The sequence below is a fragment of the Kitasatospora fiedleri genome (assembly GCF_948472415.1).
In the GTDB taxonomy this organism is placed as follows: Bacteria; Actinomycetota; Actinomycetes; order Streptomycetales; family Streptomycetaceae; genus Kitasatospora; species Kitasatospora fiedleri.
Map to the genome: position 1 here is coordinate 733,646 of NZ_OX419519.1, position 115,343 is coordinate 848,988.

91 protein-coding genes and 22 pseudogenes (2 of these 113 running past the window's edge) are annotated in these 115,343 nt (G+C 74.2%); 50 read left to right on the plus strand and 63 right to left on the minus strand.

Translation table 11 applies throughout. The features are described 5' to 3' along the window. The 9 genes and pseudogenes from QMQ26_RS03725 to QMQ26_RS03765 form a co-directional block, all read left to right on the plus strand. Positions 1-142, plus strand: the end of a protein-coding gene (locus tag QMQ26_RS03725; protein WP_282204741.1) for an HAD family hydrolase. Its footprint begins 545 nt before the window's first position; the window shows 142 of its 687 coding nt (coding positions 546-687); its start codon lies off the left edge, out of view; its stop codon occupies positions 140-142. A 5-nt stretch (positions 143-147) separates the two neighbouring features. After that, entirely contained in the window at positions 148-303 is a 156-nt protein-coding gene (locus QMQ26_RS03730; protein ID WP_159072968.1) for a hypothetical protein, read from the plus strand. A gap of 123 nt (positions 304-426) precedes the next feature. Then, the gene (gene ddaH, locus QMQ26_RS03735; protein ID WP_282204742.1) at positions 427-1,275 is read left to right on the plus strand and encodes a dimethylargininase; all 849 of its coding nucleotides are present in this window, start codon (positions 427-429) and stop codon (positions 1,273-1,275) included. After that, complete coding sequence (locus QMQ26_RS03740) at positions 1,272-2,426, plus strand: iron-containing redox enzyme family protein (RefSeq protein WP_404814051.1); 1,155 nt, start codon at positions 1,272-1,274, stop codon at positions 2,424-2,426. The genes ddaH and QMQ26_RS03740 overlap by 4 nt, the downstream gene beginning before the upstream one ends. Further along, entirely contained in the window at positions 2,423-2,701 is a 279-nt protein-coding gene (locus tag QMQ26_RS03745) for a hypothetical protein (protein ID WP_282204744.1), read from the plus strand. Before QMQ26_RS03740 ends, QMQ26_RS03745 begins: the two co-directional genes overlap by 4 nt. Further along, on the plus strand, positions 2,698-3,849 hold the full coding sequence (locus QMQ26_RS03750) for a carboxylate-amine ligase (RefSeq protein WP_282204745.1): 1,152 nt from the start codon (positions 2,698-2,700) through the stop codon (positions 3,847-3,849). Before QMQ26_RS03745 ends, QMQ26_RS03750 begins: the two co-directional genes overlap by 4 nt. An 89-nt stretch (positions 3,850-3,938) precedes the next feature. Further along, entirely contained in the window at positions 3,939-4,589 is a 651-nt protein-coding gene (locus tag QMQ26_RS03755; RefSeq protein WP_282204746.1) for a HemK2/MTQ2 family protein methyltransferase, read from the plus strand. A gap of 81 nt (positions 4,590-4,670) precedes the next feature. After that, positions 4,671-4,721 (plus strand): annotated as a pseudogene (locus QMQ26_RS37955) (CDGSH iron-sulfur domain-containing protein); the annotation flags it as partial. 166 nt (positions 4,722-4,887) lie between these two features. Next, positions 4,888-5,118, plus strand: a complete 231-nt coding sequence (locus QMQ26_RS03765; RefSeq protein WP_146616399.1) for a DUF6213 family protein — start codon at positions 4,888-4,890, stop codon at positions 5,116-5,118. A gap of 86 nt (positions 5,119-5,204) precedes the next feature. On the opposite strand, the pseudogene QMQ26_RS03770 reads toward QMQ26_RS03765, so the two are convergent. Next, positions 5,205-7,456: pseudogene (locus tag QMQ26_RS03770) on the minus strand (SpoIIE family protein phosphatase). Between the two features lie 101 nt (positions 7,457-7,557). After that, positions 7,558-7,641, minus strand: a pseudogene (locus QMQ26_RS37960) (ANTAR domain-containing protein); the annotation flags it as partial. 309 nt (positions 7,642-7,950) lie between these two features. Here QMQ26_RS37960 and QMQ26_RS03775 point away from each other — a divergent pair. After that, positions 7,951-8,499, plus strand: coding sequence for a type 1 glutamine amidotransferase domain-containing protein (locus tag QMQ26_RS03775; protein WP_282204748.1), 549 nt, complete (start codon positions 7,951-7,953; stop codon positions 8,497-8,499). 148 nt (positions 8,500-8,647) lie between these two features. Here the strand turns inward: QMQ26_RS03775 and QMQ26_RS03780 are convergent, their stop codons facing one another. Then, positions 8,648-8,926: a DUF6296 family protein gene (locus QMQ26_RS03780; protein ID WP_282204749.1), complete on the minus strand. Its 279-nt coding sequence runs from the start codon at positions 8,924-8,926 to the stop codon at positions 8,648-8,650. Positions 8,927-9,091: 165 nt separating this feature from the next. Between QMQ26_RS03780 and QMQ26_RS37220 the strand changes: the two genes are divergently transcribed. Then, the gene (locus QMQ26_RS37220) at positions 9,092-9,553 is read left to right on the plus strand and encodes an MBL fold metallo-hydrolase (protein WP_318552182.1); all 462 of its coding nucleotides are present in this window, start codon (positions 9,092-9,094) and stop codon (positions 9,551-9,553) included. A 10-nt stretch (positions 9,554-9,563) separates the two neighbouring features. On the opposite strand, the gene QMQ26_RS03790 is transcribed toward QMQ26_RS37220, so the two are convergent. After that, positions 9,564-10,229: a hypothetical protein gene (locus tag QMQ26_RS03790; RefSeq protein ID WP_282204750.1), complete on the minus strand. Its 666-nt coding sequence runs from the start codon at positions 10,227-10,229 to the stop codon at positions 9,564-9,566. 190 nt (positions 10,230-10,419) lie between these two features. On the opposite strand from QMQ26_RS03790, the gene QMQ26_RS03795 reads away from it, so the two are divergent. From QMQ26_RS03795 to QMQ26_RS03820, 6 genes and pseudogenes are all read left to right on the plus strand, one after another. Continuing rightward, complete coding sequence (locus QMQ26_RS03795) at positions 10,420-11,070, plus strand: ArsR/SmtB family transcription factor (RefSeq protein ID WP_282204751.1); 651 nt, start codon at positions 10,420-10,422, stop codon at positions 11,068-11,070. A 4-nt stretch (positions 11,071-11,074) separates the two neighbouring features. Continuing rightward, on the plus strand, positions 11,075-11,839 hold the full coding sequence (locus tag QMQ26_RS03800; RefSeq protein WP_282204752.1) for an SRPBCC family protein: 765 nt from the start codon (positions 11,075-11,077) through the stop codon (positions 11,837-11,839). A gap of 89 nt (positions 11,840-11,928) precedes the next feature. Continuing rightward, positions 11,929-12,501, plus strand: a complete 573-nt coding sequence (locus QMQ26_RS03805; RefSeq protein WP_100834879.1) for a dihydrofolate reductase family protein — start codon at positions 11,929-11,931, stop codon at positions 12,499-12,501. A gap of 184 nt (positions 12,502-12,685) precedes the next feature. Further along, positions 12,686-14,199: pseudogene (locus QMQ26_RS03810) on the plus strand (FAD-dependent monooxygenase). Positions 14,200-14,394: 195 nt separating this feature from the next. Continuing rightward, positions 14,395-14,907 carry an HAD family hydrolase gene (locus QMQ26_RS03815; RefSeq protein WP_282204753.1) on the plus strand — a complete coding sequence of 171 codons (513 nt, stop codon included), beginning with the start codon at positions 14,395-14,397 and terminating at the stop codon, positions 14,905-14,907. Between the two features lie 127 nt (positions 14,908-15,034). Next, a complete protein-coding gene (locus QMQ26_RS03820) occupies positions 15,035-15,697 on the plus strand; it encodes a YoaK family protein (protein WP_404814054.1) in 663 nt (220 codons plus the stop codon). A gap of 55 nt (positions 15,698-15,752) precedes the next feature. Here the strand turns inward: QMQ26_RS03820 and QMQ26_RS03825 are convergent, their stop codons facing one another. After that, the gene (locus QMQ26_RS03825; protein WP_282204754.1) at positions 15,753-16,601 is read right to left on the minus strand and encodes a class I SAM-dependent methyltransferase; all 849 of its coding nucleotides are present in this window, start codon (positions 16,599-16,601) and stop codon (positions 15,753-15,755) included. Positions 16,602-16,973: 372 nt separating this feature from the next. Here QMQ26_RS03825 and QMQ26_RS03830 point away from each other — a divergent pair, with 372 nt between their 5' ends. Next, positions 16,974-17,252, plus strand: coding sequence for a hypothetical protein (locus QMQ26_RS03830; protein WP_100834882.1), 279 nt, complete (start codon positions 16,974-16,976; stop codon positions 17,250-17,252). Between the two features lie 54 nt (positions 17,253-17,306). Here the strand turns inward: QMQ26_RS03830 and QMQ26_RS03835 are convergent, their stop codons facing one another. Continuing rightward, entirely contained in the window at positions 17,307-17,918 is a 612-nt protein-coding gene (locus tag QMQ26_RS03835; protein WP_282204755.1) for an HAD-IA family hydrolase, read from the minus strand. 302 nt (positions 17,919-18,220) lie between these two features. Between QMQ26_RS03835 and QMQ26_RS03840 the strand changes: the two genes are divergently transcribed. Beyond that, entirely contained in the window at positions 18,221-18,862 is a 642-nt protein-coding gene (locus QMQ26_RS03840) for a carbonic anhydrase (protein ID WP_100834884.1), read from the plus strand. A gap of 214 nt (positions 18,863-19,076) precedes the next feature. After that, on the plus strand, positions 19,077-20,240 hold the full coding sequence (locus tag QMQ26_RS03845) for an NADH:flavin oxidoreductase (protein ID WP_100834885.1): 1,164 nt from the start codon (positions 19,077-19,079) through the stop codon (positions 20,238-20,240). A gap of 140 nt (positions 20,241-20,380) precedes the next feature. Here the strand turns inward: QMQ26_RS03845 and QMQ26_RS03850 are convergent, their stop codons facing one another. Continuing rightward, positions 20,381-21,688 carry an MFS transporter gene (locus tag QMQ26_RS03850; RefSeq protein ID WP_282204756.1) on the minus strand — a complete coding sequence of 436 codons (1,308 nt, stop codon included), beginning with the start codon at positions 21,686-21,688 and terminating at the stop codon, positions 20,381-20,383. 599 nt (positions 21,689-22,287) lie between these two features. On the opposite strand from QMQ26_RS03850, the gene QMQ26_RS03855 reads away from it, so the two are divergent. Then, positions 22,288-23,070 carry a hypothetical protein gene (locus QMQ26_RS03855; protein WP_282204757.1) on the plus strand — a complete coding sequence of 261 codons (783 nt, stop codon included), beginning with the start codon at positions 22,288-22,290 and terminating at the stop codon, positions 23,068-23,070. A 253-nt stretch (positions 23,071-23,323) separates the two neighbouring features. Here the strand turns inward: QMQ26_RS03855 and QMQ26_RS03860 are convergent, their stop codons facing one another. Next, positions 23,324-23,650 carry a hypothetical protein gene (locus tag QMQ26_RS03860; RefSeq protein ID WP_282204758.1) on the minus strand — a complete coding sequence of 109 codons (327 nt, stop codon included), beginning with the start codon at positions 23,648-23,650 and terminating at the stop codon, positions 23,324-23,326. 414 nt (positions 23,651-24,064) lie between these two features. Between QMQ26_RS03860 and QMQ26_RS03865 the strand changes: the two genes are divergently transcribed. Beyond that, the gene (locus QMQ26_RS03865; protein WP_282204759.1) at positions 24,065-25,579 is read left to right on the plus strand and encodes an ISL3 family transposase; all 1,515 of its coding nucleotides are present in this window, start codon (positions 24,065-24,067) and stop codon (positions 25,577-25,579) included. An 83-nt stretch (positions 25,580-25,662) separates the two neighbouring features. Here the strand turns inward: QMQ26_RS03865 and QMQ26_RS03870 are convergent, their stop codons facing one another. Further along, on the minus strand, positions 25,663-26,349 hold the full coding sequence (locus tag QMQ26_RS03870; protein ID WP_282204760.1) for a hypothetical protein: 687 nt from the start codon (positions 26,347-26,349) through the stop codon (positions 25,663-25,665). Positions 26,350-26,639: 290 nt separating this feature from the next. Between QMQ26_RS03870 and QMQ26_RS03875 the strand changes: the two genes are divergently transcribed. The 3 genes from QMQ26_RS03875 (at position 26,640) to QMQ26_RS03885 (ending at position 32,801) form a co-directional block, all read left to right on the plus strand. After that, on the plus strand, positions 26,640-30,659 hold the full coding sequence (locus QMQ26_RS03875) for an AAA domain-containing protein (protein WP_282204761.1): 4,020 nt from the start codon (positions 26,640-26,642) through the stop codon (positions 30,657-30,659). After that, positions 30,659-31,501, plus strand: a complete 843-nt coding sequence (locus tag QMQ26_RS03880; protein WP_282204762.1) for a hypothetical protein — start codon at positions 30,659-30,661, stop codon at positions 31,499-31,501. Before QMQ26_RS03875 ends, QMQ26_RS03880 begins: the two co-directional genes overlap by 1 nt. Before the next feature lie 208 nt (positions 31,502-31,709). Further along, entirely contained in the window at positions 31,710-32,801 is a 1,092-nt protein-coding gene (locus tag QMQ26_RS03885; protein ID WP_282204763.1) for a hypothetical protein, read from the plus strand. Positions 32,802-32,821: 20 nt separating this feature from the next. Here the strand turns inward: QMQ26_RS03885 and QMQ26_RS03890 are convergent, their stop codons facing one another. Continuing rightward, entirely contained in the window at positions 32,822-33,433 is a 612-nt protein-coding gene (locus QMQ26_RS03890) for a hypothetical protein (protein ID WP_282204764.1), read from the minus strand. Positions 33,434-33,714: 281 nt separating this feature from the next. Next, entirely contained in the window at positions 33,715-35,058 is a 1,344-nt protein-coding gene (locus QMQ26_RS03895) for a GH1 family beta-glucosidase (RefSeq protein ID WP_282204765.1), read from the minus strand. A gap of 305 nt (positions 35,059-35,363) precedes the next feature. Here QMQ26_RS03895 and QMQ26_RS03900 point away from each other — a divergent pair. Then, positions 35,364-36,371 (plus strand): annotated as a pseudogene (locus QMQ26_RS03900) (LacI family DNA-binding transcriptional regulator); the annotation flags it as partial. 78 nt (positions 36,372-36,449) lie between these two features. Here the strand turns inward: QMQ26_RS03900 and QMQ26_RS03905 are convergent. Next, positions 36,450-37,658: a YhgE/Pip domain-containing protein gene (locus QMQ26_RS03905; protein WP_282206409.1), complete on the minus strand. Its 1,209-nt coding sequence runs from the start codon at positions 37,656-37,658 to the stop codon at positions 36,450-36,452. A gap of 310 nt (positions 37,659-37,968) precedes the next feature. Further along, complete coding sequence (locus QMQ26_RS03910) at positions 37,969-39,378, minus strand: threonine/serine exporter family protein (RefSeq protein ID WP_282204766.1); 1,410 nt, start codon at positions 39,376-39,378, stop codon at positions 37,969-37,971. A 219-nt stretch (positions 39,379-39,597) separates the two neighbouring features. Between QMQ26_RS03910 and QMQ26_RS03915 the strand changes: the two are divergent. Beyond that, a pseudogene (locus QMQ26_RS03915) lies at positions 39,598-41,975 on the plus strand (FdhF/YdeP family oxidoreductase). A 124-nt stretch (positions 41,976-42,099) separates the two neighbouring features. Here QMQ26_RS03915 and QMQ26_RS03920 read toward each other — a convergent pair. Continuing rightward, the gene (locus QMQ26_RS03920) at positions 42,100-42,345 is read right to left on the minus strand and encodes a hypothetical protein (protein WP_282206724.1); all 246 of its coding nucleotides are present in this window, start codon (positions 42,343-42,345) and stop codon (positions 42,100-42,102) included. A 245-nt stretch (positions 42,346-42,590) separates the two neighbouring features. Between QMQ26_RS03920 and QMQ26_RS03925 the strand changes: the two genes are divergently transcribed. Together QMQ26_RS03925 and QMQ26_RS03930 are read left to right on the plus strand one after the other, a co-directional pair. After that, positions 42,591-43,028: a DoxX family protein gene (locus QMQ26_RS03925; RefSeq protein ID WP_282204767.1), complete on the plus strand. Its 438-nt coding sequence runs from the start codon at positions 42,591-42,593 to the stop codon at positions 43,026-43,028. Positions 43,029-43,664: 636 nt separating this feature from the next. After that, entirely contained in the window at positions 43,665-43,889 is a 225-nt protein-coding gene (locus QMQ26_RS03930; RefSeq protein ID WP_282204768.1) for a hypothetical protein, read from the plus strand. 411 nt (positions 43,890-44,300) lie between these two features. Here QMQ26_RS03930 and QMQ26_RS03935 read toward each other — a convergent pair. Continuing rightward, positions 44,301-45,462: pseudogene (locus tag QMQ26_RS03935) on the minus strand (magnesium and cobalt transport protein CorA). Between the two features lie 478 nt (positions 45,463-45,940). Here QMQ26_RS03935 and QMQ26_RS03940 point away from each other — a divergent pair. From QMQ26_RS03940 to QMQ26_RS03955, 4 genes and pseudogenes are all read left to right on the plus strand, one after another. Then, a pseudogene (locus tag QMQ26_RS03940) lies at positions 45,941-46,259 on the plus strand (FAD-linked oxidase C-terminal domain-containing protein); the annotation flags it as partial. A 51-nt stretch (positions 46,260-46,310) separates the two neighbouring features. Further along, positions 46,311-46,601: a HEAT repeat domain-containing protein gene (locus tag QMQ26_RS03945; protein ID WP_282206725.1), complete on the plus strand. Its 291-nt coding sequence runs from the start codon at positions 46,311-46,313 to the stop codon at positions 46,599-46,601. Beyond that, the gene (locus QMQ26_RS03950) at positions 46,586-47,188 is read left to right on the plus strand and encodes a HEAT repeat domain-containing protein (protein WP_282204769.1); all 603 of its coding nucleotides are present in this window, start codon (positions 46,586-46,588) and stop codon (positions 47,186-47,188) included. The genes QMQ26_RS03945 and QMQ26_RS03950 overlap by 16 nt, the downstream gene beginning before the upstream one ends. A gap of 433 nt (positions 47,189-47,621) precedes the next feature. Continuing rightward, entirely contained in the window at positions 47,622-48,161 is a 540-nt protein-coding gene (locus QMQ26_RS03955; protein ID WP_282204770.1) for a glycoside hydrolase family 16 protein, read from the plus strand. A 63-nt stretch (positions 48,162-48,224) separates the two neighbouring features. On the opposite strand, the gene QMQ26_RS03960 is transcribed toward QMQ26_RS03955, so the two are convergent. From QMQ26_RS03960 to QMQ26_RS03995, 10 genes and pseudogenes are all read right to left on the minus strand, one after another. Beyond that, complete coding sequence (locus tag QMQ26_RS03960; protein WP_282204771.1) at positions 48,225-48,365, minus strand: hypothetical protein; 141 nt, start codon at positions 48,363-48,365, stop codon at positions 48,225-48,227. A gap of 632 nt (positions 48,366-48,997) precedes the next feature. Next, the gene (locus QMQ26_RS03965) at positions 48,998-49,909 is read right to left on the minus strand and encodes an ATP-grasp domain-containing protein (protein WP_282204772.1); all 912 of its coding nucleotides are present in this window, start codon (positions 49,907-49,909) and stop codon (positions 48,998-49,000) included. A 264-nt stretch (positions 49,910-50,173) separates the two neighbouring features. Continuing rightward, positions 50,174-50,443: pseudogene (locus QMQ26_RS37965) on the minus strand (hypothetical protein); the annotation flags it as partial. Positions 50,444-50,936: 493 nt separating this feature from the next. Next, positions 50,937-51,950: pseudogene (locus tag QMQ26_RS37970) on the minus strand (glycosyltransferase); the annotation flags it as partial. Beyond that, positions 51,947-52,639 (minus strand): HAD family hydrolase, encoded by a 693-nt coding sequence (locus QMQ26_RS03975; RefSeq protein ID WP_282204774.1) that lies wholly within the window; start codon positions 52,637-52,639, stop codon positions 51,947-51,949. The pseudogene QMQ26_RS37970 and the gene QMQ26_RS03975, both read right to left, overlap by 4 nt. 50 nt (positions 52,640-52,689) lie before the next feature. Continuing rightward, the gene (locus QMQ26_RS03980) at positions 52,690-53,343 is read right to left on the minus strand and encodes a PIG-L deacetylase family protein (RefSeq protein ID WP_282204775.1); all 654 of its coding nucleotides are present in this window, start codon (positions 53,341-53,343) and stop codon (positions 52,690-52,692) included. Beyond that, entirely contained in the window at positions 53,343-54,512 is a 1,170-nt protein-coding gene (gene wecB / locus QMQ26_RS03985; RefSeq protein ID WP_282204776.1) for a non-hydrolyzing UDP-N-acetylglucosamine 2-epimerase, read from the minus strand. The genes QMQ26_RS03980 and wecB overlap by 1 nt, the downstream gene beginning before the upstream one ends. Beyond that, positions 54,512-55,492, minus strand: coding sequence for a metallophosphoesterase (locus QMQ26_RS37225; RefSeq protein WP_318552184.1), 981 nt, complete (start codon positions 55,490-55,492; stop codon positions 54,512-54,514). Before QMQ26_RS37225 ends, wecB begins: the two co-directional genes overlap by 1 nt. Positions 55,493-55,512: 20 nt before the next feature. Further along, entirely contained in the window at positions 55,513-56,037 is a 525-nt protein-coding gene (locus QMQ26_RS37230) for a fibronectin type III domain-containing protein (RefSeq protein ID WP_318552185.1), read from the minus strand. A gap of 653 nt (positions 56,038-56,690) precedes the next feature. Beyond that, positions 56,691-57,464 carry an adenosylcobinamide amidohydrolase gene (locus tag QMQ26_RS03995; RefSeq protein ID WP_282206410.1) on the minus strand — a complete coding sequence of 258 codons (774 nt, stop codon included), beginning with the start codon at positions 57,462-57,464 and terminating at the stop codon, positions 56,691-56,693. A 134-nt stretch (positions 57,465-57,598) separates the two neighbouring features. On the opposite strand from QMQ26_RS03995, the gene QMQ26_RS04000 reads away from it, so the two are divergent. The 3 genes from QMQ26_RS04000 (at position 57,599) to QMQ26_RS04010 (ending at position 59,342) form a co-directional block, all read left to right on the plus strand. Further along, entirely contained in the window at positions 57,599-58,267 is a 669-nt protein-coding gene (locus tag QMQ26_RS04000) for a TetR/AcrR family transcriptional regulator (protein WP_282204777.1), read from the plus strand. 89 nt (positions 58,268-58,356) lie between these two features. Then, the gene (locus QMQ26_RS04005) at positions 58,357-58,557 is read left to right on the plus strand and encodes a DUF1918 domain-containing protein (protein ID WP_100834913.1); all 201 of its coding nucleotides are present in this window, start codon (positions 58,357-58,359) and stop codon (positions 58,555-58,557) included. A gap of 41 nt (positions 58,558-58,598) precedes the next feature. Then, positions 58,599-59,342: a DedA family protein gene (locus tag QMQ26_RS04010; protein WP_282204778.1), complete on the plus strand. Its 744-nt coding sequence runs from the start codon at positions 58,599-58,601 to the stop codon at positions 59,340-59,342. Between the two features lie 45 nt (positions 59,343-59,387). On the opposite strand, the gene QMQ26_RS04015 is transcribed toward QMQ26_RS04010, so the two are convergent. Then, positions 59,388-60,137 (minus strand): PIG-L deacetylase family protein, encoded by a 750-nt coding sequence (locus QMQ26_RS04015; RefSeq protein ID WP_100834915.1) that lies wholly within the window; start codon positions 60,135-60,137, stop codon positions 59,388-59,390. Positions 60,138-60,592: 455 nt separating this feature from the next. Here QMQ26_RS04015 and QMQ26_RS04020 point away from each other — a divergent pair, with 455 nt between their 5' ends. After that, on the plus strand, positions 60,593-61,234 hold the full coding sequence (locus QMQ26_RS04020) for a DUF6629 family protein (RefSeq protein WP_282204779.1): 642 nt from the start codon (positions 60,593-60,595) through the stop codon (positions 61,232-61,234). On the opposite strand, the gene QMQ26_RS04025 is transcribed toward QMQ26_RS04020, so the two are convergent. After that, positions 61,156-62,055: a winged helix-turn-helix transcriptional regulator gene (locus QMQ26_RS04025; RefSeq protein ID WP_100834917.1), complete on the minus strand. Its 900-nt coding sequence runs from the start codon at positions 62,053-62,055 to the stop codon at positions 61,156-61,158. The two genes, QMQ26_RS04020 and QMQ26_RS04025, sit on opposite strands and share 79 nt — an antisense overlap. A gap of 86 nt (positions 62,056-62,141) precedes the next feature. Here QMQ26_RS04025 and QMQ26_RS04030 point away from each other — a divergent pair, with 86 nt between their 5' ends. Next, positions 62,142-63,431, plus strand: coding sequence for an MFS transporter (locus QMQ26_RS04030; protein WP_282204780.1), 1,290 nt, complete (start codon positions 62,142-62,144; stop codon positions 63,429-63,431). Here QMQ26_RS04030 and QMQ26_RS04035 read toward each other — a convergent pair. Further along, on the minus strand, positions 63,428-64,333 hold the full coding sequence (locus tag QMQ26_RS04035; protein WP_282204781.1) for a polysaccharide deacetylase family protein: 906 nt from the start codon (positions 64,331-64,333) through the stop codon (positions 63,428-63,430). The genes QMQ26_RS04030 and QMQ26_RS04035 overlap by 4 nt on opposite strands. A 95-nt stretch (positions 64,334-64,428) precedes the next feature. Here QMQ26_RS04035 and QMQ26_RS04040 point away from each other — a divergent pair, with 95 nt between their 5' ends. Next, entirely contained in the window at positions 64,429-65,532 is a 1,104-nt protein-coding gene (locus tag QMQ26_RS04040; protein ID WP_100834919.1) for a calcium:proton antiporter, read from the plus strand. Positions 65,533-65,856: 324 nt separating this feature from the next. Further along, on the plus strand, positions 65,857-68,151 hold the full coding sequence (locus QMQ26_RS04045; protein WP_282204782.1) for an APC family permease: 2,295 nt from the start codon (positions 65,857-65,859) through the stop codon (positions 68,149-68,151). Here the strand turns inward: QMQ26_RS04045 and QMQ26_RS04050 are convergent. The 13 genes and pseudogenes from QMQ26_RS04050 to QMQ26_RS04115 all read right to left on the minus strand — a co-directional run bounded on the left by QMQ26_RS04050 (position 68,075) and on the right by QMQ26_RS04115 (position 78,510). After that, positions 68,075-68,476, minus strand: coding sequence for a DMT family transporter (locus tag QMQ26_RS04050; RefSeq protein WP_282204783.1), 402 nt, complete (start codon positions 68,474-68,476; stop codon positions 68,075-68,077). The two genes, QMQ26_RS04045 and QMQ26_RS04050, sit on opposite strands and share 77 nt — an antisense overlap. Before the next feature lie 56 nt (positions 68,477-68,532). Beyond that, entirely contained in the window at positions 68,533-68,853 is a 321-nt protein-coding gene (locus QMQ26_RS04055; protein WP_100834922.1) for a DMT family transporter, read from the minus strand. Between the two features lie 306 nt (positions 68,854-69,159). Continuing rightward, complete coding sequence (locus QMQ26_RS04060; protein WP_282204784.1) at positions 69,160-69,819, minus strand: DsbA family oxidoreductase; 660 nt, start codon at positions 69,817-69,819, stop codon at positions 69,160-69,162. A 214-nt stretch (positions 69,820-70,033) separates the two neighbouring features. Continuing rightward, positions 70,034-70,303 (minus strand): annotated as a pseudogene (locus tag QMQ26_RS04065) (nucleoside deaminase); the annotation flags it as partial. Positions 70,304-70,566: 263 nt separating this feature from the next. After that, entirely contained in the window at positions 70,567-71,769 is a 1,203-nt protein-coding gene (locus tag QMQ26_RS04070) for an IS701 family transposase (RefSeq protein WP_159072981.1), read from the minus strand. Positions 71,770-72,073: 304 nt separating this feature from the next. Continuing rightward, positions 72,074-72,883, minus strand: a complete 810-nt coding sequence (locus tag QMQ26_RS04075; protein ID WP_282204785.1) for a maleate cis-trans isomerase family protein — start codon at positions 72,881-72,883, stop codon at positions 72,074-72,076. 11 nt (positions 72,884-72,894) lie between these two features. Beyond that, positions 72,895-73,569: a transglutaminase-like domain-containing protein gene (locus QMQ26_RS04080; protein ID WP_282204786.1), complete on the minus strand. Its 675-nt coding sequence runs from the start codon at positions 73,567-73,569 to the stop codon at positions 72,895-72,897. Positions 73,570-73,586: 17 nt separating this feature from the next. After that, entirely contained in the window at positions 73,587-74,705 is a 1,119-nt protein-coding gene (locus QMQ26_RS04085) for an acyl-CoA dehydrogenase family protein (RefSeq protein WP_282204787.1), read from the minus strand. 188 nt (positions 74,706-74,893) lie between these two features. Next, a complete protein-coding gene (locus QMQ26_RS04090) occupies positions 74,894-75,268 on the minus strand; it encodes an ectoine synthase (RefSeq protein ID WP_282206411.1) in 375 nt (124 codons plus the stop codon). 98 nt (positions 75,269-75,366) lie between these two features. Continuing rightward, complete coding sequence (locus QMQ26_RS04095; RefSeq protein ID WP_282206412.1) at positions 75,367-75,633, minus strand: acyl carrier protein; 267 nt, start codon at positions 75,631-75,633, stop codon at positions 75,367-75,369. Between the two features lie 106 nt (positions 75,634-75,739). Next, positions 75,740-77,097: pseudogene (locus QMQ26_RS37975) on the minus strand (AMP-binding protein); the annotation flags it as partial. Positions 77,098-77,327: 230 nt separating this feature from the next. Then, positions 77,328-77,777, minus strand: coding sequence for a MarR family winged helix-turn-helix transcriptional regulator (locus tag QMQ26_RS04110; protein WP_100834932.1), 450 nt, complete (start codon positions 77,775-77,777; stop codon positions 77,328-77,330). A 358-nt stretch (positions 77,778-78,135) separates the two neighbouring features. Beyond that, a complete protein-coding gene (locus QMQ26_RS04115; protein WP_282204788.1) occupies positions 78,136-78,510 on the minus strand; it encodes a ribosome maturation factor RimM in 375 nt (124 codons plus the stop codon). Positions 78,511-78,713: 203 nt separating this feature from the next. Between QMQ26_RS04115 and QMQ26_RS04120 the strand changes: the two genes are divergently transcribed. Further along, complete coding sequence (locus QMQ26_RS04120) at positions 78,714-78,974, plus strand: GlsB/YeaQ/YmgE family stress response membrane protein (RefSeq protein WP_100834933.1); 261 nt, start codon at positions 78,714-78,716, stop codon at positions 78,972-78,974. 99 nt (positions 78,975-79,073) lie between these two features. Here the strand turns inward: QMQ26_RS04120 and glmS are convergent, their stop codons facing one another. Further along, on the minus strand, positions 79,074-80,915 hold the full coding sequence (glmS, locus tag QMQ26_RS04125) for a glutamine--fructose-6-phosphate transaminase (isomerizing) (protein ID WP_282204789.1): 1,842 nt from the start codon (positions 80,913-80,915) through the stop codon (positions 79,074-79,076). Between the two features lie 46 nt (positions 80,916-80,961). Continuing rightward, a complete protein-coding gene (locus tag QMQ26_RS04130; protein ID WP_100834935.1) occupies positions 80,962-81,267 on the minus strand; it encodes a hypothetical protein in 306 nt (101 codons plus the stop codon). Between the two features lie 300 nt (positions 81,268-81,567). Here QMQ26_RS04130 and QMQ26_RS04135 point away from each other — a divergent pair, with 300 nt between their 5' ends. After that, positions 81,568-82,677 (plus strand): hypothetical protein, encoded by a 1,110-nt coding sequence (locus tag QMQ26_RS04135; RefSeq protein ID WP_282204790.1) that lies wholly within the window; start codon positions 81,568-81,570, stop codon positions 82,675-82,677. A 65-nt stretch (positions 82,678-82,742) separates the two neighbouring features. Here the strand turns inward: QMQ26_RS04135 and QMQ26_RS04140 are convergent, their stop codons facing one another. From QMQ26_RS04140 to QMQ26_RS04160, 5 genes are all read right to left on the minus strand, one after another. Then, positions 82,743-83,072: a DHCW motif cupin fold protein gene (locus tag QMQ26_RS04140; protein WP_282204791.1), complete on the minus strand. Its 330-nt coding sequence runs from the start codon at positions 83,070-83,072 to the stop codon at positions 82,743-82,745. An 82-nt stretch (positions 83,073-83,154) separates the two neighbouring features. Next, positions 83,155-83,934, minus strand: coding sequence for a methyltransferase domain-containing protein (locus QMQ26_RS04145; protein ID WP_159072982.1), 780 nt, complete (start codon positions 83,932-83,934; stop codon positions 83,155-83,157). Next, positions 83,931-85,307 (minus strand): MFS transporter, encoded by a 1,377-nt coding sequence (locus QMQ26_RS04150; RefSeq protein ID WP_282204792.1) that lies wholly within the window; start codon positions 85,305-85,307, stop codon positions 83,931-83,933. Before QMQ26_RS04150 ends, QMQ26_RS04145 begins: the two co-directional genes overlap by 4 nt. Next, positions 85,301-86,359 carry a hypothetical protein gene (locus tag QMQ26_RS04155; protein ID WP_282204793.1) on the minus strand — a complete coding sequence of 353 codons (1,059 nt, stop codon included), beginning with the start codon at positions 86,357-86,359 and terminating at the stop codon, positions 85,301-85,303. The genes QMQ26_RS04150 and QMQ26_RS04155 overlap by 7 nt, the downstream gene beginning before the upstream one ends. Beyond that, positions 86,356-87,285, minus strand: a complete 930-nt coding sequence (locus QMQ26_RS04160; protein ID WP_100834940.1) for a DUF692 domain-containing protein — start codon at positions 87,283-87,285, stop codon at positions 86,356-86,358. Before QMQ26_RS04160 ends, QMQ26_RS04155 begins: the two co-directional genes overlap by 4 nt. Positions 87,286-88,168: 883 nt before the next feature. On the opposite strand from QMQ26_RS04160, the gene QMQ26_RS04165 reads away from it, so the two are divergent. Continuing rightward, positions 88,169-88,864 carry a class I SAM-dependent methyltransferase gene (locus QMQ26_RS04165; protein WP_404814150.1) on the plus strand — a complete coding sequence of 232 codons (696 nt, stop codon included), beginning with the start codon at positions 88,169-88,171 and terminating at the stop codon, positions 88,862-88,864. A 159-nt stretch (positions 88,865-89,023) separates the two neighbouring features. Continuing rightward, entirely contained in the window at positions 89,024-89,776 is a 753-nt protein-coding gene (locus QMQ26_RS04170; RefSeq protein WP_100838295.1) for an MgtC/SapB family protein, read from the plus strand. A 68-nt stretch (positions 89,777-89,844) separates the two neighbouring features. On the opposite strand, the gene QMQ26_RS04175 is transcribed toward QMQ26_RS04170, so the two are convergent. Next, positions 89,845-90,039, minus strand: a complete 195-nt coding sequence (locus QMQ26_RS04175) for a hypothetical protein (protein ID WP_100834942.1) — start codon at positions 90,037-90,039, stop codon at positions 89,845-89,847. A 338-nt stretch (positions 90,040-90,377) separates the two neighbouring features. On the opposite strand from QMQ26_RS04175, the gene QMQ26_RS04180 reads away from it, so the two are divergent. The 6 genes and pseudogenes from QMQ26_RS04180 (at position 90,378) to QMQ26_RS04205 (ending at position 98,222) form a co-directional block, all read left to right on the plus strand. Next, positions 90,378-91,817, plus strand: a complete 1,440-nt coding sequence (locus QMQ26_RS04180) for a pyridoxal phosphate-dependent decarboxylase family protein (protein ID WP_282204794.1) — start codon at positions 90,378-90,380, stop codon at positions 91,815-91,817. Positions 91,818-91,922: 105 nt separating this feature from the next. Continuing rightward, positions 91,923-93,287, plus strand: coding sequence for a GNAT family N-acetyltransferase (locus tag QMQ26_RS04185; RefSeq protein WP_282204795.1), 1,365 nt, complete (start codon positions 91,923-91,925; stop codon positions 93,285-93,287). Between the two features lie 225 nt (positions 93,288-93,512). After that, positions 93,513-94,768, plus strand: a pseudogene (locus tag QMQ26_RS04190) (MurT ligase domain-containing protein). 278 nt (positions 94,769-95,046) lie between these two features. Then, positions 95,047-95,772, plus strand: coding sequence for a type 1 glutamine amidotransferase (locus QMQ26_RS04195; protein ID WP_100838298.1), 726 nt, complete (start codon positions 95,047-95,049; stop codon positions 95,770-95,772). A gap of 342 nt (positions 95,773-96,114) precedes the next feature. Beyond that, positions 96,115-97,140 carry a 6-phosphofructokinase gene (locus tag QMQ26_RS04200; protein WP_111552480.1) on the plus strand — a complete coding sequence of 342 codons (1,026 nt, stop codon included), beginning with the start codon at positions 96,115-96,117 and terminating at the stop codon, positions 97,138-97,140. Between the two features lie 86 nt (positions 97,141-97,226). After that, a complete protein-coding gene (locus QMQ26_RS04205) occupies positions 97,227-98,222 on the plus strand; it encodes a 2-hydroxyacid dehydrogenase (RefSeq protein ID WP_100834945.1) in 996 nt (331 codons plus the stop codon). 96 nt (positions 98,223-98,318) lie between these two features. Here the strand turns inward: QMQ26_RS04205 and QMQ26_RS04210 are convergent, their stop codons facing one another. From QMQ26_RS04210 to QMQ26_RS38640, 14 genes and pseudogenes are all read right to left on the minus strand, one after another. Further along, positions 98,319-98,705: a nucleotide disphospho-sugar-binding domain-containing protein gene (locus QMQ26_RS04210; RefSeq protein ID WP_282204796.1), complete on the minus strand. Its 387-nt coding sequence runs from the start codon at positions 98,703-98,705 to the stop codon at positions 98,319-98,321. Continuing rightward, positions 98,594-99,481 (minus strand): glycosyltransferase, encoded by an 888-nt coding sequence (locus tag QMQ26_RS04215; RefSeq protein WP_282204797.1) that lies wholly within the window; start codon positions 99,479-99,481, stop codon positions 98,594-98,596. Before QMQ26_RS04215 ends, QMQ26_RS04210 begins: the two co-directional genes overlap by 112 nt. After that, positions 99,481-101,733 (minus strand): cytochrome P450, encoded by a 2,253-nt coding sequence (locus QMQ26_RS37235; protein ID WP_318552186.1) that lies wholly within the window; start codon positions 101,731-101,733, stop codon positions 99,481-99,483. Before QMQ26_RS37235 ends, QMQ26_RS04215 begins: the two co-directional genes overlap by 1 nt. Next, a complete protein-coding gene (locus QMQ26_RS37980) occupies positions 101,730-102,506 on the minus strand; it encodes a thioesterase domain-containing protein (RefSeq protein ID WP_404814151.1) in 777 nt (258 codons plus the stop codon). The genes QMQ26_RS37235 and QMQ26_RS37980 overlap by 4 nt, the downstream gene beginning before the upstream one ends. Before the next feature lie 102 nt (positions 102,507-102,608). Continuing rightward, positions 102,609-102,983: pseudogene (locus QMQ26_RS37985) on the minus strand (beta-ketoacyl reductase); the annotation flags it as partial. A 120-nt stretch (positions 102,984-103,103) separates the two neighbouring features. Then, a pseudogene (locus QMQ26_RS37990) lies at positions 103,104-103,709 on the minus strand (SDR family NAD(P)-dependent oxidoreductase); the annotation flags it as partial. 45 nt (positions 103,710-103,754) lie between these two features. Further along, positions 103,755-103,994 (minus strand): annotated as a pseudogene (locus QMQ26_RS37995) (type I polyketide synthase); the annotation flags it as partial. Positions 103,995-104,102: 108 nt separating this feature from the next. Beyond that, positions 104,103-104,636 (minus strand): annotated as a pseudogene (locus QMQ26_RS38000) (polyketide synthase dehydratase domain-containing protein); the annotation flags it as partial. Beyond that, positions 104,628-105,134 (minus strand): annotated as a pseudogene (locus tag QMQ26_RS38005) (hypothetical protein); the annotation flags it as partial. The pseudogenes QMQ26_RS38000 and QMQ26_RS38005, both read right to left, overlap by 9 nt. Continuing rightward, positions 105,126-105,824: pseudogene (locus tag QMQ26_RS38630) on the minus strand (acyltransferase domain-containing protein); the annotation flags it as partial. The pseudogenes QMQ26_RS38005 and QMQ26_RS38630, both read right to left, overlap by 9 nt. Before the next feature lie 153 nt (positions 105,825-105,977). Beyond that, positions 105,978-114,294: pseudogene (locus tag QMQ26_RS38635) on the minus strand (SDR family NAD(P)-dependent oxidoreductase); the annotation flags it as partial. Between the two features lie 129 nt (positions 114,295-114,423). Further along, positions 114,424-114,828: pseudogene (locus QMQ26_RS04240) on the minus strand (zinc-binding dehydrogenase); the annotation flags it as partial. 83 nt (positions 114,829-114,911) lie between these two features. Further along, positions 114,912-115,205 (minus strand): alcohol dehydrogenase catalytic domain-containing protein, encoded by a 294-nt coding sequence (locus QMQ26_RS04245; protein WP_282204799.1) that lies wholly within the window; start codon positions 115,203-115,205, stop codon positions 114,912-114,914. Between the two features lie 108 nt (positions 115,206-115,313). After that, a pseudogene (locus QMQ26_RS38640) lies at positions 115,314-115,343 on the minus strand (type I polyketide synthase) (its annotated part continues 3,807 nt past the right edge of the window); the annotation flags it as partial.

A 115,343-nucleotide genomic window follows, 5' to 3' on the forward strand; every position in this document is an offset into this window, starting at 1 on the left:
GTGCCTCGGGGTGGAGACCGGCGGTCTCGCCGCCGCGGAACTGCGCGACGCGGGCGCCCTGGAGGTGCACGCCTCGGTGGGCGCACTGCTGGCCGGCCTGGACGACAGCGCGCTGGCCCGCCCCCGGACCGGTGAACGGTGACCGCGGTGCGCACGACGCCCGGACGGGCCCCGCGGCTCGGCCCGCTGCTGACCCGGTTCCGCTACCGCACCAGGGCGGCGGCCTGGGCCTCGCTGTCCGCCGTGTGCACGCGGCTGGGCGCGGGCGCGGGGGCCGCCACCGGCGGGCGCCGGGACGGCTGACGAACGGCGGCGGGCCCGCCGGCCGCCCTGGCCCCCCTGGCCCGCCTCCCCCTGGCCTGCCGCCCGCCCCCGCCGCGCCCGGTGCGCCGTTTCGCTCCGGACGGCGGTGGACAGACGCGCCGCATGAACGCCTCCCCCGCCCCCACCGCTCCCGGGCCCGCCGGTCCGGCCGTCCGGCGGCGGCGCTACCTGCTGTGCCCGCCCGAGCACTTCGCGGTGGAGTACGCGATCAACCCGTGGATGGACCCGGCCCGTCCGGTGGACCGGGCGGCGGCGCTGCGGCAGTGGCGGGGGCTGGCGTCGGTGCTGCGCTCCCTCGGCCACCGGGTCGACCTGCTGGCGCCGGAGCCGGGCCTGCCCGACATGGTGTTCACCGCGAACGGGGCGACGGTGGTGGACGGCCGGGTGCTGGTCGCGCGGTTCCGGCACCGGGAGCGCGCGGGCGAATCGGCGGCGCACCGGCGCTGGTTCGCCGCCGCGCGGTTCCCGCAGGTCCGGACGGCCGTCGAGGTGAACGAGGGCGAGGGCGACCTGCTGGCCGCCGGGCCGCGCATCCTCGCCGCCAGCGGCTTCCGCACCACCACGGCCGCCCACCGGGAGGCCGAGCGAGTGTTCGGCCTCCCGGTGGTCTCGCTGCGGCTGACCGATCCGCACTACTACCACCTGGACACCGCGCTGGCCGTCCTGGACGACTCCCGGGTGATGTACTACCCGGACGCGTTCGCCCCGGAGACCCGCCGCCTGCTGCGCCGCCTCTACCCGGACGCGATCCTGGCCGACGCGTCGGACGCCGCCGCGTTCGGCCTGAACGCCATCAGCGACGGCCGCCACGTGGTGCTGCCGGACGGGGCCCGGGGCCTGGCCGAGCAGCTGCGGGCGGCGGGGTTCGTCCCGGTGCCGGTCGACCTGCCGGAGCTGCGGAAGGCCGGCGGCGGGCCCAAGTGCTGTGTCCTGGAACTGCGTCCGGAATGAGGTGCACTCCCGTGCCGACCGATGCCCGTACGACCGCCACCGCCACCGACCCCGCCACCGATCCCGTCCTCCCCGGCGCCCGCGGCCCGCTCTCGGCCGCCGTCCTCGCCGCGCTGCGCCGCCCCGCGCCCACCGACCTGACGCCGCTGCCGGTGCCGACCGACCTTCCGACGGGCCCCGGGGACGCGGAGGGCCCCTGGGACACGGACTCCTGGGGCGAGGACGTCCAACTCGCCCTGTACGTCTGCTACGAGCTGCACTACCGCGGCTTCGCGGACGTCGATCCGGCCTGGGAGTGGTCGCCGCCGCTGCTCGCGCTGCGCGGGCGGCTGGAGCGGGCGTTCCTGGAGGCGCTGCGCCGGGAGGTGGGCGAGCCGCCGCCGCTGGCGGACGTGCTGGCCGGGCTGCTGGTCGAACCCCCGGACGGTGACGGGCCCTCGTACCACCTGCTGTCGGCGGGCACCCGGCAGCAGGCCCGCGAGTACCTGGCACACCGCTCGCTGTACCACCTGAAGGAGGCCGACCCGCAGATGTGGGCGGTGCCCCGGCTGCCGAACCCGGCGAAGGCGGCCCTGGTCGCGGTGCAGTACGACGAGTATGGGGCGGGGCGACCGGAGCGGGCGCACGCCGAGCTGTTCGCCGGGATGATGGCGGACTTCGGCCTCGACCCGACCTACGGCGCGTACCTGGACGCGGTGCCCGCGCCCGCGCTGGCCGTCGTCAACACGATGTCGCTGTTCGGCCTGCACCGGTCCCTCCGGGCCGCGCTGGTCGGGCAGTTCGCGGCCGTGGAGATCACCTCCCCGCCGGGCGCGGCCCGGCTCGCCGAGGCATTCGAGCGCCTCGGCGCCACCCCGCGCGGGACGCTCTTCTACCGGGAGCACGTCCTCGCCGACGCCGTCCACGAGCAGTTGGTCCGGCACACCGTGATCGAGCCGCTGCTCACCCTGCCCGACTGCCCCGCACAGGAGATCGCCTTCGGCGCGCTGGCCTACGCCCGGGCCGAGGACCGGCTCGCCGACCACCTGACGGCCGCCTGGCGCTCCGGCCCCGAGCCCGGCACCGGCACCGGCTCCTCGCTGCGCGTCCCCCTGCCCGAACCCGCGCCCGAGCCCCGCCCGGACCCGCAGGCGGCGGGAACCCGTCGATGACCGCGCCCACCGAAGCGCCGAGCCGGACGCCGGAGGGCTTCGAGGCGTTCCCGCACCCGCTCGACCGGTCCGGGTACGTGGTCACCGCCGGGACCGACGGCGCCCGGGCTGGCGGCCCGGCCGGTCCCGGCTCCCCCTGCTCGCCCCACCCGCCGCGCTTCGCCGTACACCCGCTGGCGCCGGACGACGCGGGAACGGCCCCGGCCGCCACCGCACCCGCCACCGCCCCGACCCTCCGCGGCGTGGCCGATCCCGTCCCGGGGCACCCGGCGTGAGCGCCGCACCGGCCGACCCCCGGCCGCCGCTGCTGCGCTTCGGCGTCGAGGAGGAGTTCCTGCTGGTCGGCCCGGGCAGCCGGGTGACCGTGCCCGCCGCCGAGGCGGTGGTCGCGGACGCCGCCCGCGCCCTAGGGTCGCGCGCCCAGCACGAGTTCCTGGCCACCCAGGTGGAGGGCTGCACCCGCCCGGTCCGCACCGCCGCCGAGCTGCGCGCCGAACTGGCCGACACCCGGGGCGTGTTGCTGTCCGCCGCCGACCGGGCCGGCTGCCGACTCGCCGCCACCGGCACCGCCGTGCTGCCCAGCCGCCACCCGCTGCCCGTCACCCCGCTGCCCCGCTACCTGCGGCTGGCCGACCGGATCGACGGCGTCGCCGACCAGATCGGCGCCGAACTGTGCGGCTGCCACGTCCACCTGGGCGACCTGACGCTCCGTCAGGCGCTTTTCCTGAACGCCAGGTTGCGCGGCTGGCTGCCGATGTTCCAGGCGTTCTGCGCCAACTCCCCGTTCTGCGAGGGGATCGACCGGGGCACCGCCGCCCTCCGGCCCGAACGGCACGCCAGTTGGCCGACCGTCGGCCCGGCGCCCGTCCTGGACGAACCCGGTTACCGCACCGCCCTGGACCGGCTGATCGCGGACGGAGTGATCCTCGACCGCCGGATGCTGTACTGGTACGCGCGGCCGTCCGAGCACCTGCCCACCCTGGAGGTGCGGATCGCCGACAGCAACGCCGACCTGGACACCGTCCTGCTGCTCGCCGTCCTGCTGCGCGCCCTCGCCCACACCCTGCTGGACCCGCGGACCAGGGTCCGGCCGCTGCCCGACGGCCCGCTGCGGTCGGCCCACCGCCGCGCCGCGGCCGACGCCCTCGACGCCCGGCTGCCCGACCCGCGCACCGGCGCGCTCCGGCCCGCCCGCCAACTCCTGGCCGCGCTGGTCGAGTTCACCACTCCCGCGCTGCTGCGCACGGACGACCTCGGGCTCGCCCGGCAGCTGACCGCCCGGCTGCTGGCCACCGGCTGCGGCGCCGACCGGCAGCGCGCCGCCCTCGCCCGGCACGGCCGTCTCACCGCCGTCATCGACGACCTCGCCCGGCGCACCGCCGCCACCGCCGCGACCAGCAGCACCGCCGCCGTCCCGCACTGAACCGCAGCCCCGCACCGAACCGCCCCGCCCCGTCCCCGAGGTGTCGCCCCCGAGGTGTCGCCCCCGGCCGGTCGGGCATACGCGGACGCATGCTGCTGCTACGACCGCCCGGCGTGTACCCCGCCCAGGGGGACACCGTCCTGCTGCTGGACGTGCTCGGCCGGGAACCGCTGCGGCCCGGCGCCCGGTGCCTGGACATCGGCACCGGCTCCGGCGCGCTCGCCCTGGCCGCCGCCCGGCGCGGCTGCCGGGTGACCGCCGTGGACCTGTCGCGGCTCTCGCTCGCCACCGCCTGGCTCAACGCCCACCTGCACGGCCTCCCGCTGCGCGTGCGGCACCGCGACCTCACCGCGCCCGCCCCGGGCGACCGGTACGACCTGGTGCTGAGCAACCCCCCGTACGTGCCCGCACCCCGTCCGGGACCGCCGCCGCCCGGACCCGCCCGGGCGTGGGACGCCGGGCCGGACGGGCGCCTGCTGCTGGACCGGCTGTGCCGCCGGGTGCCCGCGCTGCTCGCCCCGGGCGGGGTGCTGCTGCTCGTGCAGTCCTCGCTGGCCCGGCCCGAAGCCACGGTGCGGCAGTTGCGCGCCGCCGGGCTGCGGACCACGGTCGCCGCCCGGCGGCGGCAGGAGTTCGGCCCGGTGATGACGGCCCGCGCGCCGTGGTTCGAACAGATCGGGCTGATCGAACCCGGCGTCCGCACCGAGGAGTTGGTGGTGATCCGCGGTGTCCGCGACTGAACCGTCCCCGCCGCCGGACCGCCCCCGCCCCCGCCCCGGGTCCGGCTGACCGAACGCGGCCCGCTGCTGATCGACGGCCCGGTGGAACTGCTCCTGCCGGACGGCACCGTCCTGCCCTGCGACCGCCCGGTCGTCGCGGTCTGCACCTGCCGCCGCAGCCGCCGCTACCCGCTGTGCGACACCAGTCACCGCCGCCGCGGCCGCGGCGCGGCTCCGTTTCCCCCCGACGGCCCGGGCAGACGCCCGGATGAACACCGCACGTGGACGTACGACGCAAGCGCAGGAGGAGGTGGACGCCGTGGAGCGACTCAGCGTTCCGGTGATTTGCGGACTGTCCGGCGGCCTGGCGATTCCGGCCCTCCAGGTGGTCGAACTACTGCGGGCGCTGCCCGAGGAGTGGGAGGAGTGGGCCGCCCACGAGGACAGCCGGCTCGACCCGGCGACCACCGGCGCCCTCGCCGACCTGGTCCGCCAGCTCGCCGACCAGATCGACCTCGCCTGCATCGAGATCGCCAGCGACGAGGAGTGACCCCGGAACGTGTACGCCGCAGGTGTACCTGCGGCGTACACCCCTGCGTACACCCCTGCCCGGTGCCCCGGACCGTACCCGGGGGTTCACCCCCGGTGCGCGCCCGGGCGGCGGCGGACGGCGAGCAGGCAGATGTCGTCGAAGGGGTTGGGTGCGCCGAAGCGGCGCAGCAGGTGGTCGAGCAGTTCGGCCGGGTCCGGGTCGGCGCGGTAGTCGGCGCAGGCGTGCAGCAGTCGGCCGACACCACTGTCCAGGTCGGCCCCGCCCCCGGCACCGCTCTCGGCGCCGTCCCGGCGGCCGGCTCCGCGCCGTTCGATCAGGCCGTCGGTGTAGAGCAGCAGGGTGTCGCCGGGGGCGAGGTGGAGTTCGGCGGTGGGGCGGTGGGCGCCGGGGGTGACGCCGAGGACCAGGCCGGGGGGCGGGTCGAGGCTGCGGGCGGTGCCGTCGCGGAGCAGGACGGGGGGCAGGTGGCCGGCCCGGGCCCAGGCGAGGTGGCCGGTGCGGGGTCGAGGCGGGCGACGGTGACGGCGGCGATGTGGTCGGCGCGCTGGTGGCAGAGCATCCGGTCGAGCCGGTCGAGGATCTGCCCGGGCGGGGCGCCGTCGTAGGCGATCCCCCGCAGCGCGTACCGGAGTTGGGACATCGCGACGGCGGCGGTCAGGCCGTGCCCGGAGACGTCGCCGATGGCGAGCAGGACGGTGCCGTCGGGCAGGTCGAGCAGGTCGTACCAGTCGCCGCCGACCTTGCGTTCGCGTGCGGCGGGCAGGTAGCGGCCGGCACTGTCGAGCCCGCGGACCGGCCGGCCGGCCGGGGCCCGCATCAGGGCCTGCTGGAGGGCGTGGACGGCGCGCTGCTCGTCGCCGGTGCGGCGGCGCTGGTCGGCGAGGCGGTCGCGGGTGTCGCTGAGGGCCTGTTCGGCCCGCCGCCACGGGGTGACGTCCTGGACGACGCCGCTGAGGGCGAGCAGGCGGCCGTCGTCGGCGACGGCGGCCTCGCCGAGGGCGCGCAGGTTGCGGTAGCCGTCGGCGGCGCGGACGGCGAAGTCGACGGTGACGGGGGTGCGGCCGTCCAGCAGGGCCAGGGCGGCGGCGCGGACGGGCTCGCGGTCGGCGGGGGCGATCGCGTCGAGGGCAGTGCGCGGGTCGAGGAGGTCGGTTCCGGCGGGGGTGCCGAAGAGCTGCGGGACGCCGTCCGAGCAGGAGATCCGGCGCTCGCCGGGGCGCCACTCCCAGGTGCCGACCCGGGCCAGCCGGCCGGCCTGGGCGAGTTGGGCGATCCGCCGGTCGCGTTCGTCGTGGGCCCGCCAGGTGAGCAGCAGGCCGTCCTGGAACGGGGTGGCGCACACCGTCATCGCGCTGGCCCGGGGGCTGCCCGCGACCGTCTCGACGTACCGTTCCGCCTCGCCCCGGTAGGGGATGCCGTCGGCGGCGGCGGTGCGCAGGCGGTCGAACGTCCCGGAGGCGACCGTGCCGGGGTACAGCTCGGTCAGCCGGCGGCCGCGCAGTTCGGCGGCGGACCGTCCGGCCAGGTCGACGGTGGGCGCGTTGGCGTACTCGACCCGCAGGTCGGCGACCTTCCCGTCCTGGCCGCGGACGGCGCGCAGCACCAGCACCGGGTCCAGCAGGCCGTCCAGGACGGCCCGGAACCACGGGGCGTCCACCGGGTCGAGCACCTCGGACGGCGCCTCGGGCAGCAGCGCCACGGGCAGGCGCAGCAGCGTGTCGGCGGCCAGGTCGGCGAGCGCGGCCAGGTGGGCCTCGGCGGCCGGGGTGGGGCGGTAGCGCTCCGGCCAGCCGATCTTGAGCGCGCCGAGCAGCCGCCCCCCGGCGTGCAGCGGGAGGGCGCAGACGGTGGTGCCGGGGACCAGGTCGTCGCCGTCCTGCTCGGGGTAGCGGGCCGCGAACTCGCGCCGGTCGGTCACCCACACCGGCCGGGCGGTGCGGACGGCCTCGGTGAGCGGCACCCGGGTGCGCGGCGGAATCCGCTGCCACTGGCTGAGCTGCCGCGACGACACGCCGTGCGCGCCGACCAGCCGCAGCGCGCCGTCCGGTTCGCCCACGGCGAGGACGAGCGCCCGGGCGCCGAGCGGGTCGAGGGCGGCCCGGTACAGGCGTTCGGCCAGCTCGTCGGGATCGGTGGCGGTGGTGAGCGCGGCGGCGGCCAGGTGGAAGCGGGTGGCCAGCCCGTCCTCGGTCTCCGGCTCGTCCTCGTCCCTGTCGTTGCCGTCGTTGCCGTCCTTGCCGTCCTTGCTGTCCTTGCCGCCGCTTCTGCCCTTGCTCCCGGCCTCGGGCCGTACCGGCGCGGCGGGCGGTGGTTCGGCGGCACCCGGGGCGTCCACGGCGGGGGTCTCGCGCGGGGTCGGGGCGGGGCGGCGGTGGCGACCAGGTCGGCGGCGAGCTGCGCCAGCTTGCGGTTCTCGTCCTGGGAGCGGCGTACCAGGGCGTCGAACGCCTGGTCGGGCGTGCAGCCGAGCCGTTCCACCAGCACGCCCTTGGCCTGCTCGATCACCGCCCGGGTGCGCATCGCGGTGCGCAGCCCCTCCAGTTCGGTGCGCAGCCGGTCGACCGTGGCCTCCAGCCCGGACTTCTCGCCGTCCACCGTGTCTCACCACCTCCGCCGTCCGCCCCGCCACCCGTTCCGCCGCCTCCACCCTAGGCCGCCGGACCGCACCTTTTGCTCCATTCACACCGGTTTGGCCGATGCCGTTCGTGGTGAAACGTGCCGGGAGGGGGACTCCTCCCGCGTACCCACCGAGAAACGGAGAGCCGACATGAGCGACACCAACGGCACCGGCGACACCGGCAGCACCGGCGAGCTGCAGGAGCTGGAGGGGTGACCGTGGCGTTCCTGGTCGCGCCCGAGGGCACCGAACAGGTCGAGCTGACCTCGCCCTGGCAGACCGTCCTGGACCACGGCGGCACCCCGCGCCTGGTCTCCACGGAACTGGGCGAGATCCGGGCCTTCCACCACCTGGACCAGGCCGACTCGTTCATGGTGGACGCGGCCGTCGCGGACGTCTCGGCCGGCGACTTCGACGCCCTGGTGCTGCCCGGCGGCGTCGCCAACCCCGACTTCCTGCGCACCGACGAGAAGGCCGTGGAGTTCGTCTCCGGGTTCTTCGAGCACGGCAAGCCGGTCGCGGTGATCTGCCACGGGCCGTGGACGCTGGTCGAGGCCGACGTCGTCCGCGACCGCACCATGACCTCCTGGCCCAGCCTGCGCACCGACCTGGGCAACGCGGGCGCGCACTGGGTCGACCGCGAGGTCGTGGTCTGCACGAACGGCCCCAACACGCTGGTCTCCAGCCGCAAGCCTGACGACCTGCCGGCCTTCGACCGCGCCCTGGTCACCGCCTTCTCCGCCTCGTCGACCGCCGCCTGACCTGCCGCAGCCTGACCCGCCGGGCCCGGCCCGCAGGCGTCCGGGCAGCAGCCGTCCGGGCCGACCGGCACTTCATCGGTCGGCCCGGACGGCTGTCCTCCCCGCGCGTCTGTCTGCTTGCCCGCCCGTCGACTCGCGGCCCGTCCGATCAGCTCTCGGCCAACGGGTAGGCGTGCCCGAAGGGGTGGCACAGGCCGGACGGGTAGGGCTCCAGGAAGCAGGCGACCGTGCCGCGCACCGTCACCCGCAGACCGTCCGCGCTCAGGTAGACGGCGAGGCCCTCGTCAGTGGTCTCCGCCGAGCGGTACACCAGCACCACCACCTGCGGGGCGTGCGCTCCCGGTCGCCCGGGGACGGTGATCCGGTAACCGTGCGGCCCTGCCATGACTCCACCTCGGCCCTGCTCGTCCAGGACGTCGTCCACCACGCGCCCATCCCCGCCCCGCGCATACCCCCGGGGCGTTCACCCAATCGCCGCACCCGGCCCGCCTGATCGACCCGCCGCGACCGCCGCGGCCCGGCACAGGCCCACACCCCGTTCCCGCTTCGCCTGACCGAGAACGCATACCTGTGCGGACACGCCGAGGGCAGCGTGCTCTGCCTCGCCGACGCACTCCGCTGGTCCCACTGGTCCCGTGACCGCGCGGACCTCGCCGTCGCCGCGTCGGCGACCTGGTGCTCCATCACCGAGCCGGCCGCCTCCCCGGCCCGCACCGCTCCTCGGCTGCTGCTGCGCTGCGAGTGGCTGCTGCCCGGCCACGGCGACCGCAGGCACCTGCCCGCCGACGAGTCCACCCGCCGTCCGCACACCCTCGCCGACCGCACCGCCCGGCTCGCGCCCTGCCCCGCTCGCGCCCCGTCCGGTCGACTTCACCGCCCTGCGCCGGTGACCCACCGCCCAGCCGCCCAGCCGCCCAGCCGCCGAGCGGTGGCCGGTCCGGCCGGCCCACCTCCGGCACCGGCCTTCCGACCGACCACCCGCCCGACCACCCACCCGCCCGACCGTTCGCCTGCTCGCCCGCTCGCCGAGTCCCTTCACCCGCAGGCGAGTTGACGCTCCTGCACTAGCCCTCCCGGCGTACCCGGATCGCGGCCTCCTCCGCCGTCAGCCCGGGCCGCGACGCGGGCTCGTCCTCCTCCTCGCTGCCCGGCTCCCCCACGTCCGGCCGCTCGGCCGCCAGCCGCTGGTCCAGGGACTCACCGCGGGCCTGCTCCTCGCCCGTCACGCCGAAGGACTCCGCCGCGACCGGCCGGTCGCCGGGGACGGACGGGCGCTGCGGGTCGGCGGCGGCCCGGGCGGTGGGCGAGCCGTCCTCCAGGTCCGGCAGGCCCTCGTCCTCGGGGAACGCCGCCGGGTCGGGCGGGTCGGCCCGTTCGGGGTCGAGCGCGGCGGGGGCGTCCTCCACCGCGTCCGGACGCACCGGGCGGGACGGGACCTTCGGCGGGCCGGGCGGGTCGAGCTCCCGGGTGACGCCACCGCCGCCGCCATCGGCACCGCCGCCCGCGATCCGCTCGTCCGGCTGGACGCCCGGCACCGGCCCCTCGGCGATCTCGGGCTGCTGCTCGTCGCTGCCCGCCACGTTCGCCGTGCCGCCCTTGCCGATCGGGGCGGGCTCGCGCTCGGTGCCGTCGTCTGCGGGCTCCCGCTCCTCCTCGGGCTCCTGCCAGCCGGTGTCCGCGGGGCCGATCGCCCCGCCCATGTCGTGCAGCGGGCGTTCCTGCCGTCCCATCGTGGTGACCTCCCATCGGGTCCGGTCCGCCTCGGAGCGACGGACCGGCACGTGTGCCAGCGCGCCTGCCCGGCCGCCGCCGACCGGAAACGGGCCCGGTCATCCGCCGTCGAAGCCCTTCCCCGGCGGTGCCCGCACCGAAAAATTTCCCCTCCTTGACAGAAAAATTTGTCGGCACGATCCTGGAGGGGTGCTGGACGTCGCTGTGATCGAAGATGCCGCCGCCGCCGAAGCCTCGCTGGACCCGATGCGGGCCCGGCTGCTGGCGGCCCTGGCCGAGCCGGGCTCGGCCGCCATGCTGGCCGCCCGGCTGGGGTTGCCCCGGCAGAAGGTCAACTACCACCTGAAGGAGTTGGAGCGGCACGGCCTGGTGGAGCTGGCCGAGGAACGCCGCCGGGGGAGCATGACGGAGCGGGTGTACCGGGCCACAGCGGCCTCGTACGTGATCTCGCCGACCGCACTGGCGGCGGTCAGCCCGGACCCGTCGCGTTCACCCGACCAGCTCTCCGCGCGCTGGCTGCTGGCGCTCGGCGCCCGGATGGTGCAGGAGGTCGGCTCACTGCTGACGGGCGCGGCCCGGGCCCGGCAGCGGGTGGCCTCGTTCGGGATCGACGCCCGGGTCCGGTTCGCCTCGGCGGCCGACCGGGCGGCGTTCGCGGAGGAGCTCTCGCAGGCGGTGACCGCCCTGGTGGGCCGCTACCACGACGAATCGGCCCCGCAGGGCCGCGTCCACCGGGTGGTGGTCGGCCTGCACCAGATCCCGGACGCCGCGCCCCCCGGCTCCCCGCCCCCAACCCCGTCCCCGTCCCCGTCCCCGTCCCCGTCCCCGCAGGAGAGTTGACCCCGTGCCGCACCCCTTCGAGCTGGAATTCGAGCTGGCGCTGCCGGCCGACCCGGAGCAGGTCTGGGCGGCGATCGCCACCGGCCCGGGCATCGACGCGTGGTTCATGGGCCGCAACGAGGTGGACCCCCGGGTCGGCGGGACGGCCGCGATGGAGACCGGCGGCCACCGGGAGACCTCGACCGTCACCGCGTACGAGCCGGGCAGGCGCTTCGCCACCCGTACCGAGCCGGGCCCGGACGGCCGGTTCATGGCCTTCGAGTACCTGGTCGAGGGCCGCGACGGCGGCAGCACCGTCCTGCGGGTGGTGCACAGCGGCCTGCTCGGCGACGACTGGGCGGACGAGTACGACGCACTGCGCAGCGGCTGGCCGTTCCACCTGCACACCCTGCGCGAGTACCTGGCGCACTTCGCGGGCCGCACCGCCGTCCCGGTGTTCGCCGTCCGCCCGACGGCCGACCGCCCCGCCGGGGAGGTCCGGGCCGCGCTGACCGCCGCCCTCGGTCTCCCGCCCGACCCGCCGGTCGGCGCCCGGGTGCACGCCGAACCGGCCGGACTGCCGCCGCTGGGCGGCGAGTTGGTGTGGTCGGACGGCGAGCGCCTAGAGGTCCGCACCGCCGACGGGCTGTACGCCTTCCTGCACCCGGCGGGCGTCCTGCTGCTCTTCCACCACCTGTTCGCGGAGCCGGCCCCCGACGCCCGCGCCGCCGAGAGCGCCTGGCAGCACTGGCTGTCCGCCCTGCCCGTCCCACCCGCCCACCACCCCTGACCCCGCCCGCACGCACCCACCGCCACACACGCACTGCCACCGCACGCACCCACCACCGCCCACACCACCGACAGAACGAGGTACCCCCGATGCGCACGCTGATCAGCACCGCTTTCGTCTCCCTGGACGGCGTGATGGAGGCCCCCGGCGGCGAGCCGGGCTACCGCAACTCCGGCTGGACGTTCAAGGACATCGACTTCGTGCCGGAGGCGTTCGAGGTCAAGGGCCGGGAGCAGGAGCAGGCCGGGGCGGTGCTGCTGGGCCGGGTCAGCTACCAGGCGTTCAGCCCGGTGTGGCCGGGCATGCCGGAGTTCGCCCGCTACAAGGTCCTGCCGAAGTACGTGCTGTCGACCACCCTCGGCCCGGACGACCTGGTCGACGACTGGGGTCCGACCACGATCCTGCGCTCGGTGGAGGAGGTGGCCGCCCTGAAGGAGACCGACGGCGGCCCGATCATCGTGCACGGCAGCGCCCGCCTGAACCACGCGCTGTCCGACGCGGGCCTGGTCGACCGCTACCACCTGCTGGTGTTCCCGCTGCTGCTGGGCGCGGGCAAGCGGCTGTTCAGCGACACCGACAAGGACGTGCAGAAGCTGGAACTGGTCGAGTTCGCGGCCTTCTCCAACGGCGTGCAGAAGAACGTCTTCGACGTGGTCCGCTGAGCCGCCCCGCGCTCCCGCCGCGCCGCGCCGCGTTTCCGCCGCCCCCGCCACTTCCAAGGTAGCGCGCACGGGGGCCTTGCCGCAAGGGCCCCGCGGGGGCGCAGAATGTCCGGTCGGAGACGGGAAGCAGCGAGAAGTCCGGTAGGTGGTGTTTTCGCACCGTCCGGGCGGTCGAGGAGAGTTGATGATCGACGTGCTGGTGGTCGGCGGCGGGCCGACCGGGTTGATGCTGGCGTGCGAGTTGCGGCTGCACGGGGTGGGCGTGGTGCTGCTCGAACGGCTGGCGGCGCCGACCGGAGAGTCCCGGGGGCAGGGGTTGCACGCGCGCAGCGTGGAGGTGATGGATCAGCGGGGGCTGCTGGAGCGGTTCCGGGCGGTGAGCGAGGAGTTCCGGGTCGGTGGCCTGTTCGCGGGGGAGGCGCGACCGTGGCCGGAGGGATGGACACGGCGCACCCGTACGGGCTGGCGACGCCGCAGCCGGTGACGGAGCGGCTGCTGTGGGAGCGGGCCGGGGAGTTGGGCACGGACCTGCGGCGCGGCTGCGAGGTGGTCGGGCTGGTCCAGGACGGCGAGGGGGTGGAGGTCGAGCTGGCGGACGGGGCGCGGCTGCGCTCGCGCTGGCTGGTGGGGTGCGACGGCGGGCGCAGCACGGTGCGCCGGTTGGCGGGAGTGGCGTTCCCGGGCGAGCCGGCCACGGTGCAGACGCTGCTGGGGCAGTTGGAGGCGACGGAGGAGCCGGAGCGGATCGCCGAGGTGGTGGCGGAGGTCCGGCGCACCCAGTTGCGGTTCGGGCTGCACCACGAGGGCGGCGGGGTGTACCGGGTGATCGTTCCGGCGGAGGGGGTGTCGGAGGACCGCGCGGCGCCGACGCTGGAGGAGTTCCGGGCCCGGCTGCGCGCGGTGGCGGGGACGGACTTCGGGGTGCACTCGCCGCGCTGGCTGTCCCGGTTCGGGGACGCGACCCGGCAGGCGGAGCGGTACCGGTCGGGCCGGGTGCTGCTGGCGGGCGACGCCGCGCACGTCCACCCGCCGACGGGCGGTCAGGGCCTGAACCTGGGCGTGCAGGACGCGTTCAACCTGGGCTGGAAGCTGGCCGCCGAGGTGGCCGGCTGGGCCCCGCCGGGGCTGCTGGACACGTACCACGCGGAGCGGCACCCGGTCGGCGCGGCGGTGATCGCGCACACCCGGGCGCAGATGACGCTGCTGGGCACGGCGCCGGGCGCGGTGGCGCTGCGCGGGGTGTTCGCCCGGCTGATGGACTTCCCGGACGTCAACCGGTACGTCACCGGCGTCGTCTCGGGGGTCGACCTCCGGTACGACCTCGGCCCGGGCCCGGCCCTGCTGGGCCGCCGCCTGCGGGACGTGCGCCTGGTGGACGACCCGGGGGCGGGGCGGCTGTACGAGCGGATGCACGCCGGGCGGGGCCTGCTGCTGGACCGGACGGGGCGGCTGTCCGCGGACGCGGGCCTGGACGGGGACGGCTGGAAGGGCCGGGTGGACGTGCTGGTGGACGGCTGCCCGGAGCTGCCGACCCCCGCGGTGCTGCTGCGCCCGGACGGGCACGTGGCGTGGATCGGCGAGGAGACGGCGGAGGCAGCGGCGCCCGGGGCGGGGCCGGGGCCGGGGTCGGCGGGTCCGGACGGGCTGGTGGCGGCGCTGGAGCGCTGGTTCGGCCCGGCGGAGTGGGCCGCGACCTGAGGCCCTGCCACTCCCGCACGTTCGCGGCTTCCGCCAACTTCCCCGTCCAGCAGGGAACTTACCGGCGGGATTCACCCCATGGAGTGCATTGATCACCGAACGTGGCCGAACCCGGTAAGCGGACCGGCCCGCCCCACTCCCCTCCTTCGAACCGGCCGACAGCCGGCCGCGACCGCACCGAAGGAGACCGGTCCCATGACCGTCGTACCGCTCGACCCCGCCTCGCCCGCCTCGCACGCCGTGGGCATCGACTTCGACCAGACGCTGGTCGCGCACGACGACGGCTGGCAGGACGGCCGGATCTACGGCAGGCCGATCCCGGGGGCGATCGAGTCGCTGCGCGCCTTGAAGCGGGTCCGTTCGGTGTTCATCATGACCGCCCGCCCGCGCCGCTTCCACCCCGCCGTGGCGGGGTGGCTGCGCGAGCACTCCGGGCTGGAGGCGCTGGTGGACGAGGACCCGGAGCGCGCCTACTGGCAGGGCGACTGCCTGCTGGTGACCAACAAGAAGCTGGGCGCCGCCGTCTACATCGACGACCGGGCGATCCGCTTCACCGGCGACTGGGCCGTCACTCTCACCCAGGCCCGCCACGCGATCGGCCTCCCCTCGGCCCCGTCCCCAGTCCCGTCCCCGGCCCCGGCTTCGGCCGCCCGCCCACCGCGCAGCACACCGGCCGACCTGGCCCGGCACTTCCCCGACCGCTGCTGACCCGCCTCCGGCACCCCACCGGCCCTCGACCGGCGGGCCGCTGACACGCCGTCACCGGACCTGCCGCCGCCCCGGCGGGTCCGGCACACTGCTGACCGGGGGTCGGGAAACGTCCGGGAGGAGTGCCGTGTCCACAGCGAAGGCCGTCGGGGCGAGTACCGAGGACGGCGACCCGCTGGCGCTCGCGCTGTTCGGGCTCACCGTGGTCAGCGGGCTGATCGACGCCGTCAGCTACCTCGGCCTCGGGCACGTCTTCGCCGCCAACATGACCGGCAACGTGGTCGTCATCGGCTTCGCCCTGGCCGGGGCGCCCGGCTTCTCCGTCCTCGGGTCGATCACCTCGCTCGCCGCGTTCCTGCTCGGCGCGGCCCTCGCCGGGCGCCTGACCGCCGGGCGGCTGCGGTTCGCGCTGGTCGCGGAGACGCTGCTGCACCTGGCGGCGGCGGGCGTGGTGTTCGCCGTCGGCACCGGCGGGGACGTCCAGTACGGGGTGATCGCACTGCTGGCCGTGGCCATGGGCATCCGCAACGCGACGGTCCGCAGCCTCGGCGTCCCCGACCTGACCACCACCGTCCTCACCATGACGCTCACCAGCCTCGCCGCCGAGCCGCACTCGCCCCGCCGGCGCCGCCGCGTCCTGGCCGCCCTGACCATGCTCGCCGGTGTCGTCCCGGGCTCCGTGCTCGTCCTGCACGGGCAGGCCGGCTGGGCCCTGATCGCGGCGGCGGCCCTCACCGCGGCCACCTGGGCGCTCTACCGCGAACCGGCGGACGGCTCCCGCAGCACCTGAGCGGAGGCCGACGGCCCCAACCGCCGGTCCCAGCCGCCGGTCCCAGCCGCCGGTCTCAGCCGCCGGGCCTGCGCCACAGGACGGCCTCGCTGCCGGGCTGCCGCACCGAGAACCGGCCGGACGGCGAGAACTCCCGCAGCAGCGCGCGCAGTTCGCCCTCGAAGGCGGGCAGGCCGGTGCCGAACAGGTGCGGCGCGGAGGAGGACAGCGACAGCACGCCCGCCACCACCTGGTCCGCGTCCCGCTCCAGCACCTGCCCGCCGGGGACGACCAGCCGCTCGGGGCCCAGCAGCCCGGCCCGGGCGTACACCCGGGACTCGCCGCCGGGCGTGCCGTGCGGCAGGACGCCGCGCCCGGCCCGGCGGACCGGGCCGAGGTGGCGGCGCACCAGGGCGTCGATCGCGGGCTGCGGGACGGGCGGGTGCGGCAGCGGGGCGGGGTCGACGGGGAGCGGCTCGGACTTCCAGTCGGCGAGGTGCACCAGGGTGCCGCCGGGGCGGAGCATGTCGCGGGCGGTCGCGGCGACCGGCTCCCGGTCCATCCAGTGGAAGGACTGGGCGAACGCGATGAGGTCGAACATACCCAGCCCGTACGGGAGTTGCTCGGCGCGGGCGTGCACCCAGCGGGTCCGTCGGGCGAGTCCGGCGCGGGCGGCGGCCCGGGCCGCCTCGGCGACCATGGCGGCGTCCGCGTCCAGGCCGACCGTCTCGGCGAACCGGTCGGCGAGTTCCAGCGCGAGCGTGCCGGGTCCGCAGCCGACGTCCAGCAGCCGCCCGGCGCCGTCCAGCCGCAGCGCCCCGGCGAGCGCGTCGGCCAGCCCGGGCGCGTACGGGAGCCGGCCGCGGGCGTAGTGCGGGGCCGCCCCCGCGAACAGCGTGTCGTCCCACTCCCAGCCCTCGACCACGCGTCCCGCCGCCTTCCGGTTCCGTTCCCTCGACCTCCGATCATGGCGCGGAACCGCCCGGTGCGCCCCGCCTTTTCGCCAACCGTCCTACAGTTCACCCTTTCTGGCGGTCGGTCGGCATTCGTGCGCCCGGGCGGTCGAATCCGGCCGGCGGAGGGCGACGCGGAGTGATCCGAGCTGATCGGGGTGTCCGAGCTGATCGGGGGTGGGCGAACGGGCGCGATCCGGTCACGCTTCCGGCCAAGTGGTCCAGACCATTGACCGGGGTGGCCGCACCCCAGCAGGATCTTGCACGCCGGGACGGCCCTCGCTCCCCCGGCCCGGCCGCCCCCTGCCCCGGCGGCCCCACCGCTGACGTCCCCAGGAGTTCCGATGGCCCCGCGCCGCGCCGCCCGAGCACTCACCGTCACCGCCCTCGCCGGTGCCCTGGCCCTCACGCTGGCCGGCCCCGCCGCGGCGTCCCCCGTCGCCAACCTGAGCGGCCTGGGCTGCCCCGCCACCTACTCCAACAACTACGGCGACGGCCAGTTCCAGCAGTTCCGCACCTCCACCTACGTCGCGGGCAACGGCTTCCGGCACGGCGTCTACGACATCTACTTCATCAACTGGTCCGGCAGGCGCTACCAGGGCAGCGCCGACTACATGTGCTGACGCCACGGCATGTGCCGACCTCACGGCACGTGCCGACCCCCCGGCCCGGCGGCGTCAGGGTTCCAGCAGCTCCGCCAACCGGTCCCCGGCCGCCCGCAGCGACGGCACGCACAGCGCGGCTCCGGGCAGCGCGTCGGGCGGGTGGGAGAGCGTCAGGCCGATCACGGCGCACCCGGCCGCCGCGCCCGCCGCGACCCCGGCGGGGGCGTCCTCCAGCACCAGGCAGCGCCCGGGCTCGACGCCCAGCCGGTGCGCGGCCAGCAGGTACGCCTCGGGGTGCGGCTCGGCCGCCCGGACGTCCTCCCCGTACACCTGCACCCCCGGCAGCGGCAGCCCGGCCGGCGCGAACCTGCGCCGCACCGCGTCCCGGCTGCCCGAGGTGACCAGCGCCCAACTGCCGGGGCGCAGCGCCGCCGGCAGTTCGGCCGCGCCGTCGGCGGCCGGAAAGGCGTCGTCCTCGGGCCGCATCAGCCGGTCCAGGACCCGCCGTTCGGCGGCCGGGTCGAGGGCGGGGGCGACCTCGCGGCCGGTGTCCTCGGGGCGGCGGCCGAAGGTGTGGCGCCAGACGTGCTCGGTGTCCAGCGCGCGCATCCGGGCCCAGGCGTCCCAGACCCGCCGGTGGGCGGGCAGCGAGTCGAGCAGCACCCCGTCCACGTCGAACAGCACCGCCGCGTACCGGCCCGTCGTCCCCCTCTTCCGCCCCTCCCCCCGCCCGGTCGGCCCGGTCGGCCCCGTTCGACACCCGTCGGCCCCGGTCAACACCGGTCGGCGTCGCTCCCGCCGACCGTCCGGGGAAGGATATGCGCACCGGCGGCCCGGGACGGCTGCGATTATCGCCGCCGGGACGCCGTTATCCGAACGATTTCGGCCGGGATCGCCCCTTTGATCATGGTTTGGTCCCGGCGCGGAGGAGTCCAGGACGTGGCCCGGGCATGGCCCGGAGCGGGTGGGGGACGTAGTCTGCGGGCATGACTGACGCCGCACACCTCACCCCCCAGGTCGCCTTCGAGACGCTGCTGGCGGGCAACCGCAGGTTCGTCGCCGGTTCCCCGAACCACCCCAACCAGGACGCCGCCCGCCGCGCCCAGACCGCGCCGTCCCAGACCCCGTTCGCCGTGCTGTTCGGCTGCTCCGACTCGCGGCTCGCCGCCGAGATCATCTTCGACCAGGGCCTCGGTGACCTGTTCGTGGTCCGCACCGCCGGCCACGTGCTGGGCCCCGAGGTCCTCGGCAGCATCGAGTACGGCGCGAGCGTGCTCGGCACGCCGCTGGTGGTCGTCCTCGGCCACGACTCCTGCGGCGCCGTCGGCGCCACCCGGGAGGCCGTCGCCGCGGGCTCCAGCGGCGAGGGCTTCGTCCGGGACGTCATCGAGCGGGTCACGCCCAGCGTGCTGGCCGCCAACGCCGCCGGCTACACCGACAACTCCGACTTCATCGACGAGCACATACGGCACACCGTGTCCCTGCTGGTGGACCGTTCGCAGACGCTGGCGGCCGCGGTCGCCGCGGGCACCACCGCCGTCGTCGGCCTCTCCTACCGCCTGGTGGACGGCACCGCCCACCTGGTCACCACCCGCGGTCTGGACCTCCCGGCCCCCGCCGCCGCCTGACCCCGGCCCGCCTTCCGGCGCTCCCCGCAGCCCCGTCCCGCACCCCGGGCCGGGGCTGCGGCGTTCGGCGGCCACCCCCGACCCGGCCCCTCCCCGGTGACGCGGATCACAGCGGAGCGGGCGGAGGAGGCGAAATGCGGCGGCGCGCAGGGCGGTTGACGCGTGGGACCAGCTGTCCACGGGCGTCCGCCGCCACCGACCGTGAGGAACCTCGATGACCGTCACCGAGCCCACCCCGGGCACCGACTCCGCCGACTCCGCAGGCTCCACCGCCTCCCGGGCGGCCGAGGTGCTGTCCCGGCCCGTCGCGATCAACGGGCTGACCGTGCCCAACCGCATCGCGATGGCGCCGATGACGCGCCAGTTCTCGCCCGGCGGCGTGCCCGGCGAGGACGTGCGCGGGTACTACGCCCGCCGGGCCGCCGCCGGCGTCGGGCTGATCGTCACCGAGGGGACGTACGTCGGCCACGAGTCGGCCGGCCAGAGCGACCGCATCCCGCGCTTCCACGGCGAGGAGCAGCTGGCCGGGTGGGCCCGCGTCGCCGAGGACGTCCACGCGGCGGGCGGCACCATCGTCCCGCAGCTGTGGCACATCGGCATGGTGCGCAAGCAGGGCCAGCAGCCGTTCCCGGACGCCCCCGCGATCGGGCCGTCCGGCATCCGGCTGGACGGCACCGAGGGGACCGGGCAGGCGATGACCCGGTCCGACCTGGACGCCGTGATCGGCGCGTTCGCCGAGGCCGCGGCCGCCGCCGAGCGGATCGGCTTCGACGGCGTCGAGCTGCACGGCGCGCACGGCTACCTGCTCGACCAGTTCCTGTGGGCGGGCACCAACCGCCGCACCGACGGGTACGGCGGCGACCCGGTCGCCCGGACGAAGTTCACCGCCGAGCTGGTCGCCGCGGTGCGCGCGGCCGTCTCGCCCCGGTTCCCGGTCATCTTCCGCTACTCGCAGTGGAAGTCCGACAACTACGACGCCCGGCTCGCCGAGACCCCGCAGGAGCTGGAGGCGATCCTCGCCCCGCTCGCCGAGGCCGGCGTCGACGCCTTCCACGCCTCCACCCGCCGCTACTGGGTCCCCGAGTTCGACGGCTCCGACCTCAACCTGGCCGGCTGGAGCAAGAAGCTCACCGGCCTGCCCGCCATCACCGTCGGCTCGGTCGGCCTCGACGGCGACTTCCTCGGCGCCTTCGCGGGCGAGGGCGCCCCGGTCCAGGGCATCGACGACCTGCTCGACCGGCTGGAGCGCGACGAGTTCGACCTGGTCGCCGTCGGCCGCGCCCTCCTCCAGGACCCGCAGTGGGCCGCCAAGGTCCTCTCCGGCCGCACCGCCGACCTGCGCCCCTACGACGCGGCGGCGGCCCGCACCCTGCACTGACGCCGCTCCCCGTCCGTCTGTTCGCCCGGACGGCCGCTCGGCCGCTCGGCCGCTCGGCCGCTCGGCCGCTCGGCCGGAAGACCCCGCCGAGCGGCGCCGCGGACCGTCGGCGCGCCGTCCGCAGGCCCGCCCGTCCCGCGTCAGTCCTCCTCCCACGCGGCCGGCAGGGTGCGGTACCCGCGCAGCGGCGAGCGGGCCAGCAGGACGGCGGGCACCGCCATCAGCGCGACGCCCGCCCACAGGGCGGTGGGCGGCGACCAGGAGGCAGCCAGCAGGCCGCCCAGCAGCGCGCCCAGCGGGGTGGTGCCCTGGGTGACGACACCGGCCGCCGCCGCGACCCGGCCCAGGTAGCGGGTCGGCGTCACCCTGGCCCGCAGGCCCGCGGCGGCGATCGTCCGCCCCACGACGACGAAGCCGATCAGCACCTGGGCGGTCGCCACCAGCGGCACCGCCGCCCCGGGGAGGAGCCCGGCGAGTGGCGCGCCGAGGGCCGCGACGGGGGCCAGCGCGGAGAACACGAAGACCATCCGGATCTCGCCGAACCGCCGCCGCAGCCGGGGCCCGACCAGCGAGGACAGCACGCCCGCCACCGCCCCCGCCGTCGACAGCGCGCCGTACAGCCACGGCGCCAGGCCGAGGTCGCGCAGCAGGAACACCGGCAGGACCGCCAGGATCGCGCCCGCGCCCAGGTTGTTGAGCGCCGCCTGCGAGATCAGCAGCCGCAGCACCGGCCGCCGGGCCGTCACCCGGACGCCCTCGGCGATCTCGTGGCGCAGTCGGCGCGGACCGCCGAAGACTGCGATGTCCGCGTCCGGCCGGACGCCGCGCACCAGCAGGCAGGACAGCAGGTGCAGGACGGCGGCCAGCCCGTACAGCAGCGGGGCCGGGACGGTCGGGGTGAGGACGCCGGCCGCGGTCGGGGAGACCGTCCGGATCGCGTTCTCGGAGGTCTGCAACCGGGCGTTGGCGTCGGCGACCCGGCGCTTGGAGACCAGCAGCGGCAGCACGCTGGTGTGCGCGACGTCGAAGAACACCCCCGCCACGCTGACCGCCAGGGCCACCGCGAACAGCTGAGGAACCGTCAGAACGCCCAGCGCGTACGCCACCGGGACGCTGGCGAACGCCGACGCGTAGGCGGCGTCGGCGGCGAGCAGCACGGTCCGTTTGCGCCACCGGTCGACCCAGGCGCCGGCCGGCAGGCCCACCAGCAGGTAGCCGAGCCGGGCGAACACCGCGACCAGGGCGGCCTCCAGCGCCGTCGCGTGCAGCACCACCACGGCGGTGACGGGCAGCGAGAACCCGGCGACCTCCGCCGCGGAGTCGCGCATCCCGTTGGCCGCCCACAGCCGCCGGAACCGCGGGTCGCGCAGCACCTCCGCCTCGCCGCCACCGCCACCGCCGTCCCGGACCGACCCGGCCCGGCTCCGCTCCCCCGTCCCGGTCACCACCGCCGGGCCCTCCCCTCCGCAGCGCCGCCGCCGTCGTCGCCGTCGTCGTCGCCGACGGGAGCGGACCGGCCCGCCACCGGACCGCCCCGCACCGCCGGGCGGTCTCCGACCGTACCCGGGGAGTCTTGTTGCGGGCCGCCGTCCCGTCAACCGCATAGGGACGGGGCGTCAGCCGGTGCACGCGGTGGCGCTGCGGTAGAGGTCGTCCGAGGTGCCGAGGGCCCACCGGGCGTTCGTCGCACCGGAGTCGGCGCCGCTGCACGCCACGGTCCCGGCCCCGTCGGGACGGTGCCCGACGGCTCCGCCGACCCCCGAATCCGAGTGCGCGTACTCATGCCGCCCCCGCCGCCGTACGACAGGCTCGGTCCTCGGACCACGCGCGCACAGCAGCACGGAGAGGATGCGGGCCGGTGAGCTCAACCGGGGGGAAGGCCACGCCCAGCCGAGGGGCGGGCCGGTGGCGGGCGGTCAGCGGATCGCGCACGGCGAGGTCGGCGGCGGTCGGAGCAGGTCTCGGGCTCTGCTGGCTCGGCCTGGCCGCGCTCCCGTGGGCCGGCCTCCTCCCGTGCGACCGGCAACAGGAGTGGGGCTGCCTGGGGGTGGGACTGCTGTTCCTCGCGGCCAGCGCCGTCACCGGGTTCCTGCTGAGCCGGCTCGCACTGCGGCTGGTGGGCATCCGCCCGGCCTGGCGGGTCGTCGCGGTGGCCGTCCTGCTCTTCTGGCTGGCCGGCAACCTGTACTACCGAGTCGGCTCCCGGCTCCCCCTGGACATACTGCTGCCGCTCGCCTCCACCGCACTGTTCGCGCTCGCGGCCGTCCTGACCGCCCCCAGACCGCCCCGCTGGCGACCGCGCATCGCCCTGCTCCTCGTCCTCGCCCTCTGCTGGCCGCTGTCCGCCCTCCTCGGCGAGCACCAGGCGGACGAACGCCTCCGCGACGAGATCACCGGCGCCGGCGTCCCGCTGTACGCCCCGGACCTCACCGACTACCGCCTGCACCACCCCCTGGCCAACCAGCCCGCCCACTGGTTCGGCTTCACCCTGCTCCCCGCCCGCCCGACCACCGACAACCCCGACGACACCGCCGACACCGCCGACGCCGACAACCGAGCCGTCCGGGTGACCGTCCAACCGGTACGGGACACCTTCCGTCCCCCGCTCTGCGACGCCCTGGACCTCGGCAGCACGGTACGCGCCGAGAACTGCGAGCAGGTCACCCCGGACACCTGGCGCCAGGTCGGCCCCTACACGCTCCACTACTTCGTCCGCCGCGGCGACTACCTGATCGTGATGTCCGCCGACAGCAGGAACACCACCACAGCCGACCTGCAGACCCTGACGTCGACCCTCACCGAACGCACCCCGGACTACTTCCTCCCCTGAACGGCCCACCCCGACCCCGCTCCGAACACGGGACCGCCACCTGGCGCTCGATCACCGGATCCGGCATCCGATCGCGGACGGTCCGAAAGACCTCGTCCAGCGGACCTCCGGTGGCGTGGCCGCCGGTCCAGGAGAGGATGTTCGCGGTCTCGATCACCCCAGCGGCAGCAACAACCGGGGTTCGTCGCCCGCGAAACCGTCCCGCTTCAGGGACGAGTTCCACGACCGGACCTAACCGCATTCGACCCGCTTGTCATTCAGCCGTGTGCGCCTCCTCCAGGACAGCCCACAGCCGCCTGATCTCGTTGACCGGACGCGGCACGTCCTGACGCGCGTTGGCGATGAACTCGATGTCCGCGTCGGCCCGGGTATCCTCCCCGACGACCTTGTGGTCGCCTGCGCGTGAGTCAGGTAGATCCCCGTCACCCTCCTCGGCGTCAGCGCGGAGCTGGATGAAACTGGTGCCGCCGATCCCGTGCCAGCTCTCCACCCAGCCGCCCCACGGCCCCGGAGTGGCGCCAGCAACGTACCGCTCGATCGCGGACAGCTCCTCCTCAGGCAATGCCTTATCGAGCTCCATGATCGAAAGCGTTCCCCGGCGCCAAAAAACGGTGCCTCAGTCCCCAGCCCAGTGGGCGGCGATCAGGTCGCGGTACCGGGCGAAGGAAGCTTGGGGGGAACCGCCGCGTGGTGAAGTCGACGTGGATGAGGCCGAAGCATTGGCCGTAGCCCTCGGGCCATCGAACATCCTGTCATCCCAGTCCCCTCTCTGGAACGCTCGTCGACGCAGGTTGGGTCAGCGCGTGCGCCGTAGAGTCTGCCTTTCTCCCCTCCCCGCGCTTGCCCACGAAGCGTTAGTACCAAGGGACAGTAGGAGTTGGCTCTGGCGCGAGTTCCGTGAAAGCCGCCCGCGAGGGCAGAGGAAAGTTGATCATGGCGGGTGTCTGTCGATGATCTTCTGTCTGTCCTGTTGCCCCAGTTCGCGCTGCTGAGCATGGACTTGATCCGATCGACCGGCAGGTCGGTACGGGTGAGTGTCCGGGGCCGGGCGCCGGGGGCGGAGTGCCCGGGCTGCGGGAACTGGTCCGGACGCGTCCACAGTGGGTACGAGCGTCGGATCAGCGATACGGCGGTCTGCGGGCAGGAGCTGGTGCTGCACCTGCGGGTCCGCCGGTTCTTCTGCGACAACGCGGAGTGCGGGAAGCGAGCCTTCGCCGAGCAGATCCCGGGTCTGACGTTCCGGTACGGCCGGTGCACAGTGCCGTTGCGGAAGGTCCGCGAGGCAGTCGCTCTGGCGCTGGGCGGCCGGGCTGGGGTCCGGCTGGCCGAGCACTTGGCGGTCGGCGTCGGCCGGGACGCCCTGATCCGCCTGATCCGCGCACTGCCGGACCCGGCCATCGGGCCGGTCCGCGTGCTCGGTGTCGACGACTTCGCCCTGCGCAAGGGCCACCACTACGGCACCGTCCTGATCGACATCGAGGGCCGCCGCCCCGTCGAGGTCCTGCCGGAGCGGTCCGCCGACGCCCTGGCCGCCTGGCTCACCGAGCACCCCGGCGTCGAGGTGATCTGCCGTGACCGCACCCGTTACTACGCTGAGGGCGCGGACCGCGGCGCCGGCACGGCGACGCAGGTCGCAGACAGGTGTCACCTCTGGGCGAACCTCGGCGACGCGGCCGAGCGGCTGGTCGCCCGCCTGCGCTCGCAGTGGGTCCCGCCCACACCCGAGAAGGAGAAGGTGGTGCCGTCCGAGGCGCCTGAAGGGCGACGGGTCCGCCGGACCCGCGAGCGCCACGCCGCCGTCCACGCCTTGATGGACAAGGGCATGGGGCACAGCCAGGTCGTGGCCGAGCTCGGCCTCGACCTGAAGACGGCGCGGAAGTTCATGCGCGCCGCCACAGCCGAGGAGCTGATCGGCGACCGCCGGACCGGCTGGCAGAGCAGCCTGGACGGTCACGCCGCCTACCTGATCGCCCGCTTCAACGAGGGCTGCCACAGCGCGCTTCGGCTCCACCGAGAACTCACCGAACGCGGCCTGACCGTCAGCGAGCGCACCGTGCGCCGCTTCGTGCACCGGCTGCGTGAGAACGCCAAGCCGGCCACCCGGCCGCCGGTCCCCAAGGTCCGCGAGGTGACCAAGCTGATCCTCACCCACCCCGACAACCGCCCCGAGTCTGGTCGCGTCCTGCTGAAGGAACTCCTGCACCGCTGCCGGGAGTTGGACGAAGCTTGCGAACTCATCGCGCGGTTCGCCTCGATCCTCGTCCACCGCCGGGGCCAGGAGGACCTCGAACAGTGGACCGCGGACGCCCAGGCCAGCCGACTGCCGGAACTACGCGGGTTCGCCACCGGACTGCGCAAGGACTGGGACGCGGTCATGGCGGGCCTCACACTCCGCTGGAACTCCGGCCCGGTCGAGGGACACGTCAACCGCATCAAGATGCTCAAGCGCCAGATGTTCGGCCGAGCCAACCTCGACCTCCTCCGCAAGCGCGTACTCCTCGCGTCATGAACATCAACAAGCACGGTACGTCCGCGAGGATCGGTAAGTCCTTCAACCAGGAGCTGTCGGGCTCGACCGGGAAGTGGTGCTGGTCAGAAGGGAGGCTGCCAGTCGCTCCACCGCGGTGGACTGCCGAGTGGGGGCCAGTGGTCCGGATGGCCCGGGTAGGGCCACTGCCGGCCGACCCACTCACATTGCGGTATCGGCCCTTCCCAGTCGTCAGTGCACCGCTCTTCCCAGCCTCGGCCGACCATCACCGGGCGGGTCACCACGCGGCCCGCCACCTCCTGCACTCGCAGGACCAGGCCGATCCCGGCGGCCCCGGGGTTGCCCCGCGGACCGTAGGACACACCGAGCACCCCGCAATCGGAAGCGTGCAGAAGGAACCGCTCCAGTTCAACCGGGACGCGGGCGGTCAACTCCCTTCCCCAGAGCGCCACCTGAGGCCCGTGGGCGGCGTCGACCGCGACGCAGAACAGCTTGCCGGCGATGAAGTAGCCGTACACGGCAGGCTCCCCGACTCCGGTCCCGAACTCGACGCCCAGAGGCGCCGGCCCCCACGGGTCGGCCTGGAACCTGCGCAGCTCGGTCATGCCCGGCAACACCGCGGCGACCTCGGCGATGCGCATGCCGAACCACAGCGGCCCGACGCCGTCCAGGGGCATCAGTTCCCACTCCACCCGTTCGGGCTTCTGCGCAGCACCCTGTGGTTCTGCCGCCACCATCCGTCCCCGCCCCACCTGGACACCGAACTGCCCCGGCTCCCGGGGCTTCACCACGCTGGAATTACACCAGACTCAAGATCCTTCACGGAACTCGCGCCAGAGCCAGTCTGCCGTGCCCTCTGACACGTTAGTTTCCCGACGGCGCGCGCGGGGCGCACGCCCGAGCCTGAGCAACACTCCTATGCGCTCCCTGTAATCTCCGATAAAGCTCCGAATTCCTCCTCTTCCTCTCAACAGAGCTCGTAATCTGGTGCGTTCGCCTGCCGACCAGGGGGCTTACGAAGAGGCTCGGACAGAGGGGTAGCAAAGTGAACGGCACCGCCACTCGCGCGCGGGAGGAGGCCGTGGCCTCCCAGGCTCAGCGATGGGCCGACGAACTCATTGATCTCGGACCGCGCAACACACTGCTGCACTTCAAGGACACAAAGACTGGCAGCCTCGACCTCACCGCCATCTCCGCCGAACAGCAGCACGCGCTACTGGCCGGCCGAAAGGTACGGCTCGCGAGCCTCGTTCCCGATCCGTCCGATCACAAATCTGCCTGCCTTCGCGCGCGCCACCTACGACGCCGGATCCTGGAACTGGACGAAGAACAAGGCGTCGAGGCCGGTCGCCTGGCCTGTGGACTGCTGAACGTGGACCCGCCGAAGACACGTGGTACGACCATTGTTCTCCCCCTGCGTGCTCCCCTCGTGCTGCTGCCTCTGACGATCCAGCCGCGCACGGCCACCGAGAACGACTTCGTCTTCCAGGTCGACGGCGAGCCGGAGATCAATCCGGTCCTGCTCTACGCGCTGAACCGCCAGTACGGCCTGGACGCCGACCTCGACCAACTGGCCGACCAGACGTCGGCCACGCTTGAGGAGCAGACGGAGCCGGGGACCCGGGTGCGTGCTGTGTATGACCTCCTCGCCAAGGCCCTCCATCGGAGCGGGCTGTCCGTATCGTTCGAGGAACGCCTTGTGGTCGGGGCCTTCAGCTTCGACCGGTTGCCCATGGTCAACGACTTGAAGAACTCTGGCTCGCTGCTCGCCGAGCACCCCGTCATCGCTGCCATCGCTGGTGACAGCACGGCGGCCCACTCGCTACTGGAGGACACGGAGGACCCTCCTGCGGAGGGCGAGATCCCGCCGCGGGAGGAGTTCCTCATCCACGATGCCGATGCCTCTCAGCAACAGGCGATCCGCGCCGTGCTGGCCGGCCGACATGTGGTCATTGAGGGACCTCCCGGAACGGGTAAGAGCCAGACCATCGCCAACCTCATCGCTGCGCTGGCTGCTGAGGGACGGCGCATCCTCTTCGTCGCGGAGAAGCGTGCCGCGATCGAGGCCGTTACCGATCGACTCGCCCAGGTCGACCTCGACGGACTTGTTCTCGATCTCCATGGGAACAAGCTGAACCGTCGCCAGCTGGCCCAACAGCTTCTTGAGACCCTCGACCGATCCGGTCAGAAGCCGCCGCCACGCCCTGAGCAGTTGCACGCCTCGCTCGAACACTTCCGTGGTCAGACCGGCCGACATGTCGCCGAGTTCCACCAGCCGCGGTCCCCGTGGGGAGTAAGCGCTTACCAGGCCATGGCTGCGCTGTCGGGAATTCCGCCTGAGTGCCAGACCCGCTGGCGCCTGCGCGGCGGTGTCCTGAAGCAACTGGACCTGCCCGCACGGCAACAGGTGGAGCGGGACCTGCACAAATTCGTCAGCCGAAAGGGGCTGCAGATTCGGCGCGGTCAGTCTCCCTGGGCACGGGCCCGCGTACGGGACATCGCGGAACTCCGTCCGGTCCTCGAACGACTCGACCAGTTGGCGGGTACAGCCTTCCTGGACACCTGCCGGGAGATCGAAAAACTTATCACCGCAGCAGGGTTGTGTCAGGCATCGGACGTCCAAGGCTGGCAGCAGTTGCTGGACCTCTTGCAGGCCGTGTCCAGCACCTTCCAGGAGTTCACCCCGGAGGTCTTCGGACCGCAGCTCGACCGGCTCGTCGCCGCTACTGCTGACCGGGCATGGCGCAAGCAGCATGGGCAACCCATCGGTTGGTGGCAGCGTCGCTCCTTGGTCCGTGAGGCCATGGCCATCCGTCGGGACGGACTGCGCGACCGCCAGGTCCTCCACACCCGGCTGGTCCAGGCCCAGGAGCAGCGGACCCGTTGGCAGAGCGTATCGGTGGACGGCACACCGCCTTCCGTAGTCCCTGAGCTCGGCGCCACACTGAAGAACTTCATCGAGCTTCGCGACCGGCTTGCCGCAGTGGCCCTCTGCGCGGGTGTCGACGACTGGGCGAAAAAGCCTGCCAATGAGGTAGCCGAGATCGTACGAGAACTCGATGAAGACCGCGGGACGCTGTACCAGATGCCCGAACTCAACCAACTGACCGACCGCCTGGAGACCGCCGGTCTTGGCCCACTGCTTGACGAGCTGACTCAGAGCCTCCCAACGCCAGAGGTAGTGGTCGATCGGTTCCAGTACGCCTGGTGGTCATCCGTTCTCGACGAGATCAAGATGCATTCCCAGCACGTTCGTACCTTTACCGAACGGGAACACGATCACGCCGTCACGCAGTTCCGTCGAACCGACAGCGACCACATGACCGCCAATGCCGGCCGCGTGCGATACTCCGTGGCGGCCCGGCTGCGCAAGGCCCGTGATACCCACCGTGACCAGAACGCCGTAGTCCGCGACCAGGCCGCCCGCAAGACGCGCCACTTGCCCTTGCGCAAACTGGTCGCCAGGGCCCCCGACGTACTGTTGGCGGCCAAGCCCTGTTGGGCCATGTCGCCGCTCGTGGTGAGTCGGGTGCTACCGGCCACTCGGCTGTTCGACGTGGTGGTCTTCGACGAGGCCAGCCAGATCCTGCCGCACGACGCCATGACGTCGATCATGCGGGGTCGCCAGGTCGTCGTCGCGGGCGACCGGAACCAGCTGCCGCCCACCTCGTTCTTCAGCCGCGTGCTGAGCGGCACGGACAACCAGGAGGACGCTGACGACGAGGACAGGACCGATCCCAGTGTCTTCGAGTCGCTCCTGGATCTGCTCAGCAGTCGGCTGCCCCGAGTCCACACCCTCCGCTGGCACTATCGGAGCAGTGACGAGAGGCTGATCGCCTTCTCCAACCGCGAGATCTACCGCGACCAGCTCATCACGTTCCCTGGGACCGCCGTCGCAAGTCCGATCCTTCTGGATGTCGTCGACGGACACGCGCTCCCCGGCCAGGACGGCTCCGCGCCTCAGGAGGTCGAGCGAGTGGTGAAGTTGGCCCTCGACCATGCCTCCCTTACCCCCAACCTCAGCCTCGGCATCATCACCATGGGCCAACGGCACGCCGACCGCATCGATCTCGCCCTGCGCAAAGCCCTTGAGGCGCAGCCGGACCTGCAAGGCTACTTCAGCCCCGAGGCAGGCCTCGGCCGCCGATTCTTCATCAAGAACCTCGAACGCGTGCAGGGTGACGAACGTGACGCCATCATCCTCAGCATCGGGTACGCCAAGGCCGCCAACGGCCGGCTTGCCCAACGCTTCGGTCCGCTCAACAACGAAGGCGGAGAGCGTCGGCTCAACGTCGCCATCACGCGTGCACGCAACCGCATGACAGTCGTCAGCTCGTTCTCCCACCATGACTTCGGCCCGCGTGGCGAAACGAAGAACCGCGGCCCCGAACTGCTGCGCCTGTTTCTCGAGTACTGCGCTGTCCAGGGTGACCTCACCCGGTCGGGTGGACGCCAGGAGACGTACGAGCTGAACCCTTTCGAACAACAGGTGTTGGATGCCCTGCTGTCCTCAGGCGTTCCCGCCGTCCCACAGTGGGGCGTCTCCGGCTACCGCATCGACTTCGCGCTGGCCCATCCCGAACGGCCCGGCCAGATGCTGCTTGCCGTGGAGACGGACGGCGACCGCTACCACCGCACAGCGAACGCACGAGACCGTGACCGGCTCCGCCAGGCGCACCTGGAACAGCTCGGATGGCAGTTCCACCGGATCTGGGCCGCGGACTGGTTCGCCAATCCCCAGACCGAGACGGACCGACTTGTCAGTATCTGGCAGGACGCCGTCCGCGCGGCCGACGAGGCACCGAGCCGCACAGCGCCTCAGGCCTCGGTGCCCACTCCGCGTCAGGCAGAAGAGCCGTCGACGCAGCGAGGACACAGACCGGCGCTGACGCCCGGTGGCAGCATCGGCACTTATTCCGACACGGATCTCCGGGCGCTCGCCGGCTGGATTCTCAGCGACGGCTACCAGCTCGACCGTGACACCAGGGTCGGTCAAGCCATGACCGAACTTGGTTTCCAAAAGCGAGAACGGGTCATCGTCGAACGCCTCAACCAAGCCTTCGATCACTCTCAGCAGTTCGCAGACAAGGAGCCCATTTGATGGTCCAGCTCGATCCCATGACCATCCAACGCATCGCGCGGCTCGTCGTGGACATGGACGGCCCCTTCGAACGTCCCGGATACCAGCTCGCCGAGCTGCTGAAGCGAGCGGCATGGCCGGTGTCGGTCGAGTACGACGGCACGGCGCGGGTGTCCTGGCTAACCGAGACGATCATGGAGTCGGCCAGTGACGAAGCCGCCGTCAGCCGCTTCCTGGGCCGTATCTGCGACCCTCTGGAGTACGACGACGGCATGGCGTCCGCCGACCTACTCCGGCAGGGTCTCAACCAGATCCTCGCGGCAGAGCAACTGTCGATCACTTACGTTGGTGGCCGCCCGATGGTGGGTGGGCTCGGCCAGGACGGCCGGTCAACCACCTTCAGTCCGCCCGAAGACTTGGAGGCACGTATCCGACGACTGGTCAGCAGCAACGAGATCACAGGTCAGCTCATGCAGCGGGTGAACGAAACTCGTATCTGCGCGGACAACGGAGCGTACGTCTTCGCTCTCATCGGCATCGGAAGCTTCACTGAAGGTCTGCTGCTTGATGTGCTGACCAAACGCGACCCGAGCCTGGCCCAAGGGTTCCCAAATCCCAATGGAGGAAGGCCGGTGCCGGCGGCCAAGACCAGCCTGGCACTGCTACTGGACACCGCCCGGTCTCGAGGCTGGATTCAGGTCGACGCTCACGACTTCATGAGAATCGTCCGCGAGTACCGCAACTTCGTCCACCTTCGCCAGCAGCGAGAACGCGGAGTCGATCCCGACCACGACACCGTCATGATGTGCTGGGGCCCGGTCCTCGCCGTCCTCAACGATCTTGAGTCGAGCCACATGGACTGACTACCACCTGGCGTATCGCGCCCGATGGACAGAACACGGAGTGTTCGTCCGCTCCGTACAGTAGAGCCACGAGTACGTCGTCGAGTGTTTCCGCCGAGTTGAAGGCGAGGCCATGTCCGACTCCTCCGTCCCGTTCCCCCAACCTCGTAGGTCTTCCCGACGTCCGAGGTCTCGCATTGTCAACCAAGACCGTTTCATTAGGCCGGAGTTGCTCACCGACCGGCTGCTGATCCAGGTGGACGCTTCCCGGGTGGGGTTCGTACGGGACCAACTGGACCCGACCCGCAGCGGGCTCGTGATCAGTGGACCGAAGGCCCTCAAGAAGGCATCGGAGCTGCGGGACACCAACTACGCAGGCGTGCTCATCGCTGACCCGGCGTTCTACGAGGACGCCGTTGCAACAGCGAGCGAGCCATTCTTCTCGCGCCCCGACGAACTGCCCGCAGTAGATCCGCTCGGTCAAGCAGTCCAAGAGCAACTCGGCGTCGGCGCGACGGCGGCGCTCACGCCGACTGGATACCTCCGTGCCGGGGACACGGCCACCGTACGAGCTGTCGTACGCGATGTGGCGGCGCGGGAGGATCCCCGGATCGTACTCACCCTCCCAATGGACGTCGGCTGGCTGCACGATGACCTGGTCGGCCGCTTCATCGAAGAAGTGAGCGCGGCACCGGGTATGAAAGCCATCATGCTTGGTGGCCAGTTGGACCCGCTGGCAAGTTTCCCCAGCGCGCTGGCCGGGCTGGCGCGGGTACTGGCCGAGGTGCCGGGAGCCGCGCTGTTGCGGGCCGATCTCGCGGCGTTCGGAGCACTGGCACGGGGCGCGGTGTTCGCCGCCTACGGGCTGTCGGGGCGCTTCCGGCACGTCGTCCCGCCCGGTGAGCCTGCGAAGAACTCGGGCTTCGCCGACTCCCCGGCCGTGCTGTTCCCAGAATTGATGGCCCTGTTCCTCGGCAAGACCCTCGCACGCCGTTTCGCCGCCTCGCACGCACCCGTGTGCGAGTGCGCCGCCTGCGGACGCCGGACGTTGGACAGCTTCCCGAGCAACCGCGACATCCGGTCGGCAGCACAGCACAACACAGCCGTACTGATGTCCTGGCAGCAGACGTTGCAGACCCTAGAGGCTGGGCCCGACCGCCAGCGGTGGTGGCAGGAGCGCTGTCGGGCCGCAGTGGACCGGTACCCGCTTGTCAACGCCGCTATCCAGCAGCCGAACGGCTTCAAGGTCCAGCCACAGCTGCTGAGATGGTCCCTCCTTGATGCAGCGCCTTCCGCACCGGCTGGTGCGGAAACCGACTGACGCGCTGGCAGGCAGGCGGCTCAGACCAGTCGCCCGTACAGCTCCTCGACGAAGTGCCAGGCCGCGGCGGTGTGCCGCTGCGGCCGGTACGTCTCGGGTTCCAGGGCGATCTTGATCCCCTCTGGCTCATTGACGAGCACGCCGATGCCGTAGAAAGCGGCCTCCGCCAAGATCTCGTCCAACCGTGCGCGCGGAACCTCGTCGAGTAGGACAGCCCGACGGCAGAACGGCGCGAACCGACCTGCTCGCTCCAGACCCGCCCCACCACCGGCGGCCCGTACAACCGCGAGGTCGACAGCGAGTGGCCGGACCGCCCGGCGCGTCACCAGATCCGTGTCCCACTCGACACTTCCTCGCGGGAGGTCACGAATGCTGGCCCGGTCGAGGAGGGAACCCAGCGGAACCGGAATGCCAACCGGAAGGTGGAGCAGACACTCCAGCGCGGGGATGCTGTCCATCCGCTCGGCACCAACCGCCTGCCGCCTGCGGTACTCGGTCTCATCTACCCGGTACAGCAGGAACGCACGGGTACCCAGGATTGAAAACATGGCGCCTTCACTCTCCGAAGGCGCCTGCGGCAACGCTGCTTCACGCACCGAACGCCACGCCGCGGGATTCGCCACACCTGCCATGGGTACCACCCTGCCCTACCGACTGACGTGACGGCCAGGAACTCCTCCGCCTAAGCCTCATACGAGCTCTCCGGTGGACATCATTGACGATGGCAAGCAACTGACAGTCGGGGCTTGGGCGACGTGAGGTCCTCCGCTAACCGTTGGCAATGGGCTGTGGACCTGTCGAACGACCTGGCTTGTGCGCGATGTCCGAGGTAGAGCTGCCGCAGACCGCGCCGTACAGATGGCCTCCCCGCCGTTACCGAGAGGCCGCATATCCCACGCCAACCGAAGCCCAACTACACCTGATTCCGGCCCCGGTGGGTGGCGATCAGGTCGCGGTACCAGGCGAACGACGCCTTCGGGGTACGCCGTTGCGTGGCGAAGTCGACGTGGACCAGGCCGAAGCGCTGGCTGTAGCCCTCGGCCCATTCGAAGTTGTCGAGGAGGGACCAGGTGCAGTAGCCGCGGACGTCGATGCCGTCGGCGGTGGCGCGGGCGAGGGCGTCGAGGTGGGTGGCGAGGTAGGTGGTGCGGGGGGTGTCGTCGAGGGTGGCGTCGGTGGAGCAGCCGTTCTCGGTGATGGTGATCGGGGGGAGGGCGGTGCCGTAGCGGTCGCGGAGGGTCAGGAGGAGTTCGTGCAGGCCCTCGGGGACGACGGGCCAGCCGAAGTGGGTGCGGGGGACGCCTTCGACGGGGGCTTCGGCGAAGGGGAGGCCGGGGTCGGTGGGGGCGGCGATCCGGGTGGGGTTGTAGTAGTTGACGCCGAGTCCGTCGAGGCCGGGGGCGGAGATGAGGGTGAGGTCGCCGTCGCGGACGGCGCCGCCGAGGTCGGGTTCGGGGCCGAGGCCGTACGCGGTGAGGTCGGGGTAGCGGCCGAGGAGGAGGGGGTCGGTGAACAGGCGGTTGTGCAGGGCGTCGTAGGCGTCGGCGGCGGCGACGTCGGCGGGATCGGAGGAGGCGGGGCGGACGGGGGTGAGGTTGTTGGCGATCAGGACGTCGAGGCCGCGGGTGCGCAGTTCGGCGGCGGCCAGGCCGTGGGCGAGGAGTTGGTGGTGGGCGGCGGGGAGGGCGTCGAGGACCAGGGCGTGGCCGGGGGCGTGGATGCCGAGGGCGTGGCCGTAGACCAGGTGCACGAAGGGCTCGTTGAGGGTGATCCAGGCGGGGACGCGGTCGCCGAGCCGGTCGGCGGCCAGCGCAGTGTAGTCGGCGAAGCGTTGGGCGGTGTCGCGGTGCAGCCAGCCGCCAGTGTCTTCGAGGGCCTGCGGGAGGTCCCAGTGGAAGAGGGTGGGCAGCGGGGTGATGCCGGCGTCCAGGAGGCCGTCGACGAGGCGGTCGTAGAAGTCGAGTCCGGCGGGGTTGGCGGGGCCGCGGCCGGTGGGCTGGACGCGCGGCCAGGCGAGCGAGAACCGGTAGGTGTCGAGGCCGAGTTCGCGCATCAGGGCGATGTCCTCGGGCCAGCGGTGGTAGTGGTCGCAGGCGGTGCGTCCGGTGTCGCCGTCCCGGATCGCGCCGGGCCGTTCGCAGAAGGTGTCCCAGACCGACGGGCCCCGGCCGTCCTCGTCGACCGCGCCCTCGATCTGGTAGGCGGCGGTGGAGACGCCCCAGCGGAAGCCGGCGGGCAGGTCGTAGCGGTCGGTCATGGGGGTCCTTCCAGACGGCACGAACCAGGAAACGCGAGGAGTGCTCATATTAGGGAGCCCCGCCCGCTCGGAGCCAGGGTCGGGATCGGAGCCGGAGCCGGAATCGGAGCCAGGGGTCGGGGTCGGGGTCGGACGTGGCCGGGCCGCCCGGCGGAACGGTGCCCGGCCGCGGCGGTACTGTCGTCGCGGACGCCCGGCCGGCCGACGCCGCCGCCGGGGTCCGCCCGAACTGACCAGACAGGTCCGCGCGGGGGCCGCGTCCAGCACGGCGGGGCCCGCGCCGGACGAAGCCGGAACGGTGGTCCATGGCCTCGCCCCGTCGTACGACGCTGAACGATGTCGCCCGGGAGGTCGGCGTGAGCGCCAAGACCGTCTCCCGGGTGCTGAACGGCGACGGGCCGACCTCCCGCGAGACCCGGGAGAAGGTGATGGCGGCGGTCGAGCGGCTCGGCTTCCAGCCCAACCTGATGGCCCGCAACATCCGCGTCGGCGGCCCGGACAGCACCGTCGGCCTGATCATCCCCGACATGGGCAACCCGTTCTACGGCTCCGTCGCCGGCGGGATCGAGAGCGCGGTGCGCGAACGCGGGCTGACCCTGCTGATGGGCTCCTGCGCCGACGACCCCACGCGGGAACGGGCGCTGACCGCGACCTTCCTGGCCCGCCGGGTCAGCGCGCTGCTGGTGGTCCCCGCCGCGGGCGCCGACCACGCCCACCTGCGCACCGCCCGGGACGGAGGCCTGCCGGTGGTGTTCCTCGACCGCCCCGGCACCGGCCTCACCGCCGACAGCGTGGTCAGCTCCAACCGGGACGGCGCACGCGAGGGCACCGCCCACCTGATCGCCGCCGGACACCGCCGGATCGCCTTCGTCGGCGACCGCCCGGCCACCCTCTACACCCGCCGCGAACGCCTGGCCGGCTACCGCGAGGCGCTCGACGCCGCCGGGCTGCCGCACGACCGCGCGCTCGTCCTCGACGGCCGCACCGAGGCCGAGGCCGCCGACGCCGTCCAGCGCGCCCTGCGCGCCCCGCAGCCGCCGACCGCGATCCTGGCGGCCCACAACTTCGCCGCCATGGGCACCGTCCTCGGCACCGCCCGGGCCGGCCGGCGCGACATCGCGCTCGTCTCCTTCGACGACCTCCCGTTCGCCGAGGTCCTGGAACCCGCCGTCACCACCGTCGCCCAGGACCCGGTCGCCATCGGCACCACCGCGGCCGAGATCGCCCTGGCCCGCCTCGACGGCGACCGCACCCGGGCCCGCACGGTCACCGTCCCCACCCGCCTCATCCCCCGCGGCTCCGGCGAACTCCCCCGCGCGCCGGGTAGTTCCGCACCGTCGCCGCAGCAGCGACCGGGGCCGGCCTCCCTCCCCGGACGCGCGCGGGCCCGCTCAGGACGGCGCCGGGACCATCCGGTGCAGGCCCTTGCGGTCGTAGTAGCGGGTCATGGCGAAGCCGAAGACCAGGGCCACCGCGAAGCCGAGCAGGATCATCAGCCAGGCCCTGGTCAGGCCGGCGTCCGCGCGGGCGTCGAAGTAGAGGATCGCGCGGACGCCGCCGGCGACCTGGCGCATCGGTTCGAAGGCGCCGAGGAAGCGGTAGAAGGACGGGGTGGCCTGGAGCGGGATGGTGGCGCCGGAGGAGGGCAGGGCCAGGGCGATGAAGACGAACATCGCGACCAGCTGGCCGATCGAGCCGAACGCCGCGTTGATCGCCTGCACGCCCAGGCCGACCGTGAGGCAGGCGCAGAACGAGAACACCCAGAGCAGGGCGAGGTGCGGGGCGTCCATGCCGAGGATGCCGATCGTGGCCAGCATGATCATCGAGGCGGTGACGGCCGACAGCCCGGCCGTCATCGCCATCTTCACCACCAGGGTCTGGGTCCGGTTGATCGGCACCGTCGGACGGCGCGAGTGCCAGGGGCCGATCTCGCTGTCCGCGTAGCCGAGCGCCGCGTCCACGCCGTTGTGCACCAGGTTGGCGCTGAGGAAGCCGGCCAGCACCAGCAGCAGCGTGTAGTAGAAGGCGCTCAGGCCGAGCCCGGTGTGCCGGGCGATCGGGTGCCCCTGCCGGACCTGCACGTCCACCGGGTCGGCCAGCAGCAGTTTCGAGGTGGCGGGCGCGTCCGGCGCGGCGGCCGTCAGCTGCTCGCCCAGCCGGGTCGAGGAGCGGTGCGCCGCGAGCTGGGTGATCTGCCCGGCCAGCGAGGACGCCAGCGAGCCGGTGCCCGGGTTGGTGAGCGTCAGCAGCACCGGCCGGGCCGTCGCCTGACCGGTGGTCAGCGCGGCCACGCTGCGGGTGAAGTCCTCCGGCACCACCAGCGCCCCGTACACCCGGCCCGAGGAGAGCCGGTCCTGGGCCTCGGCCATGGACAGCCGCTGCCACTGCACCTGCCCCGGCGGCGTCCCGGCCGCGACCGCGTCCGCCAGCTCCGCGCCCAGCGGCGCCGAGCGGCCGGGCGGCGGCGGCCCGGCGTCCGAGTCGACCAGCGCGATCGGCATCCGGTGCAGGTCGTCCTGCGGCGACAGGATGCCGCCCATGTACAGCAGCGACAGCACCAGCGCCACCAGCGCGCTCAGCACCCCCGGCACCAGCCACAGCCTCCACCGGCGCAGCACCCGCGACGCCGGTGCCTGCGGGACGTGCTCGGTCGGGGGATTCCGGTCGCCATGCCACTCCCCGCACTCGTCGCCCCGCGGCCCCCGGCCGGGAGCCCTGCCGACGATAGGGCCCGCGGGCGCCGCGACCGGCCGCGACACCCGCCGGGCTCACCCCGATGGGGCAGTCGTCCGGGCCCGGCCGGGGCGGCGGCGGACGGCGCGGTTCAGGGCACGGACGGCGGAACGGACGGCGCGGCGAGGGCGGCGGAACAAGCGGCGCGAAGGCGGACGGCGGGACGGACGGCGCGGTTCAGGGCACGGACGGCGCGGCGGCGGCGGCCGGGCGGGTCCGGGAGCGGGCCGCGAGCAGGCGCAGTCCGAGGGTGGTGCCGAGGACCGCGCCGAAGCCCAGGGAGGCGGTGGTCAGCAGGGCACTGGCGAAGCCGGCGCCCGCGCCGCCGGTGCGGGCCGCCACCGCGGCGAGCGACTGGAAGACCGCGGGGCCGGGCAGCAGGGCGCCGGTGATGCCGCACAGGATCATCACGGTGGGGGTGAGGTGCAGGCGCGGCGCGGCGAGGGCGGCGAGCAGGGCCAGCAGCGCCGCGGAGCAGAACGCGGCCGGGGCGGCCGGCACCGGGAGCGCGGTGTGCAGGACGAGGTTGGCGGCCCCGGCGACCAGCCCGGCGGCGGTGGCCGGCAGCAGCAGGCGCGGCCCGCCCCCGTTGAAGGCGGCGTTCCCGGCCGCGCCGACGGCGGAGGCCAGCAGCACCACCGGCGGGGTCAGTGCGACGAAGTGCACGTAGTGGGCGCTGTCGGCCCAGTCCCGGACGGCGAGGCCGGCCAGGGCGGTGCCGCCGAGCAGCCCGGCGAACAGGGTGGCCACCGTGATCAGGCGGCTCGCGGCCATCAGCGCGTAGCCGTTGACGGCGTCCTCGGCCAGCGAGACCACCGACAGGATCGGCAGCAGCAGCACCAGCACCGCCGCGGCGGCGGCCACCGCCTCCCGGCCGGTGAGGACGTCGAGTTGCAGGAGCAGCGTGCAGGCGCCGACGGTGGCGGCGCCCTGGGCGGCCGACAGGTAGAACGGCTGGAGCCCGGCCCGGCCCAGCAGCCACCCCAGCCGGCCGGAGAGCAGTTGCAGGACGAAGGCCGTCACCACCGCGCCCGCGGTGCCGCCGGCCTGGAGGCTGATCGAGGCCGCCAGGGTGGCCCCGCCGAGGGCGCCGGCGATCCACGGCCGCCGGGAGAGCCGGTCGGAGTCGGCCAGCAGGCGTTCGGCCCGGGCCAGCGGCAGGCGTCCGGAACGGATTCGCAGCACCAGCCGGTAGAGCCGGTTGAGGCCGTCCAGGGAACGGCTCTCGTCGGTGCGGGTCACCCGGGTCATCGACGTCGGCCGACCCTCCGCCGGGCGGTGGTAGAGGGTGATCGTCCGGGCGGTGATGTCCACCTGGAGGTCGTCGTGCGGGCCGTAGGCGGCGGCCACCGAGGCCAGCGCGGCGTCGACGGCGCTGGTCTCGGCCCCGGCCTCGAACAGCCGCTGCCCCAGCGCCAGGGCGAAGCCCATCGCCCGTTCGGCCTGGTCCGTTCGGGCCTGGTCCGTTCGGGCCTCCTCCGTCCGGGCCTCCTCCGGCTCCGTCGGTGCGCCCGCCTCCCCCGTCCCGGTCGGTGCCGTCCCGGTCGGTGCCGTCCCGGTTCGCTGCTCCGCCGGCCCGTCGCTCACCCCGTCGCCTCCGCCCGCCCGTGCACCGGCCCGCTGCCGCCGAGGGAGAGCGTACGGTCGCGGCCCGCCCGGACCCGGTAACGACCTGCCCCGGGACGCCCCGGCGGGCGCGATGTCCGCGGAGCTGGCTTCCTGGGAGGCGGGGCTCCGGACCGAGGGGCCCGCCGACCGGGTGCCACCGCCGTGGTGCCCGCCGCTCCGCCCCGGAAGGCGACCACCGTGCACTCCTCCGAAGACCCCCGGCCCGCACCCGCCGCCCCTGCCGCCCCCACGGCCCCCGACGGCGTCGAACCGGGCGTCGGGGACGCGCCCCGGCAGCCGCCCGCCGTCAAGCCGTACCGCCACCCGGCGGCCGGCTGGGGCGCGGCGAAGAGCGTGACGAAGTTCCTGGTCCGCGAGGGCGAGTACCTGGACGGGCCGCGCGCGATCATGAGGATGAACCACGAGGACGGCGGCTTCGACTGTCCCGGCTGCGCCTGGCCGGACGACCTCAAGGGGCTGAAGCTCGACCTCTGCGAGAACGGGATCAAGCACGTCAGCTGGGAGATGACCCGCAAGCGCGTGGACCGCGCGTTCTTCGCGGCGCACACCGTCACCGAGCTGTCGGAGTGGAGCGACTTCGCGCTGGAGGACCAGGGCCGGCTGACCGAGCCGATGGTGTACGACCCGGAGACCGACCGGTACCGGCCGATCGCTTGGCGGGACGCGTTCGAGCTGGTCGGCCGGACCCTGCGGGAGCTGGACGACCCGAACCGGGCCGCGTTCTACACCTCCGGGCGGCTGGGCAACGAGGCGACGTTCCTGTACCAGCTGATGGCCCGTGAGCTGGGCACCAACAACCTGCCGGACTGCTCCAACATGTGCCACGAGGCCAGCGGACGCGCCCTGCAAGCCGCGCTGGGCACCGGAAAGGGGACGGTGGACCTCAAGGACTGGGAGGCCGCCGACGCCCTGTTCATCCTCGGTGTGAACGCCGCCTCCAACGCGCCCCGGATGCTCACCGCGCTCGCCGCGGCGTACGAGCGGGGCGCGCGGATCGTGCACGTCAACCCGCTGGTCGAGGCGGCGGCCCGGCGCACGATCATCCCGCACGACTTCGTCGACATGGCGCTCAACAAGTCGACGCGGACCGGCACGCTGAACGTCCAGCCGCGGATCGGCGGCGACATGGCGCTGCTGCGCGGCATGGCCAAGGCCCTGCTGGAGCAGTCGGCGCACGACCCGAAGGCCCTGGACCGGCGCTTCGTGGAGCGGCACACCAGCGGCTTCGCGGAGTACCGCGCGGCGTGCGAGGCCACCTCCTGGGAGGAGATCGAGCGGCAGAGCGGCGTCTCCCGCGCGCAGATCCTGGCGGCCGCCCGGATCTACCGGGACGCGGACCGCAGCATCGTCAGCTGGTGCCTGGGCGTCACCCAGCACGAGCACGGGGTGGACACCGTCCGCGAGATCGTCAACCTGCTGCTGCTGCGCGGCAACCTGGGCCGCGAGGGCGCCGGCCCCTCCCCCGTGCGCGGGCACAGCAACGTCCAGGGCAACCGCACCTGCGGCATCGACCACCGGCCGGGCCGGGAGTTCCTGGACCGCCTGCGCGAGGTCTGCCGGATCGACCCGCCCACCGAGCACGGCAAGGACACCGTCGCGACGATCGAGGCCATGAACCGCGGCGAGATCGAGGTGTTCGTCGGCATGGGCGGCAACTTCGCGCTGGCCGCGCCCGACACCGCCTACACCCACGCGGGCCTGCGCACCTGCGCGCTGACCGTGCACGTGTCGACCAAGCTGAACCGCAGCCACCTCGTGCACGGGCGGCAGGCGCTGATCCTGCCCTGCCTGGGCCGCACCGAGAAGGACCGCCAGCGCGGCGGCGAGCAGTCCGGCTCCGTCGAGGACTCGATGAGCATGGTGCACCTGTCCCGCGGCATGAAGCGCCCCGCCTCCCCGCTGCTGCTCTCCGAGCCCGCCATCGTCGCCGGGATCGCCCGCGCGGCACTGCCGGACAGCGCCACGCCCTGGGAGTGGTACGTCGAGGACTACGACCGCATCCGCGACACCATGGCCGAAGTCCTGGACGGATTCGAGGACTTCAACCGGCGGGTGCGGCTGCCGCTGGGCTTCCGGATCAAGCAGCCCGCCCGCGAGCTGGTGTTCCTCACCCCTCCGGGAAGGCCGAGTTCTCCGCCGCCCCGCTGCCCGACGTCGTCCCCGCGCCCGGCACCCTCGCGCTCGGCACCATGCGCTCGCACGACCAGTGGAACACCACGGTCTACTCCGACGACGACCGCTACCGGGGCGTCAAGAACCTGCGCACCCTGGTCTTCATGAACCCCGACGACATGCGCGAGCGGGGCCTCACCGAGTTCGACCCGGTCGACGTCACCGCCACCGCCCGCGACGGCTCCACCCGCTCGCTGCACGGCTACCTCGCCGTCCCGTACGACATCCCGCGCGGCTGCGCGGCCGGGTACATGCCCGAGATGAACGTGCTGTGCGCGATCGGCGACCACAGCACGCAGAGCGACCAGCCGATCATGAAGCACCTCAAGGTGACGGTCACGGCCGCCGCGTCCCGCCGGAAGGAGCCCGCCGCGGCCGGGTGACCGGCTCCGGGGCGGGGCCGGGTTCCGGACGGGGGCCGAGTTCCGGGCGGGGCCTTGCGAGGGGGACTTGCGAGGGGGGCGGTCCACATCGGGTCGGGGGCGGGGGGCGGGGGCCCGCCGGGTGTCAGGCGCCGTGGAGGCGGCCGAGCAGCAGGTAGGCGCGTTCCTCCGCGGCGGTCGGCACCGCCGGGTCCACCCCGGCCTCCCGAAGTTCGCCCGCCGCCGCGTCGTCTGCCTCCCGCAGTTCGACCACCGTCGCCGCCCGCACCGCGAACAGCAGCGCGCCGTCCGGCCCGCTCAGTGCCAGGGCGTCCTTCGGCGACAGGACCCTCGCCACCGCGACCAGCGACGAAGGACGTGATCCGCGCATGCCCTGCTGCATATCAGGTGCTCAGAGCGGGTGCGGCGCCCACCGGGGGCCTGCCGGGAGCCCGGTGGCGGCTTCGGCGGTGGGGCGTGGGCGGGCATTCATAGGATTCTCAGAGCATTCCAAGCTTGGCCCCGGAACTGACGCCACGCCAGAATTGATCGCAGCTCATCAAGTCGGGCGGTTCGCCGTCCCGGTGCACGCTCCCAGCACCCGTTCCAGGTCTCGTCCCCACACGAGGAGTTCTCATGACCGAAGACCTTTCGCGGCTCGCCGAACGTGCCCGACCCATCCTCCTGGGCCTGTGCCGGATCGTGGTGTCCCTGCTGTTCGCCTGCCACGGCGCGGCCACCCTGTTCGGCGTCTTCGGCGGCGCCCACGGCAAGGCGCCGCAGGTCGGCGAGTGGCCCGGCTGGTGGGCGGCACTGATCCAACTGGCGGGCGGTGTACTGGTGTTGCTCGGAATCGCGGTACGGCCCATGGCGCTGGTGTGCTCGGGCTCGATGGCCTACGCCTACTTCAGCGTCCACCAGGAGCACGCCCTGTGGCCGATCCAGAACGGCGGCGAGCCCGCCGCGATGTTCGCCTGGGCGTTCCTGCTGATCGCCGCCGCCGGTCCCGGCGGCCTCGCCCTGGGCAGCCTGCTGCGCCGCCGCGAACGGGTGGCGAGCCCCGCCGTCGCCTGACCCGGCACGTCGGAGCGGCCCCGGACCCCGGTCCGGGGCCGCTCCGTTGCGTACGGGCGTCCCCTGGCCCCCGCCCCGAGGACGCCCACCGGGTCCGGCTGGCGGTCGCGGCCCGCACCCGCGCGGACCTGCACGACTGGCCCGCGCTGATCCAACTCGCCGCCCACCGAACCTGGTTGAACCTGCCCCCGGCCCCGGCCCGAGCCCCGCCCCCGCGCGCACCTGAGCGGGCCACCCCGCCCACCACGACAGCGCGGCCACCGCCTGAACCCGGCACCCCGCCCCGCCGTTCGGTCCCCGCCGTTCGGTCCCCGCGGCCGGGGCCGTTCGGCCCTTCCGGCCGCGCCGCCCGGATGGGGACAGTGACCCGGGTCAGCGATGTGTCCGGCCCGCCAGGCGGGCCGATCGGGTGGGCCTGGACGCCCAGGGAAGGCCGTGCGATGGAATCCGACGAGGTCATGCTGACGGTCCGACTCACCACCGCGGAGCGGACGTTGCTGCGGCGGCTGGCGCACGGGCACCGGGGCGACGTCTCCGAGGTGGTCGCGGACGCGCTGCTGGACGTCCTGCCCCTGCTGCTCACCCGGGACGCGCCCCGGCCGCGCCGAGCCCCCGGACCGTTTCGCCCCGTGCGCGGTGACGGTCTGGCTCCCGCCGGAACTCGCCGAACTGCTGCCCGCCCTCGCCACCCACCTGGCCACCCGGTACGGCCGCCCCGCACGTCCCCACCCGGCGCCCACGCCCTGTGCCGCACTGGGCACCGCGCTGCGCCTGTGGCTCCGCCAGGACCCGGCCCGCCTCGCCGCCGGCCTGCACGCCCTGCACGGCGGCCACCCGCACGTCCGCACCGCCGCGGCCTGAACCGCAGCACCCCACCCGCCCACGGCCCGTCAGACCCCTCCGGCCAGGTCCTTCCGTCGCGAAACGGCCCCGGGACCGGGACCCTCCGGCCCCCGCCGCCGGGACCATCGGCCCTGGGGCGACGGGGCGGCGACGCACGAGCATGGAGCGCCGCCACCCGGCGGGGGTCGCGCCGCTCCCGGACGCCCCGCGGGGTGGCCCGGCGTGCACCGCCGCCCACGCCGTCCCGGGGCACCCGGACGACCGGCCGCGCCGGTCCCCGGACACCCGACGGCACCCCGGGCGGCCGCGTCACCGACCCCACCTGCTCCACCGAGACCCACCGAGTCCCACTCACCGACCAGTTCGGCCCGCCCCCGGCCCCGGCCCGATCCGGCCCCGCACCGGGGCCGGGCCGCAACCGGCCTGCCGCTACAGCCAGTTGCGGCGCTTGAAGATCAGGTAGAGGCTGACGCAGACCACGCCCATCAGGCCGATCGCGAAGGGGTAGCCGAACATCCAGTGGAGTTCCGGCATCTCGTCGAAGTTCATGCCGTAGACGGTGCCGATGAGGGTGGGGGCGAAGAGGATGGCGGCCCAGGAGGAGATCTTCTTGATCTCGTCGTTCTGGGCGTGGCCGGCCTCGGCGAGTTGCTTCATCTCCTCGTTCTGGCGCTGGAGACCAGGGTGGCGTTGACGGTGAGGATGTTCTGGAGCATCTGGCGGAAGCCGTCGACGCGTTCGGCGGCGTAGGTGGCGTGGTCGGCGACGTCGCGCAGGTAGCGCTGGAGTTCCTCGTCGGTGCCGTACTTCTGGAAGCCGCCCTCCAGGGAGCGCATGATCTCCAGCAGGGGCCGGTGGCGCGCTGGAACTCGATGACCTCGCGGGAGAGTTCGTAGATGCGGCGGGAGACCTCGGGGTCGCCGCCGAAGACTTCGGTCTCGATCTCGTCGATGTCGTGCTGGAGTCCGGCGATGACGGGGGCGTAGCCGTCGACCACGGCGTCCAGGACGGCGTAGAGGACGGCTTCGGGGCCGAGGGCGAGCAGTTCGGGGTCGGCTTCGAGGCGGCTGCGGACCATGGAGATGTCGGGCGACTGGGAGTGCCGGACGGTGAGGACGAAGTCGGGGCCGACGAAGAGGTGGATCTCGCCGAAGTCGACCTCCTCGACGTCGTCGAGGTAGCGGGCGGCGCGCAGCACGACGAACAGGGTGTCGCCGTAGCGTTCCAGCTTGGGGCGCTGGTGGGCGACGATGGCGTCCTCGAGGGCGAGTTCGTGGAGGTCGAACTTCTCGGCGGCTTCGACGAGTTGGGCCTCGGCGGGGCGGTAGAGGCCGATCCAGGCCATGGTGCCGGGCTTGCCGGGGAGTTCGCGGTAGATCTCGGCGAGGCTGGTGGGTGTCTCTATCCGGCGGCCGTCGCGGTAGACGGCGGCGTCGACGACGGAGCGTTCCAGCGAGACGGGTCCGTCAGGGTGGGGGTGCTGTTCGGAGCGCGGTCCATCGAGTGCTCGGGGGCCGCGGTGCGGTCGGCGGGCCGCGGGGCGGGACGGCTGAAGGGTCGCTTGCTCGCGCGCACGGCGCGCACACGCCAGTCGGACACGGCGGTACCTCCACGGTTCTGGTGCCGCCGGGCCCGGACGGACGCGGACGGGCGGGCGGGGCGGCGGGCCCCGGTGGCGGCCGCACGCGGGCGCGGGGCGGGGCCGGGCGTGAACGCGGGGGTTCAGCGGGCGGCGCGGCGCGGGCGCGGGCGGTGGAACGTCCCGGAGCGGGGCCGACTTCGACCCGGACTACTGCACTCCACTGCTCTCACCTCCTGACGCTCCGGACGCCCGGGGGCGCCACGACCGCGGCCCAGTGTAGCCCCGTCGACCCCAGCCCCCGCCCACCCGCGCCGCCCGCCCGCCGTTCACCGGCCGCCCACCCGCGCGAAGACGCCGCCGGAAGCGTCCGCCCCGAACGCCCCCGAACGCCCGCGCGCGTCGCGTCCCCGCAACGTCGCTGAACGGGCAGGCGCAGGGCGAGGACGTCCTGGTGGACGTGCGCCGCGCGTGGACCGGCGCCCGGATGCTGCCGGACGGCGGGCACGCCCGGATCGCGCCGGGCGTCCCGGGCGACTGGCCCGGACCCCGCGCGAGGTGACCGCCCTGCTGGTGGAGTTCCGCGCCCCGGACGAGGAGGCGCCGACCGGGTACGAGGAGGCCGCCCGGCGCGCCGTCGACCGGCTCGCCCTGGTCCGGCCGGTCGGTCCGCGACCAACGGCTTCACCCGGGACCGGGCCGTCACCGCCGGGTACTGGCACGCCCGGAAGGCGTTCGTGACGGCCGTCGGCAAGGCTTGGCCCGGCACCACGCTGATCACCGAGGACTTCGCCGTCCCGCCCGCCCGGCCCCGGCAATCACGTGGCACCGACCGCCCCGGACCGGCCACACTCGGGCGCATGACCGACGACTCCCGACCCCCGGCCCAGGACCCGCGCGAGACGCCCGACCCGGTGCCCGACCCGGTGCCGGGCCGGGCGGCGCGGGAACCGGACGGGCCCGGGCCGTCCGCACCGGCGGCGGGGCTGGAGGCGGCGCGGGGCGCGCGGACGCTGCCGGACCCGCCGGGGCTGCCGGAGCTGCTGGGGCTGGCCGGGCACCCGGACGCGGAGGTGCGCCGGGCGGTGGCGAAGGCGCTGCCGTTCGCGGCGAGCCCGCCCCGGACTCGCCCCGGGTGCGCGCCCTGCTGACGCTGTGCCGGGACGAGGACCCGGGCGTGCGGGACGCGGCGGTGTTCTCGGTCGGCACCCTGGACGAGGCGTACAGCCCGGCGGTCCGGGCGGCGCTGCACGAGCGGCTGGACGACGAGGACGAGGACGTGGCGGAGGAGGCTGTCCGCGGCCTGGCCAACCGTCAGGACGCCTCGGTGCTGACCCGGCTGATCGACCTGCTGGAGACGTACCGGCGGCCGCACGTGCTGACGCTGTCCGCCGCGGCGGTCCTCGGCCGCCCCGAACTGCTGCCCGTCCTGGCCGTGTTGGCGGCGGAGGACCCGGACGATCCGGGCATCGCGGCGGCCCTGGCGGCCTGCGATCCGGTCCGGCGTGTGGAGCGGGCCACGCTGGCCTGGCACCTGCTGGAGGAACTGGTCTTCCGGCGGCCGGACTTGGACGCCGCGCTGGTCTGGCCGCGTTTCTCCGCGGACCTGCACCTGGAGATCCACCACGGCTCCGGTCCGCTCACCTACCACGCGGACGGCCTGTTGGGCCGGGCCGGGCAGGACCCGTCCCGGGCAGCCGCCCTGGTCGACGCCGAGTGCCCGCCCGGAGGCGGCTGAACCGGGCGCGGCGCCACCCGCCCCGCGGCGGCCGGGAGACAGCGCGCCGGACGTACCGTCATATGAGCGGACGGCAGGGGCGTGCGCGGGCTCGGCGGCTTGCCTCCGTGCGCCGGTCGAGTGAGGGTGCGGGAAGGTTTTGGCCGGGAATGCCCGGGTTGCCCGAACCTGACGCACCACCGGAGCGTGAACGAGTGAGCACCCCTCCCCCGCCCGACCCGCAGCCGACCGCCGCGCAACCCACCGACTCGCAGCCGACCACCGACCGGCCCACCGTGCCGCAGCCCACCGCCGCGCCGCAGCCGACCGACCCGCGCAGGCGCCGGTCGCGTTCAACGCGCCGTTCTCGGACCGTTCCCAGTGGGCGGCCGGCGCCTCCTCCGCGTACCCGCGGGGCGGGCGGAACCCGGACGACAACAAGCTCGACCACCTGGTGCCCGGCTACGGCCCGGACGGGGACCGTTTCACCGCGGTGCGGGAGAACGCGCGCAGTTGGCGGACGCCGCTGGTGACCACCGAGGGCACTGCGGGCGGGTTCGAACTGCGGACCGGGGACCGGCTGGAGGCCCGCTGCCAGGTGACGGCCGACCAGGGCGTCTGGCCCGCGATCTGGACCTGGGGGCGGGACGTCGCCCCCGGCCGGTCGCAGCCCGGCCACGGGGAGGTGGACGTGATGGAGTACCACGACGACCACCCCCGGATGCTGGAGCTGAGCAACCACGTCCGCCCCGGCGACCCGGCCTACCTGGACGACCTGGTGACGCCGGGCCGGTGGTTCACCCTCGCCTGCCTGTTCGGCCCCGACTCGGTCCGCTGGGAGCTGGACGGCCGCGAGGTGTACGCCGACGGCCGGGGCGTCGGCTCCGGCTGGCGGGCCTGGATCATCGTCAACCTGTCGGTCGCGGCCGGCCGTTGGGGCCACCGCAGTCCCGCGCCAACAGCGGCCGGCTCTCCTGGCGCTGCCGGGACCTGACCGTCCGCCGCCCGCAGTGACCCCATCCCCGCCGCTCCCACCGGCGGGCGGCGGCGCGCCCCGTCAGCCCGGCAGCGCGCCGAGTGGCCCGGCGATCAGGTGGTAGTCGGCGAGGAACCAGGTCGGCACCGCACCGGCCAGGGCGACCGCCGCCGTCGCGAGCCGGCCGGACCACCGCCACCACTGGCGCAGCCACCCCGCCACGGCCCGGCGGCCACGGCCGGCGCCACCGGCGGGACGGCCGCGCCCCACCGGGCGGGGGCGAGGGCGAGCGGGAGGAGCACGGCGAGGACGGGCCCGGACAGGGCGGGGGCGGGAGCCGGTCACGCCCCGATCATTCGGGCCGCCCGGGGTGCGGCGGTAGTGCGCGACACACCCCGGGCGTGCGTTCTGCACGTCCCCCTCCCGGCACCGCACGGCGGTCGCGCACGAACGGCGGCGCGCGGACAGCACCGCACGCCGCCCCACGCTCCTTCCCGCCGGAGCCCACGCCCTGCCGCGGGGAGACGGCCCGGCGGGATGGCCCACGTGAGCAGGGGGACGAGACGCGCGACGGAGCGCGGCGGCGCCGGTGATCCCGCCGACCCGGGGCAGGTCGGCGTCCGGCCCCGCCACGTCGGGCCGGTGCGCCAGGTGCGTGCCCTCGGCCGACAGCGCTCTCACCACGCGTCCCGTCCTCCCTCGGCCCGAGGGGCCCGGGGCAGGAGGCGTCGGACCCGACGGCGGCGGGGTTCTCCCGTGCCCGTCCCACCGGCCGCGCCCCACAGCTCCCGCGCCACCCGGTGGCCGGCGGCCCCGCCACGACGGCCACCACCCCGGACCCGTCCGAGCGGGCGTCAGACCGATGCCGCCGCCGAAACCGGCACCGTCACCCGGTGCTCGGTGAAGCTGCGCGCCGTCGTCACCCCGGCCGCCCAGCGCAGCGCCTCCGGCCGGACCGGCTCGCCGCGCAGCAGCCGCAGGTACTGGCCGACCAGGTCCGCGCCCGCCGCCAGCGAGATCGGCAGGCCGCCCGAGCAGCGCGGGTTGACCTCCACCACCCGGGCCGGGCCGTCCTCCGCCAGGAAGCCCTGGACGTTGACCAGGCCGGTCAGGCCCAGCACCCCGGTCAGCTCCGCCACCAGGACGTCCACCCGCGGGTCCGCGAACGTCGTCCCCCGGGTGGCGATGCCGCCGCGCACCTGGGTCCGCCAGCGCGGCACGGCGGCGTGCACGGTGCCGTCCCGGCCGATCAGGCAGTCCGCGGTGAACTCCCGCCCCGGCAGCAGGGTCTGCACGATCGGCTCGGGGACGCGGCGCAGCAGGGTCGGGAAGTCCGCCGGGTCGTGCACCGCGTGGACGTCCCGCGAGCCGCGCCCGCGCCGCGGTTTGACGATCCACGGGCCGGGCAGCTCGCCCGGCCCGCCGAGCGACGTCCCCGGGGCGGGGATGCCCTCGACGGCCCGGGCGAAGGCCCACTTGTCCAGGCAGGCGGTGACCGTCTCCGGGGCGGGGAACCAGGCCGCGACGCCCTTGTCCGCGAACTCCCGCTCCCGTCCGGCCAGTTGCTCCAGCTCCTCGCCGACCGTCACCACCAGTGCTTCGCACCGCCGCTCGACCGCGGTCGCCAGCAGCCGCTCCGCGAAGCCCGCCTGGCCGGCCGCCGGCAGCAGCACGCCCTCGTGGCCCAGGTGCAGGCCCACCCCGTGCGGGTCCGCGTCGCCCACCACCGGCACCAGGCCGGCCCGGGCCGCCTCCCGCGCCAGCACCACCCCGGCGGCCCGCCGCCCCCGGTCACCAGCACCCGCACCGTCATCGCTCCTCCACCTCGTCCGTCTCGTGAGCCCTGCCCGTCCCGTTCGCCCTGTCCGCCCGCCCGCCCCGCCCGCCCCGCCCGCCCTGTCCGCCCTGTTCGCCCTGTCCGCCTCGGACGCACCGCCCGGCCGCCGCGGGCGGCGTCCGATCCGCAGCGCGACCATCAGCAGCACGGCCAGCAGCAGCATCAGGTAGGACCAAAGGGTTCCGCCCCAGTCGTGGAAGCCGACCATGGTGGGGATGCCGTAGTCCTGGCCCACCCAGAGCACGGCCACCAGCCGCGCCAGGTTCGCGGTGGCGAACAGCGCCGCCGCCGCGACCGCCCCGACCAGCCGCTGGCGCCACGTCCCGCCGAGGATCAGCAGCGAGACGCCCGCGCAGGCCGCCACGACGGTGAGCGCCGAGCAGGACGGGGTGATCCGGATGAAGAACGGCTGGTACCCGTGGAAGCCGTGCACCAGGTCGGTGCCGGGCAGTTGGCGGACCATCGACAGCCCGCACCAGCGGGCCACCGCCCCGGTCGCCGCCGCCTCCGCCCGGGTGACCGGCCCGGCCGCCCAGTGGCCGAGGGCGAGGGTGGTGGCGATGACCGCCAGGACCCGCAGCAGCGGGGCCAGCGGCCGGGCCGGGCCGACCGCCGGGCGGGGCCGGGACGGGCGCGCCGCCCCGGGGAACGTCGGGAGTCTCACAGCCGGGCCCCGATCGCCGCGTTGGGGCGGCCGCGGTCCGCTCGGTCTTGACCCAGGAGTACGCGGAGCCGACCCGCCGGTCGATCAGGGCCCGGGTGCACAGCAGCATGGAGAGCACGAACAGCGCGGGGAACAGCAGCAGCAGGAAGACCTCCCGCCGCCGCGTCCCGGCCCGGACGAGTCCGCCGCCGATCTCCAGCACCGGCCCGGCCAGCATCAGCGGGGCGACCGGCCACAGCGGCACGGTGAGCGCCAGCCCGGGCCAGGAGGCTTCGACGCCCGCCAGCAGCAGGGCGACGGCGCACAGCACCGGCACGTGGTAGAGGTACAGGAACAGCAGCGCCTCCACCTTGCCGAGGACGCCCAGGTGCCGGGAGCGCAGCAGCGCGTCCCGGTGGTCGGCGCAGACCTGCTGGTGGCCGCGCGCCCAGCGGTAGCGCTGGCGCCAGTAGCCGCGCAGCGTGGTGACGGCGAGTTCGGTGTCGACGGCGTCCTCCGCGTAGCCGACCCGGCGGCCGGAGAGCCAGACCCGGACGGTCAGGTCGGTGTCCTCGGTGACGGAGTCGACGTTCCAGCCGCCGAGTTCGCGCAGCACCGAGGTGCGCACCGCGCAGTTCGCGCCGCCGTACGCGGGCAGGCCGAAGGCGCTGCGCCGGCCGGCCATGTTGACCAGGTAGCCGCACAGGTAGTCGACGGCGACCAGGCGGGCGATCAGGCTGTCGCCGGGGTTGCGCACCACGCAGCGTCCCTGCGCGGCGCCGGTGCCGGGGTCGTCGAAGGCCCGCACCAGGGCCCGCAGGCAGCCGGGTTCGGGCTGGTGGTCGGCGTCGAAGACGACGGTGATCTCGCCGCGCACCAGTTCCAGCGCCTCGTTCAGCGCGGCGGACTTCCCGCCGACGGCGTCCGCGGCCCGGCGCAGCACCCGCCAGCGGGGGTGCGCCTCGGCGGCGCGCTCCAGCAGGGTGCCGGTGTCGTCGGCGGAGCGGTCGTCGACGAAGACCACGTCCAGCCGGTCGGCGGGGTAGTCGAGGGCGGCCAGCGCGCGGGTCAGCCCGTCCACCACCCTGGCCTCGTCGTGGCAGGGCACCAGCACCGTGACGCTCGGCAACTCGCCCTGCTCGTCGGCCGGTCGGGGCCGGGCGTGCAGCGCCCCGGCGAGCAGCACCAGGTGCCGCAGCAGGTAGAGCCCGAACACCCCGGCGAGGAAGCCGGCCAGCGCGTGGTGCGCCCAGGCCGGGCACCACCACAGCAGCCCGGCCGCCGCCACCGCCACCACCGCCGAAAGCGCCCACCGCGCCCGCTTCACAGCGCCTCCCGTACGGCGTCGAGCGCCTCCGCGACCGTCCCGAAGGACGCCGACTCGCTTCCGTGGTCCGCCCGTCGGCGGTACTCGCCCTGCCGGACCCGGAGCACCGGGATGCCCAGCCGGGCCGCGCCCGCGACGTCCTTGTCGGGCCGGTCGCCGACCATCAGCGCCTCGCCGGGCGCGCACCCGAGCAGCGCCAGCGCCTGCCGGAAGCCGTCGGGGGCGGGCTTGCGGGCGGCCCGTCCGCCGGGCAGCTCGTCGGTGCACACCACGTGCGGCAGCAGCGGGACGAGGCCGGTGGCGGCGAGTTTGGCGCGCTGCTGGGCCGGGTTGCCGTCGGTGAGCACCACCAGCGGGACGGCCGCGGCGAGCCGGGCCAGCCGTTCGGCGACGCCGGGGTACGGGTCGAGCCGCACCGGCCGGAACTCCCGGAAGACGTCCACGAGTTCGGCGGCCGTCCGGGCCTCGTACCCGCCGACCCGCTCCAGGGCCCGGTCGACGATCCGCCCCCGGTCGCTGCCCTGCGCGCACACCTCGGCCAGCGCGGCGCGCAGGGCCGGGCGCAGCGCGGCGGGGGCGGCCTGCGCGACCGCGTCCCAGGCGGCGGCGAGGAACTGCGCCTGCGGGTAGAGGGTGTCGTCGAGGTCGAGCAGGACGCCCCGGCAGCGCGCCCCGGCACCGGAACCCACCGCCCCCGCACCGGAACTCGCGGCCCCCGCAACGGAGTCCGCCGTCGGCCTCATGCCCGGACCTGCCGGGGGACGGCCGTCGCGGCGGGCGCGGTGACGGTGAGGGTGAGCAGGCTGCGGGTGGCGGTGAACGCCTCGGCGGCCTCCAGGCGGCCCTGGAAGCCGCGGAAGCGGGCCTGGGCGGCGAGCGCGTCGAGGTCGACCCGGCGGGAGCCGACCACCTGGGAGAGGTGGTGGCGCAGCAGGGCGAGCTTGCCGGGGACGTGCCCGGTGACGTCGCTGTAGACGGTGGGGTGGAAGTCCAAGGTGGTGGGGCCCTCGTAGTGCAGCAGGTGGGGGTGGGTGCGGGCGGCGGCGACGGTGGCCCGGGCGGCGGCGCGGTGGTCCTGGTGGGAGTCCTCGGCGGCGTGGGTGAGCACCAGGTCGGGCCGGAACTCGGCGAGGACGTCCTCGATCCGCTGGGTGAGCGCGGCGTCGTGCGCCAACTCGCCGTCCCGGAAGCCGCCCCGGTACAGCCGGGCGCCCAACTGCCGGGCGGCGGCCTGCTGTTCGCGGTCGCGCAGCTCGGGGTCGCCGGGGCCGAGGCGGCCGTCGGTGAGCACCAGCAGGCCGACCTCCGCGCCTTCCGCCCGGGCCTTCAACAGGGTCGCGCCGCAGCCGAGTTCGATGTCGTCGGGGTGCGCGCCGACGGCGAGGACCCGCATCAGGCCGCCACCGGTCCGGGTTCGCGCAGCGCGAGCCGGTCCGCGCGGTGCAGGGTGGTGACGAGGGCGGCGATCCGCTCGCCGGTGCGCCCGTCGCCGTAGGGGCAGGGCAGGTGGGCGATCCGGCGCTGTTCGGCGGGGTCGAGCAGCCGTCGGGCGGCGGCCACCGCCCGGGCCTGGTCGAGTCCGGCGAGCGCGGCCTGGCCGAGGGCGACGCCCTCGGGCCGGGGGGTGCTCTCGCGCAGCACGACGGCGGGGACGCCGAACCAGCCGGCCTCCTCCTGGAGGCCGCCGGAGTCGGTGGCGACCAGCGCCGAGGAGGCGATCAACTCCAGCATCCGGCCGTGCGGTTGGGGTTCCAGCAGCTCGATGCCGGGGTGCCGCAGGGCGTCGGTGAGCCGGTGCGCGGCGAGCCGGTCGGCGGTGCGCGGGTGCAGCGGGAAGACCACCGGCCCGCAATTGTCGGCCAGCGCCCGGACGGTGGCGACCAGCGCGGCCAGCCGCTCGGGCGCGTCCACGGTGCCCGGGCGGTGCGCGGTGACCAGGACGCCGCGCCGCCGCTCGACCGGCACCGCCGCCACGCCCGAGGTCCGCAGCACGTCCAGCACGGTGTTGCCGACCACGTGCACGGCGTCCGCCGGGACGCCCTCGCGCAGCAGGTTGTCCCGGGCGCCCCCGGTGGGGGCCAGGTGCAGGGTGGCGAGGTCGGCGGCGACGGTGCGGTTGTTCTCCTCGGGGGAGAGCGGGTTGCGCGAGCGCAGCCCGGCCTCGACGTGCGCGACGGGCACGCCGTGCCGCCGGGCGGCGAGCGCGACCAGCGGCACCGTCCAGGTGTCGCCCTGGACGACCGCCAGGTCGGGGCGCGGCCCGGCGGCGAAGTGGGCGAGCGCGTGGGCCAGCAGGGCGCCGGTGCGGGCGGCCTCGTCGCCGGTCAGCTCCCAGGACTCGTCCGGGGGGACGCCCAGGTCGGCGAAGAAGGCGCCGGCCATCCGCCGGTCGTGGTGCTGGCCGGTGGCGACGACCCGGACGCCGGCCCCGGCGGCGCGCAGGGCGTGCACGACGGGGGCGAGCTTGACGATCTCGGGGCGGGTCCCGGCGAAGACGGTGAGCTGCGGGGCCCGGCCGGGACGGGTGGTCCCGGCCGGGGTCCGCCGGTGTGCGGCGTTCATCAGGAGACGGGGACCTCGAGTCCGCTGCGGTGCTTCTGCCAGGCGGAGTAGCCCGCGTACCCGGCTCCGGCGGCGAGCGCGGCGCCGGCCAGCAGCGCGCCGGAGCCGAAGGCGGGGGTGTCGACGGTGGCGGCGGTGCGGGCGATGGTGACCCGGTCGATCTCGGTGCCGGCCTTGGCGCCCTCGACCGAGATGCCGCGCACGGTGAGCGTGGCGGTGCCGCCGGGGGCGGCGGGCTTGACGTCCACGGCGAGCAGGTTGTGCCCGCGGTAGCGGACCCGGGACCAGTCGACCGCCTCGGTGACCTTGCCGCCGGCGCCGAAGTAGCCGGCCGCGACGCCGGAGGCGTCCTTGACGTTGCCCGCGTAGCTCTCCGGCCCGTTCGAGGGCAGGCTGTACAGGCTCGCGCCGCCGCCGCCCGCCACGATGTAGGTGGTGCCGTCGGTGACGGGGCTGACGGTGTCGCCGACGCCCGCGGTGCGGGTGGGCTTGCCGCCGCGGATCGGGTCGGTGCGCTCGTACATGTGGTTGTGGCCGTTGATGACCAGGTCCACGTTGTACTTGTCGAACAGCGGGGCCCACTTCTCCCGGACGCCGCCGTCGGAGACGTGGCTGGTGGTCACCGCGTAGGCGCAGTGGTGGAAGAAGACGATGATGAAGTCGATGGTGGGCTTGGCCCGCAGGTCGGCGAGGGTCCGCTCCAGCCAGCTGGTCTGGGCGCCGCCCGAGTAGTCCTTGTTGGCCGGGATCTCGTAGGAGACGTCGTTGGCGTCCAGCGACAGCACCGCGACGTTGCCGTAGGTGAAGGCGTACACGCTGGGGCAGTTGGCGGGGCCGTTGGTCGGCAGGTCCAGGCGCTTGGCGTGGCCGCCGTAGCCGTTGGGCGAGTACCAGGCCTCCATGTCGTGGTTGCCGGTGGCGACCATCCACGGCACGGACTGGGCGACCGGCTCGATCTGCTTGAGGTAGCCGTCCCACACCGCCGGGTTGTAGCTGTCGTTCAGCTTGCCCTGGCCGTTGGGTCGGCGTAGCAGATGTCGCCGGCGAGCAGGTGGAAGACCGGGTTCTGCGCGGTGATCTGCGCGTTCTCCAGCGCGGCCTGGGCGCTGGCGCCCTGGTCGCCCATGGCGGTGAAGGTGAACGGCTTGAGGCCGGAGCCGCTGCCGGCGGGGCCGGTGGTGAAGGAGTTCACCGGGCCGGACGCGGCCTCCAGGCCCTCGTGGCCGACGGCGTAGTAGTACGTGGTGTTCGGTTCGAGCTTGTCGAGCGCGGCGTGCCCGTAGTACTGCTCCAGCGGGGCACCGGTGCCGTAGTCGCTGTGCAGGTTGCGGATCTCGGCCTGCACGGTCTGGCTCAGGTCGGTGGGCGAGGTGCCCACCCGCAGCACGGGGTTGGTGACCGCGGACGGCACCTGCCAGCCGACCCGCATCTGGGTGGCCGGGTCGTTGCCGAAGGCGAGGTGCCGGCCGAACGGCACCACGGCCGAGCCGGGCGTGTCGGCGTACGCGGGGCGGCTGAGCAGCATCGGTCCGGCCGCGACGGCGCGGCGCCGAAGACGCCGGCCCGCAGCACGCTGCGCCGCGACACGCCCTTGCGGACGTCCTGCCAGTACTCGTACTGCTCGGCGATGGTCATCTCGTCGGCCCGGCGGCGCGACACCCGGAAGCCGGGAAGGTCCACGGGATTTCCCTTCGTGGTGTGGTGGTGCGGAAGCGGAACCTCGCCTTCGCCCGATGGAGGTTCACGCGCCGAGATGACCTGTTCGGAGACAGCCGGTAAACATTCATACGATCAGATCGGGCGCTCCGGTGAAGATCGCCTGAACGCCACCTGGTGGTCCCCGGCGGCACCCCCCTCTCGCGCCCGCCGCCCGCCGGTGGTGAACTGTTGCGGTGAGTGATCAGCGCGACAGCACCGAACCCCCGCTCCCCGGCACGGCCGTCGAGCGCCGCCCGGCCCCCGTGGTCCGCTGCCGCCGCTGCCACCGCCCGCTGCACAGCCCGAGTCCCGCTGGGAGAAGCTCGGCCGCCACTGCGCCGACGCCCCCGAGCGCACCCGGGTCTACGTCATCGACCAGGACCACCTGCCGGGCACCTGACCCCCCGTCAGCCCCCACCCACACCGCACCGGACCGGACCGCACCGGACCGCACCGCACCGGACCGGCGAGGGCGCCCGCTCACCCCGCCGCCGCCCGGACCGCCCGGCTCCCCCCGCCCGCCAGCACGTCCTCGCACCCGCAGCCCGGCCCGGTGGCCGGGTGGGTCGGGGGGCCGTCGTACCCGGCGCGGCGTTCGCGGTCGGCCAGCGCCCCGGCCAGGACGGCCCGGTGGACGGCCCGGGCCAGCCGGGCGCCCCAGCGGGAGCGGGGGCCGCCGAAGGGCTCGACCGCCGCGCCCGGCCGCGGGGCGCGGACCGCGACGCAGACCGCGTCGGAGGGGGTGCCGGAGCAGTCGTACCCGGCCTCCAGCAGGGCCTGGACCTTCGCCTCGGTGGCGGTGGTGAGCAGGTTGAGCAGCCCGGCGTCGGAGAGCGGCGCGGGGACGACGGCCAGGATGTTGATGGTGCCGGGCGCGTGGCGGGCGGGCGGGACCTCGGGGGCGGCGGCCCAGGTGGGGACGCCGATGCCGGTGGTGACCACGGCGGTGGCGCCGCCGTCCTCGGCCCAGGTGCAGGCGTCCACCTCGGCGGCCGTCATCAGGCCGGTGCCGGGGCCGGTCAGGCCCTGCGCGGCGGCGAGTTCGGCCAGGTGCCCGGCCGGGTCCATCCGCCCGTACCCGGCCCGGACCTGGGCGTTGAGCACCCAGTGCCGCTCGCCCAGGCCGCCGCCGAGGACGCCGGAGCCGGCCATCCGCCAGCCCGGCCCGGCCCGCCACACCAGCAGGTGCCGGCACGCCCCGTCCTCGATCCGCCCGGCCCGCTGCACCGTCACCGCCGGGGCCGCCGGGTCCATCAGGTCCCCCGCGTCCACCCCGTCCACCAGGTCCCCCACGTCCGCCGCCCGCTCCTCGCTCATGGTCCGCCAGCCAACCACACCGCGGCGGCCGGAATTCGCCCCGGCCCGACCGGATGCGGCAGAGTGGCGTCATGACCCCGCCCCCCGCCGCGCCCGCCCGCGCCGCCCGCGCCCCGGCGGCCGGGGCGCGCCGCCGACCGGTGCAGCAGCGCAGCCAGGAGCGCTACGAGCGGCTGCTGGACGCCTGCGCGGGGGTGCTGGACGAGGCCGGGCCGGCCGGGCTGACCACCAAGGAGGTGGCGCTGCGCGCCCAGGTGCCGATCGGCACCCTCTACCAGTTCTTCGCGGGCAAGGAGGGCCTGCTGGCGGCCCTCGCCGAACGCAACCTGGCCCGCTTCCTGGACGGCCTGGCCCGCCGGGTCGCGGCGGCCGGCTCCCCCGACCTGGCCGCCTTCACCGACCACGCGGTGGACGAGTTCGTCACGATGAAGCGCACCGTGCCGGGCTTCGGCCACCTGGACTTCGGCCTGGTCGGCACCGTCCCCGCCGAGGTCGACGAGCTGCACCTGCTGGACGCCGAGCTGGACAACAACGCGGCGGTCGCCGTCCGGCTGCGCGCCATCGGCGGCGGGCTGTTCGCGGCGCCCGGGTACGGGCTGGCCCTGCGGGTGGCGATGGAGTGCGCGGACGCGGTGCTGAAGCTGGCGTTCCGGGCCGATCCGGCGGGCGACCCGGCGCTGATCGCCGAGTGCAAGCGGCTGGTGCGCAGCTACCTCGCCGACGTCCCGCCGCGCGACTGACGGGTTCGGCTTTGCGCCGTCCGGGTAGCCGCCGCACAGTGGAAGGGAAGTCCGAAGGCCCTGTCCGATCCGCCGGCGGGAGTTGTCCGATGCGAGCCACCGTGGGAGACCACGTCCACATGTACAGCAGGTCGGTCGGCATGACCGACCGCACGGGTGAGATCGTCGAGGTGCGCGGCACCGACGGCGAACCGCCCTACCTGGTCCGCTTCGAGGACGGCCACGCCGGCCTCGTCTACCCCGGCCCCGACTGCCTCGTCGAGCACCGCGCCGACGGGGAGCAGCGCTGATCCCGGCCCCCACCCGATCCCGGTAGGAGGAGCACCCGCCCTTGTCGCCGACCCTGCCGGGCCCGCTGGCCCACCTCGCCCCGCTGCTCGACGACTACGGCTACCTCGCGGTCGGGGTGCTGGTCCTCCTCGACAACTGCCTGCTCCCGGTCCCGGGCCAGACCATCCTGGTGCTGGCCGCCGTGTACGCGGGCGCGGGGCAGCTGTCGCTGCCGGTGCTGCTGCTGGTGGCCGTCCTGACCGCGTTCGCGGGCGACGCGCTGGCGTACGTGCTGGGCCGCACCGGCGGCCTGGCGCTGGTGCAGCGCTGGGGCCGGTACGTCCGCCTCACCCCGGAGCGGATGGCCCGGGCCGAGACCTTCTTCCGCCGCCGCGGCGCCCTGGTGGTCACCGGGGCCCGCTTCGTGGACGGCCTGCGGCAGACCAACGGCCTGCTGGCGGGCACCACCGGCATGCCCTGGCGCCGCTTCCTGCTCGCCAACGCGGCGGGCGCGGCCCTGTGGGCGGGCGTGTGGTCGGCCGTCGGCTACTTCGCGGGCAGCAACATCGACACCCTCTACCGCGAGGCCGTCCGCTACCAGGTGCTGCTGTTCGCCGTGCTGGCCGCCCTCGCCGTCCTGCTGGTCGTCCGCACCTGGCTCCGCCGCCGCCACCGCCCGCCCCGCGACACCGCCGCCGGCCGCATCCCGCACCAGGGCGGACCGGACGACGGCCAGGACGACGACGGCGACGGCGGGGACGGTGGCGACAGCGACGGCAGCGACCTCCCCACCGACCGCCGGTGAGCCGTCGGTGAGCCGCCGACCCGATGGGCCGGGCCGCCGGGCCGGTCAGCGGAAGGGGACCACCTCGAAGGCGGCGGCGAAGCGGGTGCCCAGGCGGGAGCCGGCCGCCCGGCCCATGCCCTCCAGGAACTCGGCGGCGTTGGCCATCTCCCCGCCGAGGCCGTCGAGGTAGGCGCGGTGGGCCTCCAGCGAGGCGACGCCGGCGGCGAAGGTGTCGGTGGTGTCGGCGGCGTGCCGGGCGTCGGGGGAGCCGGCCGCCCAGAGCTGGCGGACGCCGTTCCAGGGGTCGAGTCCCTCGGCGGCGAGGTCGCGGAAGACCCAGCGGTTGCCCGCGTCGCGGACGGCGTCCAGGGTGGCCCGGCCGACGGCGACGTGGTCGGCCTGGTTGGGGAAGACGCCGCCGTAGCTGTCCCGGAAGTTGGTGGTGATCACGATGTCGGGGCGGTGCCGCCGGATCGCCCGGGCCAGGTCGCGGCGGAGCGGCAGCCCGTACTCGACGGTGCCGTCGGGGTGGCCGAGGAACTCGACCGTCCCGACGCCGACGATCCGGGCCGACTCGACCTGTTCGCGCTCCCGGACGGGCCGGCACTGCTCGGGGTCCAGGCCGTCGATGCCGGCCTCGCCGCTGGTGACCATCAGGTAGCTGATCCGCTTGCCCTGGCCGGTCCAGCGGGCGACCGCGGCGGCGGCGCCGTACTCCATGTCGTCGGGGTGGGCGACGACGGCGAGGGCGCTGTCCCAGTCCTCGTCGAGCGGCCGGTAGGGGGGCGGGGCCTGGTCGGTGGTGTCGCTCATGGTCCTGTGCTGCCTTTCGCCGGGGCCCCGCCCGTCCGGGGCCGGATGGTGCGGACGGTGCCGTGCGCGGGGGCCTCCTGACGGGGGGTCACCTCCCCCGGGGCACCTGCCGCGACACGAGCGGCCGCCGCGACGCACTTCCACGGTAGCTCCGGCTCAGCCGGGCGTCGCGGTGTGCAGGCGCGGCAGCAGGCCGTGCAGGGCGGCGCGCTCGGCGGGGTCGAGGGGGCGAGGAGCTCGTCCCGGACGGCCCGGGCCTCGGTCTGGAGCGCGACGAGGCGGGTGCGGGCCGTACGCGCACTGGGACGTCGGCGACCAGGCCGTGCCGGTCCGGTTCGACCGCGCCGCGGTGGCCCGCGCACCACGCACCACGCACCGCGCACCTGCGCGACCCGGAGGGCCGGCCGATCGGGTTCCGGTCGTCCTGACGGGACGTCGGCTCGTACGCTGGCCGGATGTGCTGGAGCGCGGAGGCCGATCTGATCGCCGGGGGCGCGGTGGCGGCGGTCGGCGCCGCCGCGGTGGTGCGCGCCGGGGTCTCGCGGCGGCTGCCGCCGGCCGCGCTGCCGCTGCTGCTGGGCGGGCACCAGCTGGTGGAGGCGGGCGTCTGGTCGGGCTGGGCGTGGGCCCGGACGGTGTGGGCGGTGATCGCGCTGCCGCTGCTGCCGCTGTACGTCCCGGCGGCGGTGTGGTGCGCGACCCGCCGCCGCTCGGCGCTGTGGTGCGCCGCGCTGGGCGCGGCCGTCGCCGTCCCGCTGGCGCTCGCGGTCGCCCGGCACCCGGTGGCGGCGCACGTGCACGGCCACACGCTGGGGTACGCGATCGGCGTCCCGGTGGCCGGGCCGCTGCTGGCCGGGTACCTGGCGGCCGTGCTGGGGGCGCTGCTGGGCTCGGGCGACCGGTACCTGCGCCTGCTGGGGTGGATCACCGGCCTGGGCGCGCTGGTCTGCGCCCTGCTGTGGCGCCTCGCGTTCGTCTCCACCTGGTGCGCGCTGGCCGCCGTCGCCTCGGTGCTGCTCTACCGCTGGGCGGCCGTCAGCGCGTCGAGCAGCGCCAGCGCTTCGCCCACCGAGCCGCCGGGGTCGGGGACGGGGTAGAGCACCCCGCGCACCGTCCGGTCGGCGTCGACCACCAGGGTGAGCCGCTTGAGCCGGTCGGCGCCGCCGGCCCGGAAGGTGGGCAGCCGCAGCGCGCCGGTCAGCCGCAGCGCGGCGTCCGAGAGCAGCGGGAACGGGATCGCTTGGTGGGCGGCGAACGCGGCCTGCTGGTCGGGGCGCTGGGTGGAGACGCCGTGCACGGTGGCGCCGCGGGCGGTGAACTCGGCCAGCCGGTCGCGGTAGGTGCAGGATTCGAGCGTGCAGCCGACGGTGCCGGGGATGTCGTCCCAGCCGGGCGGGTAGCCCTGGGTGCCGGGGGCGTACGCACCGGGGAAGCAGTACAGCACCGTCCAGGGGGTGCGCCCGACCGGGTCGGTGAGCGGCGGGCGGGCGCTCTGCGAGGCGGCGGGCAGGGCGAGTTCGGGCAGGCGGGTGCCGACCAGGGCGTGCACCCGGTGGGCCTCGGCGGAGTCGGGCGGCGCGGTGGCGGTGAGGGTGCCGTCGCCGAGCAGGTGCCGGCCGCCCCAGTCCTGGAGCGCGACCAGCACCGGCAGCAGCCCCCAGCCCTTGTCGGTCAAGTGGTAGGCGTAGCGCGGCGGGTGGGCGTGGTAGAGGCGTTTCTCGACCACGCCGTCCTCGACCAGGGCGCGCAGCCGGGCGGTGAGCACCTTGCGGCTGATGCCGAGCGACGCGTGCAGGGCGTCGAACTGGTGGGTGCCGCCCGCGAGGTCGCGCACCAGCAGCAGGGTCCACCAGTCGCCGACCACGGACAGCGCCTGGGCGATGGAGCAGTCGGTGTCGCCGACGTCGGTGTAGCGCATGGCACCACCTTGCCACCGCGGCTCCCCCGCCGCCTATAGTGAGTTCCCCAAGGGAACTCACTGCCTGCCACCAGGGGGAACGCCGCATGAGCACCACCCGCACCGAAATGAGCACCACCCGCACCGAACGGCCGCCCGAGGCGCCCGCCGCCCGCCCGGCCGCCGCGTTCTGGCGCTACTGGACGGCCACCACCGTCAGCGGCCTCGGCGACGCCGTCACCGCCGTCGCCCTCCCGCTGACCGCCGTCTCGGTGCTGCACGCCAACGGCTTCCAGGTCGGCCTGGTCACCGCCGCCGGGTACGTGGCCTGGCTGGTGATCGGCCTGCCGGCCGGCGTCCTGGTGCAGCGCCTGCCGCTGCGCGGCACCCAGATCGCCATGGACCTGCTGCGCGCCGCCGCGATCGCCTCCGTCCCGTCGGCCGCCGCGTTCGGCGTGCTGGGCCTGCCGCACCTGGTCGCGGCGGCGCTGCTGGTCAGCTTCGCGAGCGTGGTCTTCGACGTCGGGAACTCGACCTTCCTGCCCGGCGTGGTGCCGGCCGAGCAGCTCACCGCCCGCAACAGCCTGACCTCCGGCACCCAGGCGGTGAACCAGCTCGCCGGGCCCTCGATCGGCGGCGTCCTGGTCCAACTCCTGGGCGCGGCGGCGGCGTTGGTCGTGGACGCGGTCAGCTTCCTGTGCTCGGCGGCGCTGCTGCGCACGCTGCCCCGGGCCGCCGCCGAACGCCCCGCGCCCGCCGCCGACCGGCCGTCCTTCGGCGCGCAGATCCGCGAGGGCTGGCGCTACGCGACCCGGCACCCGGTGATCGGCCCGTGCCTGGCCGAGGCGACCTGCGTCAACTTCGTCTGCGGCGCGCTGATGGCCGTCGTCCCGCTGTTCCTGGTCCGCACCCTGCACGCCCCGGCCGGGCTGGTCGGCGTGCTGATGGCCGCCGAGGGCGCCGGCAGCCTGCTCGGCGCGGCGCTCACCCCCCGGCTGGCCGCCCGCTTCGGCACCGCCCGCACCCTGGTGTACGGCTCGCTGGTCGGCGTGGCGGCGGCCCCGCTGATGCCGCTCGCCCCCGGCGGGCCCGGGCTGCCGCTGTTCGCGCTCGGCAACGCCGGGTTCGGCGCCTCCGTGGTGGTGCTCAGCATCCTGACCCGCACCTACCGGCAGCGCACCGTCCCCGCCGCACTGCTGCCCCGGGTGATGGCCACCGTCCGGTTCGTCTCCTGGGGCGCCATCCCGCTCGGCGCCCTGGCCGCGGGCACCGCCGCCTCGCTCTGCGGCCCCCGCACCGCACTGGCCCTGGCCTGCGCGCTGACCGCGCTCTCCCCCGTCCTGCTGCTCTCCTCCCGGCTGCGCGGCGCCCGCGAGCTGACCGACGTCGCGGCCTAGGCCGGGTCCGAGAGCCGGACGAAGCGGCAGCCGGCGTCCAGCATCGCGGGCAGCGCCCGCGCGTAGCCCTCGCCGGTGCCGGCCGCCGGGTGGTTGAGGTGGCTGATCACCACCGATCCGGGCGGCGCGGCGGCCACCGTGGCGGCGACCTGGCCGGGGGTGAAGGTCGCGCCGCCGTCGCCGTTCACCGCGAAGCCGGCCACCCGCTCGCCCAGCTCCCCCACCAGCGCCACCCCGACCTCGTCGTAGTGCGCCGTCCCGGCCCGGAACCAGCCGGGGGCCCGCCCCAGCAGCCCGGTCAGCTTGGCCCGGTTGCCCGCCACCTCCTCGTACGCGGCGGCCGGGTCCGCCGTCCCGGTGATGCCGTACGCCGAACGGCCGGTCACCGAGAGCGGGCGGTGCGCGGTGCCGTGGTTGCCCAGTTCGAACAGCGGGTCGGCGGCCAGCTCGGCGAACGGCCCCGGGTTGGCGTCCACCCAACGGGCGTTCAGGAACAGCGTGGCGGGCACCCCCAGGCGCCGCAGGGTGCCGATCAGCGCCGCGTCGTACCCGTTCCCGCCCGGCCCGCCGCACGCGTCGAAGGTCAGCGCCAGCGCCCCGCCCGGGACGGTCGCCACGACGCCCGGCAGGTCGGTGCCCCAGCGCTGCGGCGCCCGTCCGGCGTACCGGGCCAGCACCTGCTCCCGCTGGGGCGGTGCGGGCGGCTGCGCGGCGGACGGAGCGGCGGACGGCGCGGACGGCCGCGCGGGGGACGGCGCGTCGGTGCCGGGTGCCGTCGGCGGCCGTCCGCCCGGTCCGCCCGGTCCACCCGGCCCGCCCCGCGCCGCGCCGCAGCCCGCCGTGAGTCCGAGCGCCGCCGCCAGTACCGCCCGCCGTCCGACCGTCCGCGCCGTCCGCGCCATCCGCGCCGCTCCTCGCCGTCCGCCGTGGCCGCCGTGACCACCGCCACGAGTGTCACTTCCCGGCGCGGCCGGTGCCATCTGCGAAGCTCGGCCGTATGGCTTCCTCCCCGCGACCGCACTACCTGCAGTGGACGACCGTGGCCCCGGTGCTGGCGTTCCTGCTGCTCCTGGCGACCTGGCATCGGAACCTGCCCTGGCCGGTGGTGGCCCTGGTGGCCTGCTTCCTGGCGGTCTCGGTGGTGGCGGCGGTGCACCACGCGGAGCTCATCGCGCACCGGGTCGGCGAACCGTACGGCTCGCTGGTGCTGGCGGTGGCCGTCACCATCATCGAGGTCGCGCTGATCGTCACGCTGATGGCCGACGGCGGCGACAAGAGCGCCGGCCTGGCCCGGGACACCGTGTTCGCCGCCGTCATGATCACCTGCAACGGCATCCTCGGACTGTCCATCCTGGTCAGCGCGTTGAAGTACCGGGTGGCGGTCTTCAACGCGGAGGGCACCGGCGCGGCGTTCGGCGCGATCGCCACCCTGGCCACGCTGAGCCTGGTGCTGCCGACCTTCACCACCTCGCAGCCCGGCCCGCAGTTCTCCACCACCCAGCTGGTCTTCGCCGCGACCGCCTCGATCGTCATCTACGGCCTGTTCGTCTCCACTCTGACGGTCCGCCACCGGGACTACTTCCTGCCCGTCACCGCGGCGGGCGAGATCGTCGACCCGCTGGACGAGCACTCCGAGACGCCGACCATGCGGGAGACCCTGGTCAGCGTCGCGCTGCTCGCCGTCGCGCTGGTCGCGGTGGTCGGCCTGGCCAAGGGCGTCTCGCCCACCATCGAGCGCGGCGTCGCCGCCGCCGACCTGCCCAACGCGGTGGTCGGCGTGGTGATCGCCCTGCTGGTGCTGCTGCCCGAGTCGATCGCCGCCGTCCGGGCCGCCGTCCGCAACCGGGTCCAGATCAGCCTCAACCTGGCCCTCGGCTCCGCGCTGGCCTCGATCGGCCTGACCATCCCGGCCGTGGCGATCGCCTCCAGCTGGCTCTCCGGGCCGCTCGAACTCGGCCTGGGTGCGAACCACATGATCCTGCTCGCCCTGACCGTCGCCGTCGGCACCCTCACCGTCATCCCCAAGCGGGCCACCCCGCTGCAGGGCGGCGTCCACCTGGCCATCCTCGGCGCGTACCTGGTTCTGGCCGTCAGCCCGTAGCGGCCCCGGGCCCCGCCCGGGCACGGCTGGACGAACTCGCGGTGCGCCCGCGGGGTCGTCCGGCCGCCCCGGCCGACTCGTCCGCCGACGCGCCCTCCTCCTCCTTCCCCCCCGACGGCGCCCGCGTCCGCACTCCCCTGCGGCCGTCCCGTCCCGCATCCGCCTCGACCCCGCGGCCCGTACGCGGGGCACGGGCGGTCCAGCCGTTCCGACTCGTGGAGTTGGGGCGGCGGGCAGGGGCACACGTCCCGGGCGTACGCGGGGCAGCGGGCGGCCCGGTCGTCGGTGGACGGGCCGCGGTGGGAGGACGACGACGGGGTGGGGATGGACGACAGGATCGACGTCGACGCACTGGCGGTACCGGAAGTGCTGGACAGTCCCGCCCTGCGGCCCGGGCCGCCGCGGGGCGGAGCGGCGGGCTGGCTGCTGCGGCACCGGGTGCAGCCGGTGGGGCCCGCGGCGGCGGAGGAGCACAGCGAGCCGCAGACCTGGTGGAAGGTGATGTGCCTGACCGGTGTCGACTACTTCTCCAGCCTGGCGTACGTGCCCGCGATCGCCGCGCTCGCGGCCGGAGCGGTCTCGCCGCTGGCGACGCTGCTGATCGTGGCGCTGACGCTGGTGGGGATGCTGCCGATGTACCGTCGGGTGGCCCGGGAGAGCCCGAACGGCGCGGGGTCGGTGGCGATGCTGGAGGACCTGCTGCCGTTCTGGCGGGGCAAGGTGTTCGTGCTGGTCCTGCTGGGGTTCGTGGCCACGTCCTGGATCATCACCATCACCCTGTCCTCGGCGGACGCCTCCGTGCACCTGGTCGAGAACCCCTCCCTCTCCGGTGCGCTGCACGGCCACGAGGTCGCGCTGACCGTCGGTCTGCTGCTCCTGCTGGGCGGGGTGTTCCTGCTCGGTTTCAGCGAGGCGGTCACCGTCGCCATCCCGCTGGTCTCCCTCTTCCTGCTCCTGAACGCGGTGACCATCGGCGCGGGCGTGGTGAAGGTGTTCACCACGCCGGGTGCCTGGTCGGCCTGGACGGGGGCGCTGGGCGAGGGCGGCGGCGGCTTCGGCGGCCTGCTCGGCCCGGCGCTGCTGGCGTTCCCCCTGCTGGTGCTGGGCCTGTCCGGCTTCGAGACGGGGGTGAGCATGATGCCCCTGGTGGCCGCCGAGGGCGCCGGTCCCGAACAGCGGCTGGACGCGCGGGTCCGCAACGCCCGCAAGCTCCTCACCACCGCGGCGGCCGTCATGAGCGTCTACCTGCTGGCGGCGAGCTTCGTCACCACCGTCCTCATCCCGCACCGGGAGTTCGAGGCGGGCGGCCGGGCCAACGGCCGGGCGCTGGCCTGGCTCGCCCACCAGGAGCTGGGCGAGGCGTTCGGCACCGCCTACGACGTCAGCACCATCCTGATCCTCTGGTTCGCCGGCGCGTCGGCCATGGCGGGGCTGATCAACATCGTCCCCCGCTACCTGCCCGACTACGGCATGGCCCCGGAGTGGGGGCGGGCCGTGCGCCCCGTCGTCCTGGTCTACACCGCCCTGTGCATCGTCATCACCGTCGCCTTCGGCGCCGACGTCAACGCCCAGGCCGGCGCCTACGCCACCGGCGTCCTCGCCATGATGGTCTCCGGTGCGTTCGCCGTCACCGTCTCGGCGGTGCGCCGGCGCCGGCGCGTCGCCACCGCCGGTTTCGCCGCCCTCACGGCGGTGCTGCTGTACGCCCTGGTGGCCAACATCGTCGACAAGCCGGACGGCATCGCCATCTCCGGGATGTTCATCGCTGGCATCGTCGCCGTCTCGTTCGTGTCCCGGGTCTCGCGCACCACCGAACTGCGCGCCGAGAGCATCACCCTCGACCCCGCCGCCCGACGGTTCGTCACCGACACCCTGGCGCACGACGGGTCCATCAACATCATCGCCAACCGCCGACAGGCCGGAACCGCCGACGAGTACCGGCACAAGGAGCAGGAGCAGCGCGGGGACAACCCCGTCCCCGGCCCCGCCGACGTCCTCTTCGTCGAGATCGACGTGGTGGACCCGTCGGACTTCAGCGGCGCCCTGCTGGTGCGCGGCGTCGAAGTGGACGGCTACCGGGTCCTGCGCACCGAGGCGCCCGCGGCGCCCAACGCGATCGCCGCGCTCCTGCTGGCCCTGCGCGACTCCACCGGTGTCCGGCCGCACTGCTACTTCGCGTGGGCCGAGGGCAGCCCGTTGAAGCACATGCTCCGCTACTTCCTGCTCGGGCGCGGCGACACCGCCCCGTCACCCGCGAGATCATCCGCAGGCACGAACCCGATCCCGCCCGCCGCCCCGGCATCCACGTCGGAGCCTGACCGGCCTCGCCCCCGGTCAGGCCGGAGAGCACCCGCGGTCGACGGGTCCGGCCGGTCGACCGCCACCCGGGACCGGCGGGGCGACCCCCGCGCCCTGCGGCAGTCGGCTCCGGCATCCGGGGTACACCCCTCGGCACCTCGGCCGCTCCTCGGCCACCCGACCGGGACCCGGCTCGGTCGGGTGGCCGGGAGCGGCACCGCGGCGCTTCCGGCGGCGGCACCCGTCAGGCGTCCACGGTCCTGGCCTCCAGCGGCGCGGCCGCGTCCTTCGGGGTCTTCGCCGGCCGGTCGGCGAGCTTGAGCCAGATCACTCCGGCGATGATCACGGCCAGCCACACGGCCTGGACCGCGGTGAGGGTCTCGTCGAAGATGACGGGGCCCAGCAGCGCCGCGCCGACGGAGCCGATACCGGCCCACACGGCGTAGCCGATGCTGACGTCGATGGTGCGGAGTGCGACGCTCAGCGCCCAGAGCGTCAGCAGGAAGAAGACGACGGCGACCAGGGACCACGTCAGGCGGGTGAAGCCGTGGCTTCCGCCGACGGAGAGCGCGTAGCCGACTTCGAACCCGCCGGCGAGGAGGAGCACGATCCAGGAATTGGCCGAGGTGCGCCCGGTGTCGGACATGTGTGGAAGTCCTTTCGAGGGATGGGTCGGACGGGGACGGGGACGGGGCGGGATTCTCAGGCGGCGCCGCTGAGTTGGAGGCCGACGACCCCGGCGATGATGACGACGATGCCCACGGCCTTGCGCCAGTTCAGGCGCTGCCCGAAGAGCAGCGCGCCGAGGAGGGTGATGCCGATGCCGGCGACGGAGGTCCAGATCGCGTACCCGACGCCCACGTCGAAGGTGAGCAGCGCCCTGCTGAGGAAGAAGGTTCCGAGAGCGCCGGTGATCAGGGTCACGGCTGTCCACGTACGGTTCTTGAAGCCTTCGGCCTTACCGGCCGCGATCGCGACGGCGATCTCGAAGATGTCCGCGATCGCGAGGTAGAACCACTGCATGGCTGGTCCTTTCGTTCGTTGGAGGTCGGTGTTGCGCCGGGGGAAGAGGGAGCGGGAACGGTCCGCCGCGGGTCTGCGGCACGGAAGGTCGCGGGCGGGGCGGCAACGGCGAGGCGGTGTTCCGCTGCGCGTCGACGGGCGGGAGCGGACGGCGGGGCAGGCCGGTCCGGGCTCGACGGGGCCGCCGGGCGGCCCGGCGGGCCGATGTGATCGGGCGTCGCGCCGCACCCGGGTGGCACGGCCGGTCGACGGCGTCAGCGACGTTCCGCCGGCCGGCCCGTGCGACGGTCCGGCGCTCGGGTCAGGTCAGCACCCGTCGATCCGGCAGGCGGGGGCGTCGCCGGCGGCGGCCTGTTCGGCCCGGGCGTCGAGCACGGCCTTGCGGATCTGGGCCGCGGTGGGGACGCCTTCGATGCGGTGGCGCCCGTCGATGATGATCGTGGGAGCGACGGAGACGCGGAAGGCCTCGGCGGTCCGCAGCGCCGCCCGGTGGGTCTCGGTGTAGCTGCCGGTGATCAGCGCCTGGCTGAACTCGTCGGCGTCGAGCCCGAGTTCGGCGGCGATGTCGGCGAGGACCTCGATCCGGCCGATGTCCCGGTTCTCCTGGAAGAAGGCCCGCAGGAGGCGCGGGGTGTACTCCGCGGCCCTGCCGTGCTCGGCCGCGTACTGGTAGCCCTCGAAGGCGAGCCGGGTGTAGGGCTGCGGGGAGACCGTCGGCAGGGTGAGGTCCACGCCCATCCGCCGGGCCATCGGGTAGACCGAACGCTCCCAGATCGCCGGCAGGTACGGGTCCTCCGGACGCAGGGTCGGAGCCGGGTGGGGTCGCAGCTCGAACGGCATCCACTCGATCTCGACGTCGAGGTCGCGGACGGCCTCCTGCAGCGGTCCCTCGGCGAGCATGCAGAACGGACAGACGTAGTCCGACCAGACCTTGATGCCGACCTTGCCGGTCGCCGTACCGGTCATGACCGCCCCGTTCCATCGCGAGGAACTCCTCGAACGGCTTCGTCCCCTCCGGGAGCCGCAGCCAGGTGACCTTGATCGGCCAGTTCTCCGGATCGTCGGCGAAGATCGAGTACGAGTTCGTGTAGTCGAAGCCGTACCGGGCGGCCGTCTTGCGGTCGACCACGTTCACGATGTGGCTGACGTTGAAGTACAGCGAGGCCATGTAGCACAGGGCGCACGGCTCGCCGGAGGCGAACAGGGTGGCCCCGGCGGTGGCGTGCAGCCCGTGCGCGGCGGCGGCCTCGCGCAGTGCCGTCACCTCGGCGTGCGCGGTGGGGTCGTTGTCCTCGCGCACCCGGTTGACGCCGGTGCCGAGGATCCGGTTGCGGTTGACCACGACGCCGGAGAACGGGATGCCGCCCCCGGCGACGTGCTCGCGGCTGATCCGTACCGCCTCACGTGCGTACTCGGTCAGCTCGCTCTGTGAAAGCTCGGAAGTGCGCACCGCTGCTCCCCCGCTCAGACCGCGGCCGGGGGGCGGGCGATGGGCGCCGTGACTTCAGGCATGGAATCCCCAGTAGTTGCTTGTATGTACAAATTATCTGAGCCCGCAGAAAAATCGAGCGCGCAGCTAGAGTTTGCATGAACATACATCTTGCTGTCAATCGCACCTATCGGAACGGGCCCGTGACGGCCGGTGGGCACGGCCGGACCGTCAGAACGGGGAGGCCGGCCACCGGCCCGCCTCCCCGGCCCCGCACGGCCGGTTCAGACCGCGACGGGATAGCTCGGAGCCTTCTCCTCCGCCCACCGGGCGCCGGGCCCGAGCGGCGGCCTCGGCCCGTCGCCGCTCCCCTCGTCCGGACCGGGCCGGGAGCCCCGCCGGGCCGGGTCGGCCACCAGACGGCTGTAGATGAAGGCGGCCGACACCAGCGCCATGTGGTGGTGCCAGCCGGGGAACGAGCGGCCCTCGAAGTCCCGCAGCCCGAAGCGCCGTTGGAGCAGATCGACGGCCTCGCCGGTCGCCGGGTGCCGCTCCGCGTACCCTAAGAGCTCCTCCACCGGACGGTGCGCCATGTTGGTGATCCACAGCTGGCCCGGACCCTCCGGACGGCCGTCAGGCTGGGCGAACAGGCGGAGCGGCTGGGGTCTTTGGTCGGCCGCGACGACTCCGGGCGCCTGGACCATGCTGTCCTGGACCGGCCCCCGGCCGGGTCTCGCGGCGGCGGGACGGGCCTCCGCGCCCCGGTCGCTCAACACCCGGGCCGCCGCGATCACCGGCCGGCGCGCGCCGGAGGACTGCGGCTCCAGCGGGGCCAGCAGGAAGCCGTCGGGGATCGCGACGACGAAGTCCAGCCGGCGCTCGATCAGTCCGTCGAGCAGCCGGCGCGGGTCCAGGTAGCCGTCGAGGTCGACGACGACCGGCACGGGCTCGTACTGCGAACGCCGCACCACCACGTCGAGCACGTCGAGGAGTTGGCCCTCGGGCGAGGACGTGACGGTCCACGGGATGCGGGCGCGTTCGCGCAGGGGGCCCCGGGCCCACGGCTCGGGCAGGACGAGGCACCAGCCGACGGGAAGTTCGCCCGCGTCCGTCGACATGAAAACGGCCGCGCTCACCTGGCAGTTGACGGTGCGTCCGGTCTGCGGGATGAATCGGCGGTGCACTCCGCACGACTTCTCACCGCGCTTGGGCAGGACCACGGGGGCGGCCGTCCAGGCCCTGGGCCGGACCTGGGCTTCGGCCCACCGGCGCAACTGGTCGCACACCGGCTCCCACTCCCAGGGGCTCTCGTTGATGAACTGGTGCAGGGCCTGCGATGCCGTCGGGGAGTCACACGCCACGGCCGCGAGCCGGCGGATGGACTTCTTGCCGGGTGTCCTGAGGAGGCCGTTGACGTACGCGTGGGCCCACCTGCGCTGGTCGGCCCTGCGCAGGTGGCCGAAGAGCTGATCCGTGAACAGGGCCACGGAGTCCCATCCCCTCATAGTTTCCCCTCCGGTGTCGCGGCTGCGAAATTTCCGCACGGCCACCCACATTAAGGAGTGACCACTATTTTTTTCCGGGGGAAAAGGGATTCCGGCCGCCACTTCGCCAACTCCCCGCGCGCCGTGGCGCGATCGCGGCGGACCGGATCGCGAAACGGCACGAACGGGTCCGGTTGGCGGACGGTATCCTCGCGGTGGCACGCGGGTCGATCGGCCCGTGGCCTCGGGAGTCGTGCGCCTTCCGGGGTTCCCGGGACGGCCCCGCGGCCGCGGGCGTCCGGCGGGGTCACGCGTGGTCGTCCTTGGGGGTCGTGGTGAACAGGCGTCCGTAGTCGGTGATGCCGTGGGCGGTGGCGGCGGCACCGGCGAGGTGGAGGGCGTGCCAGAGGATCACCTGGTTCGCGGTGACGACGTCGAAGCCGAGCTCCTGCTCCAGGGCCCTGATGGTGCCGACCGCCCGGATTCCGTTGCCGGCCACCAGGACGGCCTCCGGCCGGTGGGCGGCCACCGTGGTGCGGATCCACTCCGACAGGTTCTCGGGCGTGATGGCCTTCTGGTTCGAGGGCAGCCCGCAGGGGCCGTGGTGGACGACGTCGTACCCGAACTCGCGGAAGTAGTCCGCACCTCGGCCCGACAGCGTGTCGTCGAACCACGGCGGGTTGACCACCGCGATGCGGCGGGCGCCGAGCGCGTCGAAGGCGGCGCGGGCGGCCTTGGTGGTCCCGGTGATCGGCAGGCCCCGGGTGACGGGCAGCAGCCGCTCGTACAGCTCCCGCTCGCCCCGGGCCTTCAACGCGTAGCTGGAGGAGGTGAAGCCCAGGGCGAGCGCGTGCAGCGGGGAGGCCGCCAGCAGTTCCACGGCGTTGTCCAGGTACGGCGCCTGGACGAAGGACAGGATCGGGTCGTACGGGATCTTCTCGTCCATCTCGCCGCCCGCGCGCATGGCGGCGAAGTGGACGCGCGAGCCGTGGACGGACACCGTGGCCGGGGCGACGGCCTGCAGTTCGGCCTCGGGGCCGACGTCCGCGTGCGGCACGACGACGCCGATGCGGGTCGAGGCGTCCCATCCGTCGACGGGCGAAGGGGTGCTGGTCACGGGCTTCTCTCCTACCGGGTGGGGGCGGACTCGTCGGCCAGGCGGCCACCGCTGACGGTGCCGGTGCCGCCGGCGTCGAGGAACTTGGGGTGCTTGCGGCGCATGGTCTCCAGGACGAAGTCGTACGGGACGTCGTCGAAGGCGCCGTGGTCGGTGAGGAACTCCATGGCGCCGCCGCCCCCGTGGGGGTGGTGCAGGCTGTCGCTGAGCCCGTCGAACTCCAGGGCCCGCATCCCGTACAGCTTGCAGAGCAGCTTGTTGAACACCGGGGTGGCCTTGACCCACCTGCCCTCGAGGTGGACCTGGGTGAGACCGTGGAAGAACACGTCGCCGCCGACGTGCTCCAGGAGCCGGGGCGAGGCGAGGTGGTTGCGCACGTCGCCGTACACCAGGCGGGACGGAATGCCCAGGGCGCGCACGGCGGCCGCGTACAGCGCGGACTTGTGCAGGCAGAAACCGGACTTGGTGGTGGCGGTGTGCGAGGCCCGGAGGCCCTCCCGGGTCAGCGGGGCGCCGTAGACCTCGTAGTCGACGCCGTCGCGCACCGCGTAGTAGAGCTCGACCGCGTTGGTCCGGCGGTCGGCGGAGCGGTCCTTGACGGCGTGGTCGATGAAGGTCTGCACCTCCTCGGTCTGGTGGTCGAGGAACTCGGTCGGGCGGGTGAGGTGGTCCATCGGGTCGGTCATGTCGGAATTCCTGTCGCTCAGAGTCCGAGGAGCATGGCGATGCGGTTGCGCTGGATCTCGGAGGTCCCGGAGTAGATCGTTCCGGCGATCGAGTTGCGCAGGTCGCGCTCGATCCCGTGCTCGGTGAGCACGCCCCGTCCGCCGTGGATCTGCACCGCGTCCAGCGCGGTCTGCACGTTGGCCTCCGACACGACGGTCTTGGTGACCGCCAGGTCGAGCGAGGCGTCCTCGTTGCGTTCGACCTTGGCGCCGGTGTCGGTGAGCCACTTCCGGGCGGTCTCCACCCGGATCTTCATGTCCGCGATCTTGTGGGAGACGCCCTGGTAGGAGCTGATGGGCCGGCCGAACTGGTGGCGCTCCTTGGCGAAGGCGACGGTCTCCTCCAGGCGCCGGGTCATCTCGCCGAGGGTGAGGGAGAAGCCGAAGAGGACCTCGCGCTTCATCACGTAGTCCAGGACCCGGAACCCGGCGCCCTCCGGGCCGACCCGCCGGCCGACCGGCACCCGCATGCCGTCGAAGGCGAGCGTGCCGATCGGGCTGGTGCGCAGGCCGATCTTGTCCATCGCGGGGCCCACGGTCAAGCCGGGGGTGTCGGCGTCGACGAGCAGCGTGGTCAGGCCGAAGGGGCCGGGCTTCCCGGTGCGGACGTAGAGCAGGAAGAGGTCGGCGACCGGAGCGTTGGTGATGAACATCTTGTCGCCGGTGACGACGTAGTGGTCCCCGTCGCGGTGGGCGACGGTGGCCAGGTTCACCGCGTCCGACCCGCCGGACCGTTCGGTGATCGCGTGCGCGGTGATCGCCTCGCCGGAGACGATCCTCGGCAGGTGCTCCTCCTTCAGTTCGTGGCTCGCGAACCGTTGCAGGGGCGTGCCCACGGACACGATCTGCGTCGAGGCCGAGAACGAGAGGCCCGCGTCCCGGGAGGTGTGGCCCAGTCCCTCCAGGGCACGCATCGTCTCGGTGAGGCTGCGGCCGGCGCCGCCGAACTCCGGGGCGAAGGGGACGCGCAGCAGGCCGCTCTCCTGGATCGCCTTCCACTTGCCGTACGGGAAGGCGCCGGCCGCGTCCAGCTCGCGGGTGTCGGCGTTCAGCTGCTCGGCCCACGGGGCGGTGAGGTGAAAGAGGTCATCGGTCACGGGAGATCCTGGGGTCCGTTTCGGCAGTGGATCGGGCAACAGTGGATCGGGGTCATGCCATGACGACGGTCGCCGGCTCGCGCGGACGGCCACGGACTCGGACGCGCGCGGCCGGGTGCCCGGCCCGGGCCCCGACGGTGAGCGGGAACCGGGCCGGGCGGCGCACTCGCGGCCGGAGGGGCGGCGGCTCAGTACTGGGAGAACCCGTCCTCGGACAGGGTGTGCTTCTCGTCCCCGTTGATCGGCGGGTTGAAGATCGACACCAGGTGGAGGTCCTCGTCGGCGGAGGCCAGCAGGTAGTGCGGGTCGTGCTGGTCCAGGACGTAGATGGTGCCCGGCACGATCTTGTGACGGGTGCCGTCCTTCTCCACGACCTCGCCCGAGCCGCCGATGCAGTAGCAGGCCTCCAGGTGGTTGCGGTACTGCAGGGCGCTCGAAGTCCCCTTGCGCACGAGGGTGTCGGCGACGGCGAAGCCCATGCCGTCGCGCTTGGTCAGGAGCCGGTAGCTCAGACCGTTGCCCCACTCGACTGCGGCGACGTCATCGAGGCTGCGGGTGAACATCTCTCTGGTTCTCCTTCGGAATCGGGTGGTGCGTCGGTTCGGTGCGGTGCGTGCGGCCGGTCCGGGCGGCTCGGAGGCCGGACCGTCGGAGCGGTCGCTCAGGCGGCTGCGGCCGGGCGGTGGTCCGCGATCATCGCGACGATGGCGTCGATGGTGCGGAAGTCGTCCGGTCCGAAGTCGATGTCGTCGACCGGCAGCCGGTAGACGGAGGTGAGGTGCCCGAGCAGCTTCACCAGGCCGAGGCTGTCGATGACTCCGGAGTCGAGCAGGTCGTAGTGGCCGGTGAGGTCCGAGACGTCCTCCCCGGCCAGGAACTGGTCCACGATGTAGGCGCGGACCTCGGCGGCGATGGCGGTGGTGCTCATGCGTCACTCCCTTGGTGAGGTTCTGCTTGATCAGGTTCCGGTCGGGCTTGCCCGTCGAGGTGCGGGGCAGCGGAGCGGCGGTGAGGTGCACCGAGGCCGGGATGGCGTGGCGCGGTAGCTGCCGGCCCAGGTGGGTGCGCAGCCGGAGGCTGGTGAGGTCGGTGCCGGGGCGCCGGGTGACGTGGGCGTGCAGCCGGACGCCGGCCTGCGGGTCCGGCAGCGGCACGACCACCGCCTCGGCGACGTCCGGGTGGGCGGTGATGACGTTCTCCACCTCTTGCAGGTTGGTGCGGACGCCCCTGACCTTGACGTGCCAGTCCGCGCGCCCCTCCAGGAAGTGGAGGCCCTCGGCGGTGCGGGTGACGATGTCGCCGGTGCGGTAGAAGACCCGGCCGTCGAGGTGGGTGAACACCGCGTCGTTCAGGTCCTGCCGGAGGTAGCCCCCGGTCTGGAACGGCGTGGACACCAGGAGTTCACCGGTGCCCGCCGAGTCGAGGCGCGCGCCCTCGGCGTCGACGACCAGGGCGTCGGTGCCGCGGATGGGACGGCCGATGGGCATCGGGCCGTCCACGGCGGTGGGATCGACGCGGTGGATGAAGGAGTCGTTGGTCTCCGTGCAGCCGAACACGTTGTGGAAGGCGGCCCGGGGAACGCCGGTGGGACGCGGCGCAGGAGGTCGACCGGCATGCGGTCACCGGTGAAGACCGCGTGGCGCACGGCGGCGAAGGTGCCGCCTCCCTCCAGGAGCAGCCGGTACATCATCGGCACGCCCTGGACGAAGGTGACGTCGTGCCGGCTGACCAGCGCGGCGAGGTGCGCGGCGTCGGTCGCCCGCTGCTGTTCGACCAGGACGACGCTCGATCCGAGCCGGAGGAAGGTCCAGACGTCGAGCAGGGCGAGGTCGAAGTTGAGGGGTGCGTAGGACAGGGCGGTCTCGTCCGGTGCGAGCGCGAACTCGTCGACGGCCCAGTCGGCGAAGGCGTCGAACCCGGCGGTCTCGATCGGCACGATCTTCGGCGTGCCGGTCGAGCCGGAGGTGGTCAGCAGCAGCTGGGTCCGTGCCGGGTCCGGCACCGCGAACCCCTCGGCCTCGCTCCGCTCCGCCCGTACCGGCAGCGCGGTGAGCGCGCCGTCGTCGGCGGCGGTGAGGAGGTGGGAGACGCGGGCCTGGTGCGCCAGGCGTTCGAGTGCCGCGCTGCCCAGGCTCGGTGAGGGCGCGAGGGCGATGTGGCCCTCGCGGAAGACGGCCAGCAGCAGCGCGATGGTCTGCGGGTTCTTGTGCGCCGGAACGCACACGGTGCTGCCCGCCGGGAGTCGCAGCCGCGCCAGGTGGGCGCGCAGGCTCCCGGTCAGGTCGTTCAGCCGGCCGTAGGTGACGGCCCGGTCGTCGAAGTGGAGCGCGGTGTGGTGGGGCCGGTTCTCGCCGTGAGCGGCGACGGTCTCGGCCAGGAGGGACGATGGCACGGCGGGATTCCTCGCGGTCGGCTCAGCCGTCGGGACGAGTGCCGACCGGCTGTTCGAATTCGTGCGGTGTCGACGTTGAAGTTACCGAACCAACTGGATGCTTGGTCAAGCATGTACTTGGCGAAGTGAGTGTGACGTAGGCCACAAGAGTTGCATGTTCAAGCAAAAACCCCGAACGCGTTCCGCGTTCGGGGCGGGGTCGGGGCGGCCGGCCGCCGGGCCGGCGCGGGTCAGACCTGGATGGCGCGCAGGGCCTGGACCGTGGGGCCGAGTTCGGGGTCGGCAGTGAAGGTGTTCAGGGCGGACGACAGGACCTCCGCGTAGGTGGCGCGGGCGGCCTGGTAGCGCTGGCGCCCCTCGTCCGTGATCACGGCGTACACGCCCCGCTTGTCCGACGGACAGAGGTCCTTGAAGGCGAAGCCGGCCGTCTCCAGGCGGCCCACCAGGCGCGTCACCGACGACTGCCCCAGGCCGACCTTGTCGGCCAGGTCCTGCATCCGCAGCTCGCTCGTCTTGGAGTGGTGCAGGTGTTCGAGCGAGCGGTACTCCGACAGCCCGATCCCGTGCCGCCGCTGCAGCGCCAGGGCCAGTTCCCGCTCCACGTAAGCGTGGAGCGAGAGCACCCGGTTCCATGCGGCCTGGTCGGAGGTGCGCAGGGGCGCGTGGGATGAAGTTGCCATGGGGGCCTCCGTTGCAAGGTGTCGCCTGGCAGAAGAGTACATGCGCATGCAAGATCCTGGCGCCCCGAATTTTCCTTTCCCGAAGATTTAAGGGCCCATTAGACTTGCACGTACAAGCAATTTCTCTGACCCGATCACCAGCCCGCAAGACCTCGGGAGACCCGCGGCACCGACCGCGCCGGGTCGTACTCCATCCTTCCGCCGGCCCCGGTCATCACCGACCGTCCGGGGCCCGTCACCAGCGGCCCGAATCCCCTCCGACCGGACGGGTGGAGGGGATCACCGCATGCTCCGGGTCGCACCGAGGGGGGCCGACTCCGTTGCGTCCCAGCGTCCGGATCGAACGCCCCCACGGCCCTCAGGGCAGCCGGTTGCCGTAGAACGGGCCGTAGTAGAGCGCCAGTTCGGCCCGCAGGTCGAGGTCGGCGTGCTGCTCGGCCCGCACCAGCGGCGGGGCGGCCCCGATCTCCTCCTTGGTGCGGTCGACCGTGATGGTCCGCCGCTCCTCGTCGACCTGGCGGACCGTCACGGCCGGCAGCAGCACCCGGTGGTGGAAGATCCACGGCGCGGTGTCGACCACCAGGTACTGCGGTCCGAGGTCCTCCGCCATCCGGTCCACCTTGCCGATCGGCCCGTCGACCGCCTCCACGTGGTACCCGACCAGGTCGCCCACCGGACGTCCGGAGGCGTCCCGGTACGCCCACACGTCGAGGTCCTCCCGCTGTTCGCTCACGCTGGTGCCTCCGCTCGCGCGGCCCCTGGCGGGCGGACCCTCCGCCGCCGGCCGCCCGGAACGATTGCCCGCCGGAGGTAGTTCCATGCCGCGCCGAACAACCGCGTTCTCCCAGCGAATTCACAGGAATGAGTGGCCGTCGGCCGGGCATGCGTTCGGCACGACGCCGCTGGGGCCGTCAATCCGTAGGACGAGGAGGAACCATGTCGATCCTTTGGGCGATCATCGCCGGTCTGGTGATCGGTGTGCTGGCCAAGCTGGTCATCCCCGGGCGGCAGCCGATCCCGCTGTGGCTCACCATCCTGCTCGGCATCGTCGGCGGCCTGATCGGCAACGCCCTGGCGAGCGCGTTCGGCGTGGCCGACACCAACGGCATCGACTGGATTCGGCACCTCTTCCAGATCGGCGCCGCCGCCGTCCTGATCCTGCTGGTCACCCCGCTGTGGGCGCGCCGGGGCGCCTGACCCCCGGTCCCACCCCGACGATCGACGGCCCGGCCGCGCCACGGAGCGCGCCCGGGCCGTTCGCGTGCCCGGGCGCGTGCCCGCACCGGGGGGCGGCCGCTACTCGACCGTCACGCTCTTGGCCAGGTTGCGCGGCTTGTCGACGTCCCGGTCCAGCGCCACCGCCGCGTGGTAGGCGAGCAGTTGGAGCGGGATGTTGAGCAGCAGCGGGTCGAGTTCGGGCTCGCTCTTGGGGACGACCAGGCAGTGGTCGGCGAGCCGGGACTCGATCGGGCGGTGGGCGACGGCCAGGACGCGGCCCTCGCGGGCCTTGATCTCGCCGAGCGCGGTGAGGTTCTTGTCGAGCAGTTCGTCGTCGGGCACCAGGGCGACGGTGGGCAGTTCGGGGGAGATCAGGGCGAGCGGTCCGTGCTTGAGCTCGCTGGCCGGGTACGCCTCGGCGTGGACGTAGGAGATCTCCTTGAGCTTCTGCGCGCCCTCGCGGGCCACCGGGTAGCCCCGGACCCGGCCGATGAACATCATCCCCTGGCTGTCGGCGTACTCCGCGGCCAGCTCCGCGATCGCCTCCTGCTGGTCGAGCACCTCGCGGATCTGCCCGGGCAGCGCCTTGAGCGCGGCGACGATCCGCCGCCCGTCGGCGGGCGAGAGGTCGTGCACCCGGCCGAAGTGCAGGGCCAGCAGCGCGAAGGCGACCACGGTGGAGGTGAACGCCTTGGTGGAGGCGACCGAGATCTCCGGGCCGGCGTGCAGGTAGATCCCGCCGTCGCACTCGCGGGCGATCGCCGAGCCGACGGTGTTGACCACGCCGAGCACCCGTCCGCCCTTGCGCTTGACCTCCTGGACGGCGGCCAGCGTGTCGTACGTCTCGCCGGACTGGCTGACCGCGACGTACAGGGTGTCGGCCTCGATGACCGGGTTGCGGTAGCGGAACTCGGAGGCGGGCTCGGAGTGCGCGGGGATGCGGGCCAGCTCCTCGATCAGCTGGGCGCCCATCTCGCCCGCGTAGTACGCGGAGCCGCAGCCGAGGATCTTCACCCGGCGGATCTCGCGCAGCTCGCGGGCGTCCAGGTTGAGGCCGCCCAGGTGCGCGGTGGCGAAGCGCTCGTCGAGCCGGCCGGAGAGGGTGCGCTCGACCGCGCCGGGCTGCTCGTGGATCTCCTTGAGCAGGTAGTGCGCGTAGCCGCCGGTGTCGTAGGAGCCGACCTCCCAGTCGACCGTCGAGGGCTGCCGGGTGACGGTGCGGGCGTCCTCGGTGAAGGTGCGGAAGCCGTCGGCGCGGACGGTGGCCAGTTCGCCGTCCTCCAGGTGGACGACCTGGCGGGTGTAGCGGACCAGCGCGGAGACGTCGGAGGCGGCGAACATCTCCTTTTCGCCGATGCCGAGCACGATCGGGCTGCCGTTGCGGGCCACCACGATCCGGTCGGCCTGCTCGGCGTCCAGCACCGCGATGCCGTAGGTGCCGACGACCAGCCCCAGCGCGGCCCGCACCGCGTCCTCCAGCTCGCCGCCCTGGGCGCGGTGCGCGGCGATCAGGTGGGCGAGCACCTCGGTGTCGGTCTCGGAGCGGAAGACCGCGCCGTCCGCGGTGAGCTTGGCGCGCAGCTCCTCGGCGTTCTCGATGATGCCGTTGTGGACGACGGCGATCCGGCCCTCGTTGTCGGTGTGCGGGTGGGCGTTGGCGTCGGAGGGGACGCCGTGGGTGGCCCAGCGGGTGTGGCCGATGCCGGCGCCGCCCTTGAAGCGGGCGGGCAGCGCGGCGGCCAGGTCGGCGACCCGGCCCTTGGTCTTGCAGATCCGCAGCTTGGCCGGGGAGCCCTTGGTCGCCGGCGCGACCACCGCGACGCCCGCCGAGTCGTACCCGCGGTACTCCAGCCGCTGGAGTCCCTCCAGCAGGAAGGGGGAGGCGTCCTTGGGGCCGATGTAGGCCACGATTCCGCACATGACGTGGGCTCCTGTCAGTCGTGAGAGGGCGGCGGGGCCGTTCCCGTCAGCCGTAGACCATCCGCCGCAGCTGACGCGCCGACAGCTGCGGGGCGGCCACCCGGCGGGCGGCCAGCTCCCCGGCGAGGCGGGTGAAGATCCGGTCGTTGGTCAGACCCCGGGCCTGGAGCTCACCGTGACGGCGGCGGACGTACTCCTCGGTGGTCTCCGCGAAGTACGCCAGCACTTCCGCGACGACCCGCGCGGCCTCCCCCGGGGCCAGTGGAGTGGTCCGGGCGAGGTGGGCGAGCAGGTCCTCGTGAGGGTGCGGTGAGGCAGGTCCGGATCGGGAGCCTAGGCGTGAAGTGTCCATTTGCCAAAGATCCTGCCCGAATCCGGGCAGGATCACTAGACACGGCGGCCGTACGCGCCCTTCCGGCGGGCGGCGACGGGGCGGAAGGTGGCGGGAGGTAGCGGGAGGTGGCGGCCGGACCGGTGCCCGGGGCGCACCTATGATGTGGTGCCGCCGTCGGAGGGACGGCGCGCGGGCGGTGTTCGGGTGATCGTGGCGGGCGGCTGACCCCGTCGGCGGTGTCCCTGTCCCGGTTTCCGGCGGTCACCCCGCAGGATGGGCCGTGCACCGTCCGTGTCGATCACAGGGGGAACGTCCGTCATGCAACCGCGCGTGTTCGCCGTCGTCACCGCCGTCCTGCTGGCCGTCCTCGGCCTCGGGTCCGTCATGGTGACCGACTGGACGCCGAAGCCCGCCGCCGCGAGCGCCGCCACCGGCGCGGGCGGCCAGCGCCCCGGCGCCGTGCCCGACGCCGCCGGGTCCCCCTCCCCCACCGGCGACCCGGCGGTGTGGACCAGGTCGACCCTGCGCAACAAGCTGATGGCCGAGATGGCCGCCACCGACCCCGGCGTCGCCCTCGCCGACCTCGACAAGATCACCAAGGACAAGCCGTACACGGTGCGGTTCTGCCACCCGATCGCGCACGAGCTCGGGCACGCCGCGGTGGCGCGCTACCAGCAGGACTTCCAGAAGGTGATCTCCTTCCCGCACGAGACCTGCGCGGCGGGCTACCTGCACGGCGCGGTCGAGGAGATGCTCGCCAACTCCAAGGACCCGCAGAGCGACATCCTGACCCTGTGCGCGCCCGCCAACACCGGCCCGTGCATCCACGGCGTCGGCCACGGCATCATGTTCGTCACCAAGCAGGACATCCCGGCCGCCCGCGCGCTGTGCGACAAGTTCCCCAGCCAGAGCCGCCGGATCACCTGCTCCGAGGGCGTCTTCATGCAGCTGTTCGCGCCCGACGAGGAGGACGAGAAGGCCAAGGCCAACCTCCCCGCCGACAAGCTGGCCGCCGAGCCGCTCTACCCGTGCCCCGAGCAGCCCGCCCTCTACCAGTCGGCCTGCTTCTTCTACGCGCCGACCTTCTTCCTCTCCTCGCACGACTACGCCAACCACCCCGAGGCGTTCGCCCAGGCCCTCCAGTGGTGCCTGAACGCGCAGGCCGCCGGCGGCGGCGAGGACTGCTCGCGGGGCGCCGGCTCGCGCACCATGAAGTACAACCTGGACCGCCCGGACTGGGCCGCCCAGCAGTGCGCCACCGCCAAGGACACCTGGCAGCGCAAGGCGTGCACCCAGGGCCTGGTCAGCTACTACACCGTCAACGACACCAGCGCGGGCGCCGCCGGGCGGCTGTGCGCCCAGATCGGCGACAAGGAGATCCAGGGCTACTGCCGCTCGGCGGGCGGCCTGTCCACCACCCTGGACTGAGCACCCCGGGCCGAGCACCCGGCAGCGCTCCCGGCCGGTCCACCGGCCGGGAGCGCTGCCGCGCGTCAGTCGACGATCAGCAGGGTGGCGCCGTGCTCGGTGCTGGAGCGGTGCGCCTCCCGCTCGTCGGCGACCTGGTAGCTGGCGCCCTGCGGGGTGACCACCACCCGGCCGTCGTCCAGCGTGGTGGTCAGCTCGCCGCCCAGCACGAACAGCACGTGGCCCTTGCGGCACCAGTGGTCGGCCGCGTAACCGGGGCTGTACTCCACCAGCCGCACCCGGACCGCGCCGAAGTGCCGGACCCGCTGGCTGACGGTGCCGCTCTCGCCGGGCCTGACCTCGGCCGGCACCGCGCTCCAGTCCGTCGAGGTGAAGTCGAACCCGTCCAGTCTCATCGCCGCTCCCCGTCCCTCTCCGCTGTTCGACGGCCTGCTCGACGGCCTGCTCGATGGCCTGCTCGGTGGCCTGCTCGACGGCCTACTTGATGGCCAGGATGCCCTCGAAGTGAAGGTACTTCTGGATGGTGGAGATGCTGGTGAAGCCGACCCGGCGCAGCAGTTCGTGGGTCTCGGCGCTGCGCTGCGGGGCCATCACCGACCGCAGGCTGTGCGCCTTCTGGTAGATCTCGCCGGGGTCGAAGCCGTTGTCGAACTTGAACTCCGCGTAGAGCTGCTGAACGATGTCCTGGGTCCGCGAGTCCGGCTCCAGGGTCTTCTCGAACAGCAGCAGGCCGCCGCCCTCGACCAGGCCGTCGCAGACCATCCTCATCGCGGTCTGCCGGTCGCCCGGCGGCAGGAACTGCAGCGTGTAGTACATGATGACGGCGTTCGCGCCGCTGTAGTCGACCGAGAGCATGTCGCCCTGGCGGATCGTCACGTTCTCCAGCTCGCGGCAGCGCTGGCGGGCCACCCGCACCATGTCCGCCTCGATGTCGAAGCCGATCAGCGACACGTCCTTGCAGCAGTCCTTCGCGGCGATCTGCGCGAGCAGGGTGCCGGTGGAGCAGCCGACGTCGATGATCAGGCCGCCGCGCCGGCTGAAGAACTCCACGCACTGGCTGATCAGGGCGTGGCCCTCGGCGTACAGCGGGACGCTCTTGCTGACGTGGTTGTCGAACTTCTGCGGGGTGCCGCCGGAGAAGCTCCAGCGGGTGTCCACGGGCACGATGCCGTCGCCGACGTCCAGCAGGTCGGACGTCTCCCGCAGCACGGCCAGGTCCGCCGTCAACGCGGGGAGGCTGTCGGTCGCTTCACTCACGGCGTCTCCTGGAGGCGGTCGGTCCCCTCGGCCGCCGCCCACGCCGCGGCCTGCGGCGGGCCCGGGGGCCGGGGGTCGGTCGGGGCGGGGATCTCCAGTCCGAGCGCGGCGGACCGGGTGAGCACCAGGAACGCCAGCACCGCGAGGGCGACGGCGCCGAGGGCGAAGGTGGAGCGCAGGCCGAACCAGCCGACGCACAGGCCCGCCGTCATCGCGCCGACCGGGAGCGAGCCCCAGGCCAGCATCCGGTAGACGCTGGTCACCCGGCCGAGCAGTTCCTTCGGGATGGTCGACTGCCGCAGGGCCAGGCTGACCGAGCTGAACTGCACCACCGCGAAGCTCGAACAGCTCAGCGCCAGCACGGTCAGCAGCCGGCTGCTGGCCAGCAGCATCACCGTCTGGTCGACGGCCTGCAGGCCGACCGCGAGGGCCAGCGCCCGGGTGACGCCCAGCCGCTCGGCGATCCGGCCGGAGACCAGCCCGGCGAACACCCCGCCCGCCGCCGCGCAGGACAGCAGCAGGCCGAACCCGGCCTTCCCCAGGTGCAGCACGTCGTGCGCGTACAGCACCATCACGGCGTTGGTGGCGCCGGTGAAGAAGTTGATGGTCGCGGAGGAGGCCGACAGGAAGCGCAGCGTGGACTCGCCCCACATCCAGCGCAGCCCCGCGCCCGCGTCCCGCAGCACCCCGCGCACCCCGGGCCGTTGACCCGCCGCCGCGGGGGCGGCCTGCTCGGCGGGGGCGGTGCGCAGCCCGGCGAAGGCCAGCAGCACCAGGACGCCGGAGAGGCCGAACGAGACGCCGTCCACCACGAACGGCAGCGAGACCGCGGCGGCGAACAGCAGCCCGCCCAGGGCCGGACCGAGGAACTCGGTGCCCAGCGTCTCGGCCGCCATCAGCCGCCCGTTGGCGCGCACCAGCCGCTCGGCCGGGACGAGGGCCGGCAGCGTGGTCTGGACGGCGGTGCGGAACACCGTGTCCGCGGCGGCCAGCAGGAAGAGGGTGACCAGCAGCAGCGGAATCCGGGCCACCCCGGCCAGCAGCGAGAGCACCACCAGCAGCAGCAGGGCGCTGCGGGTGAAGTCCAGGCCCGCCATCAGGCGGCGGCGGTTCATCCGGTCGACGGCGACGCCGCCGACCACGCCGAGCAGCAGGTACGGCAGGGTGACGGCGACCTGCGCACCGGCCACCACGGTCGGGTTGCTGTTCAACGAGAGCACCAGCAGCGGCCCGGCGGTCAGCAGCACGCCGTCGCCGACGCAGGAGACCAGGCTCGCCGCCCACAGCAGGCCGTAGCGGCCGGAGAGACCCGAGCGGCCGGAGCGGCCGGCGTGGTCCGGGCCGTCGGCGCGGGCGGGGCGGACGCTCAGCACGGGGCCACGTCCAGCAGGCCCCACTCGGCCAGCGAGCCGAGCAGGCCGCGCAGGCCCGCGTCGGCGGGGTCGAGTCCGACGCCGGCGGCGATCTCGGCCAGCGGCAGCCCGGCGGCGAGGCCCTCGGCCACCCGGGCGGCGGGGGCGCCGATGCCGGTCAGGGCGTACAGCTCGGCCGACCCGTCGAGGCGGACCAGCACCGCCCCGGACCGCTCGGGGGCCCGGTCGAGCCCGCCCCCGACCGGATCGGCGAGCCACCCCAGGACGTCGCGCTCCCACCGGACGACCGCCCCGCGCCCGGTCCAGCGGTACTCCCCGCCACCTGCCCCCGCCGGGGCCGCCCCGGCCGGGGCACCGGGCTCCGGAGCGGGACCGGCCGAAGCGTCGCCCGCCGCGACTGGACCGGCCAAGTCACCGCCCGCCGGGGCGGATTCGGCCGAAGAACCACCCCGCGAGGCGGACTCGGCCGAAGCGCCGGGCTCCGGAGCGGGACCGGCCGAAGCGTCGCCCGCCGCGACTGGCTCGGCCAAGTCGTCGTCCACCGGGGCGGGTTCGGCCGGAGCGCCGCCCGCCGGGGCCGTCCCCGGCGTCGCGCTGCGGGCGATCAGTTCGGCGGCGGTGCGTTCCAGTCGCAGTACGTCGCGCAGGGCGGCGGTGGAGGGCCCGGTGGGGAGGGTGCGGTCGAGGCGGTGCAGGTACTCGGCGGTGACGGTGTAGACGTACGGGCCGCGGTCGGCCCAGCCGGTGGCCGTCACGTAGTCGGTGACCAGGGCGTCGGGGTCGTGGCCGAGCTGGCGCAGGGCGCGGGCGGTCAGCGGGGCGCCCTCGGCGACGGCGGCGCGGGTGACGCGCAGCAGGCGGTAGCGGTAGGCGTCGACGGCCCACTGCACGCCGGGGCCGTTCTCGGCGTACACGGCGGCGATCTCGGTCTCGGCCGGGGTGAGCCCGAGGTCGGCGGCGCGGGCCCGGACGTCGCCCGCGACGACGGCGTCGGCCAGCGCGGGTTCGCGCAGCACGCGCCGCCACAGCCGCCAGGTGTGTTCGGCCTTCACGCCCGCGCCTCCGTCCCGGCGGTGGTGCGGCGGCTGTGCGGGCCGTAGACCCGGTCCCAGATGGCGGCGGCGCGTTCCAGGTCGCCGAGGATGAGTTCGGCGTCGGCGAGCGGGTCGAGTTCGCGGGTGCGGGAGGAGTGGGCGCGGCCCTGGACCTCCAGGACGACGGCGCCGGGGCGGGAGCGTCCGAGCAGGTCCTCCAGGGTCTCCCAGACCGGTTCGGGCACCCGGGAGTCGTGCCAGTCGTGGTAGGTGCCGCCGGACCAGCTGCCGCCGGCGACGTGCACCTCGACCACCCGTTCCAGGGGCAGCCGGTCCAGGTAGGAGGCCAGGGTGTAGCGGCCGAAGTTCACCGCGTTGGTGTGGATGTTGTGCAGGTCGATGTGCAGGTGGGTGCCGGCCTTCTCGACCAGCGCGGCCAGGAAGTCGGGCTCGTCCAGGTCGGCGCCGGGGCAGGGCACGTAGTAGGCGGCGTTCTCGTGCGCCAGCGGCACGCCCAGCAGTTCCTGCAGGCGGGCGGCGCGGCCGGCCAGCCGGTCCACCTCGGCGCGGGAGAACTGCACCGGCGAACTCCACATGTCGGACCAGGAGCCGTCCCCGTAGAAGCAGTGGTCGCTCATCCACGGGCTGCCGAACAGCTTCGCGGCGGGGACGTGGCGCAGGACGGCGGCGGTGCGCTCCAGCGGTTCGAAGCCGAACTCGGCGCCGTAGTTGGAGTGGGCGATCACGGTGGGCTCGGCCGCCACCAGGGCGTCGATCTCGTCGAGCCGGTCGGGCAGGATGACCTGCGGGCTGTCCAGCGGCGCGATCACCGTGTCGAGCAGGACCTCGACGGCGTCGATGCGCGACTCGTGGAAGGGGAACCACTCGGCGACCTCGGGGTTGTACTGGAGCCCGATGCCCAGTGGTGCTACTGGCCCGCTCAAAGGTGCTGCCCTCCGGTTCTCCGCGGTGTGCGGGTGCGGGCGGTGCTGCTCGGTGGCCGTGGCGATCAAGAACCGCCGCTGGGGCAGCGGCACGCTGCCGACGTCGTTGTGGTGCGGATGGCTCGGGGGCGCGCTCGGCGCCCCGCGTCAGACGCCGTTTCAGCAGGTGGGGTTGCGCGGGGTCTTGGCCTCGCGGGTCACGATGATCGTGGTGGTCTCCATGTGCGTCACCCCCTTCCCGGGATGTGGCATCACGCCGCGAGCGGTTCTTGACCAGCAGGGCCACCGAGGGGTGCTCCCGCCGACCGAAGTCCACCACCGGGGACCGGTCGGCACCAGACGGTCCCGGCCGGGCAGGACACCATTCGGCCGACACGCCGCAGCCATGCGCCGTTCACACATCGGGCCCGCCCCGGGGGGTGCACGCCTGGCCGGAACACCTGGTCAACTTCCGTTCAGAAAACGGGAAATGACGTGGCGTCACTTTTGTCCGCGCCCCGAACACGGCCGAAAAGCGGCCACCGGCCGACCCCGGGAGTCCCGCCCGCCCCACCCGTGCGGAACCGTACGCTCCGGCCGGTCCGGGGCGTCCGGCGGAATCCCGCGAACGCCGCCCGCGGGGCGCAGCGGTGGCCCATGATGTGGCAACACCACCGCCGGCCCGCCGACGCACCACCGCCGGCCCGCCGACGCACCGCCGCCCGGGCGGGCGCGCCCCGGAGAGGACGAGGGACCCCATGGACGTCCAGTTGGACTACTTCTCCCAGCAGCACTGGAACCGGGTGGCCGAGGCCCGCGGCCACGGCTCCTGCGACGTCGGCGCCGACCTCGCCGCCTCCCTGGTCGCCACCGTCGCCGAGACCGCCCCCGGGCCGTCCTCGACATCGGCTCCGGCAACGGCGCCCTCGCCACCGCCCTGGCCACCGCCCTCCCCGGCGCCCGGGTCGACGGCCTCGACTACTCCGACACCGCCGTCCGGCTCGCCACCGAGAACGCCCGCGCCCACGCCGCGCCGGACGTCCGCGACCGGCTGGCCTACACCGTCGGCTCCGCCCTCGAACTGCCGTACGAGGACGGGCGGTTCGACGCCGTCACCATGCTCAAGACCGCCTGGGTGCTGCCCGACCTGGGCGCCGCCCTGGCCGAGTGCCGACGGGTGCTGCGCCCCGGCGGGCGGATCTTCCTGCAGTCCTGGGGCGAACCGGAGTCCTGCCCGGTGCTCACCCTGAGCGGCGCGGTGCTCGGCGCGGCGATCAGCGGCTTCGAACTGCCCGACGAGGCGATGGCCCCGTTCGAACTCACCGCCGACCTGGTCACCGCCGAACTCGCCGCCGCCGGGCTGCCGCTGGCCGACCGCCGCTCCTTCGACCGGGACGTCCCCGCCGCCACCCCCGCCGAGTACTGGGAGCAGCTGCGCTCGCTGGCCGGCACCGCCTACTGGGCGTTCGCCGTCCAGCCCCCCGAGTTCAAGGACCGCCTCGACGCCGGCTGGCAGCAGCTCAGCGCCGCGCACGCCGACGCGGCGGGCGTCCGGCACCTCCCGCTGGCCTGGCACGTGTCGATCGGACGCCGCGCCTAGGACCTGTCGCGCGCCGGGTCCGCTCTCAGCCGGTCCGGCGGGGTGAACCGTCTGCGCCCCCTCCGCCCCGGACGGCCGTGCCAGGCTGGTACCGGCGCGGCCCGCACCGGACCGGGCCGGCCGGATCGTCGAACGGAGCGTCAGCCGATGGAGGGGCTCGTGCACCTGAGTGCGTCACCGCCGTGGAACCCGGGCAGCGGCCAGGGCCTGCGGCAGCTCACCGAACTCGGCCTGGCCCTGGTGCTGTCGACGCTGATCGGCCTGGAGCGGGCGTTCCAGCAGAAGAGCGCCGGTCTGCGCACCCACGCGCTGGTCGGGCTCGGAGCGGCGCTGTTCATGGAGGTCTCCCAGCACGGCTTCAACAACGTGCTCGGCCTGTCGCACGTCTCCCTGGACCCGTCGCGGGTGGCGGCGCAGATCGTCTCGGGCCTCGGCTTCATCGGCGGCGGACTGATCTTCGTGCGGCGGGACATCGTCCGCGGACTGACCACGGCCGCGACGGTCTGGCTGACCGCGGCCGTCGGGATGGCGTGCGGTGGCGGGCTGTGGGTGCTGGCCCTGGCCGTGACCGGCGCCTACCTGCTCATCGTGCGCGGCTACCCCCTGATCACCCGCCGCATCCCGGCCATCTCCACCCCCGCGGCGACCGACCTGCGCCTGCTCTACCTGCCCGGGCGCGGAGCCCTGCGCCGCGCCCTGGAACACTGCACGGCGCAGGGCTTCCGGGTGCTCGGCGTCCGGGTCGACCGGGCGCCGCAGGACGGCGGCGAGGACGCCGGACCCGACACCGGCGGCACCAAGGTGCACCTGTCCATCGAGGGCACCGGCGACGTGTACCGCCTGCTGGCGGAGCTGGCCGAACTGGACGGGATCGTGGGCCTGTGGGGCTCCGAGACCGAGAGCACCGACTGACCGCGCGAACCCGCCGGACCGGCGGTGGAGCCCTCCGGTGCGGACGGCCGCCCGGCGGCGGCGGGGTCTCAGGCGTCCTCGGCCGGCGCGTCGGCCGCGGGGAGCCGGGCGGCGAGGTCGGAGCCGGCCTCCAGGACCGCGTGGGTCAGGGCGGCCAGGCCGAGGGCGATCGCGCGCTGCCCCGGGTCCGTGGTCTTCTCGATCATCTTCTTGCTCTCGTCCAGGTAGTGCCTTGCCGACTCGGTGCTCTGCTGCTGTGCCACCTGTTCCTCCTCGCTGGTACTCGCCGGTACGCGCTCGGCGACCTGGTCGGACCGGGCGGTCGGACGCCGACCGGTCGGACGCCGGTTCGGCACCGCCCGGTCGCTGCCCGGTGCCACGAGAGGCTTGTACCCCCGATTCGCGCGCGGGCACGGGCTCGCGGCCGGGTTGTCGGCGCGGATCACCGCCGCTGTCGCCCCCGGCCCGGCCGCGCAGGTCCGGTCGGCCCGGTCGCGCAGGTCCGGTCGGCCCGGCCGCGCAGGTGCGCCGCCGCGGTGCCCGCCGGGCCCCGCCGGACCCGCCGCAGGTCACGGGGGCGGGCACGCCTACGATCTGTGCTGTGAACGACGACTTCCGCGGGGCCGCACGGGCGGCCGCAGACCTGGTGGCCGACTACCTCGACGCGCTGCCGGACCGTCCGGTGTGGCAGCCGATGGACCCGGCGGAGCGCACCGCGCTGCTCGACCTCCCGCTGCCCGAGGAGGGCGCGCCGCTGGCGGCGCTGCTGGAGGTCGTCGAGCGGCGGATCATGCCGCACCCGATGGGCAACGGGAACCCGCGCTTCTTCGGCTGGGTGAACTCCGCCCCGCAGCCCGCCGGCGTGCTCGCCACGCTGGCCGCGAGCGCGATGAACCCCAGCTCGGCCGGCGGCGACCACGCCGACGTGCACCTGGAGCGCGCGGTGGTGCGCTGGATCGCCGAGCTGGTCGGCTTCCCGCACCCGCCCGGCGGCGGCGTCCTGACCTCCGGCACCTCGATGGCCACCATCGTCTGCCTGGCCGCCGCCCGCGGCCGGGCCGCCCGCCGGGCCGGCCGGGACGTCCGCGAGGACGGCCTGGCGGGCCTGCCCCCGCTGGTCGGCTACGTCACCGGCGAGGCGCACAGCTGCGTGCGCAAGGCCGCCGAGCTGCTGGGCCTGGGCTCCCGGCACCTGCGGACCGTCGCCTCCGACGCCGAGGGGCGCCTCCGCCTGGACGCCCTGGAGGCCGCGATCGCCGAGGACCGCGCCGCCGGCCGGCTGCCCTTCCTGGTGGTGGCCTCCGCGGGCACCGTCGGCACCGGCGCGGTCGACCCGCTCACCCCGATCGCCGACCTGGCCGAGCGCGAGGGCCTGTGGTTCCACGTCGACGGCGCGTACGGGGCGTTCGGCGTGCTGGACCAGGCCATCGCGCACCGCTACGCGGGCATGGAGCGGGCCGACTCGCTGGCCCTGGACCCGCACAAGTGGCTGGGCGTGCCGGTCGACTGCGGCTGCGCGCTGGTGCGCGACGCCGAGGAGCTGCGCGGCACCTTCAGCCTCGTCCCGTCCTACCTGCGCGACGACGCGGCCGGCGACCTCGGCTGGTTCTCCGAGTACGGCACCGAGCAGACCCGGCCGTTCCGCTCGCTGAAGGTCTGGGCGTCCATCGCCCACCGCGGCCGCTCCGGCGTCGCCCGGGACATCGCGCACTGCACCGCGCAGGCCCGGCAGCTGGGCGGGTGGATCGACGCGGACCCGGAGCTGGAGCTGGTCGCCCCGGTGGAGACCTCCATCGTGGCCTTCCGCCACCGCCCCGCCGGGCTGGACGAGGAGGGCGTGCAGAAGCTCAACTCCCTGCTCCCGGTGGCCGTCCAGCAGCGCGGCCGGGTCTTCGTCACCGGCGCCGTGCACCAGGGGCGGGAGATGCTCCGGGCCTGCCTGCTGAACGCCTCCACCACCGAGGCGGACCTGCGGCTGCTGCTGGACGAGGTGAAGTCCGCCGGGGCGGAACTCCTGGACCGGTGCCGTACGTCCAACTGATCGCGGGCGCGGATCAGCGCCGATCCGACCGGGCCCGCGGAGACATTTACCGTCAGGTCACGGGGGATTCGTGATCGTGAAACAGCGGAGCGCCACCATGCAGGCATGGACACCATGGCGTACACCCACGGCAGCGGCATCGAGGACCAGCAGGAGCGGCGGCGCAAGCGGGGGCACCGCTGGCGCCGGGAGACGGTCGAGCTGGCGGCGGTCTTCGCCGCCGTCGCCGCCGCCGACCTGGTCGCCAACGTCGTCGTGCACGGCCACGACGGACCGGTGCTGCTGGGCGCCTCCGCCGCGGCCATGCTCGCCACCGCGCTGTTCCGCGGCTGGCTCGCCCACCGGCACCCGCACGGGCCGCCCGGGGCGTCCGCACCGCCGGGCGGCGGGGCGGTGAACGCGCCGGAGGAGCCGACCGCGCTGTGGCGGCTGCGCACCAGCGTCTCCGACGCCCCCGGCAGCCTGGCCCGGGTGTGCACGGCGCTGGCCGCGCTGCGGGTCAACATCGTCTCCATGCAGGCCCACCCGCTGCCCGACTGCACCGTGGACGAGTTCATCCTGCGCACCCCGGCGGAGCTGCCCCGCACCGAGCTGGCCGCGGCCGTCGCCGCCGCCGGCGGCTGGGACATCTGGACCGACCAGGCCGACGCCCACGAACTCGTGGACGTCCCCCGCCAGGTCCTCGCCCTGGCCACCCGCACCGCCCTGGACACCGCCGAACTCCCGGTCGCCCTGCGCCAGCTGTTCGGGCGCGCCACCATCCGGCAGTACCCCGGCCGCGGCGACGACACCCCGGCCGGCCTGGAGGGACACCTGATGCGCCTGCCCCTGCCCGGCGGCGACCTGCTCGAACTCTCCCGCCCGCACCTGCCGTTCACGCCCACCGAGTTCGCCCGGGCCCGCGCCCTGGTCGAACTGGACACCGTGCTGGGCCCGCGCGTCCCCGCGGTCGCCGCCCGGATCGGCCGGCTCGACGGCGCCGAGCTCACCGTCCGCCGGGCCGCCCCCGGGGACAAGGCCGCCGCGCTGGCCATGCACGCCCGCTGCTCCGCGGAGTCGCTGCGCCGCCGCTACCACGGCCCGGTCCGGGACGCCGACCGCTACCTCGACCACCTGCTGGACCCGCGCCACGGCCAGACCCTCGCCGTCGAGACCTCGGACGGCCGCCTGGTCGCCCTCGCCCACCTGATGTGGGACGACGAGGGCGCCGAGATCGCCCTGCTGGTCGAGGACGCCTGGCAGCGCCGCGGCCTGGGCGTCGACCTGGTGCGCCGGATGGCCGCCCTCGCCCTGGAGGCGGGCGTGCGCACCGTCTACGCCGTCACCACCTCCGCCAACACCGGCCTGATCTCCACCATGCGCCGGCTCTCCGCCCCGCTCGACTACCAGGTCGAGGACGGCACCCTCGTCATCACCGCCCACCTCGCCGAGGCCACCGAGAAGCTCCCCGCTCCCTGGCCCGCCCGCTGAGGCTCCCGCCCGGGCCCGCCGTCAGGAGCCCTGACGGCGGGCCCCGCCGTTCTCGCCCCGGGCCCCGGGGGCGGGCCCCGCTGCTGCCGAAGGGCTGAGCTCGCGCCGCTGGTTGTCGCCCCTGCTCAAGTGTGCGGGCGGGAGTCGGTAGGCTGAGCCCGTCCCCGCCGCCCGCGGATCGTCGAACGCCCCGGGCGGTGCCGCAGCAAGGAGGAACCCCTGAGCATGCCAGGCACCGATTCGGAAGCCCCGCGCGACGCCTCGCTGCCCGCCCGCGCGAAGATCGCCGTGACGGCCGGCAAGATGGCCGCAGCGCTCTCCCAGAAGGCGGGCCGCGGCAGCGGCTCGGTGATCGGCGGCAAGGTCGCGCTCAAGCTCGACCCGGACCTGCTGGCGACCCTCACCGAGCACCTGGACGTGGTCCTGGTCAGCGCCACCAACGGCAAGACCACCACCACCCGGCTGATCGCCGAGGCGCTGCGGGCGGCCGGCCCGGTGGTCTCCAACGCGCTGGGCGCGAACATGCCGGCCGGCATCACCGGCGCGCTGGCCGGCGGCACCAGCGCCCGCTTCGGCGTGATCGAGGTGGACGAGAAGTACCTGCCGATGGTCGCCCGGGACACCCGGCCGAAGGCCATAGCGCTGCTGAACCTCTCCCGCGACCAGCTGGACCGCGCCGCCGAGACCCGGATGATGGCCGAGAAGTGGCGCGAGGGCCTCAAGGACACCGACGCGGTGATCATCGCCAACGCGGACGACCCGCTGGTGACCTGGGCCGCCTCGTCCTGCAAGAAGGTGGTCTGGGTGGCCGCCGGGCAGGCGTGGAAGGAGGACGCCTGGTCGTGCCCGTCCTGCGGCGGCGTGATGCAGCGCCCGGGCGACGACTGGTTCTGCGGCGAGTGCGGCTTCCGCCGCCCGAACCCGCACTGGGCGCTCCAGGGCACCCACGTGATCGACCCGCACCGCGGCGCCTGGCCGATCCAGCTCCAGCTGCCGGCCGCGCCAACCTGGCGAACGCCACCAGCTCGGCCGCCGTCGCGGCGGTCTTCGGGGTGGCCCCGCAGGTCGCGCTGGAGCGGATGCAGGCGGTGGCCGCGGTGGCCGGCCGCTACGACGTGGTGCAGTTCCGCGGCCGGGACATCCGGCTGCTGCTGGCGAAGAACCCGGCCGGCTGGCTGGAGACCTTCTCGCTGATCGACGGCCCGCCCACCCCGGTGGTCCTGTCGGTGAACGCACTGGACGCCGACGGCACCGACACCTCCTGGCTGTGGGACGTCGACTACGAGCGGCTGTCCGGCCACCCGATCTTCGTGATGGGCCAGCGCAAGCTCGACCTGGCGGTCCGCCTGGAGGTCGCCAACCTCCAGTTCCAGGTGGTCGACTCGCTCGCCCAGGCGGTGGAGGCCGCCCCGGCCGGCCGGATCGAGGCCATCGCCAACTACACCGCCTTCCAGCAGCTGCGCAAGGCCGTGGTGGCCTGATGAGCGAGTACTACGGACAGCAGCCGCAGTACGGCGACCAGGGGGGCTACGGTCAGCCGCAGCCCCACCCCGGACAGCAGTACGGCGAGCAGCAGTACGGCGGACAGCAGCAGCAGTACGACCAGCAGTACGGTCAGCCGCAGCAACACCAGCAGCAGCACCAGCAGTACGGACAGCAGCCGCCGCAGCAGTACGAGCAGCAGGCGCCGCAGCAGCAGTACGGCGGGGGCGCGCCGCAGCGGCCCGCGTCCCAGCAGCAGTTCGGGAGGTCTTCGAGGATGAGCGAGAGCAGCCTGCGGGTGGTCTGGGTGTACCCGGACCTGCTGTCGACGTACGGCGACCGCGGCAACGCGCTGGTGGTGGAGCGGCGGGCGCGCCAGCGCGGCCTCGGGGTGCAGCGGATCGACGTCCGCTCCGACCAGTCGGTGCCGACCAGCGGCGACATCTACCTGATCGGCGGCGGCGAGGACCGGCCGCAGCGGCTGGCGGCGGAGCGGCTGCGCAACGACGGCGGGCTGGTCCGGGCGGCGGAGAACGGCGCGATCATCTTCTCGGTCTGCGCGGGCTTCCAGATCCTGGGCCACGAGTTCGTCAACGACCTCGGCGAGCGCGAGGCGGGCCTGGGCCTGCTGGACGTGTGGACCGCGCGCGGCGAGGGCGCCCGCTGCGTGGGCGACGTGCTGGCGGACGTCGACCCGCAGCTGAACCTGCCGCAGCTGACCGGCTTCGAGAACCACCAGGGCGTCACCCACCTCGGCGAGGGCGTCAGCCCGCTGGCCACCGTCCAGGTCGGCCGGGGCAACGGCACCGGCGACGGCACCGAGGGCGCCTGGCGCGACACCGTGTTCGGCACCTACCTGCACGGCCCGGTGATGGCCCGCAACCCCGCCGTCGCCGACATGCTGATCAAGCTGGCGCTGGACGTGAACGCGCTGCCGCCGGCCGACACCACCTGGTACGACGCGCTGCGCACCGAGCGGATCGCCGCGGCCCGCCCGGCGTGAGCGGGCGGCCCCGCCCGGCTCGGGTGAGCGGCCCGGTACGGCTCGGCCGCGCGTTCATCCGCGCGTAAGCCGAGGTCACGGTGGTGGACGGCTGACCGCCATGTGGTCAGCCGTCCCCCCGCGGGACAACTTCATAGGAGAATAGGAGAGCCCGGACGCAACACCCTCCTCGGCGGTCGGGTCGCAGTTACGTGTGGTGCGTCGAGGAAGCCGCCCCCGCGTCGGTTTCGGCCCGGCCGGACGCAGGAACCGTATGCTGTGCAGCAGGTCAGTTTCGGGCGTGATGTCCGATTCCCACCCACCAGTCCGGCCGTCCGATCCTGCTCGGGAGTTGGCAAAGCAATGCGTATTGGTGTCCTGACCAGCGGCGGTGACTGCCCCGGCCTGAACGCCGTCATCCGTTCCGTGGTCCACCGGGGGGTGGTCGACCACGGCGACGAGATCATCGGTTTCGAGGACGGCTGGCGCGGTCTCCTGGAGGGCGTGCACCGTCCGCTGACGCTCGACTCGGTGAGCGGCATCCTCGCCCAGGGCGGCACGATCCTGGGCTCGTCCCGGGTCCAGCCCAGCCACCTGCGCGACGGCGTGGAGCGCGCCAAGCGGCACTGCGCCGACCTGGGCATCGACGCGGTGATCCCGATCGGCGGCGAGGGCACCCTGAAGGCCGCGAAGCTGATGAGCGACGCGGGCCTGCCGGTGATCGGCGTGCCGAAGACCATCGACAACGACATCGCCTGCACCGACGTCACCTTCGGCTTCGACACCGCCGTCTCGGTGGCCACCGAGGCGCTGGACCGGCTGAAGACCACCGCCGAGTCGCACCAGCGCGTCATGGTGGTCGAGGTGATGGGCCGGCACACCGGCTGGATCGCGCTGAACGCGGGCATGGCGGCCGGTGCGCACGCCATCGTCGTCCCGGAGCGCCCGTTCCACATCGACAAGCTGACCGAGATGGTGCGCGAGCGCTTCGACCGGCAGAAGAAGTTCGCGATCGTGGTCTGCGCCGAGGGCGCCAAGCCCGAGCCCGGCACCATGCCGTGGGAGGAGGGCACCAAGGACATGTACGGCCACGAGCGGTTCACCGGCATCGCCACCCAGCTCTCCCGCGAGCTGGAGCACCGGCTCGGCAAGGAGGCCCGTCCGGTGATCCTGGGCCACACCCAGCGCGGCGGCACCCCGACCGCGTACGACCGCGTCCTGGCCACCCGCTTCGGCTGGCATGCGGTGGAGGCCGCCCACAAGGGCGCGTTCGGCCACATCACGGCGTTGCAGGGCACCGAGATCAAGCTGGTGCCGCTGGGCGAGGCGGTGGCCGAGCTGAAGACCGTCCCGGCGGAGCGTTACCGGGAGGCCGAGACCGTCATCTGACGGCCGGTCGACTCCCGCCCACCGAACGGTGCGCCGGGGGCGCGTCGCGGCCCGCCCGCCCGCTCCCCCGGCGATAGCCTCACCGCATGGAGATCCTCGCCTACGGCGTCCAAGCAGACGAACGACCGCTCCTGGAACGGGCCTTCGCGGACCGCCACTCCCTGCGCGCCCTGGCCGTGTTCCTCAACCGCGACACCGCCCCCCTCGCCGCCGGCTACCCCGTCGTCAGCACCAGCGTCAACGACGAACTCGACGCCGACGTGCTCGCCGCCCTCGCCGCGGGCGGCACCGGGATGATCGCCCAGCGCTCCACCGGCTTCAACAACATCGACCTCGACGCCGCCGCCGCACTCGGCCTCACCGTCGCCCGGGTCTCCCACTACAGCCCCTACGCCGTCGCCGAACACGCCTGGGCCCTCGCGCTCGCCGTCAACCGCCGGCTCACCCGCGCCGCCAACCGCTCCCGCGAGTTCGACTTCCGCCTCGACGGCCTCCTCGGCCGCGACGTCCACGGCATGACCGTCGGCGTCATCGGCACCGGCAAGATCGGCGAGTGCTTCGCCCGCATCGCCGCCGGCTTCGGCACCCGTCTCCTCGGTTGGGACATCGCCGAGAACCCCGCCTGCCTCGAACTCGGCATGACCTACACCGAACTCCCCGAACTCCTCTCCCGGGCCGACCTGATCAGCCTGCACGTCCCCCTCCTCCCCACCACGCACCACCTGATCGACACCGCCGCCCTCGCCCGCATGAAGGACGACGCCATCCTGGTCAACTCCAGCCGCGGCGGCCTCGTCGACAGCACCGCCCTCGTCGAGACGCTCCGCACCGGACGCCTCTCCGGCGTCGGCCTCGACGTCTACGAGGAGGAGACCGGCGTCTTCTTCACCGACCAGTCCATCCAGGGCATCACCGACGACACCCTCGCCCGGCTCGTCACCTTCCCCCAGGTCCTCGTCACCAGCCACCAGGCCTACTACACCCACACCGCCGTCCACCAGATCATCGACACCACCGTCCGCAACGTCGACGACCACGCCGGCGGCCGCACCAACGAGAACACCCTCGTCCCCAAGCAGTGACCCGGGTGCGCCCGCCCGGCAGCCCCGCCCCGCGACCCGCGGAACGCGCGGCCGGACGGCCGCGCGCCCGCCGGGCCCCGGACAGGAGCCCGGCCGCTACCGCGTCAGCAGCTCCTCCAGGACGTCCGCCCCCTTCGGGGCGCCGCCCGCCCCGCGCACGATCCGGCCCAGGGCCGCCGCCCGGGGGCGGCAGGACATGGCCTCCCGGACGGCCTCGCGGAGGCCCTGCACGGTCGGCTCGGCGAGCGTCCTGCCGACCCGCATCTCCTCCGCCCGCCGGGCGATCGCCCGCTGTTCCGGGATCTGCGGCACCGCCACGAAGGGCACCCCGTGGTGGAGCGACTCCATCACCGAGTTCATCCCGGCGTGGCTCAGGAACACCTCGGCGTGGCGCAGCACCGCCACCTGCGGCACGTGCGCGTGGACCTCGACGTTGGCCGGGACCGGGCCCAGCGACTCCCGGTCCAGCCCGCCCACCGCCATGACGACCTGCCAGTCGCCGTCCCGAACGCCTCGATGCAGGTCCGGTAGAACTCGGGCCGGTCGTTGAAGACGGTTCCCAGCGAGATCAGCAGCACCGGGGCCCGCGACCGGGGGTTCCACTCCTCGGCGGCCTGCCGGCTGCTCAGCGACGGCCCGACGAAGTGGAAGCGCCCGTCGAAGGTGTCACCCGCCGGCTGGAACTCGCGAGGGACGAACACCAGGCTCGTCGGGGGCACGTGACCGAACATCAGGTCCGGGTCGTCCAGGAAGGCGTGGCCCTGCGCGAACTTCCCCATGTCCTGGACCGCGGCCACCAGCCGGGGGTGGGTGTGGTCGAAGTCGGCCGGCAGGTACACCTGCGCCGCCGAGAAGGACTCGTTCTCCGCGAAGGTCGGCACCAGGGAGACCTCCCGCACTTGGAGCAGGTTCGCCAGCATCCTGCCGGTGAAGGTCACCGAGTCGTAGCACACCGCGTCCGGCGGGTCGGCCGTGAAGTGCGCGGCCAGGACGGGGAAGGAGGCGCGCGCGTCGTCGAGGTAGTACTCCATCGTCACGGCGAGCTGTTCCGCCGTGAACTCGCCCCGCTCCGCCATGCCGGGCGGCAGCTGCGAGGGCAGGGTCACCGGCGACGCCCCGGCGGCGACGGCGGCGCCCACGGCGGCCGGTCCGGTGGCGTAGCTGACCCGGTGGCCGCGCCGGACCAGCTCCTCGACCAGCGGCAGGGTCGGGTTCACGTGCCCGGACGCGGGCGCGCTCACGAAGGCGAAGTGGGCCATCAGCCCTCCTCCAGGATGACCGGCAGGGTCTTGTGGCCGTTGGTGAAGAAGGAACCCAGCGGTTCGAGTACGGACGACGGGACGGCCAGCCGCAGCCCGGGGAACCGGGAGAACAGCGCGGACAGCGCCGTCGTCGCCTCCAGTTTCGCCAGCGGGCTGCCGAGGCAGAAGTGCACGCCGTGCCCGAAGGTGAGGTGGTCGGCCCGCGACGGCCGGACGACGGAGAAGTCCTCCGCGTCGGCCCCGTGCTGCGCCGGGTCGCGGCCGGCCGCGCCGAAGGACAGCAGGATCGCCTCGCCCTTGCGGATCAGCACGCCGTCCGCGGCGATGTCCTCCACGGCGTAGCGCAGCGGCAGGTTCGGCACCGGTGCCTGCCAGCGCAGCGTCTCGTCGACGACGTCCTCCCACGTGCTGGTCCCGGACCGCACCAGGGCGAGCTGGGACGGGTGGGTGGCCAGCGCGTGGACGGCGTGGTCGAGCAGGTTGACCGTCGTCTCGAAGCCGGCGGAGATGGTCAGCAGCAGGGTGTCCAGCAGTTCCCGCTCGGACAGCCGGGTGCCGTCCGCCTCCTGCGCGGCGATCAGGTCGCTGGTCATGTCGTCGCCGGGGTCGCGCCGTTTGGCGGCCACGAGTTCCTTGAGCAGCATGTACAGCTCGCCGGAGGCGGCCTGCACCCCGGCCGGGTCCGCGTCGAGGCTGAACACCGCGTCCACCAGCCGCCGCAGGTCCGCGCCCGTCTCCGCGGTCACCCCGAACAGTCCGGTGATGACCTGGATCGGCAGCGGGAACGCGAACCGCGCGCGCAGGTCGACCGGCTGCCCCGGCGGCACCGCGGCCAGGTCGGCGATCAGGCCGGCCGTGATCTCCTCGATGCGCGGCCGCATCGCCTTGATGCGGCGCGGGGTGAACGCCTTGGCGACCAGGCTGCGCAGCCTGGTGTGGTCGGCCCCGTAGGCGGTGAACATGTTCTGCATCGCGACCCACATGATCAGCGGCCAGTCCGGCGGGATGTCGCCGTCGCGCCACAGGGGCCAGTGCTTGTTCGCGTCCTTGGAGACCTTCGGGTCGAGCAGCAGCCTCTTCGCCAGGTCGTGCCCGGTGACGGCCCAGGCCGACACGCCGCCGGGCAGTCGGACGCGGGTGGCCGGGCCCCGCTCGCGGAGGGCGGCGGCCTCGCCGAAGACGTCGCCGCCCGAGGGGTCGATGACGTACGCGTCGGCGGGCGCGGCCTGCGCGCGCACCGGCTCGGTGAAGGTGGTGGTGGTGCGGGGCCGGGGCGGCTCGGTGACCTCCAGCAGGGCCGCGGTGAACCGCGAACCCATGCCGAGGCCGATCGACATGACGGTGTCGCCGGGCTTGAGCGTCTCGTCGTGCAGCAGGTGGTCGATGCCGAGCAGTTGGTCGCACGGCCCGACGTGGCCGAGCTCGCGCAGCATCGGCCAGGTGGTGCGGCCCAGGTCGATGCCGAGCGGCTCCAGCACGACGACCTCCAGTTGGGCCAGGCCCAGGCCGGTGACGACGAACCTGGTGATGTCGGCGACGCCGACGCCGCCCTCCTTGGCGGCCTGCTCGACCGCGGCGACCAGGGCCCCGCTCATCAGCGTCAGGTACGGCGCCAGGCCGGTGACCTCGATCGGCGTGCGGTTCCGGTGGCCCGCCGGGTCCGGGATGGTCGGGGTGGCGAGGACCTCCATCTGGGTCGCGGAGCTGTTGGCGGTCGCGACCAGCCGCGCCCGGCCGGACTCGCGGTTGAGCACGGCCGCGGCCGCGCCGTCGGCCAGGAAGATCCCGATGCTGGGCTGCCAGCGCTCCCACCGCGGCGGCAGGAACCGGGCGGTGGCGGTGACCAGGGTCGCGGTCGCGGCCGGGTCGGCCACCAGGTGCGCGGCGGCGGACTGGAGCGCGGCCGAGCCGCCGTTGCTGGTCGCCTCGACCTCGTAGACGAGGGCGTGGCCGAGGCCGAGGACGCGCTGCAGGTGGCAGGAGGACGCCATGTGGTCCTGGTGGTCCATCTGGGCGTAGGCGGCCATGGCGATGTCGGCGCCGGTGAGGCCGGACTCGCGCAGGGCTCCGATCGCCGCGTGCACGGCCATCGCGTGCTCGGTGACGTCCTCGGAGCTGGTGAACGACACGAAGTCCGACAGTGCGAGCAGCCGCCGCATGGTCGCGGTGTCCGGCACGGCCTGCGTCGCGGGCGTGCGGGGCGGCAGGTACCGTCCCGTTCCGCCGATGTACACGTTGTCCCAGATCATGCGTGGTCCTTTCCCCTGAGTTCGGACAGCCCGGCGCCGTAGCCGGTGAAGTCGAGGAGCCACGTGCTGATGGCCAGCGCCGTGGCCGCGGAGTGCTCCTCCAGGACGGTGAAGTGGTCGCCCGGGACGGTGAGCACGTCCTGCGCGGTGGTGGACAGCCGGGGCCACGGGCGCTTCCCGGTGCCCACCAGCAGCACCGGCGCGGTGACGGGCTCCGGGGCGCCGGCCAGGTCGAGGTAGCGGCCCATGGCCACCAGCCGGTCGTCGTCGACCGGCTGGACCTGGTGACCGGCGTCGAGCATGCCGGTGAGCACGCCCGGCAGGTCGTCGGGGTAGCCGTCGATGAGCACCACGGCGCTGGGCCGGGCCCCGCGCCGCTCCAGTTCCCCGGCGGTCGCCAGCGCCAGCCACGCGCCCACCGAACGGCCGACCAGCACCGGCGCGGCGACCGTCGACGCGGCCTCGGCGAGTGCGCGGACCAGGACGTCGGCGTCCGCGGGCAGCGGGTCGCCGGCGAAGCCCGGCAGGGTGACCGCCGTGACGTCGCGGGCGGCCTCCAGCGCCGCGGCGAACCGCCCGTACTCCTCGATGCCGCCGGACGCCAGCGCGGACGGCAGGCAGACCAGCGACGGCTGGAGGAAACCGGTCGCGAGGGCGACCGCCTCGGCCTTGGGCGCGTCGGTGGCCGGGCTCAGCCGGGACGCCGTGGCGAGCAGGTCGAGGCCGTCCCGCGCGCGGCCGACGTCGAGGGCCTTGCGCAGCAGGCGCTCCATCGGCCCGGTGACCCGGTTCTCCGGCGAGCACAGCTGCCCGTAGAGGTGGTGGACGAGCTGTTCGGGCGTCGGGAAGTCGAAGACGAGGGTCGCCGGGAGCTGGAGCCCGGTGGCCGTGTTGAGCCGGTTGCGCAGCTCGATGGCGGTCAGCGAGTCGACGCCGTGGTCGCGGAACGGCTGACGCGGGTCGTCGATCCCGCCGGGGGCCATCCCGAGGATGCCCGCGCTGTGCCCGACGACCAGGTCGAGCAGCAGGGCGCGCTGTTCGGGCTCGGGCAGGGCTTCGAGCCGGGCCCGCAGCTCGCCCGGGCCGGCCGCCGGCGCCGGCGCGCGCCGCGGCCGGACGAGTCCGCGCAGCAGCGCGGGCGGGGTGTCGACCGCCGCGAGGTCGAGGCGGACCGGCACCAGCGCCGGGCGTTCGCCGGCCAGGGCGGTGTCGAACAGGCCGAGGGCCTGCTCGGTGGCCAGCGGCAGCATGCCGGTCCTCGCCAGTCGGCGGTGGTCCGCCTCGGTCAGGTTCCCGGTGATGCCGCTGGACTCGGCCCACTGGCCCCAGGCGAGGGAGGTGGCCGGCAGGCCGCGCGCGTGCCGGTGCTCGGCGAGCGCGTCGAGGAACGCGTTCGCGGCGGCGTAGTTGGCCTGCCCGGGGGCGCCGAACACCCCGGACGCCGAGGAGAACAGCACGAACGCCCGCAGGTCCAGGTGCTCGGTGGCCTCGTGCAGGTGCCACGCGGCATCGGCCTTCGCGTGCAGCACCGTGTCGACCTGCTCCGGTGTCATCGTTCCCACCAGGGCGTCGTCGACGACCCCGGCGGCGTGCACGACGACCCGCAGGTCGGGAATCGAGGCGACGAGGTCCCGCAGTGCCGCGCGGTCGCCGGCGTCGCAGGCGACCACGGTGAGGGCGGCGCCCAGCTCCTGCCGGAGCCCGGGCGGCTCGACGCCGCGGCGGCCGGCGAGCACCACGTGCCGGGCGCCGTGCCGCGCGACCAGGTGCCGGGCGACCAGGACGCCGAGGGTGCCGGTGCCGCCGGTGATCAGCACGGTGCCGTCCAGGGGCGCGCCGTCCAGGGGCCCGGCCGACCCGGCCGGGGCGGTCGGGGCGGCCGGGGCGGCCGGGGCGGCCCGCACCAGCCTCGGCACGAGGGCGGTGCCGTCGCACAGCCGGATCTCGGGCTCGCCGTCGGCCACGGCGGCGCGCACCGCGGCGGGAACCGCCCGCCGCGAGGCGGCCGTGCCGTCGTGCCGGACGGTCAGGATGCGCCCGGGGTTCTCGCTGTGCGCGCTGCGCAGGAAGCCGCGGGCGGCGGCCGAGGCCAGGTCGTCGCCGGTGAGGACCACGAGCCGGGCCGGCGTGTCGGTGGCCAGGAACTCCCGGACCCTGCCGAGCAGTTCCCGGGTCACCGCGTGGGCGGCCGCGGCAGGTTCGCCCTCGCCGGCGACCTCGTGGAGGACCGTCTCGGTGCCCGGGCCGTCCGGTGCCGCCATCGGGGTCCAGTCGACGGCGAACAGCGTGTTCGGCCGGTGCCCGGCCGCGGGGCCCCCCGCTTCGACGGGCCGCAGGACGATCTCGTCGATGCTGACGACCGGCGTCCCGGCGGTGTCGGTGATCCGCACCGCGTAGGTGTCCGGCCCGGTCGGGTGCAGCACCGCGCGGACCGTCGCGGCCGACCCGGTGACCGACACGCCGGAGAACGAGAAGGGCAGCCGCGCCGGACTGCCGCCGTCCTCGGCCGCGAGCCCGGCGAGCAGGGTCAGCGGCTGGATGGCGGCGTCCAGGAGCGCGGGGTGGACGCGGTAGCCGGTGAGCTGCCCGGGGTCCGCCGGGAAGCTCACCTCGGCGTGCAGGTCCTCGCCGTGCCGCCGGACGGCGGTGAGTCCCCGGAAGGTCGGCCCGTAGTCGTAACCGGCTTCGGCGAGCCGGTCGTGGAGCGAGCCGATGTCGATCGGCGCGGCCTCGCCGGCGTCCGTGCCGGGCGCGTCCGTCCGGTCGGCCCGGTCCGCCGCCGGGCTGAGCACGCCGGTCGCGTGGCGGGTCCACTCGTCGGGCTCGGCGGAGGTGCGGGAGTGGACGGTGACGGGTCGGCGTCCGGTGTCGTCGGGCGCGCCGACGGTGACCTGCACGTGCACGCCGTCGCGCTCGGACAGCACGAGCGGCGCCTCCAGGACCAGTTCGGACAGGACAGGACTGGCCGTGTGCTCGCCGGCGTGGACGGCCAGGTCCACGAACGCCATCGCGGGCAGCAGGGGCGAGCCCGCGATGACGTGTTCGGTGAGCCACGGGTGGGCGGACCCGGAGAGCTTCCCGGTCAGCACCACGCCCTGCCCGTCGGGGAGCTTCACCAGGGACCGCAGCAGCGGGTGGTCGGGCGTGTCGGGGCCCTCCGCCGGGGTGGTGGGCCGGAGCCAGTAGTGCTGGTGCTGGAAGGCGTACGAGGGAACCCACACGTCCGACTTCCCGACCGGCGGGGTCCAGTCCGCCGCGCCGTCGGCCCACAGCCGTCCCAGACCGGCGAACAGCCGCTCCACGGAGTCACCGTGACGGCGCATCAGGCCGTTCGGCACCAGCGACGGGTGCGGACCCACCTCCACGAACCCCGTGACGCCCTGGCCGGACAGCCAGTCCATGGCGTCCGCGAACCGGACCGGCTCCCGCACCTGCCGCACCCAGTAGTCCGGCTCCCCCAGGTCCACCGGATGTCCGGCCACCGTGGAGACCACCGGGACCACCGGCGTACCGAACGACAACCCTCCGGCGACCCGGGCGAGTTCGTCCAGCACCGGGTCCATCCGCGCCGAATGGAACGCGTGGCTGACCTCCAGCCGCCGCACCCGACGCCCACGACCCCGCCACACCTCGGCAACCGCCAGCACCGCCGCCTCGTCACCCGACACCACCACCGCGTCCGGCGCGTTCACCGCCGCCACCTCCACACCAGGCACCAGCGATTCCGCCACCTCCTGGACCGACGCCTGGAGCGACACCATCGCCCCGCCACCGGGCAGTTCCTGCATCAACCGGCCTCGCGTGCTCACCAAGGCGCAGGCGTCCTCCAGCCCCAAAACCCCCGCCACATGCGCCGCAGCCACCTCGCCCACCGAATGTCCCACCACGAAATCCGGTCGTACGCCCAACGATTCCACCAGCCGGAACAGCGCCACCTCCAACGCGAACACCCCGGCCTGGGTGAACCGCGTCTGCCCCAGCACCCCCTCCGCGTCCTCGAACAGCACCTCCACCGGCAACCCCAACACCCCGCACACCTCGTCCAACACCCGCGCGAACACCGGAAACACCCCGTACAGACCCCGACCCATCCCCGCCCACTGACCACCCTGACCGGAGAACACGAACGCCGACTTCCCCGAGTCGCGAGCCTCGCCGGTCACCAGCCCGGGATGCGCCTCCCCGCGGACCAGGGCCGCCAGGGCCTCCGGTCCGGTCACCACGGCCCGGTGGGCGAACCGGGTCCGCGCGGCGAGCGCGGCGGCGATTCCGTCCGCGTCAGCGTCGGGGGCCTTGGCCGCGTACGCCTGTAGCCTGCGGGCCTGTTCGTGCAGCGCCGCGTCCGACTTGGCCGACAGCAGCCACGGCACCGGCGCGACGGCTGCGGGCGCGGACGTGGGAGTGGCAGGGGAGCCGGACGATGTCTCCTCTGCCGGTGCCGGGTCCGGTGCCTCCAGGATCACGTGCGCGTTGGTGCCACTGATGCCGAACGCCGAGACGCCCGCGCGGCGCGGGCGGCCGTTGTCGGGCCACGGCCGGGCCTCGGTCAGCAGCCGGACGCTTCCGGCTTCCCAGTCGACGTGCGTGCTCGGCGCGTCGACGTGCAGCGTCGGCGGCAACTGCCCGTGCCGCATCGCCATCACCATCTTGATCACACCCGCCACACCCGCCGCCGCCTGGGTGTGCCCGATGTTCGACTTCACCGACCCCAACCACAACGGCTCGGAACGATCCTGACCGTAGGCGGCCAGTAGCGCCTGGGCCTCGATGGGGTCGCCCAGCGTGGTGCCGGTGCCGTGGGCCTCCACCGCGTCCACCTCGGACGGCTGCAACCCGGCACTGGCCAACGCCTGCTGGATGACGCGTTCCTGGGAGGGGCCGTTGGGCGCGGTCAGCCCATTGGACGCGCCGTCCTGGTTGACCGCCGAACCCCGCACCACCGCCAGCACCCGGTGACCGTTGCGGCGGGCGTCCGACAGGCGCTCCAATAGCACCAGACCGGCGCCCTCGCCCCAGCCCGTGCCGTCGGCCGCCTCGGCGAACGCCTTCACCCGGCCGTCGGCGGCAAGCCCCCGCTGCCGGGAGAAGTCGATGAAGGCGGCGGGTGTCGCCATCACCGTCACCCCGCCGGCCAGCGCCAGCGAGCACTCACCCGCCCGCAGCGCCTGCGCCGCCAGGTGGATCGCCACCAGCGACGACGAGCACGCCGTGTCCACCGACACCGCCGGACCCTCCAGCCCCAGCAGGTACGACACCCGCCCGGAGGTCACACTCGTCGCCGTGCCGGTGGCCACGTAGCCGTCCGCGTCGCGGGAGATCTGGTCTACTCCGCCCGCGTAGCCGGATGCCCAGATGCCGGTGAACACGCCCGTCCGGCTGCCCTGCAACGACGTCGGATCGATCCCCGCGTCCTCGAACGTCTCCCACACCGTCTCCAGCAGCACCCGCTGCTGCGGGTCCATGGCGAGTGCCTCACGCGGCGAGATCCCGAAGAACGCGGCGTCGAAGCCACCCGCATCCGCGAGGAAGCCGCCCGACCGCGTGTACGACGTCCCCGGGCCACCGGCCGGATCGTAGAGACGACCCACGTCCCACCCACGGTCCGACGGGAACTCACCCACCGCGTCCACCCCGCCCGCGACCAGATCCCACAACTCCTGCGCCGAGCCCACCCCGCCCGGATACCGGGCCCCCAACCCCACCACCACGACCGGATCACCCGACACCGCGACCCCGACCGGCCCGGGCACGACCGTCCGGCGCTCCTCGCCGAGGACCGCCTCACGCAGGTGTGCGGCCAATCGGGCCGGGGTCGGATGGTCGAAGACCATCGTCGCCGACAGCCGCACTCCGACCGCCGTGGACAGCCGGTTGCGCAGTTCCACCGCGGTGAGCGAGTCGAAGCCCAGGTCCTTGAAGGCCAGGTCGGCACCGATCTCGTCGCTGCGGCCCAGCACGGCCGAGGCGTGGGTGCGGACCAGGTCGAGCAGGAGCTCGCGTTGCCGGGCCTCGGGGAGCGATCCCAGCCGGCCCGCCAGTGCGGTGGTCCGCACCGGTGTGCGGGCGCGTGCCAGCGCGCGCAGCACCGGCCGGTCGCCCGGTGCGGGCACCTTGAGCACGGCCGCGACCACCGCCGGTTCCGCGGTGTCCAGGCCCCCGTCGAACAGGCCGAGTCCGTGGTCGGTCGCCATCGGCAGCAGCCCCGCGCGGGCGAGGCGTGCACGGTCGGTCTCGGACAGCTGCCCGGTCAGCCCGCTGTCCTCGGCCCACTGCCCCCAGGCCAGCGACACCCCGGGCAGGCCCTGGGCGCGCCGGTGGGCGGCCAGGCCGTCGAGGTAGGCGTTGGCTGCGGCGTAGTTGGCCTGTCCGGGGCTGCCGAGCGTGCCGGCCGCGGAGGAGAAGAGGACGAACGCCGCCAGGTCCCGTTCCCGGGTGAGCTCGTGCAGGTGCCAGGCGGCCCGGGCCTTGGGCTCCCAGACCGCCGCCAGCCGCTCGGGCGTCAGGGACTCGACGACACCGTCGTCGAGCACACCGGCCGCGTGCACGACCGCCGTCAGCGGGTGCGCGGCCGGGATCGCGTCCAGCACCGCCGCCAACGCGTCCCGGTCGGCCACGTCACAGGCCGCCACGGTCACCTGCGCGCCCAGCCCGGCCAGTTCCGCGCGCAGCGCCGCCCCGCCACCACGGCGGCTGACCAGCACCAGGTGCCGCACACCCCACTCGGCCACCAGGTGCCGGGCCACCAAGCCGCCCAGCGTCCCCGTACCGCCGGTGACCAGCACCGTCCCGGCCGGGTCGAGATCCGCGGGAACGGTCAGGACGATCTTCCCGACGTGCGCGGCCCGGCTCATGAACCGGAAGGCGTCCCGCGCGCGGCGGACGTCCCAGGTGGTGAGCGGTGGCAGGCGCAGCTCTCCTGCACCGAGCAGCCGGACGGCCTCGGCCAGGATCTCCCCGAGCCGCTCCGGTCCCGCGTCGGCCAGGTCGAAGGCCAGCACGCCGGGCCGGACGTCGGCCTTGCCCATCTCCACGAACCGCCCGCCGGGCGCGAGCAGCCGCAGGGAGGCGTCAAGGAACTCGCCGGACAGCGAGTTCAGCACCACGTCGAAGGGTCCGAACCGGTCGGCGAACTCCAGGGTCCGGGACGAGGCGATGTGGTCCTCGTCCAGCCCCAGGGCGCGCAGCGCGTCCCACTTGTCCGGGCTCGCGGTCGCGTGGACGTCCGCGCCCCAGAGCCGCGCGAGCTGGACCGCCGCCGTGCCGACGCCGCCGGTGCCGGCGTGGATCAGCACCCGGTCACCGGCCTTCAGCCCGCCCAGGTCGCGCAGGCCGTACCAGGCGGTCAGGAAGGCGATCGGCACGGCGGCGGCCTGGGCGAACGTCCACTCGTCGGGGATGCGCACCAGCACCCTGTGGTCGGCGACGGCCACCCGGCCGAACGCGCCGGGCAGCAGCCCGGCGACCCGGTCGCCCGGCCGCAGCCCGGTGACCTCGGTGCCGACCTCGGTGACGACGCCCGCGCCCTCGCTGCCGAGCAGCGCCGGGTCCGGGTAGACGCCGAGGGCGATCAGCACGTCCCGGAAGTTCAGGCCGGCCGCCCGCACGGCGACGCGCACCTCCCGGGGCCCGGGCGGGGCCTGCTCGTACGGCAGGAAGGCGAGGTCGTCCAGGCTGCCCGTGCCCGCCTGCGTCAGCCGTCCGTCGAACGCCTCCGGTGCGGAGCGCACGAGCCGGGGCACGTAGACGGCTCCCCGGCGCACCGCCACCTGGTCCTCGTCGCCGACCGACAGGCCCTCGGGCAGCTCGTCGGCGTCCACGAGCACGAACCGGCCGGGGTGCTCGGACTGCGCGGACCGGACCAGGCCCCACACGGCCGAGGCTTCCGGGTCACTCACCCGTCACCGGGAACGACGGCGACCGCGCCCCGCGTGCGCACCACGAGCCGCTCGCCGGGCCCGGCCAGGAAGTCCTGGACGGCCGTCAGCGCCTCGGCGACCGAGCCGGGCGAGACGACGGCGTCGCCGAGCGCGCCCTCGCCGGGGGTCAGCGGAATCCAGTCGAGGACGTACAGCGGGCCGCGTTCGGCCATCGGACGGGTGGTCAGCGCCTCGACGGTCGCCACCGGCTCGCCGGAGCGGTCCGCCAGGTGGACGGCGTACACGCCGGGGCCCGCCACCGTCAGCCGCACGCGTGCGGAGGTCACGCCGGTGCGGTGGACCGCGATCCCGCTCAGCGAGAACGGCAGCCGCACGTCGCCTTCCGTTCCGGCCAGCAGCGCCAGCGGGTGGAGGGCGGCGTCCAGCAGGGCCGGATGGACGGAGAACCGGGCCGCGTCCGGCACGGTGACCTCGGCGAACACCTCGTCGCCGCGGCGCCACACCGCCTGCACGGCCTGGAAGGCCGGACCGTACTCGTAGCCCGCCGCGGCGAGCGTGTCGTAGAGCCCGGTGACCGGCTCCGCACCGGCCGGCGGCCACTGCCTCAGCTCCTGCCCGACCACGGGTTTCCCGCTCACCGTGCCGGTGGCGTGCCGCACCCAGCCGTCCGTACTACGGGACCGGACGTCGACCGTGCGGCGGCCGGAGCCGTCCGGCTCGCCCACGACGACCTGCACGTCCACCGCGCCGTCCGCGGGCAGCACCAGCGGTGCCTCCAGCACCAGTTCCTCCACCGCCGCCCCGGCCGCGTGCACCACCAGCTCGACGAACGCCGTCGCGGGCAGCAGCACCGTCCCCCGGACGGAGTGGTCCGCGAGCCAGGGGTGGGTGGCCAGGGAGAGGCGGCCCGTCAGGACCCGCTGCCCGCCCACCTCGACAGCGGCGCCGAGCAGCGGGTGGTCCACCGAGTCGAGCCCGGCCGCGGACACGTCGCCCGCGCCGCCGGCGAGCCAGAACCGCGTCCGCTGGAAGGGGTAGGTGGGCAGCGCCACCGGCTCCCCTCCGGGGGACGGCCACCGCACCGGCACACCCGCGACGAACAGCCGCGCCGCAGCGGCCAGGAACTCGGCCGGGGTGCCGTGGTCACGGCGCAGCGTCCCGGTCACCACGCCCGTCTCGTGCTCCGCCAGCGCGGGCGTGAGCACCGGGTGCGGGCTGATCTCGACGAAGACGGTGCGGCCGTGGTCGAGCAGCGCACGGGTCGTCCGGTCGAACAGCACGGGTTCGCGGAGGTTGCGGTACCAGTAGGCGGCGTCGAGGGCGGAGGTGTCGACCGGCTCGCCGGTGACGGTGGAGTGGAAGGGGATCGTCGCCGGGTGGGGGGTGATGTCGGCCAGGTCGGTGAGGAGTTGGTCGCGGACCGCCTCGACCTGCGCGGAGTGGGCAGCGTAGTTGACGGGCAGGCGGCGGGCGCGGATGTCGTCGGCCTCACAGACCGTCAGCAGGTCGTCCAGCGCGTCCAGGTCACCCGACACGACGACCGAACCGGGGGCGTTGACCACCGCCACCGTCAGCCGACCGTCCCAACGGGCCGTGAACTCGACGGCCTGCTCGTGCCCGAGACCGACCGACACCATCCCGCCCCGGTCGGCCAACACGGCGAGCGCCCTGCTGCGCAGCGCCACCACCTTGGCCGCGTCCTCCAGGGACAGCGCGCCAGCCACGTACGCCGCCGCGATCTCGCCCTGCGAATGCCCCACCACCGCATCCGGCTCCACGCCGTGCGCGCGCCACAACTCCGCCAGCGCCACCATCACCGCGAACAGCGCGGGCTGCACCACATCCACCCGCTCCAACGAGCCACCGCCGGTCAGCACCTCCACCAACGACCAGTCCGTATAAGGCTCCAGAGCAGCCGCACACGCGTCGATCGCCGCCCGGAACACCGGCTCCGCGCCGTACAACTCCGCACCCATTCCCACCCACTGGGCACCCTGCCCCGGGAACACGAACACCGACCGACCCAGCGGACGGACGACCCCGGTCACCAGACCCGGCACCGACCGACCCTCCGCCAGCGCCATCAACGCCTCCGCACCATCCACCACCACGGCCCGGTGCTCGAACACCGTCCGGGCAGCCAGCGCGCCCCCGACCGCCGCCGGACTCACCTCGGGGTGCGCGGCGGTGAACTCGACCAGCCGACGCGCCTGTTCGCGCAGCGCCGCGTCCGACTTCGCCGACAGCATCCACGGCACCACCCCACCCGCCGACCCCGCCGACCCCGCCGAAACTGCGACCGGTTCCTCGGCCACCGCCTCGATCACCACGTGCGCGTTCGTCCCGCTGATGCCGAACGCCGAGACGCCCGCGCGGCGCGGGTGGCCGTTGTCGGGCCAGGGCCGGGCCTCGGTGAGCAGCCGGATGTTTCCGGTCTCCCAGTCGACGTGTGAGGTCGGCGCGTCGACGTGCAGCGTCGGCGGCAGTTGCCTGTGCCGCATCGCCATCACCATCTTGATCACACCGGCCGCACCCGCCGCCGCCTGGGTGTGGCCGATGTTGGACTTCACCGACCCCAACCACAGTGGCTCGGTGCGCCCCTGACCGTACGTCGCCAGCAGCGCCTGCGCCTCGATCGGTCACCCAGCGTCGTCCCCGTACCGTGCGCCTCCACCACGTCCACGTCCGACCCCGACAGTCCCGCGTTCGCCAGCGCCTGGAGGATCACCCGCTCCTGCGACGGGCCGTTCGGCGCGCCGAGGCCGTTGGAGGTGCCGTCCTGGTTGACCGCCGAGCCCCGCACCACCGCCAGCACCCGGTGCCCGTTGCGGCGGGCGTCGGACAACCGTTCCAGCAGCACCAACCCCGAACCCTCACCCCACGCCGTACCGTCCGCCGCCTCGGCGAACGCCTTCACCCGGCCGTCGGCAGCCAGGCCGCGCTGGCGCGAGAACTCGGTGAACCCCAGCGGGGTCGCCATCACCGTCACCCCGCCGGCCAGGGCCAGCGAGCACTCTCCCGAGCGCAGCGCCTGCGCCGCCAGGTGGATCGCCACCAGCGAGGACGAGCAGGCGGTGTCCAGCGAGACCGCCGCGCCCTCCAGCCCCAGCAGGTAGGCGATCCGGCCGGAGGTCACGCTGGTCGCGGCGCCCGTACCGAGGTAGCCCTCGGCGTCGGAGGGTGCCCGGTCGCCGTAGCCGGAGGACCAGATGCCGGTGAACACGCCGGTGTGGCTGCCGCGCAGCGAGGTCGGGTCGATCCCGGCGTGCTCGAACGTCTCCCACGCGGTCTCCAGCAGCACCCGCTGCTGCGGGTCCATCGCCAACGCCTCACGCGGCGAGATGCCGAAGAACTCCGCGTCGAAGCCCGCCGCGTCCGCGAGGAACCCACCCGACCGCGTGTACGACGTCCCCGGATGATCCGCGTCCGGATGGAACAGCCCCTCCACGTCCCAGCCACGGTCCGACGGGAACCCCCCGATCGCATCCACCCCACCCGACACCACACCCCACAGCTCCTCCGGCGACCCCACCCCACCCGGCAGCCGGCACCCCATCCCCACGATCACCACCGGATCGACCCCACCACCCACCGACGCCACCGACTCCACCGACGCCACCGACTCCACCGACTCCACCGACTCCACCGACTCCACCGACGCAACATCCCGGCTCGCACCGAGGACCCGGCTCAGCAGGTGCTCGGCGAGTTGCCGCGGGGTGGGGTGGTCGAAGGTGACGGTGGCGGGCAGGCGCAGGCCGGTGGCGCTGTTGAGCCGGTTGCGCAGTTCGACGGAGGTCAGGGAGTCGAAGCCGAGGTCCTTGAACGGCTGCCCGTCCCGTACGGCCCCCGGTTCGCGGTGACCGAGCACGGCGGCGGTGTGGGCGGTGACCAGGTCGAGTGCGGCGCGCAGCCGTTCGGCCTCCGGCAGCGACCGCAGGCGGTCGGCGATCGCGCCGTGCCGCGCCGGGCGCCGGGCCGCCGTGCGGGAGACGAGGCCCTTGAGGGCGGCCGGGTCGCGGGGGCACTCGGCGCACTGGCCATCACGGACAGGTCGAGGCGGACCGGCACCAGGGTGGCCCGGTCCGCGGCCAGCCGCGTCGAACAGCGCCAGGGCGTGGTCGGTGGCCAGCGGCACGACCCCGGCCCGCAGCAGCCGGTCCTGGTCGGCAGCGGTCAGCTGCCCGGTCATGCCGCTCGGCTCGGCCCAGTAGCCCCAGGCGAGCGAGGTCGCGGGCAGGCCCTGGCGCGCCGGTGCACGGCGAGGGCGTCGAGGAAGGTGTTGGCCGCGGCGTAGTTGGCCTGTCCGGGGCTGCCGAGCGTGCCGGCCGCCGAGGAGAAGAGGACGAACGCCGCCAGGTCCCGTTCCCGGGTGAGCTCGTGCAGGTGCCAGGCGGCCCGGGCCTTGGCTCCCAGACCGCGCCAGCCGCTCGGGGGTCAGGGACTCGACGACACCGTCGTCGAGCACACCCGCCGCGTGCACGACCGCCGTCAGCGGATGCGCGGCCGGAATCGCGTCCAGCACCGCCGCCAACGCGTCCCGGTCCGCCACGTCGCACGCGGCCACCGTCACCTCCGCGCCCAGCCCCGCCAACTCCTCACACAGCGCCGCCCCGCCACCACGGCGACTCACCAGCACCAGGTGCCGCACACCCCACTCGGCCACCAGGTGCCGGGCCACCAGGCCACCCAGCGTCCCCGTACCACCGGTGACCAGCACCGTCCCAGCCGGATCGAAACCCACCGGAACGGTCAGGACGATCTTCCCGACGTGACCGGCCCGGCTCATGAACCGGAACACGTCGACCGCGTCCCGGACTTGGCGCACGTCCAGCGGCAGCGGTGCGAACCCGCCGTCCGCGAAGGCCCGCAGGACGGCGTCCAGGAGTTCGCCGAGCCGGTCCGGCCCCGCGTCGGCGATGTCGAACGCCCGGTAGACGATGTCGGGGTGGTCGGCCGCGTCGCGGATGTCGGTCTTGCCCATCTCCACGAAACGCCCGCCGGGCGCGAGCAGCCGCAGGGAGGCGTCCAGGAACTCACCGGACAGCGAGTTCAGCACCACGTCCATCGGGGGGAACTTCCGCTCGAACTCCAGGGTCCGCGACGAGGCGATGTGCTCCTCGTCCAGCCCGAGGTCACGCAGCACGTGCCACTTGCCCGGGCTCGCCGTGGCGAACACCTCGGCCCCGAGCCGCCGGGCCAGTTGGATCGCCGCCATGCCGACACCGCCCGTACCGGCGTGGATCAGCACCCGGTGGCCGGCCGCCAGCCCGCCCAGGTCGCCGAGGCCGTACCAGGCGGTCAGGAACACCACGGGCACCGACGCGGCCCGGGCGAACGACCAGTCGTGGGCATCCGCACCAGCAGTCGCTGGTCGGCCACGGCGACCGGGCCGAAGGCGCCGGGGACCAGGCCCATGACGCGGTCGCCGGGCCGGAACGGGCTGTCCGGGCCGGTGTCGAGGACGACGCCCGCGCCCTCGCCGCCCATCAGGGCCGCGCCGGGGTAGACGCCGAGGGCGATCAGCACGTCCCGGAAGTTGAGTCCGGCCGCCCGCACGGCGATCCGGACCTGCCCGGGCCGCAGCGGTTCCATGAGCTCCGGGCGGGCACCAGCGCCAGGTCGTCGATGCTGCCGGTGCCCGTGTCCTCCAACCGCCACACCCCGGGCGGCGGGTCAGGCCCGCGCCGACGCGGACCAGGCGGGGACGCGCAGCGCCCCCTGACGTACCGC

Bases quoted from the DNA above. Each gene is read 5' to 3' on its own strand.
- ddaH (WP_282204742.1), top strand. From the start codon at position 427: ATGAACGCCTCCCCCGCCCCCACCGCTCCCGGGCCCGCCGGTCCGGCC.
- QMQ26_RS03740 (WP_404814051.1), top strand. From the start codon at position 1,272: ATGAGGTGCACTCCCGTGCCGACCGATGCCCGTACGACCGCCACCGCC.
- QMQ26_RS03745 (WP_282204744.1), top strand. From the start codon at position 2,423: ATGACCGCGCCCACCGAAGCGCCGAGCCGGACGCCGGAGGGCTTCGAG.
- QMQ26_RS03755 (WP_282204746.1), top strand. From the start codon at position 3,939: ATGCTGCTGCTACGACCGCCCGGCGTGTACCCCGCCCAGGGGGACACC.
- QMQ26_RS03790 (WP_282204750.1), bottom strand. From the start codon at position 10,229: ATGGGACGGCAGGAACGCCCGCTGCACGACATGGGCGGGGCGATCGGC.
- QMQ26_RS03805 (WP_100834879.1), top strand. From the start codon at position 11,929: ATGCGCACGCTGATCAGCACCGCTTTCGTCTCCCTGGACGGCGTGATG.
- QMQ26_RS03815 (WP_282204753.1), top strand. From the start codon at position 14,395: ATGACCGTCGTACCGCTCGACCCCGCCTCGCCCGCCTCGCACGCCGTG.
- QMQ26_RS03830 (WP_100834882.1), top strand. From the start codon at position 16,974: ATGGCCCCGCGCCGCGCCGCCCGAGCACTCACCGTCACCGCCCTCGCC.
- QMQ26_RS03840 (WP_100834884.1), top strand. From the start codon at position 18,221: ATGACTGACGCCGCACACCTCACCCCCCAGGTCGCCTTCGAGACGCTG.
- QMQ26_RS03845 (WP_100834885.1), top strand. From the start codon at position 19,077: ATGACCGTCACCGAGCCCACCCCGGGCACCGACTCCGCCGACTCCGCA.
- QMQ26_RS03860 (WP_282204758.1), bottom strand. From the start codon at position 23,650: ATGGAGCTCGATAAGGCATTGCCTGAGGAGGAGCTGTCCGCGATCGAG.
- QMQ26_RS03865 (WP_282204759.1), top strand. From the start codon at position 24,065: ATGGACTTGATCCGATCGACCGGCAGGTCGGTACGGGTGAGTGTCCGG.
- QMQ26_RS03880 (WP_282204762.1), top strand. From the start codon at position 30,659: ATGGTCCAGCTCGATCCCATGACCATCCAACGCATCGCGCGGCTCGTC.
- QMQ26_RS03890 (WP_282204764.1), bottom strand. From the start codon at position 33,433: ATGGCAGGTGTGGCGAATCCCGCGGCGTGGCGTTCGGTGCGTGAAGCA.
- QMQ26_RS03895 (WP_282204765.1), bottom strand. From the start codon at position 35,058: ATGACCGACCGCTACGACCTGCCCGCCGGCTTCCGCTGGGGCGTCTCC.
- QMQ26_RS03920 (WP_282206724.1), bottom strand. From the start codon at position 42,345: ATGCGCGGATCACGTCCTTCGTCGCTGGTCGCGGTGGCGAGGGTCCTG.
- QMQ26_RS03925 (WP_282204767.1), top strand. From the start codon at position 42,591: ATGACCGAAGACCTTTCGCGGCTCGCCGAACGTGCCCGACCCATCCTC.
- QMQ26_RS03945 (WP_282206725.1), top strand. From the start codon at position 46,311: ATGACCGACGACTCCCGACCCCCGGCCCAGGACCCGCGCGAGACGCCC.
- QMQ26_RS03980 (WP_282204775.1), bottom strand. From the start codon at position 53,343: ATGCGGGTCCTCGCCGTCGGCGCGCACCCCGACGACATCGAACTCGGC.
- wecB (WP_282204776.1), bottom strand. From the start codon at position 54,512: ATGAACGCCGCACACCGGCGGACCCCGGCCGGGACCACCCGTCCCGGC.
- QMQ26_RS37230 (WP_318552185.1), bottom strand. From the start codon at position 56,037: ATGCTGCTCAGCCGCCCCGCGTACGCCGACACGCCCGGCTCGGCCGTG.
- QMQ26_RS03995 (WP_282206410.1), bottom strand. From the start codon at position 57,464: ATGGACCCGGCGGCCCCGGCGGTGACGGTGCAGCGGGCCGGGCGGATC.
- QMQ26_RS04000 (WP_282204777.1), top strand. From the start codon at position 57,599: ATGACCCCGCCCCCCGCCGCGCCCGCCCGCGCCGCCCGCGCCCCGGCG.
- QMQ26_RS04005 (WP_100834913.1), top strand. From the start codon at position 58,357: ATGCGAGCCACCGTGGGAGACCACGTCCACATGTACAGCAGGTCGGTC.
- QMQ26_RS04015 (WP_100834915.1), bottom strand. From the start codon at position 60,137: ATGAGCGACACCACCGACCAGGCCCCGCCCCCCTACCGGCCGCTCGAC.
- QMQ26_RS04020 (WP_282204779.1), top strand. From the start codon at position 60,593: ATGTGCTGGAGCGCGGAGGCCGATCTGATCGCCGGGGGCGCGGTGGCG.
- QMQ26_RS04025 (WP_100834917.1), bottom strand. From the start codon at position 62,055: ATGCGCTACACCGACGTCGGCGACACCGACTGCTCCATCGCCCAGGCG.
- QMQ26_RS04030 (WP_282204780.1), top strand. From the start codon at position 62,142: ATGAGCACCACCCGCACCGAAATGAGCACCACCCGCACCGAACGGCCG.
- QMQ26_RS04035 (WP_282204781.1), bottom strand. From the start codon at position 64,333: ATGGCGCGGACGGCGCGGACGGTCGGACGGCGGGCGGTACTGGCGGCG.
- QMQ26_RS04040 (WP_100834919.1), top strand. From the start codon at position 64,429: ATGGCTTCCTCCCCGCGACCGCACTACCTGCAGTGGACGACCGTGGCC.
- QMQ26_RS04045 (WP_282204782.1), top strand. From the start codon at position 65,857: ATGGACGACAGGATCGACGTCGACGCACTGGCGGTACCGGAAGTGCTG.
- QMQ26_RS04050 (WP_282204783.1), bottom strand. From the start codon at position 68,476: ATGTCCGACACCGGGCGCACCTCGGCCAATTCCTGGATCGTGCTCCTC.
- QMQ26_RS04055 (WP_100834922.1), bottom strand. From the start codon at position 68,853: ATGCAGTGGTTCTACCTCGCGATCGCGGACATCTTCGAGATCGCCGTC.
- QMQ26_RS04060 (WP_282204784.1), bottom strand. From the start codon at position 69,819: ATGACCGGTACGGCGACCGGCAAGGTCGGCATCAAGGTCTGGTCGGAC.
- QMQ26_RS04080 (WP_282204786.1), bottom strand. From the start codon at position 73,569: ATGACCGACCCGATGGACCACCTCACCCGCCCGACCGAGTTCCTCGAC.
- QMQ26_RS04090 (WP_282206411.1), bottom strand. From the start codon at position 75,268: ATGTTCACCCGCAGCCTCGATGACGTCGCCGCAGTCGAGTGGGGCAAC.
- QMQ26_RS04095 (WP_282206412.1), bottom strand. From the start codon at position 75,633: ATGAGCACCACCGCCATCGCCGCCGAGGTCCGCGCCTACATCGTGGAC.
- QMQ26_RS04110 (WP_100834932.1), bottom strand. From the start codon at position 77,777: ATGGCAACTTCATCCCACGCGCCCCTGCGCACCTCCGACCAGGCCGCA.
- QMQ26_RS04120 (WP_100834933.1), top strand. From the start codon at position 78,714: ATGTCGATCCTTTGGGCGATCATCGCCGGTCTGGTGATCGGTGTGCTG.
- glmS (WP_282204789.1), bottom strand. From the start codon at position 80,915: ATGTGCGGAATCGTGGCCTACATCGGCCCCAAGGACGCCTCCCCCTTC.
- QMQ26_RS04130 (WP_100834935.1), bottom strand. From the start codon at position 81,267: ATGGACACTTCACGCCTAGGCTCCCGATCCGGACCTGCCTCACCGCAC.
- QMQ26_RS04135 (WP_282204790.1), top strand. From the start codon at position 81,568: ATGCAACCGCGCGTGTTCGCCGTCGTCACCGCCGTCCTGCTGGCCGTC.
- QMQ26_RS04140 (WP_282204791.1), bottom strand. From the start codon at position 83,072: ATGAGACTGGACGGGTTCGACTTCACCTCGACGGACTGGAGCGCGGTG.
- QMQ26_RS04185 (WP_282204795.1), top strand. From the start codon at position 91,923: ATGGACACCATGGCGTACACCCACGGCAGCGGCATCGAGGACCAGCAG.
- QMQ26_RS04195 (WP_100838298.1), top strand. From the start codon at position 95,047: ATGAGCGAGAGCAGCCTGCGGGTGGTCTGGGTGTACCCGGACCTGCTG.
- QMQ26_RS04200 (WP_111552480.1), top strand. From the start codon at position 96,115: ATGCGTATTGGTGTCCTGACCAGCGGCGGTGACTGCCCCGGCCTGAAC.
- QMQ26_RS04205 (WP_100834945.1), top strand. From the start codon at position 97,227: ATGGAGATCCTCGCCTACGGCGTCCAAGCAGACGAACGACCGCTCCTG.
- QMQ26_RS04210 (WP_282204796.1), bottom strand. From the start codon at position 98,705: ATGGCGGTGGGCGGGCTGGACCGGGAGTCGCTGGGCCCGGTCCCGGCC.
- QMQ26_RS04215 (WP_282204797.1), bottom strand. From the start codon at position 99,481: ATGGCCCACTTCGCCTTCGTGAGCGCGCCCGCGTCCGGGCACGTGAAC.
- QMQ26_RS37235 (WP_318552186.1), bottom strand. From the start codon at position 101,733: ATGATCTGGGACAACGTGTACATCGGCGGAACGGGACGGTACCTGCCG.
- QMQ26_RS37980 (WP_404814151.1), bottom strand. From the start codon at position 102,506: ATGGAGCGCCTGCTGCGCAAGGCCCTCGACGTCGGCCGCGCGCGGGAC.
- QMQ26_RS04245 (WP_282204799.1), bottom strand. From the start codon at position 115,205: ATGGAACCGCTGCGGCCCGGGCAGGTCCGGATCGCCGTGCGGGCGGCC.